Annotated in this window: 105 protein-coding genes, 2 tRNA genes, 2 rRNA genes and 1 pseudogene (1 of these 110 cut by a window edge); 36 read left to right on the top strand and 74 right to left on the bottom strand. The window is 63.9% G+C overall.

Features of this window, described 5'->3' with window-relative positions:
• The 5 genes from CFB35_RS16465 to CFB35_RS16490 form a co-directional block, all read left to right on the top strand.
• On the top strand, positions 1-3,010 hold the 3' portion of the coding sequence (locus CFB35_RS16465; protein ID WP_230951112.1) for an autotransporter outer membrane beta-barrel domain-containing protein. 56 nt of this gene lie to the left of the window's left edge; only the last 3,010 of its 3,066 coding nucleotides appear in the window; its start codon lies off the left edge, out of view; the stop codon is at positions 3,008-3,010.
• A gap of 267 nt (positions 3,011-3,277) precedes the next feature.
• Positions 3,278-4,423, top strand: a complete 1,146-nt coding sequence (locus tag CFB35_RS16475) for a homoserine O-acetyltransferase (RefSeq protein WP_059573629.1) — start codon at positions 3,278-3,280, stop codon at positions 4,421-4,423.
• Positions 4,420-5,028: a methionine biosynthesis protein MetW gene (gene metW / locus CFB35_RS16480; protein WP_059573628.1), complete on the top strand. Its 609-nt coding sequence runs from the start codon at positions 4,420-4,422 to the stop codon at positions 5,026-5,028. Before CFB35_RS16475 ends, metW begins: the two co-directional genes overlap by 4 nt.
• A 116-nt stretch (positions 5,029-5,144) precedes the next feature.
• Entirely contained in the window at positions 5,145-6,566 is a 1,422-nt protein-coding gene (locus tag CFB35_RS16485; RefSeq protein ID WP_089465241.1) for an AmpG family muropeptide MFS transporter, read from the top strand.
• Entirely contained in the window at positions 6,556-7,599 is a 1,044-nt protein-coding gene (locus tag CFB35_RS16490; protein WP_089465306.1) for a M48 family metallopeptidase, read from the top strand. The genes CFB35_RS16485 and CFB35_RS16490 overlap by 11 nt, the downstream gene beginning before the upstream one ends.
• 3 nt (positions 7,600-7,602) lie before the next feature.
• On the opposite strand, the gene CFB35_RS16495 is transcribed toward CFB35_RS16490, so the two are convergent.
• Entirely contained in the window at positions 7,603-8,547 is a 945-nt protein-coding gene (locus CFB35_RS16495; RefSeq protein WP_059573626.1) for an AraC family transcriptional regulator, read from the bottom strand.
• A 227-nt stretch (positions 8,548-8,774) separates the two neighbouring features.
• Here CFB35_RS16495 and CFB35_RS16500 point away from each other — a divergent pair, with 227 nt between their 5' ends.
• Entirely contained in the window at positions 8,775-9,827 is a 1,053-nt protein-coding gene (locus CFB35_RS16500; protein WP_089465242.1) for an NAD(P)-dependent alcohol dehydrogenase, read from the top strand.
• A gap of 106 nt (positions 9,828-9,933) precedes the next feature.
• On the opposite strand, the gene CFB35_RS16505 is transcribed toward CFB35_RS16500, so the two are convergent.
• The 5 genes from CFB35_RS16505 to gatC form a co-directional block, all read right to left on the bottom strand.
• Positions 9,934-10,707 carry an exodeoxyribonuclease III gene (locus tag CFB35_RS16505; RefSeq protein WP_059573624.1) on the bottom strand — a complete coding sequence of 258 codons (774 nt, stop codon included), beginning with the start codon at positions 10,705-10,707 and terminating at the stop codon, positions 9,934-9,936.
• 34 nt (positions 10,708-10,741) lie between these two features.
• The gene (locus CFB35_RS16510; protein WP_059646097.1) at positions 10,742-11,581 is read right to left on the bottom strand and encodes a polyphosphate kinase 2 family protein; all 840 of its coding nucleotides are present in this window, start codon (positions 11,579-11,581) and stop codon (positions 10,742-10,744) included.
• A gap of 118 nt (positions 11,582-11,699) precedes the next feature.
• Entirely contained in the window at positions 11,700-13,175 is a 1,476-nt protein-coding gene (gene gatB, locus CFB35_RS16515; protein ID WP_089465243.1) for an Asp-tRNA(Asn)/Glu-tRNA(Gln) amidotransferase subunit GatB, read from the bottom strand.
• 4 nt (positions 13,176-13,179) lie between these two features.
• Positions 13,180-14,670: an Asp-tRNA(Asn)/Glu-tRNA(Gln) amidotransferase subunit GatA gene (gene gatA, locus CFB35_RS16520; RefSeq protein ID WP_011546474.1), complete on the bottom strand. Its 1,491-nt coding sequence runs from the start codon at positions 14,668-14,670 to the stop codon at positions 13,180-13,182.
• A 69-nt stretch (positions 14,671-14,739) separates the two neighbouring features.
• Positions 14,740-15,039, bottom strand: a complete 300-nt coding sequence (gatC, locus tag CFB35_RS16525) for an Asp-tRNA(Asn)/Glu-tRNA(Gln) amidotransferase subunit GatC (RefSeq protein WP_059573621.1) — start codon at positions 15,037-15,039, stop codon at positions 14,740-14,742.
• A 366-nt stretch (positions 15,040-15,405) separates the two neighbouring features.
• On the opposite strand from gatC, the gene CFB35_RS16530 reads away from it, so the two are divergent.
• From CFB35_RS16530 to rodA, 5 genes are all read left to right on the top strand, one after another.
• Entirely contained in the window at positions 15,406-16,449 is a 1,044-nt protein-coding gene (locus tag CFB35_RS16530) for a rod shape-determining protein (RefSeq protein WP_004189550.1), read from the top strand.
• Positions 16,450-16,587: 138 nt separating this feature from the next.
• Positions 16,588-17,652: a rod shape-determining protein MreC gene (mreC, locus tag CFB35_RS16535; protein WP_059573620.1), complete on the top strand. Its 1,065-nt coding sequence runs from the start codon at positions 16,588-16,590 to the stop codon at positions 17,650-17,652.
• Complete coding sequence (mreD, locus tag CFB35_RS16540; RefSeq protein WP_006477476.1) at positions 17,649-18,161, top strand: rod shape-determining protein MreD; 513 nt, start codon at positions 17,649-17,651, stop codon at positions 18,159-18,161. Before mreC ends, mreD begins: the two co-directional genes overlap by 4 nt.
• Positions 18,162-18,262: 101 nt before the next feature.
• On the top strand, positions 18,263-20,542 hold the full coding sequence (gene mrdA, locus CFB35_RS16545) for a penicillin-binding protein 2 (protein ID WP_059573619.1): 2,280 nt from the start codon (positions 18,263-18,265) through the stop codon (positions 20,540-20,542).
• An 11-nt stretch (positions 20,543-20,553) separates the two neighbouring features.
• Positions 20,554-21,702 (top strand): rod shape-determining protein RodA, encoded by a 1,149-nt coding sequence (gene rodA / locus CFB35_RS16550; protein ID WP_059573618.1) that lies wholly within the window; start codon positions 20,554-20,556, stop codon positions 21,700-21,702.
• An 85-nt stretch (positions 21,703-21,787) separates the two neighbouring features.
• Here the strand turns inward: rodA and CFB35_RS16555 are convergent, their stop codons facing one another.
• From CFB35_RS16555 to def, 14 genes are all read right to left on the bottom strand, one after another.
• Positions 21,788-22,534: a tetratricopeptide repeat protein gene (locus CFB35_RS16555; protein ID WP_059573617.1), complete on the bottom strand. Its 747-nt coding sequence runs from the start codon at positions 22,532-22,534 to the stop codon at positions 21,788-21,790.
• Positions 22,531-23,316, bottom strand: a complete 786-nt coding sequence (locus CFB35_RS16560) for an HpcH/HpaI aldolase/citrate lyase family protein (RefSeq protein ID WP_059573616.1) — start codon at positions 23,314-23,316, stop codon at positions 22,531-22,533. Before CFB35_RS16560 ends, CFB35_RS16555 begins: the two co-directional genes overlap by 4 nt.
• A gap of 346 nt (positions 23,317-23,662) precedes the next feature.
• Positions 23,663-24,115 carry a 6-carboxytetrahydropterin synthase QueD gene (gene queD / locus CFB35_RS16565; RefSeq protein ID WP_059573615.1) on the bottom strand — a complete coding sequence of 151 codons (453 nt, stop codon included), beginning with the start codon at positions 24,113-24,115 and terminating at the stop codon, positions 23,663-23,665.
• A gap of 18 nt (positions 24,116-24,133) precedes the next feature.
• Complete coding sequence (gene queE, locus CFB35_RS16570) at positions 24,134-24,766, bottom strand: 7-carboxy-7-deazaguanine synthase (RefSeq protein ID WP_006482565.1); 633 nt, start codon at positions 24,764-24,766, stop codon at positions 24,134-24,136.
• A gap of 76 nt (positions 24,767-24,842) precedes the next feature.
• The gene (gene queC, locus CFB35_RS16575) at positions 24,843-25,577 is read right to left on the bottom strand and encodes a 7-cyano-7-deazaguanine synthase QueC (protein WP_059573614.1); all 735 of its coding nucleotides are present in this window, start codon (positions 25,575-25,577) and stop codon (positions 24,843-24,845) included.
• A gap of 351 nt (positions 25,578-25,928) precedes the next feature.
• A tRNA-Phe gene (locus CFB35_RS16580) sits at positions 25,929-26,004 on the bottom strand.
• 60 nt (positions 26,005-26,064) lie between these two features.
• Entirely contained in the window at positions 26,065-26,766 is a 702-nt protein-coding gene (gene esaR, locus CFB35_RS16585; RefSeq protein WP_059573613.1) for a response regulator transcription factor EsaR, read from the bottom strand.
• Positions 26,767-29,181 carry a sensor histidine kinase EsaS gene (gene esaS, locus CFB35_RS16590; protein WP_059573612.1) on the bottom strand — a complete coding sequence of 805 codons (2,415 nt, stop codon included), beginning with the start codon at positions 29,179-29,181 and terminating at the stop codon, positions 26,767-26,769.
• The gene (locus tag CFB35_RS16595) at positions 29,171-29,761 is read right to left on the bottom strand and encodes a DUF4390 domain-containing protein (RefSeq protein WP_059573648.1); all 591 of its coding nucleotides are present in this window, start codon (positions 29,759-29,761) and stop codon (positions 29,171-29,173) included. The genes esaS and CFB35_RS16595 overlap by 11 nt, the downstream gene beginning before the upstream one ends.
• On the bottom strand, positions 29,758-31,149 hold the full coding sequence (gene rsmB, locus CFB35_RS16600) for a 16S rRNA (cytosine(967)-C(5))-methyltransferase RsmB (protein ID WP_060010917.1): 1,392 nt from the start codon (positions 31,147-31,149) through the stop codon (positions 29,758-29,760). Before rsmB ends, CFB35_RS16595 begins: the two co-directional genes overlap by 4 nt.
• Positions 31,150-31,382: 233 nt before the next feature.
• Positions 31,383-32,240 (bottom strand): zinc metalloprotease HtpX, encoded by an 858-nt coding sequence (gene htpX, locus CFB35_RS16605; protein WP_006485774.1) that lies wholly within the window; start codon positions 32,238-32,240, stop codon positions 31,383-31,385.
• A gap of 100 nt (positions 32,241-32,340) precedes the next feature.
• Complete coding sequence (locus tag CFB35_RS16610) at positions 32,341-32,982, bottom strand: LysE family translocator (protein ID WP_060010905.1); 642 nt, start codon at positions 32,980-32,982, stop codon at positions 32,341-32,343.
• Between the two features lie 120 nt (positions 32,983-33,102).
• A complete protein-coding gene (gene fmt, locus CFB35_RS16615) occupies positions 33,103-34,095 on the bottom strand; it encodes a methionyl-tRNA formyltransferase (RefSeq protein ID WP_060010902.1) in 993 nt (330 codons plus the stop codon).
• Positions 34,096-34,129: 34 nt separating this feature from the next.
• Positions 34,130-34,633: a peptide deformylase gene (gene def / locus CFB35_RS16620; RefSeq protein WP_059573609.1), complete on the bottom strand. Its 504-nt coding sequence runs from the start codon at positions 34,631-34,633 to the stop codon at positions 34,130-34,132.
• 192 nt (positions 34,634-34,825) lie between these two features.
• Between def and dprA the strand changes: the two genes are divergently transcribed.
• From dprA to CFB35_RS16635, 3 genes are all read left to right on the top strand, one after another.
• Positions 34,826-36,139, top strand: coding sequence for a DNA-processing protein DprA (gene dprA, locus CFB35_RS16625; protein WP_060010900.1), 1,314 nt, complete (start codon positions 34,826-34,828; stop codon positions 36,137-36,139).
• Between the two features lie 36 nt (positions 36,140-36,175).
• Entirely contained in the window at positions 36,176-36,556 is a 381-nt protein-coding gene (locus CFB35_RS16630; protein ID WP_060312278.1) for a thioredoxin family protein, read from the top strand.
• Between the two features lie 193 nt (positions 36,557-36,749).
• Positions 36,750-39,347: a DNA topoisomerase III gene (locus CFB35_RS16635; RefSeq protein ID WP_059573606.1), complete on the top strand. Its 2,598-nt coding sequence runs from the start codon at positions 36,750-36,752 to the stop codon at positions 39,345-39,347.
• A 127-nt stretch (positions 39,348-39,474) separates the two neighbouring features.
• Here the strand turns inward: CFB35_RS16635 and CFB35_RS16640 are convergent, their stop codons facing one another.
• Positions 39,475-40,524, bottom strand: coding sequence for a LysR family transcriptional regulator (locus tag CFB35_RS16640; RefSeq protein WP_059573605.1), 1,050 nt, complete (start codon positions 40,522-40,524; stop codon positions 39,475-39,477).
• Positions 40,525-40,952: 428 nt separating this feature from the next.
• Here CFB35_RS16640 and CFB35_RS16645 point away from each other — a divergent pair, with 428 nt between their 5' ends.
• On the top strand, positions 40,953-41,966 hold the full coding sequence (locus CFB35_RS16645; protein ID WP_059573604.1) for a D-2-hydroxyacid dehydrogenase family protein: 1,014 nt from the start codon (positions 40,953-40,955) through the stop codon (positions 41,964-41,966).
• 48 nt (positions 41,967-42,014) lie between these two features.
• Here the strand turns inward: CFB35_RS16645 and CFB35_RS16650 are convergent, their stop codons facing one another.
• Together CFB35_RS16650 and CFB35_RS16655 are read right to left on the bottom strand one after the other, a co-directional pair.
• Complete coding sequence (locus tag CFB35_RS16650) at positions 42,015-42,881, bottom strand: patatin-like phospholipase family protein (RefSeq protein WP_059573647.1); 867 nt, start codon at positions 42,879-42,881, stop codon at positions 42,015-42,017.
• Between the two features lie 8 nt (positions 42,882-42,889).
• Positions 42,890-43,294: a PaaI family thioesterase gene (locus CFB35_RS16655; protein WP_027785770.1), complete on the bottom strand. Its 405-nt coding sequence runs from the start codon at positions 43,292-43,294 to the stop codon at positions 42,890-42,892.
• Between the two features lie 190 nt (positions 43,295-43,484).
• On the opposite strand from CFB35_RS16655, the gene CFB35_RS16660 reads away from it, so the two are divergent.
• Positions 43,485-43,560, top strand: a tRNA-Lys gene (locus tag CFB35_RS16660).
• Positions 43,561-43,735: 175 nt separating this feature from the next.
• Positions 43,736-44,788, top strand: coding sequence for a DUF3592 domain-containing protein (locus CFB35_RS16665; protein WP_060010897.1), 1,053 nt, complete (start codon positions 43,736-43,738; stop codon positions 44,786-44,788).
• A gap of 39 nt (positions 44,789-44,827) precedes the next feature.
• Here CFB35_RS16665 and CFB35_RS16670 read toward each other — a convergent pair whose 3' ends face one another.
• Positions 44,828-45,442, bottom strand: coding sequence for a CGNR zinc finger domain-containing protein (locus CFB35_RS16670; RefSeq protein ID WP_060010894.1), 615 nt, complete (start codon positions 45,440-45,442; stop codon positions 44,828-44,830).
• An 81-nt stretch (positions 45,443-45,523) separates the two neighbouring features.
• On the opposite strand from CFB35_RS16670, the gene CFB35_RS16675 reads away from it, so the two are divergent.
• Positions 45,524-46,339, top strand: a complete 816-nt coding sequence (locus CFB35_RS16675) for an alpha/beta fold hydrolase (protein ID WP_059573600.1) — start codon at positions 45,524-45,526, stop codon at positions 46,337-46,339.
• Between the two features lie 25 nt (positions 46,340-46,364).
• Here CFB35_RS16675 and CFB35_RS16680 read toward each other — a convergent pair whose 3' ends face one another.
• From CFB35_RS16680 to phnA, 5 genes are all read right to left on the bottom strand, one after another.
• The gene (locus CFB35_RS16680; RefSeq protein ID WP_089465244.1) at positions 46,365-47,123 is read right to left on the bottom strand and encodes an amino acid ABC transporter ATP-binding protein; all 759 of its coding nucleotides are present in this window, start codon (positions 47,121-47,123) and stop codon (positions 46,365-46,367) included.
• Positions 47,120-47,800, bottom strand: a complete 681-nt coding sequence (locus tag CFB35_RS16685) for an amino acid ABC transporter permease (protein ID WP_059573598.1) — start codon at positions 47,798-47,800, stop codon at positions 47,120-47,122. The genes CFB35_RS16680 and CFB35_RS16685 overlap by 4 nt, the downstream gene beginning before the upstream one ends.
• A gap of 14 nt (positions 47,801-47,814) precedes the next feature.
• Positions 47,815-48,597, bottom strand: coding sequence for an amino acid ABC transporter substrate-binding protein (locus CFB35_RS16690; protein WP_060010892.1), 783 nt, complete (start codon positions 48,595-48,597; stop codon positions 47,815-47,817).
• A gap of 180 nt (positions 48,598-48,777) precedes the next feature.
• On the bottom strand, positions 48,778-50,232 hold the full coding sequence (gene phnY, locus CFB35_RS16695; protein ID WP_060010891.1) for a phosphonoacetaldehyde dehydrogenase: 1,455 nt from the start codon (positions 50,230-50,232) through the stop codon (positions 48,778-48,780).
• A gap of 29 nt (positions 50,233-50,261) precedes the next feature.
• Positions 50,262-51,500 (bottom strand): phosphonoacetate hydrolase, encoded by a 1,239-nt coding sequence (phnA, locus tag CFB35_RS16700; protein WP_059573646.1) that lies wholly within the window; start codon positions 51,498-51,500, stop codon positions 50,262-50,264.
• A gap of 142 nt (positions 51,501-51,642) precedes the next feature.
• Between phnA and CFB35_RS16705 the strand changes: the two are divergent.
• The 3 genes and pseudogenes from CFB35_RS16705 to CFB35_RS16715 all read left to right on the top strand — a co-directional run.
• Positions 51,643-51,865, top strand: a pseudogene (locus tag CFB35_RS16705) (2-aminoethylphosphonate--pyruvate transaminase); the annotation flags it as partial.
• A 90-nt stretch (positions 51,866-51,955) separates the two neighbouring features.
• Positions 51,956-53,344, top strand: a complete 1,389-nt coding sequence (locus CFB35_RS16710; RefSeq protein WP_060010889.1) for an FAD-dependent oxidoreductase — start codon at positions 51,956-51,958, stop codon at positions 53,342-53,344.
• A gap of 691 nt (positions 53,345-54,035) precedes the next feature.
• A complete protein-coding gene (locus CFB35_RS16715; protein WP_179231734.1) occupies positions 54,036-54,401 on the top strand; it encodes a hypothetical protein in 366 nt (121 codons plus the stop codon).
• A 174-nt stretch (positions 54,402-54,575) separates the two neighbouring features.
• Here CFB35_RS16715 and CFB35_RS16720 read toward each other — a convergent pair whose 3' ends face one another.
• Positions 54,576-55,301 (bottom strand): phosphonate utilization associated transcriptional regulator, encoded by a 726-nt coding sequence (locus CFB35_RS16720; RefSeq protein WP_059573593.1) that lies wholly within the window; start codon positions 55,299-55,301, stop codon positions 54,576-54,578.
• A 289-nt stretch (positions 55,302-55,590) separates the two neighbouring features.
• Complete coding sequence (locus tag CFB35_RS16725; RefSeq protein WP_059573592.1) at positions 55,591-57,231, bottom strand: L-lactate permease; 1,641 nt, start codon at positions 57,229-57,231, stop codon at positions 55,591-55,593.
• Positions 57,232-57,649: 418 nt separating this feature from the next.
• Here CFB35_RS16725 and CFB35_RS16730 point away from each other — a divergent pair, with 418 nt between their 5' ends.
• Positions 57,650-57,967: a DUF4148 domain-containing protein gene (locus CFB35_RS16730; RefSeq protein WP_089465245.1), complete on the top strand. Its 318-nt coding sequence runs from the start codon at positions 57,650-57,652 to the stop codon at positions 57,965-57,967.
• Positions 57,968-58,039: 72 nt separating this feature from the next.
• On the opposite strand, the gene gshA is transcribed toward CFB35_RS16730, so the two are convergent.
• The 3 genes from gshA to ada all read right to left on the bottom strand — a co-directional run bounded on the left by gshA (position 58,040) and on the right by ada (position 62,160).
• Positions 58,040-59,653 (bottom strand): glutamate--cysteine ligase, encoded by a 1,614-nt coding sequence (gene gshA, locus CFB35_RS16735; protein ID WP_179231747.1) that lies wholly within the window; start codon positions 59,651-59,653, stop codon positions 58,040-58,042.
• A 459-nt stretch (positions 59,654-60,112) separates the two neighbouring features.
• Complete coding sequence (locus CFB35_RS16745) at positions 60,113-61,072, bottom strand: DNA-3-methyladenine glycosylase (RefSeq protein WP_059573589.1); 960 nt, start codon at positions 61,070-61,072, stop codon at positions 60,113-60,115.
• Entirely contained in the window at positions 61,069-62,160 is a 1,092-nt protein-coding gene (ada, locus tag CFB35_RS16750; RefSeq protein WP_089465247.1) for a bifunctional DNA-binding transcriptional regulator/O6-methylguanine-DNA methyltransferase Ada, read from the bottom strand. Before ada ends, CFB35_RS16745 begins: the two co-directional genes overlap by 4 nt.
• Before the next feature lie 429 nt (positions 62,161-62,589).
• On the opposite strand from ada, the gene CFB35_RS16760 reads away from it, so the two are divergent.
• Complete coding sequence (locus tag CFB35_RS16760) at positions 62,590-63,003, top strand: VOC family protein (protein ID WP_089465248.1); 414 nt, start codon at positions 62,590-62,592, stop codon at positions 63,001-63,003.
• Between the two features lie 21 nt (positions 63,004-63,024).
• On the opposite strand, the gene CFB35_RS16765 is transcribed toward CFB35_RS16760, so the two are convergent.
• From CFB35_RS16765 to speG, 3 genes are all read right to left on the bottom strand, one after another.
• The gene (locus tag CFB35_RS16765; RefSeq protein ID WP_060312299.1) at positions 63,025-63,579 is read right to left on the bottom strand and encodes a YaeQ family protein; all 555 of its coding nucleotides are present in this window, start codon (positions 63,577-63,579) and stop codon (positions 63,025-63,027) included.
• A 188-nt stretch (positions 63,580-63,767) separates the two neighbouring features.
• Complete coding sequence (sap1, locus tag CFB35_RS16770; protein WP_059573585.1) at positions 63,768-64,115, bottom strand: surface attachment protein Sap1; 348 nt, start codon at positions 64,113-64,115, stop codon at positions 63,768-63,770.
• 490 nt (positions 64,116-64,605) lie between these two features.
• Positions 64,606-65,163 (bottom strand): spermidine N1-acetyltransferase, encoded by a 558-nt coding sequence (gene speG / locus CFB35_RS16775; protein WP_059573584.1) that lies wholly within the window; start codon positions 65,161-65,163, stop codon positions 64,606-64,608.
• 149 nt (positions 65,164-65,312) lie between these two features.
• Here speG and CFB35_RS34990 point away from each other — a divergent pair, with 149 nt between their 5' ends.
• The 5 genes from CFB35_RS34990 (at position 65,313) to CFB35_RS16790 (ending at position 68,359) form a co-directional block, all read left to right on the top strand.
• Complete coding sequence (locus CFB35_RS34990; protein ID WP_006489933.1) at positions 65,313-65,483, top strand: hypothetical protein; 171 nt, start codon at positions 65,313-65,315, stop codon at positions 65,481-65,483.
• A gap of 115 nt (positions 65,484-65,598) precedes the next feature.
• Entirely contained in the window at positions 65,599-65,847 is a 249-nt protein-coding gene (locus tag CFB35_RS16780) for a DUF2795 domain-containing protein (protein ID WP_060966488.1), read from the top strand.
• A gap of 109 nt (positions 65,848-65,956) precedes the next feature.
• Positions 65,957-67,315 carry a sensor domain-containing diguanylate cyclase gene (locus tag CFB35_RS16785; protein WP_089465249.1) on the top strand — a complete coding sequence of 453 codons (1,359 nt, stop codon included), beginning with the start codon at positions 65,957-65,959 and terminating at the stop codon, positions 67,313-67,315.
• 149 nt (positions 67,316-67,464) lie between these two features.
• Positions 67,465-67,590, top strand: coding sequence for a hypothetical protein (locus CFB35_RS35360; RefSeq protein ID WP_256097665.1), 126 nt, complete (start codon positions 67,465-67,467; stop codon positions 67,588-67,590).
• 217 nt (positions 67,591-67,807) lie between these two features.
• A complete protein-coding gene (locus CFB35_RS16790; RefSeq protein ID WP_060966486.1) occupies positions 67,808-68,359 on the top strand; it encodes a sce7726 family protein in 552 nt (183 codons plus the stop codon).
• Here the strand turns inward: CFB35_RS16790 and CFB35_RS16795 are convergent.
• The 5 genes from CFB35_RS16795 to CFB35_RS16805 all read right to left on the bottom strand — a co-directional run bounded on the left by CFB35_RS16795 (position 68,304) and on the right by CFB35_RS16805 (position 72,918).
• Entirely contained in the window at positions 68,304-69,440 is a 1,137-nt protein-coding gene (locus CFB35_RS16795) for a beta family protein (protein WP_256939978.1), read from the bottom strand. The two genes, CFB35_RS16790 and CFB35_RS16795, sit on opposite strands and share 56 nt — an antisense overlap.
• A 548-nt stretch (positions 69,441-69,988) precedes the next feature.
• Complete coding sequence (gene dcd / locus CFB35_RS16800) at positions 69,989-70,657, bottom strand: dCTP deaminase (protein WP_143328726.1); 669 nt, start codon at positions 70,655-70,657, stop codon at positions 69,989-69,991.
• Positions 70,642-71,961: a hypothetical protein gene (locus CFB35_RS34380; RefSeq protein WP_143328727.1), complete on the bottom strand. Its 1,320-nt coding sequence runs from the start codon at positions 71,959-71,961 to the stop codon at positions 70,642-70,644. Before CFB35_RS34380 ends, dcd begins: the two co-directional genes overlap by 16 nt.
• 5 nt (positions 71,962-71,966) lie before the next feature.
• Positions 71,967-72,404 (bottom strand): hypothetical protein, encoded by a 438-nt coding sequence (locus tag CFB35_RS34385; RefSeq protein WP_143328728.1) that lies wholly within the window; start codon positions 72,402-72,404, stop codon positions 71,967-71,969.
• Between the two features lie 73 nt (positions 72,405-72,477).
• Positions 72,478-72,918 (bottom strand): MerR family transcriptional regulator, encoded by a 441-nt coding sequence (locus tag CFB35_RS16805; RefSeq protein ID WP_167230535.1) that lies wholly within the window; start codon positions 72,916-72,918, stop codon positions 72,478-72,480.
• Positions 72,919-73,131: 213 nt separating this feature from the next.
• Here CFB35_RS16805 and CFB35_RS16810 point away from each other — a divergent pair, with 213 nt between their 5' ends.
• Both CFB35_RS16810 and CFB35_RS16815 read left to right on the top strand, forming a co-directional pair.
• Positions 73,132-73,668, top strand: a complete 537-nt coding sequence (locus CFB35_RS16810; RefSeq protein WP_089465252.1) for a hypothetical protein — start codon at positions 73,132-73,134, stop codon at positions 73,666-73,668.
• Positions 73,669-73,693: 25 nt separating this feature from the next.
• The gene (locus CFB35_RS16815; protein ID WP_089465253.1) at positions 73,694-74,668 is read left to right on the top strand and encodes a DUF4238 domain-containing protein; all 975 of its coding nucleotides are present in this window, start codon (positions 73,694-73,696) and stop codon (positions 74,666-74,668) included.
• Between the two features lie 208 nt (positions 74,669-74,876).
• Here CFB35_RS16815 and CFB35_RS16825 read toward each other — a convergent pair whose 3' ends face one another.
• Positions 74,877-75,791, bottom strand: a complete 915-nt coding sequence (locus tag CFB35_RS16825; RefSeq protein WP_089465255.1) for an integrase domain-containing protein — start codon at positions 75,789-75,791, stop codon at positions 74,877-74,879.
• Between the two features lie 959 nt (positions 75,792-76,750).
• Between CFB35_RS16825 and CFB35_RS16830 the strand changes: the two genes are divergently transcribed.
• The gene (locus tag CFB35_RS16830) at positions 76,751-78,073 is read left to right on the top strand and encodes a phospholipase D family protein (protein ID WP_089465256.1); all 1,323 of its coding nucleotides are present in this window, start codon (positions 76,751-76,753) and stop codon (positions 78,071-78,073) included.
• Between the two features lie 35 nt (positions 78,074-78,108).
• Here the strand turns inward: CFB35_RS16830 and CFB35_RS16835 are convergent, their stop codons facing one another.
• The 17 genes from CFB35_RS16835 to mnmE all read right to left on the bottom strand — a co-directional run bounded on the left by CFB35_RS16835 (position 78,109) and on the right by mnmE (position 90,049).
• Complete coding sequence (locus CFB35_RS16835) at positions 78,109-78,315, bottom strand: helix-turn-helix domain-containing protein (RefSeq protein WP_089465257.1); 207 nt, start codon at positions 78,313-78,315, stop codon at positions 78,109-78,111.
• A gap of 255 nt (positions 78,316-78,570) precedes the next feature.
• Positions 78,571-78,771, bottom strand: a complete 201-nt coding sequence (locus CFB35_RS16840; RefSeq protein WP_089465258.1) for a hypothetical protein — start codon at positions 78,769-78,771, stop codon at positions 78,571-78,573.
• 65 nt (positions 78,772-78,836) lie between these two features.
• Complete coding sequence (locus CFB35_RS16845; RefSeq protein ID WP_256939979.1) at positions 78,837-79,667, bottom strand: phosphoadenosine phosphosulfate reductase family protein; 831 nt, start codon at positions 79,665-79,667, stop codon at positions 78,837-78,839.
• Positions 79,668-79,699: 32 nt separating this feature from the next.
• Positions 79,700-80,725, bottom strand: coding sequence for a tail fiber domain-containing protein (locus tag CFB35_RS16850; protein ID WP_143328729.1), 1,026 nt, complete (start codon positions 80,723-80,725; stop codon positions 79,700-79,702).
• A gap of 16 nt (positions 80,726-80,741) precedes the next feature.
• Complete coding sequence (locus CFB35_RS16855; RefSeq protein WP_143328730.1) at positions 80,742-81,056, bottom strand: hypothetical protein; 315 nt, start codon at positions 81,054-81,056, stop codon at positions 80,742-80,744.
• A complete protein-coding gene (locus tag CFB35_RS34390; RefSeq protein WP_143328731.1) occupies positions 81,056-81,319 on the bottom strand; it encodes a hypothetical protein in 264 nt (87 codons plus the stop codon). The genes CFB35_RS16855 and CFB35_RS34390 overlap by 1 nt, the downstream gene beginning before the upstream one ends.
• Complete coding sequence (locus tag CFB35_RS16860) at positions 81,306-81,719, bottom strand: DUF5681 domain-containing protein (RefSeq protein WP_179231748.1); 414 nt, start codon at positions 81,717-81,719, stop codon at positions 81,306-81,308. Before CFB35_RS16860 ends, CFB35_RS34390 begins: the two co-directional genes overlap by 14 nt.
• A 24-nt stretch (positions 81,720-81,743) precedes the next feature.
• A complete protein-coding gene (locus tag CFB35_RS34395) occupies positions 81,744-81,995 on the bottom strand; it encodes a hypothetical protein (RefSeq protein WP_143328732.1) in 252 nt (83 codons plus the stop codon).
• The gene (locus CFB35_RS16865) at positions 81,992-82,957 is read right to left on the bottom strand and encodes an AAA family ATPase (RefSeq protein ID WP_089465261.1); all 966 of its coding nucleotides are present in this window, start codon (positions 82,955-82,957) and stop codon (positions 81,992-81,994) included. The genes CFB35_RS34395 and CFB35_RS16865 overlap by 4 nt, the downstream gene beginning before the upstream one ends.
• On the bottom strand, positions 82,957-83,475 hold the full coding sequence (locus tag CFB35_RS16870; protein WP_089465262.1) for a histidine ammonia-lyase: 519 nt from the start codon (positions 83,473-83,475) through the stop codon (positions 82,957-82,959). Before CFB35_RS16870 ends, CFB35_RS16865 begins: the two co-directional genes overlap by 1 nt.
• Positions 83,472-84,278, bottom strand: a complete 807-nt coding sequence (locus CFB35_RS16875; protein WP_089465263.1) for a hypothetical protein — start codon at positions 84,276-84,278, stop codon at positions 83,472-83,474. The genes CFB35_RS16870 and CFB35_RS16875 overlap by 4 nt, the downstream gene beginning before the upstream one ends.
• A gap of 587 nt (positions 84,279-84,865) precedes the next feature.
• Positions 84,866-85,567, bottom strand: a complete 702-nt coding sequence (locus CFB35_RS16885; protein WP_089465264.1) for a hypothetical protein — start codon at positions 85,565-85,567, stop codon at positions 84,866-84,868.
• 395 nt (positions 85,568-85,962) lie between these two features.
• Entirely contained in the window at positions 85,963-86,430 is a 468-nt protein-coding gene (locus tag CFB35_RS16890) for a hypothetical protein (RefSeq protein WP_089465311.1), read from the bottom strand.
• Between the two features lie 63 nt (positions 86,431-86,493).
• On the bottom strand, positions 86,494-86,895 hold the full coding sequence (locus tag CFB35_RS16895; protein ID WP_089465265.1) for a hypothetical protein: 402 nt from the start codon (positions 86,893-86,895) through the stop codon (positions 86,494-86,496).
• Positions 86,888-87,148: a hypothetical protein gene (locus CFB35_RS16900; RefSeq protein WP_143328733.1), complete on the bottom strand. Its 261-nt coding sequence runs from the start codon at positions 87,146-87,148 to the stop codon at positions 86,888-86,890. The genes CFB35_RS16895 and CFB35_RS16900 overlap by 8 nt, the downstream gene beginning before the upstream one ends.
• Before the next feature lie 103 nt (positions 87,149-87,251).
• The gene (locus CFB35_RS16905; RefSeq protein WP_089465267.1) at positions 87,252-88,487 is read right to left on the bottom strand and encodes a tyrosine-type recombinase/integrase; all 1,236 of its coding nucleotides are present in this window, start codon (positions 88,485-88,487) and stop codon (positions 87,252-87,254) included.
• Between the two features lie 167 nt (positions 88,488-88,654).
• Positions 88,655-90,049 (bottom strand): tRNA uridine-5-carboxymethylaminomethyl(34) synthesis GTPase MnmE, encoded by a 1,395-nt coding sequence (gene mnmE / locus CFB35_RS16910; protein WP_059646140.1) that lies wholly within the window; start codon positions 90,047-90,049, stop codon positions 88,655-88,657.
• Positions 90,050-90,397: 348 nt separating this feature from the next.
• Between mnmE and CFB35_RS16915 the strand changes: the two genes are divergently transcribed.
• Entirely contained in the window at positions 90,398-90,829 is a 432-nt protein-coding gene (locus CFB35_RS16915) for a helix-turn-helix domain-containing protein (protein ID WP_059573580.1), read from the top strand.
• A 102-nt stretch (positions 90,830-90,931) separates the two neighbouring features.
• Here the strand turns inward: CFB35_RS16915 and yidC are convergent, their stop codons facing one another.
• The 4 genes from yidC to rpmH all read right to left on the bottom strand — a co-directional run bounded on the left by yidC (position 90,932) and on the right by rpmH (position 93,555).
• Entirely contained in the window at positions 90,932-92,593 is a 1,662-nt protein-coding gene (gene yidC, locus CFB35_RS16920; protein ID WP_059573579.1) for a membrane protein insertase YidC, read from the bottom strand.
• Positions 92,594-92,601: 8 nt separating this feature from the next.
• Positions 92,602-92,868: a membrane protein insertion efficiency factor YidD gene (gene yidD, locus CFB35_RS16925; RefSeq protein WP_006750110.1), complete on the bottom strand. Its 267-nt coding sequence runs from the start codon at positions 92,866-92,868 to the stop codon at positions 92,602-92,604.
• 75 nt (positions 92,869-92,943) lie between these two features.
• The gene (gene rnpA, locus CFB35_RS16930; RefSeq protein WP_034208729.1) at positions 92,944-93,405 is read right to left on the bottom strand and encodes a ribonuclease P protein component; all 462 of its coding nucleotides are present in this window, start codon (positions 93,403-93,405) and stop codon (positions 92,944-92,946) included.
• A gap of 15 nt (positions 93,406-93,420) precedes the next feature.
• Complete coding sequence (gene rpmH / locus CFB35_RS16935) at positions 93,421-93,555, bottom strand: 50S ribosomal protein L34 (RefSeq protein ID WP_004198824.1); 135 nt, start codon at positions 93,553-93,555, stop codon at positions 93,421-93,423.
• Positions 93,556-93,976: 421 nt separating this feature from the next.
• Here rpmH and dnaA point away from each other — a divergent pair, with 421 nt between their 5' ends.
• The 3 genes from dnaA (at position 93,977) to gyrB (ending at position 99,496) form a co-directional block, all read left to right on the top strand.
• Positions 93,977-95,554: a chromosomal replication initiator protein DnaA gene (gene dnaA, locus CFB35_RS16940; protein WP_053524377.1), complete on the top strand. Its 1,578-nt coding sequence runs from the start codon at positions 93,977-93,979 to the stop codon at positions 95,552-95,554.
• Between the two features lie 170 nt (positions 95,555-95,724).
• A complete protein-coding gene (gene dnaN, locus CFB35_RS16945; RefSeq protein ID WP_006756934.1) occupies positions 95,725-96,831 on the top strand; it encodes a DNA polymerase III subunit beta in 1,107 nt (368 codons plus the stop codon).
• 190 nt (positions 96,832-97,021) lie between these two features.
• Positions 97,022-99,496, top strand: coding sequence for a DNA topoisomerase (ATP-hydrolyzing) subunit B (gene gyrB / locus CFB35_RS16950; protein WP_089465269.1), 2,475 nt, complete (start codon positions 97,022-97,024; stop codon positions 99,494-99,496).
• Positions 99,497-99,780: 284 nt separating this feature from the next.
• Here the strand turns inward: gyrB and mcrC are convergent, their stop codons facing one another.
• From mcrC to CFB35_RS16990, 8 genes are all read right to left on the bottom strand, one after another.
• Complete coding sequence (mcrC, locus tag CFB35_RS16955; protein WP_256939980.1) at positions 99,781-100,947, bottom strand: 5-methylcytosine-specific restriction endonuclease system specificity protein McrC; 1,167 nt, start codon at positions 100,945-100,947, stop codon at positions 99,781-99,783.
• Positions 100,944-102,776, bottom strand: a complete 1,833-nt coding sequence (locus CFB35_RS16960) for an AAA family ATPase (protein WP_089465271.1) — start codon at positions 102,774-102,776, stop codon at positions 100,944-100,946. The genes mcrC and CFB35_RS16960 overlap by 4 nt, the downstream gene beginning before the upstream one ends.
• An 80-nt stretch (positions 102,777-102,856) precedes the next feature.
• Positions 102,857-104,140: an McrC family protein gene (locus CFB35_RS16965; RefSeq protein ID WP_256939981.1), complete on the bottom strand. Its 1,284-nt coding sequence runs from the start codon at positions 104,138-104,140 to the stop codon at positions 102,857-102,859.
• A 24-nt stretch (positions 104,141-104,164) separates the two neighbouring features.
• Positions 104,165-105,307: an AAA family ATPase gene (locus CFB35_RS16970; protein WP_089465273.1), complete on the bottom strand. Its 1,143-nt coding sequence runs from the start codon at positions 105,305-105,307 to the stop codon at positions 104,165-104,167.
• A complete protein-coding gene (locus CFB35_RS16975) occupies positions 105,297-105,893 on the bottom strand; it encodes a hypothetical protein (RefSeq protein WP_089465274.1) in 597 nt (198 codons plus the stop codon). Before CFB35_RS16975 ends, CFB35_RS16970 begins: the two co-directional genes overlap by 11 nt.
• Entirely contained in the window at positions 105,886-108,117 is a 2,232-nt protein-coding gene (locus tag CFB35_RS16980; RefSeq protein ID WP_089465275.1) for a class I SAM-dependent methyltransferase, read from the bottom strand. The genes CFB35_RS16975 and CFB35_RS16980 overlap by 8 nt, the downstream gene beginning before the upstream one ends.
• Positions 108,114-109,193, bottom strand: coding sequence for a DNA adenine methylase (locus CFB35_RS16985; protein ID WP_089465276.1), 1,080 nt, complete (start codon positions 109,191-109,193; stop codon positions 108,114-108,116). The genes CFB35_RS16980 and CFB35_RS16985 overlap by 4 nt, the downstream gene beginning before the upstream one ends.
• Entirely contained in the window at positions 109,190-109,426 is a 237-nt protein-coding gene (locus CFB35_RS16990) for a hypothetical protein (RefSeq protein WP_089465277.1), read from the bottom strand. The genes CFB35_RS16985 and CFB35_RS16990 overlap by 4 nt, the downstream gene beginning before the upstream one ends.
• 991 nt (positions 109,427-110,417) lie before the next feature.
• On the opposite strand from CFB35_RS16990, the gene CFB35_RS16995 reads away from it, so the two are divergent.
• The gene (locus CFB35_RS16995; protein ID WP_089465312.1) at positions 110,418-110,663 is read left to right on the top strand and encodes a SymE family type I addiction module toxin; all 246 of its coding nucleotides are present in this window, start codon (positions 110,418-110,420) and stop codon (positions 110,661-110,663) included.
• A gap of 247 nt (positions 110,664-110,910) precedes the next feature.
• On the opposite strand, the gene rrf is transcribed toward CFB35_RS16995, so the two are convergent.
• A 5S ribosomal RNA gene (rrf, locus tag CFB35_RS17000) occupies positions 110,911-111,023 on the bottom strand.
• Between the two features lie 155 nt (positions 111,024-111,178).
• Positions 111,179-114,059, bottom strand: a 23S ribosomal RNA gene (locus CFB35_RS17005).
• Between the last annotated feature and the right edge of the window lie 18 nt (positions 114,060-114,077).

Here is a 114,077-nt window from a genome sequence, read left to right on the forward strand (position 1 = left end):
TTTTCGCCCGTCGCAACAAGGAGGTACACGGGTGAACCACCGTCGTTTTCCATTTTCCCGAGCACGCACCGGCCGCCATCTCGCGCATTCCGCACTGATCGCCGGCGCCGTGATACCGTGGCCGTCCGCCGCGCAAGTCACCGGCGGCCCGCAACAGGCCAACGGCATCGAGCTCGAAGTCGCGCCGGGCGACTATTCGACATCCCAAATCGGCCAGTCCGTCCTGTCCGCGATCAACGGCGGCCGCCTGACGACCGCCGGCAAAACCCGCGCGTTCTCGACGGGCCACGTCGCGGCCGGTGCCGCCGCATCGGGCGCCGGTTCGAGCGTGGAACTGCGCGATACCGAAATCCGTACGCGCGGCCGCAACAGCATCGGCATCGACGTCCGTCAGGGCGCCAGCGCGTCCGCGCAACGCTCGTCGATCGACACCGACGGCGATTTCGCGCACGGTGCGTACGTCAACGGCGCGAACGGCCAGCTCCGCATCTCGGACAGCGTGATCGTCACGCGCGGCAAGGAAGGCTCCGGCATCGCGGTGAATGGCGCGCCGGGCGGCACCGTCAACGTCGCCGATACGTTGATCAGAACCAGCGGCCTGATCGCGACCGGCCTGTCCATCAGTTACGACGGCGCGCACGCCACGCTGGATCGCACCGATATCCGGACGGACGGCGACTACGCGTCCGTGTTGTACCTGCCGAGCGCGTCGACGGTCGCATTCAACGACTCGTACCTGGAAACGGGCGGCGACGCCGCCGTCGGCGTCGATACCCGCGCGGGCGACGTCGCACTCGCACGCACGCGCGTCGTCACGCACGGCACCAGCGCGCACGGGCTGTATGCGTCGAAGGAGTACGCCGACACGCCGGTCGTCGACGCAACCGATACGCACGTGACGACCACCGGCGACCGCTCGATCGGCGCGATCGCGCGGCTCGGCGGCAAGATCGCGATGACGCGCGGCAGCATCGCAACCGACGGCGAGCGTGCACGCGGCGCGATGTCGAGCGGCACGGACTCCGTCGTCGCCCTCACCGACATGACCGTCGACACGCGCGGGCCCGGCGCGAGCGCACTTCATGCGAGCGCCGGCGGCCGGATCGACCTCGTGCGCACCGCCGCGCGCGCGAGCGGCGACGATGCCTATGCCGCAAGCGTGTACGACGGCGCACTGACCATCGACGACGGTTCGCTCGTCAGCGAGCGGCACGGCGCAATCGATGCATCCGGCGCGACCATCGTGCTGCGCAACGGCACGCGCGCCGGTGGCGGCAACGGCACGTTGCTGTCCGTGCATGCGCAACCCGACGCGCCGGTGCGGCTGACGCTCGACACCGGCTCGCATGCCAACGGCGACATCGTGAATCACCCCGCCGCCGACGGCAGCCCGACGCATGCGACAACAGACGTCACGCTGTCCAATGCGTCGGCCTGGACCGGCGCGACGAACGCGGTGCGCACGCTGGCGCTCGACACGGACAGCCGCTGGACCGTCACCGCGAACTCGTCGGTCGGCTCCGTCGCGCTGAACGACTCGACGATCGCGTTCGCCGATCCGGCTGCCGGCGCGCCGGCGACGCCGCGCACGCTCGTCGTATCCGGCGACTACGCCGCGCGCAACGGCAAGCTGGTTCTCCATACGACGCTGCAGGACGATGCATCGCCGACAGACCGGCTCGTGATCGACGGCGGCCATGCGTCGGGCGACACCGGGGTCGTCGTCAAGCGCGCCGGCGGCAACGGTGCGCCGACGACCGTCGGCATCCCGATCGTCGAAACGCGCAACGGCGGTACGACGGACGTGTCGGCATTCACGCTCGACGCGAGTTCCGACGGCTACCGGCAAGGATTCGGCACGTTGTCCGCGGGTGGCTATGACTACATGCTGAAGCGCGGCGGCGGCGGCGACGGCGGGCGGGACAACGACTGGTATCTCGTGTCCGCGGCAAAGCCCGAACCGCCCGTACGGCCCGTACCACCGCTGCCGCCCGGCCCGGTGAACCCGGATCCGCCGATCGAACCCGAAACCACGCCGCCTGCGCGCACGACCGCCCCGGAGCCGGACGCCTATCTGGCGAACGCGGATGCGGCATCGACGATGGCAGTCCATACGCTGCATCAGCGCAACGATCGCTCATTGCGCACGGAGGCCGCCGGCCCGCTCGACGGAGCCGTGTGGCTGCGCGCCGAGGGCAATACGACGTCGATGTCGGGCAATGGCCGCAGCGTGTCGGGTAACGGTCGCCTGATTCACGCGGGCGCCGATCTGCTCCGCTTCGACGATGGTCGCGGCGGCAGCTTCCGAATCGGCGCGATGGGCATGTACGGTAGTCAGACCAGCTGGTCGACGCGCCCGCTGTGGAATGCGATCGAGCATCGCGTGATGAACGCCACCGCGCGCGGCAGCGTGTCGGGCTACAACGCGGGCGTGTACGGCACGTGGTACGGCAGCCGCGACATCCTGACCGGCCCTTACGTCGATGCGTGGTTCATGTACGGCGCCTACGCGAACAGCGTCGGGGGCAGCCTCGCGGCCGATTCGTATCGCTCACGCACCGTGACGGGTTCGATCGAGACCGGCTATTCGTTCGGATTCTACGAGCGCGGCGACACGCGGTTCTTCGTCGAGCCCGAAGCGCAGCTCGTCGTGTCGGACTACCGCGCGGAGGCGCACGGCACGGCCGGCGGCCGTCTCGACGGGCAGGGTGCAACCGACGTGCTGACCCGGCTCGGCGTGCGCGTACACGGCGTGACCGCGATGCCGAACGGGCGTGAACTTCGGCCGTTCGTCGAAGCGAACTGGTGGCACGGTCCCGGCTCACGTACGCTGACGCTCGACCGCAACGCCTTCTCGTTCGACGTGCCGCGCGACCGCGTCGCGGTCAGGTTCGGCGCCACCGGGCAGGTGAGCCGCCAATTCTCGATATCGGCGAGCCTTGGCGTCGAAGGCAATCTGTCCGACTACTCGGTGGTAACCGGGCAGCTTTCGGCGAAATATCGCTGGTGACGGCCGCGGCGGCCGACGAGCGGCGGAATTCGCGCGCCCGCCGAATTCCGCTATACTTTGCCGACTTGCCGCCCCTGGCGGCAGGTCGGAAGCGCGCCGATTTGCTGACTCGATTGCGGGCGCGCGAACCGGCCGGGGTTTGATGCGTCGATGCGTCGCTCCCCCGGTGGGTTCACTACAAATGCGGCTAAAGAGGTCGTCAGCCGCGCACCTTCGCCTCCGCGCATCGCCGACACCGTTTAGCCGCCCAGTCATAAGGCGGAACGAATGGAATCGATCGGCATCGTCGCTCCACAGACCATGCACTTCGCCGAACCGCTGCGCTTGCAAAGCGGCAGCGTGCTCGGCAACTATCAGCTCGTCGTCGAGACGTACGGCGAGCTCAACGCCGCGCGCTCGAACGCGGTGCTCGTCTGCCACGCGCTGAACGCGTCGCACCACGTCGCCGGCGTCTATGCGGACGATCCGCGCAGCACCGGCTGGTGGGACAACATGGTCGGCCCGGGCAAGCCGCTCGACACCAACCGCTTCTTCGTGATCGGCGTGAACAACCTCGGGTCGTGCTTCGGCTCGACGGGCCCGATGAGCGTCGATCCGTCGACCGGCAAGCCGTACGGCGCCAAGTTCCCGGTGGTCACCGTCGAGGACTGGGTGCACGCCCAGGCGCGCGTCGCCGACGCGTTCGGCATCGAGCGCTTCGCGGCCGTGATGGGCGGCAGCCTCGGCGGGATGCAGGCGCTCGCATGGAGCCTGATGTATCCGGAGCGCGTCGCGCACTGCATCGACATCGCGTCGACGCCGAAGCTGTCCGCGCAGAACATCGCGTTCAACGAGGTCGCGCGCTCGGCGATCCTGTCCGATCCCGATTTCCACGGCGGCGACTATTACGCGCACAACGTCAAACCGAAGCGCGGCCTGCGCGTCGCGCGGATGATCGGCCACATCACGTACCTGTCCGACGACGACATGGCCGAGAAATTCGGCCGGGCGCTGCGCCGCGCGGACGGTGCGCTCGACGCGTACAACTTCAGCTTCGACGTCGAGTTCGAGGTCGAGTCGTACCTGCGCTACCAGGGCGACAAGTTCGCCGACTACTTCGACGCGAACACCTACCTGCTGATCACGCGCGCGCTCGACTACTTCGATCCGGCCAAGGCGTTCGACGGCAACCTGACGGCCGCGCTCGCGCATACGCAGGCGAAGTACCTGATCGCGAGCTTCTCGACCGACTGGCGCTTCGCGCCCGCGCGCTCGCGCGAGATCGTGAAGGCGCTGCTCGACAACAAGCGCACGGTCAGCTACGCGGAAATCGATGCGCCGCACGGCCATGATGCGTTCCTGCTGGACGACGCGCGCTATCACAACCTGATCCGCGCGTATTACGAACGAATCGCCATCGAGGTGGGAGCATGAACCAGCAAGCGCTGAATTCCCTGTCCGCGCGCGCGGACTTCCGCACGATCGCCCGCTGGGTCGAGCCGCGCTCGAGCGTGCTCGACCTCGGCTGCGGCGACGGCTCGCTGCTCGCGCTGCTGATGGAAGAACTGGACGTGACCGGCTACGGGATCGAGCTGAACGACGCGGGCGTGCTCGCGAGCGCGAAAAACGGCATCAACGTGATCCAGCAGAACCTCGAGGACGGCCTGCGCCTGTTCGAGGATCACAGCTTCGACATCGCGATCCTGTCGCAGACGCTTCAGACGATCCACCAGACCGCCGCGATCCTGCGCGAAACCGCGCGGGTCGGGCGCGAATGCATCGTGTCGTTCCCGAACTTCGGCTACTGGGCGCACCGGCTGTCGGTGCTGCGCGGCCGGATGCCGGTGTCGAAGTCGCTGCCTTATCAGTGGCACAACACGCCGAACGTGCGGGTGCTGACGATCAAGGATTTCGAGGCGCTCGCGCCCGAAGTCGGCGTCACGATCCTCGACCGCGTCGTGCTGCACGAAGGCCAGCCGATTCGATGGGGAGCGAACTGGCGTGGTAGTCTTGCTGTCTATCGCGTCAAGCGCAGCTGAGCCGGGGAGCCGTTGACGGAAGATCCGGCCCGCCCACGCGCGCGGCCGCCCCACCTTCGCCGGCCGCGCCGCCCGCGCTGCCGCCGCCTTCAGTCAACGCTACCCAGTTCCAGTCCATGTCGAAAACGCCACATGAGGCGCCCGCACTCACCGCTCACGAGGATCACCCCGGCTGGCGCGCCTATCTGAACAAGCACATGCTGATCTGCGTGTTCCTGGGGTTCACGTCGGGTCTGCCTCTGTTCACGCTCGTCTACCTCGTGCAGGCATGGCTGCGCTCCGAGGGCGTGAACCTGAAGGAGATCGGCCTGTTCGCGCTGATCCAGTTCCCGTATACGTGGAAGTTCCTGTGGGCGCCGCTGATGGACCGCTACATCCCGCGGCTGCCCGGCTGGCGGCCGGGCCGTCGGCGCGGTTGGCTGCTGCTCACGCAGGTGCTGGTCGCCGGCGCGATCGCCGCGCTCGGCTTTGTGTCGCCGCGCGACTCGATCTGGACGGTCGCCGCGCTCACGACGCTCGTCGCGTTCTTCGGCGCGAGCGCCGACATCGTGATCGACGCGTACCGCCGCGAACTGCTGCGCGACACCGAGCAGGGCCTCGGCAACGCGGTGCACGTGAACGCGTACAAGCTCGCCGCGCTGATCCCCGGCTCGCTGGCGCTGATCCTGTCCGACCACATGCCGTGGGACGCCGTGTTCGCGATCACCGGCGCATTCATGCTGCCGGGCATCCTGATGACGCTCGTCGTGCGCGAGCCGGAAGTGGCCGGCGCGCCGCCGCGCAACCTGCGCGACGCGATCGTGCTGCCGTTTCGCGAATTCATCCAGCGCGACGGCTGGGCCGGCGCGCTGCTCGTCGTCGCGTTCATCTTCCTGTTCAAGATCGGCGACACGATGGCCACCACGCTGTCGACGTCGTTCTTCCTCGACATCGGGTTCACGCGCACCGAAATCGGCATCGTCGCGAAGACCACCGCGCTCGTCGCGAGCGTCGCCGGCGGCATCATCGGCGGCATCTGGCTCGTGAAGATCGGCATCGGCCGCGGGCTGTGGATCTTCGGCGCGCTGCAGATGGTGTCGACGCTCGGCTTCGCATGGCTCGCGCAGCTCGGCCCCGGTTCGCCCGTGCTCGCGATGCTGTACGACTTCACCGTGTCGACGAGCCACGCGATCGCGGCCGCGCTGTCGGTGTTCGGCATCGCCGTCACGCCGCAATTCAGCCCGATGACGGTCGCGCTCGCGATCGTCTACGGCTTCGAAACCTTCACGACCGGGCTGACGATGGCCGCGTTCGTCGCGTACATCGCCGGCACGACCGATCCGCGCTACACGGCCACGCAGTTCGCGCTGTTCACGAGCCTGGCCTCCGTGCCGCGCACGCTCGCGTCGGCGGCGAGCGGCTTCATCGTCGCGAAGATCGGCTGGTTCGACTACTTCATCGTGTGCACCGCGCTCGCGATTCCCGGCATGCTGCTGCTGTTCAGGATCGCGCCGTGGAACGGTGCCGCGCGCAACGGCGAGGCGAGCCGTGCGCGGTAACCGCCTGCGCCGTCTCGCACGCGTGGCGGCCGCGTTGGGCGTCGGCGCCGCGGCGCTCGCCGCGCACGCGACCGACACCGGCGCGACGGCCGCGGGCTCCGCGCCGGCCGCGGCGCAAGCCACGCCGCCCGCCGCTGCCACGTCTGCCGCGCCCGCCCCGCCGTCCGCCGCCGAAGGCGCGCAGCCGACCGGCGCCGCGGTGCCGGCGAAGGCCTATACGCCGACGCCGCAGCAGGTCCGCTACGGCAACGCGATCGCGTTCCGCACGCTGATTCCGTCGCCGCTGCTCGAACAGCTCACCGCGAACGAATACGCGCAGATCGTGCAGACGGCCGCCGACAGCAACCGCCTGCTGCCCGCGAACCAGCCGCGCGTGAAGCGCCTGCGTGCGATCGTCGCGAAGCTCGCGCCGTATTCGGTGAAGTGGAACGACCGCGTGAAAAGCTGGGCATGGGACGTCAATGCGATCCGTTCGCGCGACATTCGCCTGACCTGCCTGCCGGGCGGCAAGGTGCTCGTGTACGGCGGCATGCTCGAGCGTGTGCGCCTGAACGACGACGAGCTCGGCGTGCTGCTCGCGCACGGCATCGCGCATGCGCTGCGCGAACACGCGCGCAGCAACTTCGGTGCGACCTCGCAGACGTCGCTGCGCGCGGCCGCGCTGCCGCCGCTGTTCGGCGTCGGCGATCCGCTGCCGCAGGCGCTGAACCTCGGCGAGCGCCTGCAGTCGCTCCACTACGATCCGACCGACGAGACCGAAGCCGACGTGATCGGCGGCGACATCGCCGCCCGCGCGGGCTTCGATCCGCGCGCGGCGATCACGCTGTGGGACAAGCTCGCGGCCGCGACGCGCGCGAACAAGGCGACGGGTTTCATCTACACGCATCCGTACGGCGCCGCGCGCCGCCAGGATCTGCTGAACCGGCTGCCGGACCTGATGCCGCTGTACGCGAAAGCAACGGGCAAGCGCGTCGAATCGCTGCCCGACTACGCGGGCATCAGCGCGCAGCGGCGCAAGGTCGTGCGGCGCTGAGCGCTACGCGTGCGCGTCGGCCATCGCCGGGCGCACGCCGCTGTCACGCATCCAGCGCACCTCGTCGCCGGGGCTGCGGCCGAACAGCCGCTTGAACTCCCGGCTGAACTGCGATGCGCTCGCGTAGCCGACCCGCGCGGCCGCCGCGCCGGCGCCGAGCCCGTCGCGCACCATCATCAGCCGCGCCTGGTGCAACCGCGCGGTCTTCACGTACTGCATCGGCGACGTCGCCGTCACGTGCTTGAACTGCGCGTGGAACACCGCGAGGCTCATCCCGGCTTCGCGTGCGAGCGTCTCGACGTCGAGATCGGCCTTCAGCTCCGCGTGGATGCGCCGCAGCGCCTTCGCGATGCGGCCGAAATGATGCTGCTGCACGAGCGCCGCGCGCATCGCGTCGCCCTGCTCGCCCGTCAGCACGCGATACGCGATCTCGCGCATGATCGCCGGCCCGAGCACGCGCGTGTCGTGCGGCGACGCGAGCGCTTCGAGCAGCCGCACGACGGCATCGGCCAGCGGCGCATCGAGCGGCGTCGAGTACACGCCGAGCGGCTCGCTGACCGCCGCGCCGAGCGTCTCGTCGAGCAGGATCGCGAGCTCGGCGATCACCGCGAGATCGACGCGGATCGAGATCGCGAGAAACGGCTCGTCCGTGCTCGCGAACGTCTCGCATTCGAACGGCAGCGGCACCGACAGCACCAGGTATTGCTGCGCGTCGTACACGAACGAGCGGTCGCCGAGATAGCCGAGCTTGCGCCCCTGGCACACGACGATGATGCTCGGCTCGTACAGCACCGGCATGCGCGGCACGGGATGCGTCACACGGATGAAGCGCACGCCGTCGAGCGCCGCGAGCGTGTCGCCCTCGTTCGGCGCGAGGCGCGTGTGCAGCTCGATCATGCGGCGCTGCAGGCGTTCGCCCGCGTCGGCCAAAAGGGGCTGGAAGCTCATCGGCGTGGTCCTGTCCGGCAAGAGAATCTGGCTCGCAATGTAGCACCTTGAACGTATTTTGACGGCCGTTCGCGGCCAATTCGAGAGGAATAGGCAAATCTTCCAGACCTTCGTGTATTTCGCCGCGGCGCCGCGCTCCTTACGATGAGGGCCTGTCTCGCCGCATCGCCACAGGGTGCGGCGGCAGTCTGTTTCGCCGGATGTTTTCCGGACAAGGAGCCCATTGCATGAGCACGACCTATGCCTACGCGGCGACCGATTCGCAATCGCCGCTCGCCCCGTTCGAATTCCAGCGTCGCGCGCTGCGCGACCTCGACGTCCAGATCGACGTCCTCTACTGCGGCGTCTGCCACTCGGATCTTCACCAGGCGCGCAACGAATGGCGCAACACGATCTACCCGGTCGTACCGGGCCATGAAATCGTCGGGCGCGTGACCGCGACCGGCCCGCAGGTGTCGCGCTTCAAGGTCGGCGAGCTGGTCGGCGTCGGCTGCCTCGTCGATTCGTGCCGCACCTGCGCAAGCTGCGAAGAAGGCCTCGAGCAGTATTGCGAGAACGGCTTCGTCGGCACCTACAACGGTCAGGACCGCGTGACGGGCGACATCACGTACGGCGGCTATTCGACGCAGCTCGTCGTCGACGAGGCGTTCGTGCTGCGCGTGCCGGACACGCTCGACCCGGCCGGCGCCGCGCCGCTCTTGTGCGCGGGGATCACGACCTACTCGCCGCTGCGGCAGTGGAACGTCGGCCCCGGCAAGAAGGTCGGCATCGTCGGCCTCGGCGGCCTCGGCCACATGGGCGTGAAGCTGGCGCGCGCGATGGGCGCGCACGTCGTGCTGTTCACGACGTCGCCGTCGAAGATCGAGGACGGCAAGCGGCTCGGCGCGCACGAAGTGGTGATCTCGAAGGACGAAGCGCAGATGAACGCGCACCTGAACAGCTTCGACTTCATCCTGAACACGGTCGCCGCGCAGCACGACCTGAATCCGTTCCTGAACCTGCTGAAGCGCGACGGCACGATGACGCTCGTCGGCGCGCCGGAGCACGACCATCCGTCGCCGCAGGTGTTCAACCTGATCTTCAAGCGCCGCCGCCTCGCGGGTTCGCTGATCGGCGGGATCGCGGAAACGCAGGAAATGCTCGATTTCTGCGCGGAGCACGGGATCACGTCCGACATCGAGACGATTCCGATGCAGCAGATCAACGCCGCTTACGAGCGGATGCTGAAGAGCGACGTGAAGTACCGGTTCGTGATCGACATGGCGTCGCTCAAGCAGTAAGCGCCGCGGCAAACGAAACGGGCCGCCTGTCGGACAGGCGGCCCGTCTTGCATCCGGCGACCGGACGAATGGCTCGGCGGCTGCGCGCCAGGCGCGGCGCCGGCCATCACTTCGTGTAGTCGTAGTCGATCGTCAGCGGCGCATGGTCGCTGAACTTGATGTCCTTGAAGATCGACGTGCGTTTCGCGGTGCCGGCCACGCCCGGCGTCGCGATCTGGTAATCGATCCGCCACCCGACGTTCTTCGCGTACGCCTGGCCGCGGTTGCTCCACCACGTGTACTGCTCGGGACGCGGGTCGAGCGTGCGGAACACGTCGACGTAGCCGACGTCGTCGAACAGCTTCGTGAGCCACGCGCGCTCTTCCGGCAGGCAGCCCGAGTTCTTCTGGTTGCTCTTCCAGTTCTTGATGTCGATTTCCTTGTGGACGATGTTCACGTCGCCGCACAGGATCACCTCGCGCTTCTTCTTCAGCGCGGCGAGGTGCGGCATGAATTCGGCCATGAAGCGGTACTTCGCCTGCTGGCGCTCCTCGCCGCTCGAGCCGGACGGCACGTACACCGACACGACCGACAGCTTGCCGTAGCGCGCCTCGACGTAGCGCCCTTCCGGATCGAATTCGCTGCTGCCGAAGCCGATGATCACGTCGTCGGGCTCGCGGCGGCTGTACACGCCCGCGCCGCTGTAGCCCTTCTTCTCCGCGTGGTGGAAATAGCTCTTGAAGCCGTGCGGCTCGACGAATTCGGCCGGCAGGTCGTCGGCCGATACCTTGATTTCCTGCACGCACACGCAATCGGCGTTCTGTTCGCCGAGCCAGTCGAAGAAGCCCTTCTTCGCGGCGGAGCGGATGCCGTTCAGGTTGGCGGTAATCACTCGCATCATGTCGGGTTCCGTTCAGTTCGATGTTTTTACAGGGTTAACGGATCTTCACGCCTTCGAGCTCGGGCTTCGGCGGCGGGAATTCCAGCTTCATGTCGGTCATCGTGCGCAGCAGCAACTCGGCGATCATCACGTTGCGGTGCGTCTTCGAGTTCGCCGGGATCACGTACCACGGCGCATGCTCGGCCGACGTCGCGGCGAGCGCGTCACGGTACGCGGACTGGTAGGCGTCCCAGTGCTTGCGCGCGTCGAGATCGGCGATGTCGAATTTCCAGTGCTTGGTCGGATCGTCGATGCGCGCCTGCAGCCGCTCGCGCTGCTCGTCCTTCGAGATGTGCAGGAAGCACTTGACGATGGTCGTGCCGTTCTCGAACAGCATCGTCTCGAAATCGCGGATCTGCCGGTAGCGGCGCTCGCACTCCTTGTCGCCGATCGCGCCGAGCACGCGCGGCACGAGGACGTCCTCGTAGTGGCTGCGGTTGAAGATCGTGAGCTCGCCCGCGGCCGGCACCTGCGCATGCACGCGCCACAGGAAGTCGTGCGCGGCCTCGATCGGCGTCGGCGCCTTGAACGGCACGATGCGCAGGCCAAGCGGATCGACGTCGCGAAACACCGCGCGCACGGTGCCGTCCTTGCCGCTCGTATCCATGCCCTGCAGCACGAGCAGCACGCGCTTCTTCTGCTGCGTGTGCAGGCGCTCCTGCTGCACGTCGAGCTCGGTCGACACGGCCGACAGCCGTTCGCGGTCGGCCTCCTTCGAGCCGGACGAAAACGGCTTCGCGGCCGGGTCGAACGCGTCGAGCTTGAATGCGGCGGCTTCCTTCTCGCGCGTGCTGTACGGCACGCGGAAATCGTCGAGCGACGGTTGTTTCGCCATTCGTTCCTCCGTTGGGCGGTGCGATGCATACGATAACGCATCCACCAAATGCGACGGGCCGCCCCGAACGCGTCCGGTGCGGCCCGTCGTCAAGCGCGGGTCAGGCGCGCGCGCATGCTCAGCCGAGCTTCTTCTTCAGCAGTTCGTTGACCTGCTGCGGATTGGCCTTGCCCTTCGTCGCCTTCATCGCCTGGCCGATCAGCGCGTTGAACGCCTTTTCCTTGCCCGCGCGGAATTCCTCGACCGACTTCGCGTTCGCCGCGAGCACTTCGTCGATGATCGCTTCCAGCGCGCCGGTGTCGGAGATCTGCTTCAGCCCCTTCGCGTCGATGATGCGATCGGCCGCGCCTTCGTCGGTCGCCTTCTCGTCCCAGATCGTCGCGAAGATTTCCTTCGCGATCTTGTTCGAGATCGTGCCGTCGGCGATGCGCTGCAACAGCTGTGCGAGCTGCGCGGCCGACACCGGAATCGCGTCGATCTCGATGCCGTCGCGGTTCAGCTGCGACGACACGTCGCCCATCAGCCAGTTCGCGGCGATCTTCGCGTTCGCCGCGCCGGCCTTCGCGACCACCGCCTCGAAGTACGCGGCCATCGCCTTGCTCGACGTCAGCACGCCCGCGTCGTACGCGGACACGCCGTATTCGTCGACGAAGCGCTGCTGCATCGCGGCCGGCAGCTCGGGCATGCCGGACTGCACGCGCTCGATCCAGTCCTGGCCGATCACGAGCGGCATCAGGTCGGGATCGGGGAAGTAGCGGTAATCGTGCGCGTCTTCCTTGCTGCGCATCGAACGCGTCTCGCGCTTGTCCGGATCGTACAGGCGCGTTTCCTGCACGACTTCGCCGTCGTCCTCGATCAGCTCGATCTGACGGCGCACTTCGTAGTTGATCGCTTCCTCGAGGAAGCGGAACGAGTTCAGGTTCTTGATTTCCGCGCGCGTGCCGAACTTCTCCTGGCCGACCGGGCGCACCGACACGTTCGCATCGCAGCGGAACGAGCCTTCCTGCATGTTGCCGTCGCAGATGCCGAGCCACACGACGAGCGCGTGCAGCGCCTTCGCGTACGCGACGGCCTCGGCCGCGCTGCGCATTTCCGGCTCGGTGACGATCTCGAGCAGCGGCGTGCCCGCGCGGTTCAGGTCGATCCCGGTCATCCCGGCGAAGTCTTCATGCAGCGACTTGCCCGCGTCTTCCTCGAGGTGCGCGCGGGTCAGGTTGACCGTCTTCTCGTACGCGGGCTTGCCGGCCTTTTCGTTGGCGGGCACCTGGATCGTGATCCGGCCGCCCTGCACGACCGGAATCTCGTACTGGCTGATCTGATAGCCCTTCGGCAGATCGGGGTAGAAATAATTCTTGCGCGCGAAGATGCTGCGCGGCGCGATGGTCGAGCCGATCGCGAGGCCGAAGCGGATCGCGCGCTCGACCGCGCCGCGGTTCAGCACCGGCAGCACGCCCGGCAGCGCCAGGTCGACCGGACACGCCTGCGTGTTCGGCTCGGCGCCGAACTGCGTGGATGCGCCCGAGAAAATCTTCGAGACGGTCGACAGTTGCGCGTGCGTCTCGAGACCGATGACGACTTCCCACTGAGTAGCCATATGCTTACACCCCCGCCGGAACTTGCTTGTGCCAGTCGGTCGCGCGCTGGAACGCGTCCGCGACCTGCAGCATCCGGGCTTCGTTGAAATAGTTGCCGATGATCTGCAGGCCGACCGGGCGCTTCGCGTTCGCGCCCGCGCCGAAGCCGCACGGCACGCTCATGCCGGGCAGGCCCGCGAGGCTCACCGACAGCGTGTAGATATCCGCGAGATACATCTGCACCGGATCGTCGCCCTTCGCGCCGAGATCCCATGCGACCGTCGGCGACGCCGGGCCCATGATCACGTCGCAGGACTTGAACGCTTCCTGGAAATCGTTCGCGATGATGCGGCGGATCTTCTGCGCCTGCAGGTAGTACGCGTCGTAGTAGCCGTGCGACAGCACGTACGTGCCGACGAGGATCCGGCGCTTCACTTCCGGCCCGAAGCCTTCGGCGCGCGACTTCTTGTACATGTCGAGCAGGTCGCCGTACTGCGCGGCGCGGTGGCCGAAGCGCACGCCGTCGAAACGCGACAGGTTCGACGACGCCTCGGCCGGCGCGATCACGTAGTACACGGGGATCGACAGTTCCGTCTTCGGCAGCGACACCGGCACGAGCGTCGCGCCGAGCGCTTCATATTGCTTGAGCGCCGCATCGATCGTCGCGCGCACGTCGTCGGCGAGGCCGGCGCCGAAATACTCGTTCGGCAGGCCGATGCGCAGGCCGGCGAGCGGCTTGCCCGCGTCGTTGCCGGCCGCCCACGGCTGGCCGAGGTGACGCGTGAAATCTTCGTCGTCGCGCTCGAGGCTCGTCGAGTCGCGCTCGTCGAAGCCGGCCATCGCGTTCAGCAGCAGCGCGCAGTCGGACGCGCTCTGCGCCATCGGGCCGCCCTGGTCGAGCGACGACGCGAACGCGATCATCCCGTAGCGCGACACGCGGCCGTAGGTCGGCTTGATGCCCGTCACGCCCGCGAACGACGCGGGCTGGCGGATCGAGCCGCCGGTGTCGGTGCCGGTCGCGGCCGGCGCGAGGCGCGCGGCGACGGCGGCCGAGCTGCCGCCCGAGCTGCCGCCCGGCACCGCGTTCGTGTCCCACGGGTTCTTCACCGCGCCGAACGCCGAGTTCTCGTTCGACGAGCCCATCGCGAACTCGTCCATGTTGGTCTTGCCGAGCGTGACCATGCCGGCCGCCTGCAGGCGGGCGACGACGGTCGCGTCGAACGGGCTCTCGTAGTTCGCGAGCATCTTCGAGCCGGCGGTCGAGCGCCAGCCGCGCGTGACGAACACGTCCTTGTGCGCGATCGGCAGGCCGGTGAGCGCGCCGCCCGCGCCGCGCGCGAGCTCCGCGTCGGCGGCTTTCGCCTGCGCGAGGGTGAGGTCGGCGTCGACGTGGACGAACGCGTTCAGGTCGCGCGCGGCGTCGATCCGTTTCAGATAGTGCTGCGCGAGCTCGACGGCCGAGCATTCCTTGGCGGCGAGCGCGGCGCGCAGTTCGGTCAGGCTTTTTGCGTGCATTGAGTGGTTTTCCTGGGAATTCTGGGTAGCGCGCGGCGCTGGACGGCCGGCGCGCTTGTCATCGAATGCTTACTCGATCACCTTCGGCACGAGATAGAGGCCGTCCTGGACGGCCGGCGCCGGACGCTGGTTGTCGTCGCGATTGACGAGCTCCGTCACGGCGTCGTCGCGCAGGCGCTGCGCGACTGCCTGGATCTGTTCGATCGGGTGGGCGAGCGGCGCGATGCCGGCGGTGTCGACCGCCTGCATCTGCTCGACGAGGCCGAAGAATTCGTTGAGCTGGCCGAGCATGTGCTCGGCGTCGGCGTCGGCCATTTCGAGTCGCGCCAGGTGCGCGATGCGTTTCACATCGGTCAGGGTCAGGGCCATGCGATCACCGGAAAAACAAGGCTGCGCAGTGCATCGAAGCAGCACTGCGGCGGGGGGTTGGAGGGTGCGATCCCACCCTCAAAAATCGGGGCCGAAGCGGCAAAAATACCGCCCGTTTCGATTCAAATACCGTGAAATTATAAGGTATCATTACGCGTTCGACCCAAACCCGGCAGCCTTTTCCCGCACCGTTTCGCCTTGTTTCGGCAAGCCGTGCGTGCTTCGTGCGATCCCCGGTAGACATCACTCGCAGCTTCGTGCGCCGCGGCGGCCGCTTCCGCCACGCTTCCCGAGGCTGTTATTTTTTCCGCTGCCGCCCTCAGCGCTCGCTATGCAGGGCCGGCCCAGAGCGAAACAGGATTCTGAATGTTCGGTTTTTTGCGCAGCTACTTCTCCAACGATCTCGCGATCGACCTCGGCACCGCAAACACCCTGATCTACATGCGCGGCAAGGGCATCGTGCTCGATGAGCCGTCCGTCGTGTCGATCCGCCAGGAAGGCGGCCCCAACGGCAAGAAGACGATCCAGGCGGTCGGCAAGGAAGCCAAGCAGATGCTCGGCAAGGTGCCGGGCAACATCGAGGCGATCCGCCCGATGAAGGACGGCGTGATCGCCGACTTCACCGTCACCGAGCAGATGATCAAGCAGTTCATCAAGACGGCGCACGAGTCGCGCATGTTCTCGCCGTCGCCGCGCATCATCATCTGCGTGCCGTGCGGCTCGACCCAGGTCGAGCGCCGCGCGATCAAGGAAGCGGCGCACGGCGCCGGCGCGTCGCAGGTCTACCTGATCGAGGAGCCGATGGCGGCCGCGATCGGCGCGGGCCTGCCGGTGTCCGAAGCCACCGGCTCGATGGTCGTCGACATCGGCGGCGGCACGACCGAAGTCGGCGTGATCTCGCTCGGCGGCATCGTCTACAAGGGCTCGGTGCGCGTCGGCGGCGACAAGTTCGACGAGGCGATCGTCAACTACATCCGCCGCAACTACGGGATGCTGATCGGCGAGCAGACCGCCGAGGCGATCAAGAAGGAAATCGGCTCCGCGTTCCCGGGCTCCGAAGTCAAGGAAATGGAAGTGAAGGGCCGCAACCTGTCGGAAGGCATCCCGCGCAGCTTCACGATCTCCAGCAACGAAATCCTCGAAGCGCTGACCGATCCGCTGAACCAGATCGTGTCGTCGGTGAAGATCGCGCTCGAACAGACGCCGCCGGAACTCGGCGCCGACATCGCCGAGCGCGGGATGATGCTGACGGGCGGCGGCGCGCTGCTGCGCGACCTCGATCGCCTGCTCGCGGAAGAAACCGGCCTGCCGGTGCTCGTCGCGGAAGATCCGCTGACCTGCGTCGTGCGCGGTTCGGGCATGGCGCTCGAGCGCATGGACAAGCTGGGCAGCATCTTCTCGTACGAGTGATCGCCCAGTGATCGCCTAGGCAGTCCCGTTTGATATGACGCACCCGCGGCGTGGCCGGATCGCTCGTTCAGAACGAACCGCCGCGCCGTTTGCGCGTCTGAGCATTATTTAACCGATCACACGCGCCCGGCGCCGACCATGGAATACAGTCCGCCGCCCCTCTTCAAGCAAGGTCCGCCCGCGCTCGCGCGGCTCATCTTCTTCGTCGCCCTCGCCATCGCGCTCCTCGTGTCGGACGCGCGCTTCAGCACGCTCGAAATCGTGCGCGGCGTACTCGGCACCGTGCTGTACCCGCTGCAACGCGCGGCGCTCGTGCCGCGCGACCTGTTCATGGGCGCGGCCGACATCGCCGTCACCGGCGCGTCGCTGCGCCACGAGAACGACGACCTCCGCAAGCGCAACCTGCAACTGTCCACGCAGGCCAACCAGGCCGCGGTGCTTGCGCAGGAGAACATCCATCTGCGCGCGGTGCTCGAGCTGCGCCAGCACATCGCGACGCAATCGACGCCGGTCGAGATCCAGTACGACACGAGCGACCCGTTCACGCAGAAGATCGTGATCGGCCAAGGCTCGCAGCAAGGCATCCAGGACGGCTCGCCCGTCGTCAGCGAGGACGGCGTGGTCGGCCAGGTCACGCGCGTGTTCCCGCTGCAATCCGAAGTCACGCTGGTCACCGACCGCGATCTCGCGATTCCCGTGCAGGTGCTGCGCACCGGCCTGCGCAGCGTGATCTACGGCACGCCGAAGGGCGATTCGCTCGACCTGCGCTTCGTGCCGACGAGCGCGGATCTCGTCGCCGGCGACGAGCTCGTCACGAGCGGCCTCGACGGCGTCTATCCGCCCGGCCTGCCGGTCGCGAAGGTCGTGCGCGTCGACAAGCTCGCCGATACCGCGTTCGCGCGCGTGACCTGCGCACCGGTCGCGGCCGTGCGCGGCGCGCGCCAGATGCTCGTGCTGCATTACCGGAACGACATCCCGCCGCGCCCGGCCGAGCCCGATCCCGCCGCCGAGAAGAACGCGAAGGGCAAGAAGGGCGCGAAAGCCGCCGCAAAGGGCGAGAAGGCCGAGAAAACCGACAAGGCCGACGCGAACGCGAAGCCGGCCGCCGCGGCCCAGCCCGGCGCGAAGCCGGCGCCGGCGCCGGCCCAGCCCGCCGCCGCGCCCGCGAAGCCCGCCGCCGGGCAATCTGGAGCCCAGCGATGAACCGCCCGCAATACATCCTGCAGCCGGTCAATCCGTACTTCATCGTCTTCAGCCTCGCCGCCGCGTTCCTGCTGAACCTGATGCCGTGGGGCCGCCTGCCCGGCGTGCCCGACTTCGTCGCGCTGGTGCTGCTGTTCTGGAACATCCACCAGCCGCGCAAGGTCGGGATGGGCGTCGCGTTCGCGCTCGGCATCCTGATGGACGTGCACGACGCGGGGCTGCTCGGCGAGCATGCGCTCGCCTATACGCTGCTGTCGTACGGCGCGATCACGATCCACCGCCGCGTGCTGTGGATGCCGATCGGCGTGCAGGTGCTGTACGTCACGCCGCTGCTCGTCGCCGCGCAGCTCGTGCCGTTCGTGATCCGCCTGCTGATGGGCGCCGCGTTCCCCGGTTGGCGCTACCTCGTCGACGGTTTCGTCGAAGCCGCGCTGTGGCCGATCGCGAGCCATCTGCTGCTGATGCCGCAACGCCGCCCGGTCGACCCGGACGATACGCGCCCGATCTGAGCCGGACCGACCTTGAATACCCGCCGCCCCCACGCCCGCCGCGCGCCGCGCTCCGGGGCGGCACCTCGCCCTCGCCCGCGCGCGGGCCAGATTGCCAGTAAATGACCGAATTCAACGACACCCAACAGCAGCTCTCGAGGTTCCGCCTGCGCGTCGCGGCGGCGGGCGTGTTCGTGTTCGTCTGCTTCGGGCTGCTCGCGAGCCGTTTCTTCTATCTGCAGTTGATGCAGCACGGCAAATACGCGCTGCAGGCCGAGGAAAACCGCATCTCGGTCGCGCCGATCGTGCCGAACCGCGGGATCATCACCGACCGCAACGGCGTGATCCTCGCGAAGAACTACTCGGCGTACACGCTCGAGATCACGCCGTCGAAGCTCGACGACACGCTCGACAACACGATCGACAAGCTGTCCGAGATCGTCCCGATCGACGCCCGCGACCGCCGCCGCTTCAAGAAGCTGCAGGAAGACTCGAAGAACTTCGAGAGCCTGCCGATCCGCACGCGGCTCACCGACGCCGAAGTCGCGCGCTTCACCGCGCAGCGTTTCCGCTTCCCCGGCGTCGACGTGCGCGCGCGGCTGTTCCGCCAGTACCCGCTCGGCATGACGGCCGCGCACGTGATCGGTTATATCGGCCGGATCTCGAAGCGCGACCAGGATCGCATCGACGCGATGAGCGACGACAACGACAGCGACCAGGAACACTACGATCCGCGTCGCGACGCGAACAACTACAAGGGCACCGACTACATCGGCAAGATCGGCGTCGAGCAGAGCTACGAAACCGAGCTGCACGGGCTCACGGGCTTCGAGGAAGTCGAGGTGACGGCCGGCGGCCGGCCGGTGCGCACGCTGTCGCGCACGCAGGCAACGCCCGGCAACAATCTCGTGCTGTCGCTCGACATCGGGCTGCAGCAGGTCGCCGAGCAGGCGTTCGCCGGCAAGCGCGGCGCGCTCGTCGCGATCGAGCCGAAGACGGGCGACGTGCTCGCGTTCGTGTCGTCGCCGAGCTTCGACCCGAACTCGTTCGTCGACGGCATCGACCAGCAGACCTGGGACGAGCTGAACAACTCGCCCGACAAGCCGCTCCTGAACCGCCCGCTGCACGGCACCTACCCGCCCGGCTCGACGTACAAGCCGTTCATGGCGCTCGCGGGCCTGACGCTCGGCAAGCGCACGCCGGGCTGGGGCTTCCAGGACCCGGGCTACTTCACGTTCGGCGGCCACACGTTCCGCAACGACGTGCGCTCGGGCCAGGGCTGGGTCGACATGAACAAGGCGATCATGGTGTCGAACGACACCTACTTCTACATGCTCGCGCGCGACCTCGGCGTGAACGCGATCGCGAACTTCATGAAGCCGTTCGGCTTCGGCCAGATCACCGGCATCGACATCCAGGGCGAGGCGCGCGGGATCCTGCCGTCGACCGACTGGAAGAAGAAGGCGTTCAAGAAGCCGGCGCAGCAGAAGTGGTTCGACGGCGAGACGATCAGCCTCGGGATCGGCCAGGGCTACAACTCGTTCACGATCCTGCAGCTCGCGCACGCGACCGCGACGCTCGCGAACAACGGCGTCGTGATGAAGCCCCACCTCGTGAAGGAAGTCGAGGATCCGATCACGCGTGCCCGCCACCTGACGGTGCCGAAGGAAAGCGACGTGATCCCGCTGAAGGCAGCCGACATCGACGTCGTGAAACGCGGGATGGAGAACGTGATCGAGAACCCGTCCGGTACCGCGTACAAGGTGTTCCGCGGCGCGCAGTACCTCGCCGCCGGCAAGACCGGCACCGCGCAGGTGTTCTCGCTGCAGGGCTCGAACTACAAGGGCCACCTGCTCGCCGAGCACCTGCGCGACCACGCGCTGTTCATCGCGTATGCGCCGGTCGACCACCCGCAGATCGCCGTCGCGCTGGTCGTCGAAAACGGCGGCTGGGGCGCCCAGGCCGCCGGCCCGGTCGCGCGTCGCGTGCTCGACTACTACCTGGTCGAGCGCCAGAACCCGAAGAACGAAGCCGCGGCCGTGGCCGCCGCGGCGTCGGCCACCGAGCCGGTGAGCGCGCCCGTGGTCGGCGACACATCGAAGCCGGCCACGATCGCGGCCGGCTTCACCGCGCTGCCGCAGCCCGTCGTGCCGTCGGCAGCCAGCGCGGCCGACGCGGCCACGGGCGCCTCGGGCGCCTCGGGCGCGGCAGGCGCCAGCGCCACGGCGCCGGCCGACGCGAGCGCCGCGGCGCCGATGGCCGCGAGCCTGCCGCCGATCCGGCGCCCGCACCGCCCGCGCCGGCCCGCCAGCGACGCGCAGCCTGCCGTCGCCGCGCCGCGGGACGACAACCATCGTGCGACGGCCCCCGCGAAAGCGGCGGACGCCGGCACCGCTCATTAACGGAGAAAGGCATGCAATTCGACAAGCGCGCCTGGCTCGACAAGATCAAGCAGATGTTCGCGGGCTTCGACCGCCCGCTCGCCCTCATCGTGTTCCTGCTGCTGTGCGTCGGCATCGTCACGCTGTACAGCGCGTCGATCGACGTACCGGGCCGCGTCGAGGACCAGTTGCGCAACATCCTGCTGACCTTCGTGCTGATGTGGGTGATCGCCAACATCCCGCCGACCACGCTGATGCGCTTCGCGGTCCCGCTCTACACGTTCGGGGTCACGCTGCTGATCGCCGTCGCGCTGTTCGGGATGACCAAGAAGGGCGCGAAGCGCTGGCTGAACGTCGGCGTCGTGATCCAGCCGTCGGAAATCCTCAAGATCGCGACGCCGCTGATGCTCGCGTGGTACTACCAGCGCCGCGAAGGCGGGCTGCGCTGGTACGACTTCGTCGCGGCGTTCGGGATCCTGATGGTGCCGGTCGGGCTGATCGCGAAGCAGCCCGACCTCGGCACCGGCCTGCTCGTGTTCGCGGCCGGCTTCTTCGTGATCTATCTGGCCGGCCTGTCGTTCAAGCTGATCGTGCCGGTGCTCGTCGCGGGCGTGATCGCGGTCGGCTCGATCGCCGTGTTCGAGGAACGCATCTGCCAGCCCGAAGTGCAGTGGCCGCTGATGCACGACTACCAGAAGCACCGGGTGTGCACGCTGCTCGACCCGACGTCCGACCCGCTCGGCAAGGGCTTCCACACGATCCAGGCGGTGATCGCGATCGGCTCGGGCGGCGTGCTCGGCAAGGGCTACCTGAAAGGCACGCAGGCCCACCTCGAATTCATCCCCGAAAAGCACACCGACTTCATCTTCGCGGTGTTCTCGGAGGAATGGGGGCTCGCCGGCGGGCTCGTGCTGCTGGCGCTGTACATGGCGCTGATCGCGCGCGGCCTCTACATCGCCGCGCAGGGCGCGACACAGTTCGGCCGGCTGCTCGCGGGCTCGCTCACGCTCGCGTTCTTCGTCTACGCGTTCGTCAACATCGGGATGGTGAGCGGCGTGCTGCCGGTCGTCGGCGTGCCGCTGCCGTTCATGAGTTACGGCGGCACCGCGCTCACGACGCTCGGCATCGCGATCGGGATGATCATGAGCGTCGGCCGGCAGCGGCGGCTGATGAAGAGCTGATCGCGCGGCCCGCACCGCACCGCGCAGCACACGCAAACGGCGCCGCGACGCGCCGTTTTGCATCGGGCCCGCCGAATGCGGCCGCTTACTGCGGCGGCGCGCGCGGCTTGTCTTGCCCCACGCCGGCGCCCGATGCCGGCGCCTTCAGCCGCGCGCTCAGCTCCTTGAATTTCAGGCCGGCCGTCTCGTCGCCCTGCGCGGCGGCCGCCGCGTAATACGCCCGTGCGATGTTCAGGTTCTGCGTGACGCCGTCGCCGCCGTGCTCGTAGAACGATGCGGTCACGTACTGCGCGGTGGGCTCGCCGGCGTCGGCGGCCTGCTTGTACCACGTGAACGCCTGCCGGTTGTCGCGCGGCGTGCCGCGCCCGTCGAGAAACTGGTTCGCGAGCGACAGCGCGGCCTGCACGTGCCCCTGCTTCGCGGCCCGCAGGAACCAGCGGTGCGCTTCGGCCGGATTGCGCGCGACGAACTCGCCGTCGTCGAACATCCGGCCGTACACGTACTGCGCATGCGACATGTTCGCTTCCGCCGCGCGCTTCAGCCAGCGCAGCCCTTCGTCGACGTTCGCCGTCACGCCTTCGCCCGTCAGCAGCATCATCGCGTAATTGAACTGCGCGAGGCGATCGCCGCGCTCGGCCGCATCGTGGAACTGCACCAGCGCCGCGCGATAGTCGCCTGCGTTGTAGTCGGCGACCGCCGATTGCGTCTCGCGCGACGGATCGGGCTTCGCTTGCGGCGCGCCCTGCGCGGCGGCCGCCGCCCACACGGCCCACAGGCCGACCATCGCCCCGATCCGCGCGCGCCTGCGGCACGCACCGTCTGCGCCGTTCATGACCGTACCTCCTGCAACGCCTGTCGCGCCGCGCGCAATAGCCAGCTCACGTCGGCCGACACCGTGATCATCCGATAGCCGGCCTCGCGGTACTGGCGCGCGGCCGCCGTATCGGCCGCGAAGATGCCGACCGCGACGCCCGCCTGCTTGCCGGCCGCGAGCACGCGCGCCATCGCGGTTTCGACGTCCGGATGGCGGATATCGCCGAGATGCCCGAGGCTCGCCGCGAGGTCGGCCGGACCGACGAACAGGCAATCGACGCCCGGCGTCGCCGCGATCCGCTCGACTTCGTCGACGCCGCGCGCCGATTCGACCTGCACGACCACCGCGACTTGCGCATTCGCCGTCTGCAGGTAGTCGCGTCGCATGCCGAACGCCGCCGCGCGCACCATGCCCGCGACGCCGCGCAGCCCGTCGGGCGTTTCGGGAGACGGGAAGCGCGTGAGCCGCACCGCGTGCGCGGCGGCGTCGGGCGTCTCGATACACGGGAACATCAGCGTGCGCGCGCCGGCGTCGAGCGCGCGCTTCACGAGCCACGGCTCGCGCGCCGGCACGCGCACGACCGGCTCGCTCGGCAGGTGCGCGGCGGCGATCGCGCGCAGTTGCGACGCCACGTCGCGACTGTCGTTCGGCGCATGCTCCATGTCGATGCAGAGCCAGTCGTAACCGGCGTGCGCGAGCGCTTCCGCGGCCGAGTCGCTGCCGAGCGACAGCCACAGGCCGTACAGCGGCTCGTCACCGTCGCGCAGGCGTTGTTTGAGGGAATTGGTGAGCGTGCTCATCGATACGGCCTCCGGAGCGGAACGGCAATCGAACGGGACAAGCAACAGGCGAAGCGAAACGCCCGCCGCCGGGCAAGCGAAGCACGGCGGCGGCGGATCGCGCGCCCGAGAACGTGAGTCGGCCCGGGACGGCCGATCTGACAGCGCGGGCCGCGCAATGGGTCACGCGAGCGTTTTTCGGCGCCGCACGACGATCATAGCGCGGCGGGGTGCTCGATGCGGGAACCGACGGGGGAAGCCGTACCGGCGCGGGACTGGCGGCGGCGAGACCGCGGGGGCGTGGGCGCGCGAAAGCGCATCGACGGGCAGCCCGCGCCGCACGGCGGGGCTGCCGGGGCAGGCAGGATCAGCGGCCGGGCTGGCGCTCGACGTCGGCCCAGCAGTTCGGCGTTTCGTACAGCCGCACGCGCTCGAGGCGCAGGTTCACGCCGTAGTGCGCGTCGTACACGTTCGCGAGGATGTCGAACGCGATCGCCGCGAGATTCTCGACGGTCGGGATCCGGTCGATCACGACGGTCTTGTGGTCGGCCATCTGCTCGAGGAACGAGCGCACGACCTCGTCGCGCGCATAGACGAGGAACGCGTGGTCCCACTTGCTGACGAGGTGCTCCATCGCGAGCGCCTTCACATCGGCGAAATCCATCACCATGCCGCGGTCGGGCGCCCCTTCCGTATCGACGAGATCGCCGCGCAGCGTGATTTCGAGCACGTAGCGATGGCCGTGCAGGTTCCTGCACTGGCTGCGGTGATCGGGGATGCGGTGGCCCGCGTCGAATTCGAGTTTTCGGGTAATCAGCACGATGTCAAAAGCCGTGGCTCAGGGAATGTTCAGATATTTGTGGGTCTGCATCGACAGCCGCCACTGCGGATGACGCTTGCACCAGTCGATCGCGAGCTTCGTATTGAGGTCGCGCGACGGGCCGTCCATCGGCTGCACGAGAAAATACTCGAAATCGAGCTTTGCGTAGTCGGCGAGCCGCTGGTTGTCCTGCGGCACGACGACCTTCAGTTCGTTGCCTTTCGTGACGACGAGCGGCGCATCGGCCTTCGGGCTCACGCAGATCCAGTCGATCGATTCGAGCACCGGCAGCGAGCCGTTGGTCTCGATCGCGATCTCGAAGCCGGCCGCATGCAGCGCGTCGACGAGCGGCTGGTCGAGCTGCAGCATCGGCTCACCGCCCGTGCAGACGACGAAGCGGTGCGCTTCGCCTTCCGGCCACAGGCCCGCGATCGTCGCGACGAGCGCGGCGGCGTCCTTGAATTTGCCACCGTTCTCGCCGTCGGTGCCGACGAAGTCGGTATCGCAGAAGCGGCACACGGCCTCCGCACGGTCCTCTTCGCGGCCCGACCACAGATTGCAGCCGGCGAACCGGCAGAACACGGCCGGCCGGCCCGCGTTCGCGCCCTCGCCCTGCAACGTGTAGAAAATTTCCTTGACCGCGTAAGTCATCGTGCTTCGTCCGGCTCGCGCCGCTCGTTGTCGATCAGAATCCGTTGTCCATCAAGCGCTGCCCGCGCGAGCCGCGTCACAGCGGCGCTTCGGTCACCCGCTCGCCCTTCAGGTAGGCTTCGTAGCCGCGCTTGCGCAGCTTGCAGGCCGGGCATTCGCCGCAGCCGAAGCCCCAGTCGTGCAGCTCCGCGCGCTCGCCCACGTAGCACGTGTGCGTCTCGACGCGGATCAGTTCGACGAGCGCGTCGCCGCCGAGCTGTTCGGCGAGTTGCCACGTCTGCGCCTTGTCGAGCCACATCAGCGGCGTCTCGAGCACGATGCGCGTATCCATGCCGAGATTCAGCGCGACCTGCAGCGCCTTCATCGTGTCGTCGCGGCAGTCCGGATAGCCCGAGAAATCGGTCTCGCACATCCCGCCGACCAGCACGCGCAGCCCGCGGCGATAGGCGATCGCCGCGGCGATCGTCATGAACATCAGGTTGCGGCCCGGCACGAACGTATTCGGCAGGCCGTTCGCCGCCGTCTCGATCTCGATCGTGCGCGTCATCGCGGTATCGCTGATCGCGCCGAGCACCGACAGGTCGATCATGTGATCGTCGCCGAGCCGGTCCGACCACGCCGGAAACTTGCGCTTCAACGCTTCGCGCACGCCTTCGCGACACTCGAGCTCGACGCGATGACGCTGGCCGTAATCGAAGCCGAGCGTCTCGACCGTCTGGTAGCGTTCGAGGGCCCATGCCACGCACGTGGCGGAATCCTGCCCGCCGGAAAACAACACGAGCGCGCCGTCTTTAGCGTCTGTCCGAATCACCGTGATACTCCGTGAATGTGTAGGCTCGCGTCGCGCTGCGCCCTGAGGCCGGCTGCCGCCGGGCGGCCCGACACGGCCGGCCTGCGCCGGCTCGACCAGTATAGGCAGCGCGGTCGGCCGAGAATGCGGCGGCGCGCTTATACCGCTCATCGCGCGGCATCGTTGCCGCGCGCCACGGCAGGCGCGCCGCGGGCGGCCGACCATGCGCATGAAGCGATGCGCTAAGTCATTGAGCGGGCACGGATTTTATCATGCCCCGGCGAATGCTGCCGGGCCCGCGGCCCGCGACACGCCATACCCACCACAAACGAAAAACCCCAAGAACCTTCCGATTCTTGGGGTTTTGAATGCTGGTGGCCTGGGACGGAATCGAACCATCGACACGCGGATTTTCAATCCGCTGCTCTACCAACTGAGCTACCGGGCCAACGAAGAATGAAAGTATATCGAGCTATTCATCCCTGAGCAAGTGCTTTCGCAAAAAATTTTACAGCGCGCCTTCGGGCGGCTTCTTGCCGAGCTCGACGCCGAGCTGCTTGAGCTTGCGATACAGGTGCGTGCGCTCGAGGCCCGTCTTCTCCGCGACGCGCGTCATGCTGCCGTTCTCGCGCGCGAGGTGATATTCGAAGTACGCGCGCTCGAACGCATCGCGCGCTTCGCGCAGCGGGATGTCGAACGGGATCGCGGCCGTCTGGCCCGCGAGGCCGAGCGCCGACGCCATGTCGTCGCCGAGCGTCGGCAGCGCCGCCGCGGACGCGACCGCCGCCGGGCCTGCGGGCTGGCCGCCGCCCGCCTTCGCCGCCGCGTTCGCGGATACGGGCGCCGCGCCGCGTGCGAGACCATGCTCGACCGACTTCAGCAGCTTCTGCAGCGCGATCGGTTTCTCGAGGAAATCGAGCGCGCCGATCTTCGTCGCCTCGACGGCCGTATCGATCGTCGCGTGCCCGGACATCATGATCACGGGCATCGTCAGCAGCCCCTGCGCCGCCCATTCCTTGAGCAGCGTGACGCCGTCGGTATCGGGCATCCAGATATCGAGCAGCACGAGATCGGGCGCCTGCTTCAGCCGGTATTCCCGCGCGGCCTGCGCGTTCTCCGCCGCCTCGACGACATGTCCTTCATCGCTGAGGATCTCCGAGAGCAATTCCCGGATGCCCATTTCATCATCTACCACCAGGATGGTTGCCATTTACGCTGCCTTTGTCTGCTCACTTGCTTTTGTCTTGGCGGGCGTCGCCCCGTCCTGCGCGCCCGGTTCGGCGCCTGGCGTATCGCTCGCCATCTGCAGGAAGAGAATCGACACCTGCGCACCCTCGACGGTCTCGCCGTGCATGCGATTGCGCAGATCGATCCGCGCGCCGTGCTCGTCAACGATTTTCTTGACCGTGGCCAGCCCGAGCCCCGTGCCCTTCGCCTTCGTCGTCACGTAAGGCTCGAACGCGCGGGTCAGGATGCGTGCCGGAAAACCGGGCCCGTTGTCGGACACGGTCAGACGTACCGCGACGCGCGTTTTGCCTTCGGCGTCGGGGTCGCCATATTCTACTGTCTTGGTTTCGATCAACACACGCGGATGCGCGGACTCCGCGACCGAATCCTGCGCATTCTGCAGCAGGTTGTGAATCACCTGGCGCAATTGCGTCGCGTCGCCGCGAATCACCGGCAGCGACGGCGCGAGCTCGGCGACGATCGGGCTCTTGCCTTCGCCGACGCCGTACAGCCCGAGCACCTCGCTCGCCAGGTCGTTCAACTGCAGGTTCGCGAGCACCGCCGGCGGCGTGCGCGCGTATTCGCGGAAATCGTCGACCATCCGCTTCATCGCGGCCACCTGGTTCACGATCATCGTCGCGCCGCGCTTGAGCACGTCCGCGTCGGACGGCGCGAGCTTGTCCGACAGCTTCATCTGCAGCCGCTCGGCCGACAGCTGGATCGGCGTCAGCGGATTCTTGATCTCGTGCGCGAGCCGCCGCGCGACCTCGCCCCACGCGACCGACCGCTGCGCGGAAATCACGTCGGAGATGTCGTCGAACACGACGACGTAACCGGACGTCTGCGGATCGTCGGCCTGCCCCTCGACCGTCGACACGAGCCGCGTGCCGCGCACGAGCAGCGTCAGCGGATCGGTTTCGCCCGGCACCTCGATCGCGAACTGCTGCTGCCAGTGGCCGCGATCGCCGCTGCCGCCGTCGGACGCCGCTTCGCGATCGGCGAACGCCTTGCGCACCATCGCGCCGAACCCGGCGGCCACGCCGATCCGGTCGAGCGTCGTGCCGATCAGCGTGTTGAACGGCTGCCGGAAGATCCGCTCGGCGCCGCGATTGGCCGTCGTCAACCGGAACTGGCGGTCGAGCACGAACACGCCGGCCGTCAGGTTCGCGAGGATGCTCTCGAGATACGTCTTCGAATGCTCGAGCGCGATGCGGTTCTTCTCGACCGCGAGCCGCGCCTCGGACAACTGGCGCGTCATCGCGTTGAACGACTGCGTGAGGAAGCCGAGCTCGTCGCGCGTCTTGATCTCGCGCTTCGGCGTGTAGTCGCCTTCCGTGATCTCCTTCGTGCCCTGCGCGAGCAGGAACAGCGGCCGCGCGAGCTGCTGGCCGAGCGCGAGCGCGAGCATCATCGCGATGAAGGTCGCGAGGAACAGCGCGAGCGTCAGCGTGCCGATGTACATCTTGCGCAGGCCGGTGCGGCCAAGCGACTTTTCCTGGTACTCGCGGTACGCGCGCTGCACGGCGTCCGCGTTGTGCGCGAGCCCGGGCGGCACCGGCTGCGTGAGCTGCAGGAACCGCTCCGCCGGCTGCAGCAGCGACGTCGTCGCATCGGGAATCGGCCGCACGACGCGCAGCCGCAGCGCGCCCTTCGCGCCGTGCGCGCGCGGGTCGCCGTCGACTTCGCCCTCGATCGCCGCATACGCGCCGTGTTCGCGCGCCTGGCTCAGCATCAGCGGCGTCGGCAGGTCGTCCGGAATCAGCGCCGCGAAATTGCCCGACGCCTGCGCGACGATGTGCAGGTCGGGCGCCGCGCCGGAGCCGCCGCGGCTCGGCTCGACGATCGTCGCGTCCTGCACGCCGAACTGGTCGCGCAGCCGCAGCAGCGTGAGCGTCGTGCCGTTCGTGTTCGCGTCGACGCTCGCGAGCTGGTCGGACATCAGCCGCGCCTTCGTCTGCAGATCGGACAGCGACGCATCGAGCATCCCGCGGCCGAGGTTCAGGCCGGCCGTCAGCGCCGTCTCGACGTTCACGTCGAACCACGACTCGATACTGCGCGACACGAACTGGTACGACACGATGTAGATGATCCCGCCCGGCACCACGCCGACGAGCGCGAAGAACACCGCGAGCTTCGCGAGCAGCCGCGTGCCGAACTTGCCTTTCCTCAGGCGCGCGACGATCATCCCGATCAGCCCGAGCACCACGAGCAGGAACACGAGCGCGACGACGATGTTGGTCGCGTACAGCCACGAGTAATAGCGGTCGAAGAATTCGGTGTTCGCGCTCGCGGCCGCGAGCAGCACGAGCAGCAGCAGCGCGGTCAGCGCGACGGTCGAGACGATCACGCGCACGAGGAGGCTCTTCCCGCTGGCCGCGCGGCGTACTTTATTTAGCACGTTCGGTCACCGTGAAATTGAAGCGCTTCCAGTCCGACCCGAGCGTCCAGTCGCGGTTGTTCACGGCATCGACCTGGAACGGCTTCGGCATCAGCGCCGTATCGAGCTGCATCCGCACCGATGCCGTGTAGGTTTCGCCCACGCGCACCTGGTTGCGATCGATCACGTGCCACGACGTGATGTGCCGGACGACCGCGAGCGCATCCTTCAACGACGGGAAACCGAGCTGCAGGCCGCCCGTCGACACGCGATACTCGCGCGTGAGCGGCTGGAACGACAGGCGGATCGTCTGCGTGACGGACACCGGCTGCTCGTCGAACCAGTACCAGCGCGCGCGGCTCAGCTCGAAGTCGGTCGTGAAGTAGAGCGGGATGCCCTTGTTGACGGCATCCTCGAGGTTCGGATTCAGCTCGAAGTCGAAACGCGCGTCGAGGCTCCAGCCGCTTCCGTCGGCCTGGAGCGACGCGCGCTGCACGGCGATCGATTCGGCATGCGCCGGCCGGACGATGGCCACGCATAGCGTCAACGCAACCAGCAAGACGGCCGCGAGCCGAAAGGGAAAAAGGTGTTTGATCGTCACCGTTTCTGAAACCGCGCGTAGAAAAATCCGTCGTGATCGGTGTTCTGGTCGAGTGCGCCGGCGGCCGCCCGTCCGTGCGCGCCACCCGGCAGCAGCTGGCCGGGGGCGTCCAATCGTACCGCATCTTCACAGGCCGCTTCAAACCAGCGGGCCTGCAATTCGCCTTCTTCGGGGAAGATCGAACAGGTCACGTACAGCAGTTCGCCGCCCGGCTTCACGAGCGGCCACAGCGCCGACAGGATGCGGCGCTGCTCCGCGACCAGCGCCGGGATATCGGCCTCGCGGCGCAGCCAGCGGATGTCGGGGTGCCGCCGCACGATGCCGGACGCCGAGCACGGCACGTCGGCCAGGATGCGATCGAACGGGCGCCCGTCGTACCACGCGTCCGGCGCGCCCGCGTCGCCGACGCGCACCTCCGCCGCGAGCGACAGCCGCACGAGATTCTCGCCGATACGCGCCGCGCGCGTCGCGTCGCTTTCGAGCGCCACGACTTCCGCGTCCGCGAGTTCGAGAATATGGCCCGTCTTGCCGCCGGGCGCCGCGCATGCGTCGAGCACGCGCATGCCGTCGCGCGCGCCGAGCCATTCGGCCGCGAGTTGCGCGCCGGCGTCCTGGACCGACACCACGCCGTCGGCGAATCCCGGAATGCGATCCACCGGCAGCGCCGACGCGAGCCGCACCGCATGCCGGCCGATCGCGGTCGCGTCGATCCCGCTCGCGCGCAGCGTGTCGAGATACGCGTCGACGCTCGCGCGGCGCGCATTCACGCGCAGCGTCAGCGGCCCCTGACGCTCGCCGGCCGCGAGAATCGCCTGCCACGCGTCGGGCCATGCGCGCTTCACCGCATCGACCCACCATGCGCGGTAGTTCCAGCGCGCGACCGGGTCGTCCTGCATCGCCGCGACGAGCGCGTCGCGCTCGCGCAGGAAACGGCGCAGCACCGCGTTGACCATCCCCTTCGCGAATGCGAATTCGCGCCGCGCACCGATGACGGTAACGGCCTGGTCGACCACCGTGAACGCCGGGTACGCGGCCTCGTCCGCCGGGTCGAGCAGCAGCGCGAATGCGCCGGCGAGCACCGCGTGTACGTGCGCGGGCGGCGCCTTGCTGACGAACCGGCCGATCAGCCAGTCCGCGCTGCCGAGGTGACGCATCGTCCGGTAGGCGACGTCCTGCGTCGCGCCGCGCGCGAGCGCCTGCGCACCGGACGGCATCTGCGCGAACACCGCCGACAGCGCCGCCGGCAATGCGGTGCCGCGCCGCACCGCATCGACCGCCTGCGCGGCCGCGTCGAGCGCGAAGCCGAGCGAATCGGGCGCCAGATGCAGCGCGGCCAGGCGCGCCGGGCGGCCGGAAGGAGTCGAAGCGGAAGAACGGGGTCGTGTCATCGGTGCGGAATCGGCAAACAGGCGCGGCAATCAGCTGCGGCAAACAAATGCGGCAAACGGCGGGATCGCAGCCGCCAGACGGCCTGGCGATCCCAAACCGCGCATTGTAGCGTGCGGCCATGCCGCCCCTTTGGCCCCTTTACGGCGCACGCAAATGAAACACCCCGCAGCGCGGAGCATGCGGGGTGGCGGGGCGGCCTCCGCGCGGCAACGGCCGCGCGGTATGCCGGAGGTCAATCGAAGCGGCCGGTGCGCGCCATCTCCATCAGGCGCGCGATGCGCTCCTCGGTGGCCGGGTGCGTCGAGAACAGGTTCTGCAGGCCGCCGCCGTGCAGCGGATTCATGATCATCATCTGCGCGGTGGCCGGATGCGCCTCGGCCGCCTGGAACGGGATGCCCGCCGCATAGCGATGGATCTTGTCGAGCGCGGTGGCGAGCGACTGCGGATCGCCGGAAATCTGCGCGCCGCCGCGGTCGGCCTCGAACTCGCGCGCCCGCGAAATCGCCATCTGGATCAACGCGCCTGCGATCGGCGCAAGCAGCGCGACCGCGATACCCGCGATCGGGTTGGCTGGCCGGCCGTTCTCGTCGCGCCCGCCAAAGAACATCGCGAAATTCGCGAGTGCCGAGATCGCACCTGCCATCGTCGCCGTGATCGTGGAGATCAGGATGTCGCGGTGCTTCACGTGCGCGAGCTCGTGCGCCATCACGCCGCGCATCTCGCGCTCCGACAGCACGCGCAGGATGCCCGTCGTCGCGGCGACCGCCGCGTGCTCGGGGTTGCGGCCCGTCGCGAACGCGTTCGGCGCGTCCTCGTTGATCAGGTAGACGCGCGGCATCGGCAGGTTCGCGCGCGTGGCCAGCTCGCGCACCATCCGGTAGAACTGCGGCGCCGTGTTCTCGTCGACTTCCTGCGCGTTGTACATGCGCAGCACCATCTTGTCCGAGAACCAGTACGAGAAGAAATTCATGCCGAGCGCGAACAGCAGCGCGATCGTCATGCCGCGCGAGCCGCCGATCATCCCGCCGATCACGATGAACAGGGCCGTGATCGCGGCCATCAGCATCGCCGTTTTGACCCAATTGAACATACCCACTCCTTATCCGTCAGGGGACCCGCCGCGCTTCACAGCGCACGGCGGAAAATTGTAAGCGATTTGTTAGATAAGGTCTCGCCGGAAAAATTCAATCTCAGCGTTGCGAAGCGGCCAGACGCAGGCCGAGGCCGACGAAAGCGCTGCCGACCGTGCGATCGAGCCACTTCTTGACGCCCGGCTTGCCGGAAAAGCGCTGCGTGACAGTGCCCGCCACCCACGCGACCAGGCTCGTCCAGACCGTGCTCATCGCGACGAACACCGCGCCGAGGGTCAGGAACGCCCATGCCTTGTGCGGACCGTCGGCCGATACGAACTGCGGGAAGAACGACACGAAGAACAGCACGACTTTCGGATTGAGCACGTTGGTCCAGAAGCCCTGCATGAACAGCTGGCGCAGCGGCCTGGCGGCCGGGACCTGCACGGCTTCCGCGCCCGACGGCGCGGCGGCCGGCTTCGCGATAACCATCCGCACGCCGAGATAGATCAGGTACGCGGCGCCGACCAGCTTGATCACCGTGAACGCGGTTGCCGACGCCGCCAGCAGCGCGGTCAGCCCGAATGCGCACGCAAGTGCGTGGACGCAGCAGCCGGCAGAAATGCCGAACGCCGACATCAGCCCCGCGCCGCGCCCCTGTGCGACGCTGCGGCCGACGATGTAGGCCGTGTCGGGGCCGGGCGTGATGTTCAGCAGGAAAACCGCGAACACGAAGAAGCCGAAATGGGTGATGCCGAACATGAAGACCTCGAAACCGGAAAGCGCAGGGAAATTCTACGCGCGCCTGCCGCACCGCGCGACTCGGCCGTCCGGCCAGTTGCGCCGGGCCGGCAGACCGGGTCGAATGGCGCTCGGGCCGTGTCAGTCGGCGTCGGGCAGCGCGAAACGCTGGCCGGCGGCGAGCGGCGAACCGGCGAGGAATTCGCGCGCGGGCAGCCGCTTGCCGCCCGGCTTCTGCAACTGGGTCACGCGCAGTGCGCCGCTGCCGCACGCAACCACCACGCCTTCCGGCGCGGCTTCGACGATCGTGCCGGGCGCCGCGTCGGCAATCGTGCCGCGCGCCGCCATGGGCTCGGCCGCCCACAGCTTGATGGCCGCACCGTCGAGCGTCGCGACGCCGCCCGGGAACGGATCGAACGCCCGCACCTGGCGTGCGAGCACGTCGGCCGGCTTGCGCCAGTCGAGCGCCGCTTCGTGCTTGCCGATCTTTTCCGCGTAGGTCACGCCGTCGGCCGGCTGCGGCGTCGCCGGCAGCGTGCCATCGCGCTCGAGCCGCACGAGCGCGTCGACGATCAGCCGCGCGCCGTCGGCGGCGAGACGGTCGTGCAGCGTCGCGGTCGTATCGTCGGGCGCGATCGCCGTGCGCGCCTCGTCGATCATCGCGCCGGTGTCGAGGCCGGCGTCCATCTGCATCAGCGTGACGCCCGTCTCGGCGTCGCCGGCCTCGATCGCGCGATGGATCGGCGCGGCGCCGCGCCAGCGCGGCAGCAGCGACGCGTGAATGTTGATGCAGCCGGCGCGCGGGATGTCGAGCACTTCCTGCGGCAGCAGCAGGCCGTACGCGGCCACCACCATCACGTCGTGCGGCGTCGCGCGCAGCAGCTCGATCGCGTCGGCCGCCTCCGCCGGGTACTTGCCCGCGCGGCGCAGCGACGGCGGCTGCGCGACGGTCATCCCGTGCTCGACGGCGTAGCGCTTCACGGCGCTCGCCTGGAGCTTCATCCCGCGGCCGGCCGGGCGATCGGGCTGGGTGAGCACGAGCGGCACCGGGAAACCGGCCTCGTGGATCGCGGCAAGGGCAGCCGCGGCGAATTCCGGCGTGCCGGCAAAAATCACGCGCAACGTATGGGTCATGACAGCGTTCGGGGTCGGGCTGGGCGTGCGCGCATCACATCGCGCGTTCGAGTTTCTTCATCTTCGTCTTGATACGCGTCTGCTTGAGCGGCGACAGGTATTCGACGAACACGCGGCCCATCAGGTGATCCATCTCGTGCTGGACGCACACGGCGAGCAGCCCTTCGCAGTCGAGCTCGAATGCCTCGCCGTGCTCGTTGAGCGCGCGCACGCGCACGTGGTCGGGCCGCTCGACTTCGTCGTAAATGCCGGGCACCGACAGGCAGCCTTCTTCATAGGTCTGCTTCGCGTCGCTCGACCACACGATTTCCGGGTTGATGAACGCGCGCAGTTCGTTCTTCTCCTCGGAGACGTCGATCACGATCACGCGCTCGTGCACGTCGACCTGCGTGGCCGCCAGGCCGATCCCGGGCGCCGCGTACATGGTCTCGGCCATGTCGGCGACGAGCTTGCGGATCCGGTCGTCGACCTTGTCGACGGGCTTCGCGACCTTGTGCAGCCGCTTGTCGGGGTAATGAAGAATATTGAGCAAAGCCATGGTGTTCGGTGTTCGGTATTCGATGGGGCGGCGCGCCGCATCGGCCATCCGGCCGGCTGGCGCCGCCGCCGCGATGCAATGAAGATGAGGCGGATGCGTGGCATATCAATGCCGCGGATCGCGCCTCCTGCAATCGGCCGGGCGCCTGCGCGCACGGCCCTGTCGAGTATTTCGGATGATGAAAATTTTATCATGGCGTCACGCGCTGCGCTGGCCGCCGCATTCGAGGGCCGTCTCATGTCGCCGCAAGCGCTGACGCCCGCCGCGCTGCGCGCCTGGCTGCAACTCGCGCATGCGCCCGGCCTCCCGCCCGCCGTGCTGCAGATTTTACTCGCCGCGTTCGGCTCGCCGGCGGCGTTGCTGCGCGCGTCCCACGAGGCGATCGCCGCCGTGGCCAGCCCCGCCGCCGCGCAGGCCGTGCGCGCGAGCGAGCGCGACGATCTCGATACGCGCACCGACGCCGCACTCGCCTGGCTCGACGGGCCGGGCAACGTGCTCGTCACGCTGAGCGATCCGGCCTACCCGCCGCGGCTGCGTGATCTGCACGATCCGCCGCCGCTGCTATATGTAAAGGGGCGGCTCGATCTGCTGCACGCCCGCGGCCTCGCCATGGTCGGCAGCCGCCACGCGACGCCGCAGGGGCTCGCCGACGCCACGCTTTTCGCACGCGGGCTGTCCGATGCGGGCCTCACGATCGTCTCGGGCCTTGCGCTCGGCATCGACAGCGCCGCGCATCGTGGCGGGCTCGATGGCCGCTCGGGCACGGTCGCGGTGATCGCGACCGGCGCCGATCTCGTCTATCCGGCGCGGCACCGCGCGCTCGCCCACGAGATCGCCACGCACGGCGCGATCGTGTCGGAATGGCCGCTCGGCACGCCGGCCCGCGCCGCGCATTTTCCCCAGCGCAACCGGCTGATCGCCGCGCTCGCGCTCGGCGTGCTCGTCGTCGAGGCCGCGCCGCGCTCGGGCTCGCTGATCACCGCGCGGCTCGCGAACGAATTGGGGCGCGACGTGTTCGCGATGCCCGGTTCGATCCACGCGCCGCTCGCGCAGGGCTGCCACGCGCTGATCCGCGACGGCGCGAAGCTCACCGCGGCGCCGTTCGACGTGCTCGAGGAATACGGGCTGGGCGAGCCGGCGGCGCAAGCACCGGCCGGCACGGTGCGGGCCGCCGACCCGGGCCCGAACGCCGGCGAAAGCGGCGAACCCGAAACGGCCGGCGGCGCGCCGGCGAATCGCGCCGTCGCGGCCGCCGCATCGCCCCGGATCGAAGCCGCGTCACCGGTCACCCCGTCGGAACAGGCGGTGCTCGCTGCCCTGGGATACGGCCCCGTGACGTACGAATGGCTGGCCGAGCACAGCGGCCTGTCCGACGACGTGCTGCATGGCGCGCTGCTCGCGCTGGAACTGGCCGGCCGCGTCGCGAGCGTCGCCGGCGGACGGTTCGCGCGGCTTGACGCGGCGCCCACCCCGTCCGCGCGGGGCGTGCTACATTCCCCGCCATAGGGGCGGCCCGGCCGCCGACGCTACCCAAGGAATGCCATGCCCGCGCTGAATCTCGACACCGACGCAGATCGGATCGCCGAGCGCCTCGCCGATCCCGGCACGTTGCTGGTCGCCTGCCTGTGCGCCGAGTGGTGCGGCACGTGCCGCGACTACCGGACCGCCTTCGACCAGCTCGCCGACGCGCATCCGGATGCCTGCTTCGCGTGGATCGACATCGAAACCCATGCCGACCGGCTCGACGATCTCGACGTCGAGAACTTCCCGACCATCCTGATCGAGGATGCCCACACCGCGCGCTTCTTCGGCACGGTGCTGCCGCACGCGGCGATCGTCGAGCGCATGCTGTCCGACCTGAGCGCGGTGCCCGGTGCGCCGCACGCACCGAAATTGCGCGACGTCCTGACCGTCGAAGCCTGAATTCGCGGGCCGGCGCGGCAGGTTTCGCGCAGGTTCGCGCGCTGCGCCGCGCCGGACGCTTGCCGCCGTTGCGGCCCCCCTCTATGATGAGCCGCTTTTTACACGCCGAGCCGCCGTCGCTGCCGCGTGTGCTATAAAGCGGTCGTAAAAGGGACCCACGCCGGCGAACCCGGTCTACCAACACACACCTGTCATGTCCAAAGCACTGATCATTGCGGAAAAGCCTTCTGTCGCGAACGACATCGCACGCGCTTTGGGCGGCTTTACCAAGCATGACGAGTATTACGAGAGCGACGATTACGTCCTTTCGTCCGCTGTCGGCCACCTGCTGGAAATCGCCGCCCCGGAGGAGTACGAGGTCAAGCGCGGGAAATGGAGCTTCGCGCATCTGCCCGTCATTCCCCCGCATTTCGACCTGAACCCGATCGCAAAAAGCGAGTCGCGCCTCAAGGTGCTCACGAAGCTGATGAAGCGCAAGGACGTCGACCGCCTGATCAACGCATGTGACGCGGGGCGCGAAGGCGAGCTGATTTTCCGCCTGATCGCGCAGCACGCGAAGGCGAAGCAGCCGGTCCAGCGTCTGTGGCTGCAATCGATGACGCCGCAGGCGATCCGCGACGGTTTCGCGAACCTGCGCAGCGACTCGGACATGCAGCCGCTCGCCGACGCCGCACGCTGCCGCTCGGAAGCCGACTGGCTCGTCGGGATCAACGGCACGCGCGCGATGACCGCGTTCAACAGCAAGGGCGGCGGCTTCTTCCTGACCACCGTCGGCCGCGTTCAGACGCCAACGTTGTCGATCGTCGTCGAACGTGAAGAGAAAATCCGCCGCTTCGTCCCGCGCGACTACTGGGAAGTGAAGGCCGAATTCGCGTGCGCGGGCGGCTTCTACGAAGGCAAGTGGTTCGACCCGAAATTCAAGCGCGACGAATTCGATCCGGAAAAGCGCGACTCCCGCCTCTGGAGCCTGCCGGCCGCCGAAACGATTGTCGCCGCCTGCCGCGACCAGATCGGCACGGTGTCCGAGGAGTCGAAGCCGTCGACGCAACTCTCGCCGCTGCTGTTCGACCTGACGAGCCTGCAGCGCGAGGCGAACAGCCGCTTCGGCTTCTCCGCGAAAAATACGCTCGGCCTCGCCCAGGCGCTGTATGAAAAGCACAAGGTGCTGACCTATCCGCGTACCGATGCGCGCGCGCTGCCGGAAGACTATCTTTCGACGGTCCAGTCCACGCTCGAGATGCTCAAGGAGAGCCACAACTACCTGCCGCATGCGAAGCAGGTGCTCGACAAGGGATGGGTGAAGCCGAACAAGCGGATCTTCGACAACTCGAAGATCAGCGACCACTTTGCCATCATCCCGACGCTGCAGGCGCCGAAGTCGCTGTCCGAGCCTGAGCAGAAGCTGTACGACATGGTCGTGAAGCGCTTCCTCGCGGTGTTCTTCCCGGCGGCCGAATTCCGCGTGACGACGCGGATCACCGAAGTCGCGGGCCATCACTTCAAGACCGAAGGCAAGGTGCTCGTCGAGCCGGGCTGGCTGCAGGTGTACGGCCGCGATGCCGAAGGCGCCGACGCGAACCTCGTGCCGGTGCAGAAGGACGAGAAGGTGAAGACGGACGAAATCGCCGCCGTCGCGCTCGTGACGAAGCCGCCCGCACGCTACTCGGAAGCGACGCTGCTGTCCGCGATGGAAGGCGCGGGCAAGCTGGTCGAGGACGACGAGCTGCGCGAGGCGATGGCCGCGAAGGGTCTCGGCACGCCGGCGACGCGCGCGGCGATCATCGAAGGCCTGCTCGGCGAGAAGTACCTGCTGCGCGAGGGCCGCGAACTGATCCCGACCGCGAAGGCATTCCAGCTGATGACGCTGCTGCGCGGCCTCGGCGTGAAGGAACTCACCGCGCCCGAGCTCACCGGCGAATGGGAATACAAGCTGTCGCAGATGGAGCGCGGCAATCTCGGGCGCGACGCGTTCATGCAGGAAATCGCCCGCATGACGCAGCAGATCGTCAAGCGCGCGAAGGAATACGATTCCGACACGATCCCCGGCGACTACGCGACCCTTCAGACGCCGTGCCCGAACTGCGGCGGCCAGGTGAAGGAAAACTATCGCCGCTTCGCGTGCACGAAGTGCGACTTCTCGATCTCGAAGATCCCGGGCAGCCGGCAGTTCGAGATCCCGGAAGTCGAGGAATTGCTGCAGAAGAAGGAAATCGGGCCGCTGTCCGGGTTCCGCAGCAAGATGGGCCGCCCGTTCTCGGCGATCCTGAAGCTGTCGTTCGACGACGAGACGAAGAACTACAAGCTCGAGTTCGATTTCGGCCAGGACCAGGGCGGCGAGGAAGGCGAAGCGCCCGACTTCTCCGCGCAGGAACCGGTCGGCGCGTGCCCGAAGTGCAAGGGCCGCGTGTTCGAACACGGGATGAGCTACGTGTGCGAGCACTCGGTGGCGAACCCGAAGACTTGCGACTTCCGCTCGGGCAAGGTGATCCTGCAGCAGGAAATCACGCGCGAGCAGATGGGCAAGCTGCTGGCCGACGGCCGCACGGACTTGCTGCCGAACTTCAAGTCGTCGCGTACCGGCCGCAACTTCAAGGCGTTCCTTGTGAAGCAGCCGGACGGCAAGATCGGCTTCGAGTTCGAGAAGAAGGAGCCGAAGGCGGCCGCCGCGAAGAAGACGGCCAAATCGGCGACGAAGGATGCCGAAACCGTGACCGAAGGCGCCGAAGAGAAACCGGCGCCGGCCCGCAAGACCGCCGCGCGCAAGACGACGGCGCGCAAGACGGGTTCGTGACGGCCCGGCCGCCGCGCGCCGCTTGCGGCGCGTCCGGCTCCGGCGCGCAGCCATAAAAAACGCGGATCGATCGATCCGCGTTTTTTCTTCGTGCCGGCCGTCTTGCTACCGGGCGGGCGCCGGGCCGTTACAGCGGCGACGGCATCGCCACGCGCGTGCGCGGCGAGCGCGCAAGACGCGGTTGCAGGTTCGGATCGGTCGTCTCGGGCTGCTCGGCACGCATCTCGACGCCGATCGGCGGCGGCGTCGCGCCCTGCGCGGCCCATTGCTCGCCCATCGTCGCGTCGGTCGAGTGACTGAAATGCTCGACGAGATGATCGATGAACGTACGCACCTTCGCCGGCAGATGGCGCCGGCTCGGGTAGGCGATGTTGATCTCGACCTGCGGCAGCCGGAAATCCGGCAGCAGCCGCACGAGCGCGCCGCGCGCGATGTCGCTGCCGATCAGGTAGCTCGGCAGGATCGCGACGCCCATCCCGAGCAACGCGAACTGGCGCAGCATCGCGGTGTTGTTCGCGACGATCACGTTGGTCGGGCGCACGCGCACTTCGCCGTCCGGCCCCGTGAACACGCGCTCGTCGCCCCAGTATTCGGTCGGCAGGCTCAGCGCCGGGTGTTCGGCGAGCTGTTCCGGATGCGTCGGCACGCCGTGCTTCTCCAGATAGCTGGGCGTCGCGCACACGGTCATGCAGCCGGTGGTCAGGCGCCGCGTGACGATGCTCGCGCTGCGCATCTGGCGCGTGACGACGATGCCGACGTCGAAGCCTTCCTCGACGAGATCGACCTGCCGGTCGACCAGCGTGAGATCCGGCACCACCTTCGGGAAATTCTCCGTGTACGACTGCAGTACGGGGGCGAGGTTGTGCAGACCGAACACGACCGGCGCCACGATGCGCAGCGTGCCGACCGGCTCGTGATTGCGCGCGACGACCATCTGCTCGACGTCCTCGAGCTCGTCGAGGATCTGGCGGGCACGCTCCAGATAGACCTGACCCGACTCCGTCAGGGAGAGGCTGCGCGTGGTGCGGTTAAGCAAACGCGTGCCGAGCCGGCCTTCCAGATCGGCGACATGGCGCGTCGCGACCGCGTTGGAGATATCCATTGCGCTCGCGGCCCGCGCGAAACTGCCGAGATCTGCAACCTTGACGAACACGCGCATCGACTGCAAATGATCCATAAACGACTCCTGCCGCTGTTACAACTTCAAAAAGATGAAGCAAATGCGTAATTCTCCTACGACAGCGGAAATGATGCAGAGTTGCCTAACCGAAGCATGAATTGAGATAAAAACGGTCAAAAATCCTCGCCTTCCGCGGATAGTTGATCCAATTATTCTGGTTGGAGCAACAATTGGGTAAACCTCCTCGAGTAAACGGCCGAATCAGGAAGGACGTGTTTGATGCGACACAACAGCGCACCCTTGCGCACGGCGCCCGAGCGGCGCCGGGGGTGGCTGGCGCCCATTGCGGCGGAGCGTAACAACCTGTTAAAAAGACCCCACGAAGGCGGCCGGCGTAGCATCATGTCGGCCCCGGCCGGGCGGAACAGGTGCGCAAGATGCGCCGCCGCCCGTGCCCGCTTTCAACGCGCGACACCCCGTTCACCATGAAAATTGCCATCCTCGACGACTACCAGGACGCCGTCCGCAAACTGAACTGCTTCGAGATGCTCGCCGGCCACGACGTAAAGGTCTTCAACAATACGGTGCGCGGCCTGGGACAGCTCGCCAGCCGTCTGGCGGAAGTCGAGGCGCTCGTGCTGATTCGTGAACGGACCCCGATTACCTCGCAGTTGCTGTCGAAGCTGCCGAACCTGCGCATGATCAGCCAGACCGGCCGCGTGTCGAGCCACATCGATCTCGACGCGTGTACCGACCGCGGCATCGCGGTGCTCGAAGGCACCGGTTCGCCCGTCGCGCCGGCCGAGCTGACCTGGGCGCTCGTGATGGCCGCCCAGCGCCGCATTCCGCAGTACGTCGCGAACCTGAAGCAGGGCGCCTGGCAGCAGTCGGGCCTGAAGACGTCGGCGCTGCCGCCGAACTTCGGCCTCGGCCAGGTGCTGCGCGGCCAGACGCTCGGCATCTGGGGCTACGGCAAGATCGGCCGGCTCGTCGCCGGTTACGGCAAGGCGTTCGGGATGAACGTGCTGATCTGGGGCCGCGAGCATTCGCTCGAGGCCGCGCGCGCCGACGGCTACACGGCCGCCGAGAGCCGCGAAGCGCTGTTCGAGCAGAGCGACGTGCTGTCGCTGCATCTGCGCCTGCACGACGACACGCGCGGGATCGTGAAGCAGGAAGACCTGATGCGGATGAAGCCGACGTCGCTGCTCGTCAACACGAGCCGCGCCGAGCTGCTCGAGGAAAACGCGCTCGTCAACGCGCTGTCGCACAACCGGCCGGGGATGGTCGCGATCGACGTGTTCGAAAGCGAGCCGATCCTGCAGGGCTACAGCCTGCTGCGGATGGAAAACGTGATCTGCACGCCGCACATCGGCTACGTCGAACGCGAAAGCTACGAACTGTATTTCAGTGCCGCATTCCGCAACATTCTCGCGTTCGACGACGGCGACATGTCGAGCGTCGCCAACCCCGAAGCGCTGACGCCGATCCGCAAGCGCTGATCGCGCGGGCCGCGCGCGTCGCGTGGCCCCGTTGCCCGATTCCCGCCGTCAGGCGGCCACGCGGCCGCCCGTCATCGCGTCGACGCGCGTGAGGAAGTGCTCGCCGTCGCGCCGCCCGAGATCGTACGCATGCCGCATCTGCGACGGGCTCGTGTAATCCCAGCTCGAAATCGGCACCTTGCTCGACGGCTGCACGTACAGCCGCCGCTGGTCGCCATGCGCGACCGTGAACATCTGCGGACGCGGATACAGCCGCGTGACGAGCACCAGCACGTCGCCCGGAGACGGATCGAGCGCATCGACCGGCACGTTGTCGACCATCCCGCCGTCGAGCACCGGCCGGCCGCCGCGCCGCAGCACCGGCGTGAACGGCGGCGTGCAGGACGACTGGAGGATCAGGTCGGCGAGTTCGTCGACGTGCGCGCAGGCCTGCGCGCGCACGAATTCGGGCCGAAAGCCGAGCGTGCGCCCGAGCGTCGGGTGCAGCGTCTTGCGCACGTACTTCTCGATGTTGTACGCGACGAGGCCGGCCGCGACCGCGCTGCGCGCACCGAGCCAGCGCGGCACGTGCGACACGCCGATGCGGATTTCCGGCGCCGCGGCGAGCTTCGCGAACGGTTCGCCGTAGATGTCGAGCAGCGCCTGACGATAGATCCGGTAATGCGGAAACACCGGCTCGCGCCCGAACAGGTTGCCCCAGTACGCATTCTTCCGGTTGTGGCGCAGCGCCTCCTCGTAATAGCGCATCACCCATGCGGCGTCGCGTGTATACAGCATGCAGGCGGTCGCCGCGCCGGCCGAGATGCCGGTGATCACGCGCGGGCGCAGGCCAAGGGCCGGCTGCGCGACGTCCCAGAAGCCGGCCTGCCACCAGCAGCGATTGCCGCCGCCCGCAAAGACGATCTGGTCGAACATCGCGCCGCTCAGCTGACGAGCGCGTAGGTCGACGTCGCGTGGACGGCCATCTTGCCGTCCTCGTCGAACAGCTCGACTTCGCCGAACACGAGGTTGCGACCCATCCGCAGCACGCGCGCGGTGACGAGCACGTCGCCCTTGCGCACGGGACGCATGAAGTTCGTGTTCAGCGACACCGTCGTCATCGGCCGGAATTCGCCGAGCGCAGCCGAGATCGCGACCACCATCGCGGTGTCGGCGGCCGCCGTGAACACCTGGCCGCAGATCACGCCGCCCGAATGGCGGAACTCGCCGGAAAACGGCAGGCGCAACGTGACGCTGTCGTCGCCGATCGACACGGGGACCAGACCCAGCGAGCGGACCCACGGGGCCAGCAGGCGATCCAGCAATTCGCGGACTGCGTTTTCGTCCATCTTCGAATGTCCAGAAAACGTTGCGCGACCACCGCGCAACGCGTGTGGCGTCATCATACCGGGAGCGCGCAAACTGCGACCGCTCGTTACCGCGCCGGCAACCGCCGCCGGCGTGACGAAATATTTTCGGGAAATTCGCAGAAAAGGCTTGCCATGTCCCGAAAACCCCGGCATAATCTTTCTTCTGTTGGGGGCGTTAGCTCAGTTGGTAGAGCAGCGGACTCTTAATCCGTAGGTCGAGTGTTCGAGTCACTCACGCCCCACCAGGAATTTCAAAGGCCGGTCAGCGAAAGCTGACCGGCCTTTTCCGTTTTGGCGCGCCGCGCGCCTTTCGCGGTACGCCGCCGCACGCCCGTCGCGCATCGTTTCCGCTAGAATCGTCCGACAAATATCACACGACCGGCGCGGGGTTCGTCATTTGCCCGCCGGCACTGAGAGAACATGGGACGTCAGACATGGAAGCATGTGAACGAGACGCGACCATTCAGAGGGCATGGTTGCGCCGATATCGGCCTGTCCGTCGCGATGGGCCGCTCACCCGGGCCGGCCCCGATCCGCGCGACGCCAGAACCGGATCGCGTCATGCCGGGTAAGGACGCGCTGGTCGCACTGATGATCGGTGTCGTGCTGTTCGTGCTGGCCGGCGTGCTCGCCGTCACGGCCGGCCGGGAACCCGACCGCCTGGTCCGCGCGCCGGGCACGGTCGTGCGCATCGTCCAGGACAGCGATGCAATGCGCGCGTACCGGCCGATCGTCGCGTATCTCGCGAACGACGGCCGGCGCCGCGAAGTCGCCGGCAATACTGCATCCGCGGTGCCCGCGTACGACATCGGCGAGAACGTCGACATCCTGCTCGACCCCGACCACCCGGAGCGCCCCGCGCTGATCGACGATTTTGCGCAACGCTGGCTTCCGGTGGCCGTGCCGGCGCTGCTCGCCGTCGCGTCGTTCGCCATCGGCGGCCTGCTGCTCGCGGGCGAGCGACGCCGCCGGCAGTCGGGCCCGGCGCCGCGCCACGTCGAACGCAAGCCGGCACGGCGCCGCTGGGATGTCGCGATCGCGCTGATTCCGATCGCGATCGGCACGGGTTTCCTCGCCGGCGCCGGCGCGGCCGGGCTGCGTCAGTGGCAAATCGTCCACCACTATGCGCGTTCGACCGGCCATGTGGTCGAGATCGCGAAAAACGGGCGGCCGTCGCGGTCGCGCACGTCGCTGTATTCGGCCATCGTCGCGTTCACGACCGACAGCGGGCGGCTGATCACATTCGCCCAGGGCTCCGCGGCGTCGCCTCCGGGCCTCCACAAAGGCGATGCGGTCGACGTGCTGTACGATCCCGTCACGCCCGAGCGTGCGCTCGTCGATCGCTTCTGGGATCGCTGGGGCCTCACGGCCATCCTGTTCGCGATCGGCGCGCCATTCCTGGCGGCCGGGCTGTTCGCCGCCGCGACGTTATGGCCCGACCATCGGCCGCACGAAGCCGAGGCCGCTCGATGACCCACGCGCGGCGCGGTGCGGCAACCGCCGCGCCGCGCGTCACCGCTCCCTGAACGCCTCCACCTTCGCGCGGTTCCCGCACGTGCGCATGTCGCACCACCGCCGCCCGACGCCGCGGCCGCGATCGACGAAGAACCACGTACACCGGCCGCATTGCCGCACGCGCGCGAAATCGTCGCTGCGCATCAGATCCTCGAAACCGAGCGCAGCCGCATCGATCCAGCGCGACGCAGCGCGCGCGTCCGGTCGCCACGCGAAGCGGCCGCCAACCGCATCGAACGCACTCCGCCCGATCGCCTCGCGGATCGCCAGCGCAAGCCGCTCGGCAGCGCGCGCGCCCGCGCCGCCGCCGCCCGCGGCCGTCAGGTGCACGATCGCGGCGTACGCGTCGTCGCGAAAGCGGTGCAGCGCCGCCAGCTCCTCGGGGCCATCCTGGCGCGGATGACGCAGCAGCCGCGCCAGATCGTCGGGCGCCAGCAACCCCGCTTTCCCGGCCCACGCACGCACGGCCGGCCAGTCGACGAGTTTGTCCTCGTCGCGCGTCTTGCCCGTGTCGGCCACCGTGTTGAGGAAGTCGAGCGCCGGATGGCCGCCGACGAAATCGGCCGCGCGCCATTCGTGCCCGTGCCGTGCCGGGTCGGATCGAGTAACCATTTATTTGCACCTATCGGTTTCATATCCGGAAAATCCGGCGTAACCTGTTAACAACCAAAACAGGTTAGCACGGAGAAGCCGATGCTCGAACTCCCGAACCGCTTCAATTTCGAAGGCCACCGGATTGCATGGGGCACGCTCGGCGAAGGCCCGCCGCTCGTGCTCGTGCACGGCACGCCGTTTTCGTCGCAGGTATGGCGCCGGATCGCGCCGTGGCTCGCGCGGCGCCATCGCGTGTATGTCTACGACCTGCTCGGCTACGGCCAGTCCGACATGCCGGACGCGGACGTGTCGCTCGGCCGCCAGAACGCGCTGTTCGGCGCACTGCTGAACGAATGGACACTCGCGCGGCCGCGTGTGCTCGCGCACGACTACGGCGGCGCCACGGTGCTGCGCGCGCACTTCCTCGACGGCATCGCGTATGCGGATCTCACGCTCGTGAACCCGGTCGCGATCGCGCCGCAAGGGTCGCCGTTCGTGCGTCACGTCGCGCAGCACGAAGCCGCGTTCACCGGCCTGCCCGCGTACGCGCACCGTGCGCTCGTGTCGGCCTATATCGGCCAGGCGGTCGCACGACCGCTGAGCGACGAAGCACTGTCGATCTACCGTGCACCGTGGCTCACGCCGGCCGGCCAGGCCGCGTTCTACCGTCAGATCGCGCAGATGCGCCAGCGCTACATCGAGGAAGCGGAAGCCCGCTACGCGCCGCCGGACTTTCCGGTGCGCATCGTGTGGGGCGAGGACGACGCATGGATTCCGCTCGAGCAAGGGCAGGCGCTCGCCGATCGCGTCGCGAACGGCAAGCTGATCCGCGTCCCGCACGCGGGCCATCTGGTTCAGGAAGATGCGCCGGAGGCGATCGTCGCCGCGGTGCTCGACGCGCACGCGCCACGCTGACCGCCAGCCACCTCGCGTCGCGTCGTCAGAACACCGGCACGCCTTGCGCGAGCGTCGCGACGAACTTCGCGGTACGCGGGTCGCGCGGCCGGCCGAACAGGTCGCGCGACGCGCCGGCTTCGACGATGCGGCCATCGGCGAGGAACACCGCATCATGCGCGATCGACGCGGCCAGGCGCAGGTCGTGCGTGGCCATCAGCATCGTCGTGCCTTCCCGCGCGAGCTGGCGCAGCACCTCGACCACTTCGACGGACAGTTCCGGATCGAGCGCCGATGTCGGCTCGTCGCACAGCAGCACCTGCGGAGACGGCGCGAGCGCGCGCGCGATCGCCACGCGCTGCTGCTGTCCGCCCGATAGCGTGGCCGGCCATGCGTCGGCCTTGCCCGCGATGCCCACCTTGTCGAGCAGCGCGAGCGCCCGCTGGCGCGCCTGCTCGCGCGGCCAGCGCTGCACGGTCACGAGCCCCTCCATCACGTTCTGCACGACGCTCAGGTGCGGAAACAACTGGAAGTTCTGGAACACCATGCCGGTCTGCCTGCGCACCGCGAATACCGCGTCGCGCGACGGCCGGCACCCCGGCACGAATGCGATGCGCGCATCGCCGACCGCGAGCGCGCCCGCCTCCGGCACTTCGAGCAGGTTCACGCAGCGCAGCAGCGTGCTCTTGCCGCTGCCGGACGGGCCGATCAGCGCCGTTACGCTCCCCGGCTGCAATGCGAGGTCGATTCCGCTCAACACGCGATGCGAGCCAAACGACTTGTCGATGCGCTCGAGACGGATCATCGCAACTCCGCGTGGAACAGCGCATGCCGGCCGAAGCGGGTTTCGAGGCGACGTTGCAGCGTGGACAGCACCGAGCTGAACAGCAGATAGATCAGCGCGGCTTCGGTATAGAGAATCAGCGGCTCGTAGGTCACGGCCGCGATGCGCTGCGCGGCCTGGAAGATCTCGGGTACCGTCAGCACGGCCGCGAGCGACGTGTCCTTCACGAGCGAAATGAACGAATTCGACAGCGCGGGCAGCGCGACGCGCGCGGCCTGCGGCAGGATCGCGCGGCGCAGCGCCTGCGCGCGCGTCATCGACATCGAGTACGCGGCCTCCCATTGCCCCTTGGGGATCGATTCGATCACGCCGCGAATCACTTCCGCGTTGTACGCGCCGACGTTCAGCGAGAAGCCGATCACGGCGGCCGTCAGCGGATCGAGCACGATGCCGACGCTCGGTAGCCCGTAGAAGATCACGAACAACTGCACGAGCAACGGCGAGCCGCGGAACAGCCAGATATAGAAACGCACGACGGCCTGCGCCCAGCGCGGCCCGAACAGCCGCGCGAGCGCTGCGCCGAACGCGAGCAAAAGGCCGATCGCGAACGACGCGAGCGTGAGCGGAACCGTAAACACGAGCCCTGCAACGAGCAGGGGGCGCAGCGATTCCGCCATCAGGTGCAGCCAGGCCGGCATCGTTCAGCCTCGCGTCACGGCTGCGACACGTCGCGGCCGAAGTACTTCTGCGAGATCTTCGCGTAGGTGCCGTCCGCCTTGATGTCCGCGAGCGCCTTGTCGATCGCGGCCACCAGCGCGGGGCTGCCCTTGCGCAGCAGCACGCCGGACGCGTCGCCCGCGCCGCTCGTGTCGGTCGCCGCGATCTTCAGTTTCGCGTCGGGCTTGTGCTTGCGGAAATCGAGGTACGACAGCGAATCGTTGATCGTCGCATCGACGCGTCCGGACGTCAGCAGGTCGATCGATTCGTTGAAGCCCTGCACGGGCACCACGTCGGCGCCGTGCGCGGCCGCGAGCTTGCCGAAATTGCTGGTCAGCGTGTTCGCGGATTTCTTGCCCTTCAGGTCGTCGAACGAGCGGATCGTCGTGTTGTCCGCGCGCACGATCAGCACCGCGTGCGACGTGATGTACGGCGTCGAGAAATCGTATTTCGCCTTGCGCGCGTCGGTGATCGACACTTCGTTCACGACCGCGTCGTAGCGGTTCACGTCGAGACCCGCGATCAGCCCGTCCCATTTGCCTTCGACGAACTGCGGCTTCACGCCGAGACGCTGCGCGATCGCGGTCGCGATGTCGACGTCGAAGCCCGTCAGCTTGCCCGTCTCGTCGTGGTACGTGAACGGCGCGTAGGTGCCTTCGGTACCGATGCGGAACACGCCGGCCGACTTGATCTGCGACAGGTCGTCGGCAGCCAGCGCGCTGGTGGCCGCGGCGGCCTGCAGCAGCGCGACGACCAGGATGGAGCGGAGGAATTTCATGGTGCGGACCCCGAATGATTGGAGAGAATCATCCCGCCGGCACGCCTGCGCCGTTCGAGAGGTCCGCGAATTCTACCGATGCGGGAAGGCCCGGCAAAAACGCAAATCGGCTAACGATATGAGCCGATCGAATAACGCCCGCACCAGCTGCCATGCCGGCCCGGGCCCCTTACACGTCGCTTACCATGGCAACGAATACGTCTTCGTGTTCGTGAAGCTCTTCATCGCTTCCTGCACACCCTCCTTGTATCCGAGCCCCGAATCCTTCACGCCGCCGAACGGCGTCAGCTCGAGCCGATAGCCGGGCACCTCGCGCACGTTCACGCTGCCGACTTCGAGCTCGGTGATGAAGCGCGTGATGTGGTCGAAGCGGTTCGTGCACACCGACGACGACAGCGCGTAGTCGGTGCTGTTCGACATCCGGATCGCTTCGTCGATGTCGCGAAAGCGCAGGATCGGCGACACCGGCCCGAAGGTTTCATGCTTGACCAGCGGCATGTCGGGCGTCACGCGATCGACGACGGTCGGCGAATACAGCGCGCCGTCGCGCACGTTGCCGACCAGCAGCCGCGCACCGCGCGCGATCGCGTCGTTCACCTGCTGCTCGCAGAACCGCGCGGCCGCTTCGTCGATCACGGTGCCCATGTCGACCGACGGATCGGACGGGTTGCCGTACGACCATGCGCGCGTCTTCTCGACGACGAGTTCCGTGAAGCGATCGGCCACTGCCTCGTGCACGAGCATCCGCTTGATCGCCGTGCAGCGCTGCCCCGAATTCCTGTACGAGCCCGACACCGCGAGCGTGCTCGCCTCGTCGAGATCAGCGTCTTCCATCACGATGATCGGATCGTTGCCGCCGAGTTCGAGCACCGCGCGCCGATAGCCCATCCGCGCGGCGATCGATTTGCCGATCGACACGCCGCCGGTGAACGTGATCAGGTCGATCGCCGGGTTCGTGATCAATTCGTCCGCAATGTCCTTCGGGTCGCCGGTGATCACCTGCAGCATCTGCGGCGGCAAGCCGGCTTCGTACAGGATGTCCGCGAACAGGTAGCACGACAGCGGCACCTTCTCCGACGGCTTCACGACGATCCGGTTGTTGGTCGCGACCGACGGCACGACCTTGTGCGCGACCTGGTTCATCGGGTGGTTGAACGGCGTGATCGCCGAAATCACGCCGAGCAGCGGGTCGCGCTGCGTGTACACGCGGCGCTTCTTGCCGTGCGGCGTCAGATCGCACGAGAAGATCTGCCCGTCGTCCTTCAGCACTTCGCCGGCGCCGAACGTCAGCACGTCGGCCACGCGGCCCGCTTCGTACGTCGAATCCTTGATGCACAAACCGGCCTCGGCCGTGATCAGCGCCGCGATCTCCGCGGTGCGAGCACGCACGATGTCGGCCGCGCGGCGCAGGATCGCCGCGCGATCGTGGCGCGTGAGCGTCGGCCGGTACGCACGCGCGACCGCGAATGCGCGGCGCACGTCGTCGAGCGTCGCCTTCGGCACGGTGCCGACCAGTGCGCCGTCGTACGGGTTGCGCACGTCGATCACCGCATCCCGCTGAATCCGCTCGCCGTCGATTCGCAGTGCCTCGCGACGAATCTCGCGCACCGCCGTCGATGCTGCAAAGGCGTTCATGCCTGTATCTCCCCACGGATGCGCGTGCATCACTGCAGATGGTTGAGCGCGATATCGATGATGTCGAAGTTGCGCAGCCGCGCGCGGCCCGCGACGTCGGTCGCGACCGGCTTGCTGAAGATCAGTGGCACGATCTGCTCGGAGATCCCGCCGTGCGAGCGCAACGGCACGTCGAGGCCGGACAGATCGTGCTTGATGCGGCGCGTGCCGAGCACGACGTCCTGCCTGGAGATCACGATCAGGTCGCCCATCCGCGCGGGCGGCAGCTCGAAGCGCGCGCAGCCTTCGGCGCCCGTCAGCACGACGTCGATGCCGTCGACCGCGGCGAGCCGCGCGCGCAGCGCTTCGGCATCGGCCGTTGCCGGCACATAGACGGTCGCGAACGAACCGAGCGCACCATGGTGCACGACGTACGGATCGGTGATCGGCAGGATCACGCGCGCCGCATCGTGGCCGAGCCATTCGTCGAACAGTTCCTGCAGGTAGACGACGTTCGGCTCGCCGGTCGCGTCGTCGTGCTTCGCGTTCATCCCGTGATCGGCGGTGATCGCGACGATCGCGCCGAGCTCGTCGAGGCGCTTCAGGTACGTGTCCATCATCGCGTAGAACGCGTTCGCGCCTTCCGTGCCTGGCGCGCACTTGTGCTGCACGTAGTCGGTGGTCGACAGGTACATCAGGTCGATCGGGCGCGTCTCGAGCAGGCGCACGCCGGCCGCGAACACGAATTCCGACAGCGCCGCGCTGTACACGCTCGGCACCGGCTTGCCGACCAGCTCCAGCACGTTGTCGATGCCGTTTTCCTCGACGCTCGCTTCGTCGGCCTTTTCCGACGAGAAGCAGATGCCCTTCAGCCCCTTGCCGAGCAGACGGCGCAGCTTGTCCTTCGCGGTGACGACCGCGACGCGCGCGCCCCGCTCGGCGAAGGCCGCGAGCACGGTGGACGCGACGAGGTACTTCGGATCGTTCATCAGCACCTCGGCGCCGGTGTCGCGATCGTAGAAGTAGTTGCCGCTGATCCCGTGGATCGCCGGCGGCACGCCGGTCACGATCGACAGGTTGTTCGGGTTCGTGAAGCTCGGCACCACGCATTCGCCCTTCAGTGCCGTGCCGGGCTTCAGCAGCGTGCGCAGGAACGGCGCGACGCCCGCCTCGGCGGCCTCTTCCAGATATTCATACGCGCAGCCATCGACGCAGACGACCACCACGGGCCGGCTCATCCAGTTGTAGCGACGGCCGTTCACTTCCACGGAGACGGGCGTTTCAGTCATGACGTTCATTCCTTTTCCTGTCGAAGCTGTGAGCCGTCGGCGCCCGAGCCGCGCCGAAGGGGTGTTTCGATGCTTGACATTAAAATGGACGATTTGTAGATTGTCAACAACATGCAAAAAGCAGGAAGCAAGGCGATGGCGCCCGGACGATCCGAATGACGACTTCAAGCGGTGTTATCAGGAGGTCAAAAAGGGCGACTACATTCCGTATCCGGGCAAGCGGACCGAAGGTGCAGACGCTCCGCGTCGGCTGCATCGGTCGCGTCGGCGAAGCCGCGATTCCGCGCGCTGTCGCGGCGATCGCCGACACGCTGAAGGCGATGGATGTGCGCCGCAGCCGCCTATCGGCCGAAGCGGCTGCATGACGATGTGACGCGACGTACCGACCGCATACGCATGCGGCCGCCCGTTTTTCCGGCTGTGCGCCGCACGGCCCTTTATCGACGAATGCTCCGATGCGCCCCTTCTGGATCGAACAAGCACTGTTCAACGACGGCGATCTCGCCCCCGCGCTGCAAGGTGCGACGCAGGCCGCCGTGTGCATCGTCGGCGGCGGCTTCACGGGCCTCTGGACCGCGATCCAGGCGAAGCGGCACAACCCCGCGCTCGATATCGCGATCCTCGAAGCCGACCTGTGCGGCGCCGGCGCGAGCGGCCGCAACGGCGGCTGCCTGCTCACGTGGTCCGCGAAATTCCTGACGCTGCGGCGCCTGTTCGGCGAAGCCGAGGCGATCCGGCTCGTGAGGGCGTCGGAAGCGGCCGTCCAGCACATCGCCGACTTCTGCCGCACGCACGGCATCGATGCGGAACTGCGGCTCGACGGCACGCTGTACACCGCGACGTCGCGCGCGCAGGTCGGCACGCTCGCGCCGGTGCTCGACGCGCTCGCCGCGTGCGGCATCCACAGCTACGAACATCTGCCGCCCGCCGAAGTCGCGCGCCGCTCGGGCTCCGCACGCAATCTCGACGGCGTGTACTCGCCGATCGCCGCGACCGTGCATCCCGGCAAGCTCGTGCGCGGCCTGCGCCGCGTCGCGCTCGATATGGGCATCCGGATCTACGAGCGCACGCCGCTCGTCGACTTCACGCCGGGGCAGCCGGCCGCCGTGCAGACGCCGTCCGGCAGCGTGCACGCAGGCAAGCTGGTCTTCGCGATCAACGCGTGGATGGCGAGCCGCTTCCCGCAGTTCGAACGCACGATCGCGGTCGTGTCGAGCGACATGGTGATGACCGAGAAATGCCCGGCATTGCTGGAGCGGACGGGGCTCGTGGACGGCGTGTCGGTGCTCGATTCGCGGATCTTCGTCTACTACTACCGCACGACGGCCGACGGGCGGCTGATGCTCGGCAAGGGCGGCAACACGTTCTCGTGGCGCAGCCGCATCGCGCCCGTGTTCGACCGGCGCTCGCCGTACGAGGCGCAGCTCACGCAGAGCCTGCGCGCATTTTTTCCGTCGCTTGCGGGCGTGCCGATCACCGCAAGCTGGAACGGGCCGTCGGACCGCTCGGTAACGGGCTTCCCGTTCTTCGGCCGCCTCGACGACGCGCCGAACGTGTTCTACGGCTTCGGCTATTCGGGCAACGGCGTCGGGCCGACCTACATGGGCGGGCAGATCCTGTCGTCGCTCGTGCTCGGCCTCGACAACGCGTGGACGCGCAGCCCGCTCGTGCGCGGCCCGCTCGGCCGGTTTCCGCCGGAGCCGATTCGCTATGTCGGCGCGCATGTCGTGCGCAATGCGATCCGCCGCAAGGAGCGCGCGGAAGACGAGAACCGGCAGCCGTCGGTCGTCGATACGTGGCTCGCGAAGTTGGCGAGTGCGGCGGGGAAGGCGGACAAGGCGTAACGGGCGGGGCGAATGCGGCGAGAAACGGGAGAGGCCGGCGGCTCCCCGGCACCATCATGTCGCCAGCCTCTGTCGAATCCGCACATCGACCGAACAACAGGTGGGGAAATCCCGCTAATAGAAAAAGTCCGATTCCAGGCGCCGCTTTTGTTTCGAAACGCAAAATCCCCCATGAGGACAATCACGCATCGACAAGACATGTCCCAGCTAAAATAAAACTTATAAAACGGCGCACCAATCCATACGCTTTATTTTTGTCATTTCATTATCTCGATTTTATTATCAAAAACAGCATGATAGGATTCAAACAATCCGAAAAATAGAATCCCGCCTTTTCTTTCATGCACTCATCAACAACCATTGAAATCTTGATTAGCGATTCCCGATCCGTCTCGAGAGGGTCGCAGTTCGGACATGTCGCGATTGCAGTCGATGGGGTCGTATATGGCCGAGCGCACCCGGGATGGGACGTAGATAGCATCCTGAACTACTTAAATCGCCAGCAGACCAAGATGCAACGCGATACGATCGGCTATCTCCTTCATACATCCAGGGATGAGAAAAGGATCATCGTTTCCGAGATAAAACGCCGGCTACACGAAAACAAACCATACTCTCTCGTCGACAACAATTGCTCCTCGAACATAGCCGAAGTACTTGGCAAAGCGGGAATTCTGGCTCACGACCCGAGATGGCAACTCCCGAGTATCATAGCGCCTGCGGATTTGATGACCGGTCTGCGCCATTCGAAACGCCTGATTGGAATCCGACGGTATCCGAAAAAATGACACGCCTGCTGCTAGTTGTCGCGCTCACGATGATGATCGGTGCGTGCTCGAAATATAAAGACGAGAAATGGGCGGCACTTCGTGACATGCCAGCCTTCGCCGAGCCAAACGACGACAGAACGCATCCGATCTTCACGGTCAGGAAAGGCGAATCCTGCGTCCCGGTGACGGATCGGGCTGCGAAGATTTACGCGTACACGCAAGTGCGCTGCGAATCCGGAACGGGTTGGGTACTCGACGACTTCTTTGATAAGCAGCGCGGCCAATGATCGGCGGCGAGCGATCATCGCATTCGGACGAACATCATCGATGTCCTGCGCAGAGCTGGCCGTCGGGCTCTGCCCTGCAACGGGGATGCGCCAGCCGGCATCTCTATCGAAGACCGTGATTCAGTTGGCCCACTCCGTGCGTCGTCAATGTGCGGTAACCGCTAACGCGGCAATTCACGCGCCCGCCTTCTCCCGCGCCGCCTTGCCCGTCGCGGGCAACCCCTGCTCATGCATGCGGCGCATCCGGGCGAGACCATGCGCGACGTGCTCGCGCACGAGCGCGACGGCCTTTTCCTCGTCGCCGGCCGCGAGCGCCTGGACGATCCTGTCGTGCTCGGCCGCCGACACCGCGATCGCATCCTCCTCGGCCTCGATCGCCGCCTGGCGCAGCAGGCCGAGCTGGCGCACGAGCCGCCGGTAGGTATCGACGAGATGCGTATTGCCGACGCCGACGACCATCGCGTCGTGAAACTGCACGTTCAGCTCGGTATAACGCGTGACGTCGTGCGCCTTCGCGGCGTCCTTCATCGACTGGACGATGCCCTTCAGCACCTTCAGCGTGTCGGGCGAGATGCGCTTCGCGAGCGCGCGCGCGACCGACTCGTCGAGCATCGCGCGCACTTCGTAGATCTCCTCGGCCTCGCGCAGCGGCACGACGCGCACGGTCACGCCGCGGTTCTTCTCGTTGCGCAGCAGGCCGGCCTGTTCGAGCGCGCGGAACGCTTCGCGCACCGGGCCGCGCGACACGTTCAGCTTCGTCGCGATATCGACTTCGTTGAGCTTTTCGCCGGGCGCGTATTCGCCGGAGACGATCGCGCGCTCGAGCATGTCCTGAACGATCATCGCGAGCGACTGGCTTTGCAGGAGTTCGATGGCGCTGAGCGCGTTCGGGGCGGTCATGGTCGGGCAGGCGGCGGAGCTGTCGGTGAAAACGGGGGCGCCGTATCGGCGAATGATCGTTGTATACCGTCGCCCCGGCATATTGTCCACAGTTTTCAGTCGCCAAAGCCCGTCCTGCGCGCCGGAGCGCAACCAACCTGCAACCGGCACGCCTCGGCCGTGCGGCACGCGGCGGGCGAACGCGCGCGGAGCCGCCGCGCGCTCGCCATTTCCGCATGCTCCGTGGCGCTTTTCCCGCGCCTTCCCTCGTTGTTTTCCTCGTGCCTTCCTTCTGCGGCGGCGCCGTGCGTCACTTCGGCAGCGCCGGAATCATCCACGTCAACACATGCTGCTGCAGGAACACCAGCACGCCGAGCAACAGCGTGAGAATCACGCTGTGCCAGAAGGTGCGGGCGAACACGACGCCCTCCTGCCCTTTCAGGTCCGTCGTCGACACGCCCGTCGCGATGTTCTGCGGCGAGATCATCTTGCCCATCACGCCGCCCGACGAGTTGGTCGCCGCCATCAGCACCGGATCGAGGCCGAGCTGCCGCGCGGCGACGACCTGCAGGTTGCCGAACAGCGCGTTGCCCGACGTGTCGCTGCCGGACAGGAACACGGCGATCCAGCCGAGCGACGCGGACACCAGCGGGAACAGCGCGCCCGTCGACGCGACGCCGGTGCCGAGCGTGTAGCTGATGCCCGAGTAGTTCAGCAGGTACGCGAGCCCGACGATCATCATCACCGTGACGATCGCGATCCACGTTTGCCGCCACGTCTTCACCACGCATTCGACGAACGCGCCGGGGCCGGTGCGCGTCAGCGCGGCCGTGATGATCGCCGACACGAGGATCGCGGTGCCGGTGCCGAGCGGCTGGAAATCCCAGATCGCCGCATACGGCTTGTGGTACAGCGACACGTACACGGCGTTGTGCAGGCCCGGCCACTTGATCTTCACGTCGCCGATCGCCGCGATGTTCGCGTGCACCCACACGATCACGACCACCGACACGACGAGCCACGGCAGCCAGCCGCCGAAGCCCGCGCGCGCGGCGCCGGCGGCGGCCGGCACGCTGCGCGCGAGCGCGTATTGCGGATCGGGCTGCGGCTTCCACACCTGCAGGAAGCCGATCGTCACGATCAGCGACGAGAGCGACGACAGCACGTCGGTGAGCTGATAGCCGAGGTAGTTCGACGTGACGAACTGCGCGAGCGCGAAACTGCCGCCGGACACGAGCAGCGCCGGCCACAGCTTCGAGATCGAGCGCAGCCCGCCATACGCGCCGACCACGTAGAACGGCAGCAGCAGCGCGAAGAACGGCAACTGGCGGCCGACCATCTGCGCGAGCGTCGCGGGCGGCAGCGACGTGACCGCGCCGAGCACGGTGATCGGCACGCCGAGCGCGCCGAACGCGACCGGCGCCGTGTTGAACAGCAGCGTATAGGTAAGCGCTTCGAGCGCGGGGAAGCCGAGCGCGATCAGGAGCGCGCTCGTGATCGCGACCGGCGTGCCGAAGCCGGAAATCCCTTCGAGCAGACAGCCGAACGAGAACGCGACGACGAGCAGCACGAGGCGGCGGTCGTCGGGCAGGTTATCGAGCATCCACTGCCGGAACTGATCGAAGCGACCCGACTTCACCGCGATGTTGTACAGCAGCAGCGCGTTGAAGACGATCCACATCACCGGCACGACCGCGAGCGCCATGCCGGCGCCGACCGCGTTGAACGCGAGGCCGGCCGGCATCCCCCACGCGCCGATCGCGACCGCGAGGCCCGCGACGAGCCCCGCGAGCGACGCCTGCCACGCGGGGCGGCGCAGCACGCCGAGCGCGATCAGCGCGACCGCGATCGGGATCACGGCGACGAGAAACGACAGGAGCAGCGAGTGCGCGACGGGCGTCAACGGTTGCGCGAAGACGATGCCGGGCGGTAGGGCGTCGGTGGGATTCATCGTGTCTCCAGAGTCGACCCGAATTCGCATGTCGATGCGCCGGGTTCGGTACAAGGCGATGTCCTGCAGTCACGGCCGCGATCGGGCGCTTGCATGCGCAACGACGTTGCGCGGCCAACCGATCGGTCGCTTAAAAGAGGTTAGGAGGCGCGGCACGCTTGTACAAGGGGGAGAAGCCCGATGCGGCGGGCCGATGCGGGCGGCCCGCCGCACGATGGCCGGCAGATGGCGCGCCGCTGTCGCGCTCGACAGGAAACCCGTCGCGGCCGGCTCACCGGTGCGCGCAATGTTGCGCGACCAGAAAAGGTGACTGCCAGCCGCGACGATGTTTCGTTGGGGATCCGAAGCCTAGACTGGCTGCATCGTTTCCGCCCGCGCCGGCGATGGCGCGGCGCCGGAACCTCACGGAGCGAAAACGATGAAGACGATGAAACACGCGGCATGCGCATTCGTGCTGATCGGCGCGGCGTTCGTCGCTCACGCGCAAGCCGCGTCGACGCTCACGCGCGCGCAGGTCCGCCAGGAACTCGTGGAGCTGCAGGCCGCCGGCTACCGGACGAGCCTCGCAAGCAGTCCCGACTTTCCGGGCAACATGCAGGCGATCATGCAGCGTGCCGCGCAGGCGCGCGGTGAAGGCGACGTGGCCGGTTACGGCGGCGCTGCCCGGGCCCGCACGGAATCGGGCAAGCCGGCGCTGCCGCACGTGGTCGATCGCGGCACGTACGCCCATCACTGATCACCGATGGAACCGGATGGCCGTCGCATCGCGGCGTGGCGCAGCATTCTGCGCCGGCCGCGTGCGCGATCGTCACACGCTGAAGCGGTTCAGCGTATAGGCGCGATAGGCGGCGACGAATGCGTCGAACGATCCGGCCTCCTTCGCTTCGAGCTCGGCCTGCTCGGCGAGCGACTTCGCGGCGAGCGCCTGCTCGGTGCGCAGCGTCTCGGCCGACGGCGGGCGCGCGCGGAAATGCGCGGCATGCGCTTCGCTCTGCGCGAGCGCGAACGCGAGGAACGACTGGCCGTTCTCGCGCATCGTGCGCAGCACGCGCGCGGACGGCGTGCGCTCCGGATCGGCGAGCTTCTCGCGCTGCGCGGCAATCGCGCGCGCATGCGCGTCGCCGCCGCGGATTTCGTCGAGACGTCGGCCGACGATCTCGATATCGGCCATCAGCTCGTCGGCCCACTGCTGCAGCGTGATCGACTGGCCGTCGCGCGTCAGCGTGAGCCCCGGCTTGCGGCCGTCCAGCGTCACGCTGCCGAAGTTCGCGTTCGCTTCCCTGTACGCGTCGCAGTCGAGCGGCGCGCTTTCGTCGAGCGCGCACGCGAGCAGGAACGCATCGATGAAGCGCGCGGTCTCCAGCGCGATGCCGGTCGGCTCGAACGGATCGATGTCGAGGCAGCGCACTTCGATGTACTGCACGCCGCGCGACGCGAGCGCATGCAACGGCCGCTCGCCCGAATACGTGACGCGCTTCGGCCGGATCGTCGAATAGAACTCGTTCTCGATCTGCAGCACGTTCGTGTTGATCTGGATCCACTCGCCGTCGCGATGCGTGCCGATCGCCTCGTACGCGGGATACGGCTCGCTCACGGCCTTCGACAGTGCGTCGAGATAGCCGGGCAGCGTGTTGTAGTCGACGTGCAGCGCGGCCTGGGCCGTCGTGTTCGAGTAGCCGAGATCGCTCATCCGCAGGCTCGTCGCATACGGCCGGTACAGCGTATCGGCGTCGAACGTGTCGAGCTTGTGCGGCTTGCCGCGCAGGAATTTCGTGTCGAGCACCGGCGACGCGCCGAACAGGTACATCAGCAGCCAGCTGCGGCGGCGGAAGTTGCGGATCTGCGCGAGATAGCGTTCCGACTGGTAATCGACGAGCGTCGCCGTCGATTCCTCTTCCGCATGCAGGCGCCGCCACACTTCCTCGTGCAGCGAGTAGTTGTAGTGGATGCCGGCGATGCACTGCATCGTGCGGCCGTAGCGATACGCGAGGCCGCGCCGGTACACCGTCTTCAGGCGACCGATGTTCGACGTGCCGTAGTCGGCGATCGGGATCTGGTCGTCGGCCGGCAGCAGGCCCGGCATCGAGTCGTTCCACAGGATCTCGTCACCGAGCGACGCATACACGTAGCGATGCAGATCGTCGAGGCGTTCGAGCGTGAGCGCGGCGTCGCGCTCCGCGGGCGTGATCAGTTCGATCAGCGCTTCGGAATAGTCGGTCGTCAGCGCCGGATGCGTGAGCGCCGAACCGAGCGCGCGCGGATGCGGCGTGAACGCGATCATCCCGTCGCGCGTCACGCGCAGGCTTTCCTTCTCGATGCCGCGCAGGCCGTCGGGCAGATGCTGCCGCGTCGGGCCCGAGCTCAGCGCGTCGAGGCGTTTCAGCAGCAGTTCGGACTGGCGGTAAGTCATGGTGTTCGACATGGAGACGCAAGTGCGTGACGGCCGCGCGCAGAACGCCGCGCGCGGCCGGCTGGATTGTTGGTCGCTTCGTTGGTAGCGGGCACTTTAACATCTCGCCGGAACCCGCGCTTGAGGTGGCGCCGGGTCCGGCGCACGGGCCTGAGCGGGCCACCGGACGGGCCGGACGCGCCAGTCCCGGCCTCCATCGCCGGTTCCGGACAATGCCGGCCGGCACGCCGGTCAGCGGAATTCGTCTGACGGAACGTGAACGGCGAACGGGTGGCGCGTGGGTGCAACCATGCCGCTGAATGGATCGGGAAGCGACGCGTGCGCGGGCGTCGCACGCGCAGCATCGGGGCGGCGCCGAATGCGTGGCATCGCCATGACGGGCCGCGTCACGCCTGCGCTCGCCGCATGCCGGCATCGCGTGCGCAACGGGTTGCGGTACTGCCTGCTGGCGGTCGCAGCCGGCCGCCGCGCTTACCCGCCGCGCGCGCCGCCCGCCCGGTCGGCCACTTCGTTCCACAGATGCAGCGCCGCATACGCGCGCCATGGCCGCCAGCCTTCGGTGCGGCGCTTCTGGCTGGTGAGCCGGTCGAGCGCCGGGTCGCGCGCGGCGATCGACTGCATCAGCACGAGATCGGAGGCCGGCCATGCGTCCGGGTCGCGCCACGCGCGCATCGCGATGTATTCGACGGTCCACGGGCCGATGCCAGGCAGATCGAGCCACGCGCGGCGCAGCGTCGCGAGATCGGCATGCGCGCGATCGACCGGCACGTCGCCGGCCGCCACCGCGCGCGCCACACCGGTCAGCGCCGCCACGCGCTTGCCGGGCATCCCGATCTTGTCGAGATCGCACGCGGCCAGCGCGTCGGGCGTCGGGAAACGCCACGCGGGCGCGCCGTCGTCTTCATGAATCACGCGTTCGCCGGCCCGTTCGACGAGCCGGCCGACGATCGTCGTCGCGGCCTTCACGCTCACCTGCTGGCCGACGATCGCGCGCACGGCCAGCTCGAACCCCGACCACGCGCCCGGCACGCGCAGCCCCGGCGCGGCCTCGACGAGCGGCGCGAACCACGGATCGCGCGCGAGCCCGCCGCCGATCGCGGCCGGATCGGCGCCGAGGTCGAACATCGTCGCGACACGTGCGGCGAATGCGTCGTCGACGTGACGCGCGACCGCCCCTTCGACGGTCGCGATCAGGCAGTGCTTGCGCGGGTGCTTCGTGACGGTGAGCCGGCCGGCATCGCCGTGCAGATCGACGATGCGGCGATACGCGCCGCCGGCCACCTGCTCGACGCCCGGAATCGCGCGCCCGCTGAAGAAGCGCAGCACGCGCGCCCAGTCGTACGGCGCCTTGTAGCGCAGTTCCATCTGCGCGGACGGCGGCACCGGGCCGCCGTTCGCGACAGACGTGATCGTTATCGTGTCGATGCTCAAACCGCACTGCCCTCCGTCTCGGCTTCGGCTTCATCGTTGTGAACATGGCGCGCCTCGGCCGCGAGCAGCGTCGCCTTGCGGCGTACGCCCCAGCGATAGCCGGCGAGCGCGCCGCCCTTTTGCACGACGCGGTGGCACGGGATCGCGAGCGCAACCGGATTCGACGCGCACGCGGACGCGACCGCCCGTACCGCGCGCGGCGAGCCGAGCGCCTCGGCGATCTCCGAATAGCTGCGCGTTTCGCCGTACGGGATATGCGTCAGCGCTTCCCACACGCGCTGCTGGAACGCGGTCGGCGCGATGTCGAGCGGCAGGTCGAACGCGTGCCGCGTGCCGTCGAGATACGCGCGGATCTGCGCGACGAACGGCGCGAGCCGGGCCGACGATTCGACGAGTTCGGCCCGCGCGAACGCGCTCTTCAGCTCGACGACGAGCGACGCCGCGTCGTCGCCGAACGCGATCCGGCAGATGCCCTGTTCGGTCGCGGCGACGAGCACCGTGCCGAGCGACGTCGACGCGGTCGCGTAGTCGATCCGCAGGCCGGCGCCCTGGCGGCGAAACGCGGACGGCGCCATCCCCAATTCGCGCGACACCGACGCATAGAGCCGCGACGGCGAGTTGAACCCCGCGTCGACGGCCGCCTGCGTGACCGGTTGCCCGCTTTGCAGCGCCTGCCGCAGCGCGGCGCCGCGCTGCGCGGCCTGGTACTGCCGCGGCGACACGCCGACCACGCGCTTGAAGAGCCGCTGCAGATGGAACGGGCTCACGTGCACGGCGTCGCTCAGTTGCTGCAGCGTGAGCCGCTCGGCGTGCGCGTCGAGCACCGCGCATGCACGATTGACGATTTCCAGCTCGCGCGGCAGCCCTTCCGGCTGGCAACGCTTGCAGGGCCGGAAGCCGGCCGCGCGCGCGGCCGCCGGATCGGCGAAAAAGGACACGTTCTCGCGGCGTGGCTGCCGCGACGCGCAGGTCGGGCGACAGAACACGCCGGTCGTGCTGACGCCATAGAAGAACGCGCCGTCCGCGTGCGGATCGCGCTCGGTCACGGCGCCCCAGCGGGCATCGTCGGTCGGATAGGCGGTTTTCATCTGAACCTCGCACTCTCTAGTGTAGATGGTGCCTACTCTAGCCATCGGCACATGCCGTCGCGCCCTGGATCTTGCTCTGTGATTCGTGCCGGCGAATCGGGGCCACATCCATAGGGATAAATGCGACGAAACGCGCGCGGCGGCCGCTCAAGCACCGTTTCCGTCATCGTCCCGTCACCGTTTTGCTGCAGTGCGGATGCGACAAATCGCCGTCCTGACGTTTTTTTGCAATCGGAATATTGCGTCGCACCATCGCCGTGTGTATAGTTGGAACTGTCTCCTCCATGTCTCCTCCTGATATGGATTAAGCCCGTTCCGCTCTGCGTGAACGGGCTTTTTTTCGTCCGTCGATTGTGCCGCGTTCCGGCCGGCAGCGCAGGCGCGATGCGTCTACACTCGATGCTCGTCGACTGCGAAGGAGTCCCGCCCATGAAGCCCACCATCCGCGGCATCGATCACATCGTGCTGCGCGTGACCGACATGGCGGCCATGACGCGCTTTTACTGCGACGCCGTCGGCTGCCATGTGGAGAAGGAACAGCCCGATCTGGGCCTCGTGCAACTGCGGGCCGGCGATGCGCTGATCGACCTGCTGACGGTCGGCGGCCCGATCGACCGCCCCGACAGCGGCCCGCCCGGCGCCGGGCGCAACCTCGACCACCTGTGCCTGCGCGTCGAGCCGTTCGATCCCGACGCACTGATCGCCCATTGCACCGCGCATGGCGCGCGGCCCGGCGCGCCGGCCGAACGCTACGGCGCCGGCGGCTACGGGCCGTCGATCTACCTGTTCGATCCGGAAGGCAACATGGTCGAATTCAAGGGGCCGCCGGCCGCGCTCGGCTGAACGCGGCCGGCGCGCGAGCCGTTACGCGTCCGCGCGCGCCTTCAGCACGGTCCACTCGACCGCGACCGGATCGTGGTCCGCGCTCGAGATCCATGCGGCGCCGTCCTGCACCGTGCACTGCAGGCGCATCGTGCGCGCCGCGAGCCGTCCGAGCGCGGCCGCGACGCCGTCGGCGAGCGACAGCACCTGCACGTTGCGCAGCCGTTCGACCTTGCTGCGCACGCCCTGCCACCAGATATCCGACGTCTTGCCGCCGTACGCGATCACCGTGACCTGCCCGGCACGCCCGGCCGCCTTCGAGATGCGCCGTTCGTCGGGCTGACCGGCCTCGATCCACACGTCGATCGCGCCCGTCAGATCCTTCTGCCACAGGTCGGGCTCGTCGACGTCCGACAGCCCCTTGCAGAATTCGAGCCGCTCGTGCGCGAACAGCGCGAACGCGACGATGCGCACCATCATCCGTTCGTCGGTTTCCGACGGATGGCGCGCCACCGTCAGCGCGTGATCGGCGTAGTAATGCCGATCCATGTCGGCGATTTGCAACTCGGCTTTGTAGATCGTGGATTTCAGCGCCATGCGGATACGGCCCGGGCGGGCATTCGGTTCGGTCGGGCCGTGATGATACCGAATGCGGGCCGTCCGGCGCGCGTCATGCGACCCACAGCGCAACGGCCCGGCATTGGGCCGGGCCGCGTTCGGTTCGCGCCGCCGGCTCGTCGGGCCGGCGCGCTCGCGCGTCGTGCGACTGCGCGGGGAATGGACGGTTACTGCTTGACGAAGCGCGAATCGGCCCAGAGGCCTTGCTGGTCGCTGTTGTCGGCGCTGACGAACTGCACGTCGCCCTGATCGACCGACACCACGCGGAAGCGCTGGCCTTCCGGCACCGACAGGCAGCGGAAGTCGTCGAAATACTGCTGCTTCGCCTGCGACTTGCCGTCACGTTCGTGACTCAGTACGGAGTCCAGATTGTCTTTCGACAGGCAGCCCCATGCGTTCTTCGTCAGCTGGATTTCCTGCTTCGGCTTGACGGCCGAATCGCCGCCGGCCTGGGCAATCGACACCGCGCAAAACGCGCCGACAAGGGCAAAAAGGACACCGGTACGCTTGATCATGTTCTGTCTCCAGGCTTGCGGGCACCAGGCTGGGTTAGCTATGTGTTTAAAGGTGATCGTGAACCCGCGTTTTTCACTTTAGAAGACCGACAAACGATAGCAAGCACATTTGTTGTGCGACCGCAATAGCGGCGGATTGTCGCACCCCGTGCGCGGCCCGCTTTTCGCAGGCGGCGCGCGTCCGGCAAACGATACCGAATCGCGGACGGGCCCGCGCCGCCCGGCGCAAAGCGTTATCCCACAAGGCTTTCAGCGAAGTTACAATGCGGCGATTGAACGGTTTGGATAATCCATTTCGCTATTCGGCTCATTTTGATGCGTTGCACATAAAGTCATCCAAAATGATTCGACTTTTACCGCAGCGCGGCAGCGCCTTTACCCGATACAAGAAAAATGCCAGATATAGGCGCATCCGTATTTATCCGTAGGTCGCCGCCTCTATTCGGCGCGCTCGGTGCCCCGTCGCAAGCGCATTTCGTCCGTGTGGTGTTTACCCTGCTTTATTCAATCCGGTTTGCTGGCGCTCGAAATAATCGCGCTGGAAGATGCACATGCGATAAGCGTTGTGATACGCGCCATTCCCGAAAAATTCTTCCTTCAATTCGGCTTCGTGCTGGAATCCGCATTTCTCGTACACGTGGATCGCGGCCGCATTCGACGTATCGACGATCAGGTACAGCTTGCGCATGTTCAGCACCTTGAACGCGTATTCGATCGCAAGGCGCGTCGCCTGGCCCGCATAGCCGCGCCCCTGGCACTGCGGCGCGATGATGATCTGGAACTCGCCGCGGCGGTGGATGTAGTCGAGCTCGATCAGCTCGACGAGGCCGACCAGCTCGTCCCGCGCATCGACCGCGACGAAACGGCGCTCGCGCTGATCGTGCACGTGACGGTCGTACAGTTGCGACAGTTCCGAGAAGGTTTCGTACGGCTCCTCGAACCAGTAGCGCATGATCTTCGCGTCGTTGTTCAGCTCGTGGACGAAGCGCAGGTCCTGGCGTTCCAGCGGCCGTAGTGCGAGCGTGTGGGTATCGTTCTGAAGTTGCATGTTGGTGTCCTTTTTGATGTCGCCGCATGCGCGGAATGCCTGCGGCGCGGCCGCGTTCCGGCCCGTTTCGCACTGTAAGAAATTGAACGCGGGCGAAGTTCAGAGCCTAGAATGGGAACAAGGGTTCCTGCCACCGCAAGGAGGCTATCGTGATCGAGCAAGTCATCCTCGGAATTTTCCTCGTGCTGCCGCTCGTCATCGTGGCTGCGCTGTTTTCCGACGAACTCTGGCAGGAGCATCGTCGCCAGCATCCGCGCGACGAGAACGCACCGCACATCGACTGGAAGCATCCGTGGCGCCGCGTGCGACGCGGGCATTGACTTCGATCATCGTCGATCCGCCGCATGCGCAGGGCCGGCCACCCCAGGCCGGGTAACATGCGGGCACGACCCTTGCGCTTCGACCCGATTCCCGCCCCACCCGCGAGACACCGACGTGAACGACAAGCCCGCCCTTCCTCCGCACGATATCCCGAACGAAACGATCGACCTGCAGATCGCCGATGTGCTGGCGGCCGTCCGCTATCCCGCGAACAAGGATGCGATCGTCGATGCCGCACGCGACGCCGGCGCCAGCAACGAAGTGCTGGCGATGCTCGACGGCCTGCCCGAACAGGACTACGCGGACGTCGACGCCGTCACGCGCTGGATTGCCGGCAACTTCGGCCCGGGGCTCGGCATTTGAGCGGATGCCAATAACGCGATAGGATCGGGCCGCACCGGTCGCGCCGCGATCGGAGCGCGCGCCGCCCGGCGCAAGATCGGGCGTTTCGCACGCGTGTCCGGGGGACTCCATGGAAGGCATCCTGATCCAGCACACGACGCAACGTCAGCTGTGGTTCGGCGCGCTGACGGCGCTCGTCATCCTGCTCACGCTCGGGATCGCCGTGCCGCACGCGAACGTCGCGCTGCCGGCCGTCGAGCCGTTCATGCCGATGTGCGCGCTCACCGTGTTCACGACCGCGAGCATCGCGGCGTTCTTCCTCGGCGCGCAGTTCACCGTGACGCGCCAGCCCGTGCTCGGTGCGCTCGGCGGCGCCTATGCGTTCACCGCGCTCGCCGTCGCGCTGCAGTTGCTGACCTTTCCCGGCGTGTTCGCGCCGCACGGCCTGCTCGGCGCGCGCCCGCAAAGCGCCGCATGGATGTGGGTCTTCTGGCATGCCGGCTTTCCGTGCTTCGTGATGGCCGCGCTGGTCGCGCGCGAGCGGCTGACGCGCGCGCCGGTCGGTGCGAAAGAAACACGCCGCTGGACGCTCGCGCTCGTCGGCGGCCCGGCCGTCGCGGCGGCGCTCCTGTGCGTGCTCGCGCTGAACGTGTCGCTGCCGCCCGCGTTCCATCCGCCTCGCGACGCGGCCGTGCTGCCAGTCAATGGCACCGCGCTCGTCGTGTGGATCCTCAACGTGCTCGCGCTCGTGGCCGTGCTGGTCACCGGCCGGCTGCGCACGACGCTCGACCTGTGGCTCGCGATCGCGGTGCTCGCGTGCCTCACCGATACGACGCTGAACCTGCTGTCCACCCATCGCTTCACGCTCGGCTGGTATGTCGCGCGCGTGTTCAGCATGTTCACGCCGGGCGTGCTCGTGTGCGTGCTCGCATGGGAAGTGACGATGCTGTATCAGCAACTGTTCGAAGCGCACGCGACGCTGATTCGCTCGTCCGCGCGCGACGGGCTCACGGGTGCGTTCAACCGCAGCCACTTCAACGACCATTTCCACACGCTGTTCCTGCAGGCGCGGCGGCAGGGCGAACCGCTGTCGCTGCTGATGGTCGACGTCGACCACTTCAAGGCGTACAACGATGCGTTCGGCCACGTGAAGGGCGATGCGTGCCTGATCGCCGTCGCGAATGCACTGGTCGGCGCGGTGCGGCGGCCCACCGACATCGTCGCGCGCTACGGCGGCGAGGAGTTCGCGATCGTGCTGCCGAATACCGGCGCGCACGGTGCGCGGGTGGTGGCCGACGAAGCGCGCGAAGCCGTATTGCGGCTCGACCTCGCGATGCCCGATTCGCCGGCCGGGCGCGTGAGCGTCAGCATCGGCTGCGCGACCGTGTCGGCCGACGACCTGTCGACGCCCGACGCGTTGATCGAGGCCGCCGATGCCGCGCTGTATCGGGCGAAGGACACGGGGCGAAACCGGGTCGTCGTCGCCTGAAACGTCTGCTGTTTGGCCAATTGTTACGGTCATTTTGACCGGAATAATCCGCCGTTACGGATTGCGGCGCGGGGATACGATCGCTTACAGCCTCGGCCGGAGCCGCTCGCTATGCTCGGTTTCATATTGAATCCGAGCAGGTGAACGCGATGAAGAAGGCCCTTTTGCTGATTGCCGGCGTCGCCGTGTTGTTGAGCGGCTGTATCGTGGTGCCTGACGGTGGCGGGTATTACGGCGGGGGTGGGTATTATCACCATCATCGTCATTGGGATTGAACGTCCGGCCTGGCTTCGACGGGCGTCCCAACTTCGTCATCGGGCTTGATGCCGACGCAGGGTCGGCCTAACGGCAGCGGGGGTAAAGGCACTCTCTGCCTGTGTTAACATGCCCCGCTGCGTACCGATTCAGGGGCCCTCCACCGTGGTGAAATTTTCAAACAGCAATCAAACGCCTCGTATCGCGACACGCGATCGTGACGTTCGAACCGCTGTCATGAAAAAGGTCCTTGCGGAGCCGATGTCGAATCCCAACGTGCTCGTCGTGGAAGAGCTGGGGCTCGAGCACGGCGCATGCAGGGTCGACATCGCGGTAATCAATGGCGTCATTCACGGGTACGAGCTCAAAAGCGATACCGATACACTGCACCGTCTGCCGCTGCAGATCGACGCCTACTCGCGAGCGCTCGACAAGGCGACGCTCGTCGTGAGCGAACGGCACTTCGTCGAAGCGGCGAACCTGCTTCCACCGTGGTGGGGCATCAAGGTGTCGCATGTCGGCCCTCGCGGAGCGGTTCACATCGAGACCGAGCGCGCCGCGTCAATGAACCCGGACATCTCCCCGTTCCATGTTGCCCACCTTCTCTGGCGCGACGAAGCCCTGGCCATTCTGGAAGCCCTTGAAACCGACAGGAAGGCGCTGCGCGGCAGCAGACGGGCGCTGTATACGCTGCTCACGCAACACCTTTCCCCTTCGTCGCTTCGCGCGCAGGTCAGGGAAGCGTTGAAGCGCCGAACAAGGTGGCGACATCCCTCACAACCTTCGTGACATGGTGGTTGCTCCCCACCATCGGCCAGGTTGATGCACCGCCGGTACTTCCAATGCCGCTCGCGCAGTCCTCGATGAATTGATCACCGTGTGAGTAGGCGCCTCCCATGAAGATCGGCGGCCTGGCGGAAACAATGCTCCGGCAGATGTCGGCGTACTGCGCACGCCCATGTTTCTTGACCTGCACACCCATCGCGATGAACCACTCATCGTCGATGGTGTACTTCACCTTTGCAGTCGGATCGAGCATGCGTGGATCGATGAGTTCGGTCTCCGGATGCGCCACGGCGTAGTCGCCGAAAGTCGGCACGCGTGTGCCGGCAGGTAGCATTCCGACAAGTGATTTGTAGCCAAGCCAATCATGACGCTTGATCAGGCCGGACGGTCGATACGACGCCGACGGCAACGTCTGCGGGAATGACGTCCCGGCAATCGTGACGGAACGCCAATCTTCGAGCTTCGGCAACTCGTCGAGCAACCCTTTCCACACCAACGCCTGCATCTTCGGGCTGGTTGCGATGTCGGCCGCGCAATCGAGTACGAGATCGCACGCGCTTTCTGCTATCCCGATGGCGTCCAGCAACGTATCCACCTCCGCGCGCATCGAAATGCCGAAGTCGTCCGGCGTCAGTCGAAGGCAGGCTCCCCGTCCATCGCGATCGACAATCGCCCTTACAGCAGCCATATACGCTTCGGAGCGCCCGACCCCAAACACCGGGACGGGCATGGCCCCGGCGCCCCGTGCCAAGTCGAAGATATGGGCCAGATGGTGCGCGCCGCTCTCGACACATGCGTCGCCGTCGATAAAGGGAGAATCGACAAAACAACGTCGCGTATCCCATTTTTGTTTGAGTCGCACGCCAAACTTGCTCAAGTGCTCGTCGAGGCTCTTGGCTGGCGCTTCAGCCTCAAAGTCCCACGCCTCCGTCGGCACCTCGAACAACGGTGTTACCCAATTCATGACGGTCGCCGTCAATCTGGACAACGCAAGGTATTCTCCCTGACGCCATTTCAATACTGGAACGTAGTGGTTGTGATCGAACATGCTTTCCTCAAAGTAAAACTCGTCAAAGTCGAGCATTCCCGCCACTCCGAAACGAATGGCGTCATTTGAGGATTACTGTATCGATTCAATATCGCAAGAGCATGCAGGGGATTCGTCCGATCGGCACCGGATATCTCAATATACCGGCACCGGAAATTGATGCATATTCCGCAACACCCAACAAAAAATGTTGAGAAAAATCCGTCTCGTCGAAAAGGCATGTTCGCCGTCTACGCCCCGCATGTAGCGCCAGCCAAGGGAGATCGAGTGCATCGGCCGGATGATGCCCCTCCAGGAGATTGATCTTTGTCTCATGAAGGACGACCGCAAATAGGCGATCAGCCGACTGCAGCTGAAAATGTCATAAATCGTATATTTTTTTAGTGTCTCTGCAAACGGACACGCTTCACGATCGGCATCAGGGGGAGGCGGCCTCTCCAGTGCTTTTTTAGCTTCTGAAACAATGCTGCCTTTATTTCGATACAAAACCTAGCAACCTCTTGCTACCCCACATATGACAAGGCCCCGCCAGTTTGGCAGGGCCTTTGTGTACCGTAGTGTGTACCAAAAAATTAGAGTACCGCCTACGAGTTCCCATCCGCTCCTGGGCTGGGTATGAAACTCCCGTCCCCTTTGGCGATATTGCCAGCGGATGGCTCAAAGCTCATTTGGAACTGGCCCGCGCTGCCATAGGTGTCGACAGCGGGATCACCTCCCGCGTCATCCAATGTGTAGAACGCGATCTGTGCCAATCGCAAACCAGGATAAAGCCGAATGGGGATCTCTCCGAAATTCGCCAGCTCCAATGTAACGATACCGGCGTAGCCCGGATTCACGATTGTAGCGGTCGCAATATTGAGCCCCTCTCTCGCCCAAGACGATCTCGCGGTCACAATCCCTTGAATGTCATCCGGCAATTTGACCCACTCCAATGTCGGGACAAGCGCCAACGTACCAGGATGCAGCAAAAAGGATTCATGAAATGGCACGTCAAAACGTTCGTGCTTTTGCTTTTTGCTTCGTATTGCATCGTGATGTCCCGGGTCCGCAACCGCCCGAAGATATGCTCCAGGCTCGACATGTGATTGGGCGCCGGCCTTGGCCACCAGAACAACTGTCCCCATCCGCAGGTCTATCGACGATGGGCCGAGTTGGTCCTTAGAGAGAATCGGGGAAATAACTAAGTCGCCTTGCTCAACACGAGCAAGCGTGGCTGCTTTTGACAATGCCGCCATTTTTACCCCTGCTGACAATTAAAAATATCGATCGCCCGCTGCTGCATAATTGCATGCTCACACAGCCGGTTTAGGTCAGGAAATTTAATATCCTGATTCCCCTTCGATGCCAACCAGCCAGCATATAGTATGTGACGAAAATCAACAGAATATGCAGATGGATTTTTCCCCTCATCGAGTTTGAAACCGATAGGAGGCACTGCACTCTGAAGTTGCCGAAACAGATCTGCAAGCAGGTCCAAACTCGGAGCCATATAGGCAGCCGGGGGATGGGCACCGAGAATAGTGCCAATACGATCTAGCGCCGTTCTAATCTCATTTTCGGTGAAAATATTGAACCACGGATCTTGCTTGGCATATGTTTCAAGCTCCCCCCAGAATCTGTCATATGCAGCCTGAAGATCGTGATCAGGGAATTGAATCTCGCGATACCCAAGAATACGCGAAGCCATCAAAAATAGGTTAACGCGACACCCAACTGGAGGATGTGCCGTACCAATACCAACCCCAGTCAAATCCAAAGAATATAGGAGATTACATTCCGCGGCGATAAAGCTTGGACCAAAAGTCAGTATTCCGATGAGGTCACAAAGAATTTCTTCCTTCCATGCTTCCCAATTTGCCCATTGGAAAAAGAACTGCTGCTGCAATCCATGAGCTGCAAGATTTGTGAGCTGGGTGCGAATCTCAGCCGGCGCATTCTGATCATATATCCACGCTGTCGTGGCTTGCTGCGAGCTAAATTTTCCGTTGCTCACCACAAAAGCGTCATGCAAAGCCTGGCGTAGCTCAGCTTGGTGTTTCGAGGAGCGCCACATTGCGTGACCGATTTCATGCCCAAGAATAGAGTGAAGCAGCACAAAATGCTTCAATGTTCTAGGAAACACGATCGTCAAAATGCGGCGCTTACCGGCCGAAGGACGCTGTTGCTCGGGGAATATCGCGTATGAATCAAGCCCTCCCTCCGACAGTACGTGTACCATCGGCGGCGTCTCGGGATCATCTAACGTCTCTTCCGCACATATCGCAAAGGCGATTTTCTTGAGCTCGTCTACAAAAGGCCAAGAGTACTGCCCTAAAGATGATCTTTCGATACGAGAGATCAGTTTCGACAGCTCTAAAAGAAGCCCCAGATTGGTCGCGAGAGCAATTTTATCGCCCTCATCCGTCGCGTTTATTTCTGACGTGATGAACGCCAATCGAGTATTGCACTCATCATAAAAATCCTTACTTCCGCTAATGCCATATTTGAACCGAAGCGTCTCCTCCAATACAGCCTTAATATTTTCACATTCCTGCAGAAGGAAGGATTTTGCGGTCATCTATATTATGCGAGTGCTTGAGAAAACGTGGCAAAAAAACGCTTAGCTGAACCAACGCCCGCATTGTCGGCACGATTATGACTTACAAGCCAACGAAGAGAGCCCTGCAGTGAACGCACTGCATCTTCTTTCGATGCTCCCGCAAATGTGTCTTGCATAGCGACAGTGAGCGCATCTTCGATTTCTGCGTGCCATGTCTTTTCTGTGGGCCCGACCGTAAAATTCTCGGTTTGACTGACCATTGTCAAAACGCCCTTCCGATCATCATCAGAAAAGGCGCCGTGTCGGTACATCTCTAAGATACGAAACAAATTCTCCAGAGGAATCCTGGCAGCACTTGATTGAGCTTCGTCCGGATGATCGAAGAATCCGACTGCTAGCGTTGCATATCGCTTCGCGAGCACGCCACTCCTATCGGTTTCATACGCTGAAATAATGCTCATATCTATCCCCTTTCTGGGTGATATGTCGACCAACTAGGCGAAATCTTGAGGATGGCCGACAAAAAAACAGGACTCATGCTGCTGCACGGCGCTGGATCGCTAGCGAAACCTCAGATCTGAGGGAGCCCAACTCGAGAACAAATGCAAACGACAGCTGCCCAGACTCCAGGAGCTCCGCAACACCACCATCTTGGAACAAAAGATTATAGCCGTCCGTCACGACGAAACGCCGAACCAAAAGCTCGGTGGCGCCACCACGAGTTCGAAGACCCTCTAAGTCCCGTCTGAGACGAAGGACGGAGATGCCATTCTCAAGTAAGCGAGCGATCACTCGCAACAACAGCAGGTCGGCAAACTCGTAACGTCGCGCATGTCCACGCGACCTGCGAGCATTTCCTGATGGCTCCACAAGGTGATAGCGCCCCAAATAATTGAGCATATGCATGCTCAACCCCGAAAGATCGGCGGCTTGCTTGGCCGAAAAGGTTTCGACAACGCTATCGGACGTCGCCATGTGCATAACCTGTGGATAAACCTGTGCATAAGCAGGTGGTATCAGAGTTTAGCTCTAAACTCCTAATTTCAAAAGAAAAAGTAGCGCATGGCACAACGCACCGTCCACGCCGGCGAACATTGGAGGCCCTCGTAGCCCTTACACCCAGAGATCACGCTGTCACGAACGAAATATGGCCTACCATTTGCCCTGTCGCCCTTGATGAGTTGCGCCATGAACATCTACTTCGACAACAACACCTTGGCCAACTTGGTCCAAGCTGGCATCGACCCTGTTGCGGCGTTGGCGGACAGCGAGTTCACGCTAGCGGTAACGCCGGACCTCGCCACTGAGTACCAGCAAGGCATCCAGAGCGACAACACAACGGTGGCTGAGAAGGATCTGTGCCGGCGGCTTCTCGCCGCTGCGACTGAGCGCGGCATCTTCGGCTTTGCCGGTCCGGATGGATCAAGCAATGGCTACTCAGGCTTCGATCACGGCTACTGGGCAGATGAAGGCACGGTCCAAACGCTACAGTCGATCAAGGTCACCGAGCGGCCCGGAAAAGCAATCCCGAAGAACCGCACTGACGCATTCCTCGTTGCTCTGGCTGCGGGCGCCATTGTCATTACGAATGATACCGGCAAGCACTTCCGGCTCGCACGGGAAAAAGGCCATCACGTCTACTCGTGGGCGGAACTCGTGGACGTCGGCAACATCCGGTCAACAATTACTCACCGTCTCGGCGTGTTGCTCACGCGATCAACATAATTCTTGCGTAGCTTAAACAATTGACATGCAACAAACAAAGCGCCATCACTTTGTCCCCAAAGCTTACCTCAAGTCTTTCTGCGATACAGACGGAAAGCTACTCATCTATCGAAAAGATGACCCTAGCAAACCGCTGCACGTCAAACCCGACGCCACGCAGTTTCGCCGCTACTACTACTCACAGCCGATTCCAGGTGGCGGCCAAGACAACAACACGCTTGAAGCTCTGTTTTCGGTCATCGAAAGCAGTTGGCCTGAGACGGTGGAGCGACTACATCGACGCGAAGACGTGAACGATCGACTCACCAACATCTTCGAGTTCATGTCACTGCAACGTGTTCGTGTTCCTGCCGCACGAGATCTCGTAGAGGCTACGCTTGCACAGTCGGTCAAAGACACCATGAAGGTTTTGCTGGCCAATGGAACGCTACCCCCACCTCCCCCTGGGTTAGAAAACATCGCCGAACTCGTACAGGTGTCCATCGACCCACATCAGAGCATTCATGCAATGACGGACATGCTCAAGGGAATGGGCAGTCTTTATGATCGGCTAGGATTCGCAGCGATCCATAACACGACCGACCGTCGCTTCCTGACAAGCGACAACCCGGTCTTATGGTTCGATCCCACAGTTCCTTTCACGGAGCAACGACCTTACACCATCGACCCTGATGGCCCAATCGCTCTTCTTTTTCCAATCAGCCCAAAGCTGATCATTGTGGGTTCCACCGAGTACAGAGGGACATTCGTTCAACACGGACTCCTGCATAGTAGTGACGTTGATGGAGCTGCTGTCGACGCAATGAACAGGCAGATCTGTCGATTCGCGTATGAGGCGGTGATCGCAACCGATACCGGTCATGAAGAAATGATCTTGGAGTTCGCAGACGTATCGCCTGTTCTCGAAACTACCACGACAAAGACGGCCAACGGCCTACTGATGCTAGGTCAGCAGTCATTCGGGCGACGCTTGGCGAAACCCAAGTGGAACGCAACGTAATCATTGACTAGGGCGAAACTGCAACGGGTCCCGAAGATACGCATGGATCTCGCTGTTCTTCCACACCGTACACCGCGGAGATAGTTGAATCGGCTGCGGTGCGCGTCCGGCCAAACAGAGCTTCCGCCATGTCTCGCGGCACACGCCCACAAACGGAGCGATTTGGGTCCAGCGCGAGTGGCCGACCTCTGGCAGTGTGTCGACGTGCTTATGCATGCTTCACCTCTGCATCGACCAACGCTTCGCGCCCGTAGACCCGCTTCACCCACGTTCCGCGTCCATCCCCGTGGCCAAGCCACGTTGACACGCCTGCGGCCGCTTCTCGACGCAATACGCCGGCTGCCTTCTGCCGCTCGAGGTGTTCGGTCGCATACGCGTACCGGAGGCTATGCGGTGCACGCTCATCGGTCATACCGACCTTGCGCACGACATAGTGGTAACGCTCCATCGCACGCTTGAGATCCGGCTTGCGCACCAGCTTCCCACCGTATTCGGCGGAAAGTTCGATCGCCCGTTCCACCAACTCAGCGGCGCGCCGCCGATCCAACGGTGGGCTCCGACGCGTCTTGCCTCCCTTCGTCCCGTGGATGATGGTCACGAAGCCATCCCCGATCGAGCTCGACAGCACGCGCCGCCAGTCAGCCAGCGATTTGATGCTCTCTACGGCCTCGCGGGCACGCAGCCCGAACTCGAGCTGCAGCTCGAGCACGACCGCAATGCCTGGATCGATCGCAGCAACAGCAGCACGATATGGTTCCAGCTCGTCGCGCATCATCGGCCGCTTCGTGCCGGCCCGGCTTGTGCCCGATAGTCCGAGCGCCGCATTGCTCATCTTGTCGGCAAACGGCCGGCGACCGATCCCTTCGAGCGCCGTTCGGATGTGCGTCATGTTGTTGACGGCTGTCCGCTTCGAACGCCCGCGAGCCAACATGTCGCCCGACCACGCGATCAGGTGCTTCTCTTTGAGCTGACCGGTCGTGTGGACCTGAAAGCCCATGTCCCACAGAAACCGCGCGAAACGCGCGAGCGACCTCTCCCGACCTTTGGAGGTCGAGTTTGCCTGTTTGCCACGCGCCCCGCGCGCAGCACGGCACAGGTCGGCCGTGAGAGATTTGTGCGACATGCGTACCCCGCATCCATGACGTGAGGCTCGACCCCAGTTGCCTCCCTGTCCGCTGGACGGAGCCGCGAAAACGCAGCTGGGAGACAACAAACGGGGGCACGAGCCTCGGCCTGGTGAGATTGGGAGCGTTCTACGCCAGCTAGCTGACGCAGCCCGGCACGCATGAACCCAATGAGGTTCGACGCGTGGCGGGAAGACGCTTCCCCCGTTTGATCCGTGTTTTGGCTTTGCGACCGATCGGGGGGCGCCAATGCCCCGACCGCGCGAATTGATGCGTGCCGAGCGAGTCGACACGAGATTCCAGACGCTGAGGCCAAGCACGCCGCCAATCGTCACGAGGACGATTGAGACGGACGCAGCAAGGCGCGGCGTTAGCGCTGGGGAGCGTACGTCACGGATTGATTGCCGCGGAAACGGCATACGGGGATTGCACATCGCGCCTTTCGCAGGACGCAAGAGGCGATGGGAGGCCTCGCCTATCGGCGAAGCAGTCACAAGTCCATCAGGAACCGATGGACGGATTTTGGGCGTAGGCCCTACTCAATTCATTCGGTGATCAAGTCACCGTGCTCGCAGCGCGAGCTTTCCAAACAATTGCCGATCAGTTTCGGCGCACTTCAGTCGATGCCTTACCCAGGCGGGGGGTGAAGCAAGATTAGCGACGCCTGCACCGCTTGGCAACAGTTTTTCAGCGGTCCCAGCCTCGCGCTGAAGAATGGTGGTCACGTCTACAGAGTGACGCACGCAACGATTTCGGATGGGCGTCGCTTTACCCGCCGATTCGCAAAGTGACGCCACGGTCGACGACAAGACAGCACGTTGTAGTTTCGACACAAGCGGTAGTAACGTATCGCATCGGTCGCATTGGCCACGGCACACCGGCAGCTCGTCGTCATGACGATCGACGACAGGTCCATCTAGGCCACTACAACAATTCGAGCCATACGGGGTTATTCATCATGAAGTTCATTCACGGCAGCGACATTCAGCGTGGGCTGCGCGAGATTTCGCCAAGTCATATCGCAGTCGCCTATGTCGGCATAGACTGGAAAACCTATGTCGCTCCCGAGAACCTCAAGGACATCGTGCTATCGCCGACGGTCGGTACGAACCCTGCCGCGATCGTCGAGATCGCCGAGGTGGTTGGCTGGGAACAAGTTCATTTCCTCGACAACCTGCACGCCAAGATTTACCTCGGCGAGCGCGGCGCAGCGGTCGGCAGCTTCAACCTGACGGCCAACGGCCTCAGTGCTGAAGGCTTGCAAGAAGTGGGATTCATTGTCGACGATGCGCCGGCGCTGGCCGAATTGCGCGCGCGACTGGACGACTACCGCCAACAGGCCGACATGGCCTATCCGACCACCGTGGCCAAACTCGCACGCCTAGCCGAGCTACGTACAAAGTGGGATCGCGCAATCAAGCAGGGCGTGATTCGCAATGATGCGAAAGTCACGACGTTGGACGCCTACCGGCCTGTGTCCACCGATGAAATCTATGTGTGCTGGGTATCCGGCAAAATCACCTATACCGATCAGATCGTCTCGCACCGGACGGTCAACAGCACAGTGTCGTTTCTCGAATCCGACACGGTCCAACCCGACCGCTGGATTCTCTGTTGGGTACCGCGCGTTGACGGACACCCAGATGAGCGCTGCCGCCCGTACTGGCAACATATCGACGAGGTGATCGAGGGAGGAGCGCATGAGGCGCCCTATACGAAAGCTGCAGTTGAGCGAATTGGTCGAGCCGAGTTACCGCCTCCGTTCGAGCTGACCGACGCCGCAGTACATGCACTGTATGCCGTGCTGAACTCAGGCGAATTTCCAGAATTTCTTTACGATCAAGAAACTTGGTCGGTCGACCGCACGCTACCGCGCCTGCCCGCGTTCCTTCAAGCGCTGGGAAAGGTCGCGCAGCAGGAAGCCGCGACGTCCGAAACGGACGAGACACCCGACACGGAAACCGTCTCACACGATGTCCTAGCCCGCGAGTTCGGTGCTCGCATCCGCGAGGCCATGGACATTTCGATTCAAAGGAAGTACGTAAAGGCGGGGGTAATCGAAGGCCTGATGGCAACGTATGAGCCTGTCACGTTGGCCAAGCGACTCGTGAAGCCAGGCTTCGGTATCAAGGGCGGCCTGAAAAGCCTCGCGAGGTACAACGCGCTGCACCTGTCATTCGAAAGCATTATGCTCGAACCGCGTTTCGCGCCACTGTTCAACAAGAATGACCTCGAGTGCGCGGAGTTCAATCTGCGTGAGGCCAGATCAGCCAACCAATAGGCCTCCATCGGCGTAACACGAAGCACCAAGGAGCATTACGGCGCCTTCGGCGGCTCAATCAGCGTTGCGAGTCGGCGAATCTCGAGCGCCATACCGAGGAAGCGCGGAGTCCACCCTGGAATCGGCGTCGTGCCCTTGATCCACCTGCTCGGCGTATTCTTGTCAACGCCGGCCATCCGGCAAAAGTCCGCTTGCTTCCAGCCAAGCTGATCTAGGGCGGATTGGAATTCGTCAGGTGTCATGGTCTGTCGCGCGCGCGAGAGTGATCTTACGCGCAGAATAGCATGGACTCCCCGAAAGCATACGAATCGCCAGATTTTCTCCACAATTTGACATAACGTCCAATTATCAAATGTCGAAAAGTGAACAACTTTTGTCCGCTTTACGGGAAACGCCCATCCATGGCGGCATGCGGAGAATTGCCCTGCTTGCTCGAAATTTAGGCAGCAACGATGATCGAAGTTATCCACAGGCATGCTACGCGGCTCCGTGCCTCGTCATTTCGCGAATCCATCTACGATCCACGCCACCGCAAAACACGGTGCAGCAATGATTGCCGCCACAAGGACACCGACGACGACTCCAGCTCCGTCGAGGTTCTTGTTCCCCAACATGATCGCCGCCGCCGCAAGGATCACGAGCCATCCGATACCCCGGAGCACCTTTGCTATCCGGCTAATTCCTTCGCTCTTGCTCATGGTTTCCCCCGCTCTTGTATCTCGTGGAGACGATTGCACAGATTCGTACGCACACGAACCGTCATTCAGTCTCCCAAACCCTCTGCACCAACCGGCTCGACTTCGCCCAATGCGACTTTCACGAGGCGGGTGTGCCGCTCCTGCTCACTTTGAATTAGGCGCAGGCGCCGCTCGTACTCTACGGCGACGTCGGGATGGAAGTCGCGCAGATAACGAAGCTTGCCGCCTGCTTCTGCAAGGTGAGCCGTGCAATGAAGGCAGTCGAGCGAGCCCATGCCATAGGCGTATTGCCGCGGCAGTTCAACACCTTGGGCGCGCAGATACGAAAACACATCGTCTTTCGACCATCGGCGCAGCGGGATCAACTGTGTGCCACCATTCTGTGGGTCGACCACCCCGTTGGTTATCGGCGGCCGGTGCGCCTCGGCCTCTCGTTCTCCGCGTATTACCAGATCAGCGCCCAGCTCCCTGATTTTGTTCTGCATCGGAGCCCAGACGTTCGCGGCGCAACACTCGAGCGTCGAGTGCAATTTAAAGCTAGGCGCATTCGGGCTGCAGAGGCGCCCGATAGCCGTCGCGGTCCACGGCACCATATCCGCAGGAAACGTCTGCTCCACTGCGTGGCCGCGAATGTATCCAGGTCCTGGGACTTCCACGAAGTTCGAAACAAGCTCGCGGATGCGTCGCATCTGCTCTACAGTTTCTGGATACGGATCTCCGGAGTTTGCCCATAGAACGGTCACGCGGTTCCACCACGGCCGAAGCAGATACAGGCAAGCAAGCGAGTCCTTCCCGCCTGAGAATTTCAGCACCGGCCGCTGATGCGTGGACATCGCTTCGGCAATTTCACGCTGCGCAGTCTGGCTCAGCGCCGGATCGAAAACATGATCGCTCATTGTGCAACCTCCCGTAGCCATTTCGCTCAACGTCAAAATGCAATCATCGCGGCGCCCCCGAGCATTCCGAGAGTGCCCATCGTCGAGTTCGCGCTCGATACGTCGGCGTTGTGGCCGGCCAGTTGTGCCTGATAGGCATTGTTCATGTATCCCGCGATATCCGCGGGTGCCGCCGCAGCTTGCCCGGTACCGGAATATCCGGGGATCATCTGCGCGATAGTCTGCAGGTTCGAATACGGCGCCTGGCCAATGCCGACTTGCTGACCATACAGACCTGCTTGCTGACCGAGGTTCTGGCCCATCATGCCCAACAGCCCCGACTGCGATTGCAGATTAGCAAGTTGGTTCTGAAGATTCTGCGTACCGATCTGCGATCCGGTGAGAATCGACTGATTCGCCGCATCACTATATGCGCGCTGACGTTGCAGAGCGAAGTTGTTCTGGGCGTTGTTGTACGCCTCGGAGCCTTGCGTCAGCCCCTGGTTTGCGAGTTGCGCATCCAACGACGTTTGTTGTTGGGAAAACTGAGGGTCGAGGTATTGGGTCTGCGCGGCGTACGCGGCATTCTGGCCTTGCTGCTGTGCCTGTTGAGCTGCTTGCGGATTGATCGATGAACCGAGCGCGGAGATTTGCTGGTTGAGACCTTGGTACAGCCCAGCCAAGCCGTTCAGGCCGATCATCGCGTTCTGGTTAATCGAACCGCTCTGCCCGACCTGCCCCAGAAGACCGGTGAGCATGCCCTGAAGCTGGGGACTCGCAGAAATCGTCGTCCCATAAATCGGCGCACCCGTGTTGGGATCCTTGCCAATCTGCGTGGAAGTTTGCGAACCAAATGGATTTGAGTAGTTATTGAGGTTCAGCGCCTTGTTATAGGCGGCAGACTGTTGGTTCGTGAATGTCGTTGCCGCAGCGGTTTGCCACGGATCCGGTGCGGACGGTGCATCGCCGCCTTTTCCGCCGCCCTCGAGTGTTGCCGGCCGAGCTTGCCAAAGCAGTCGCCGGAAGGCGTTGAGCGGCAAGTCCGGGGTATCAGGCGTAAGCAGTGTAGTGGTGCGCATATCGTGCCTCGATCGTTTAATGGAACAGTTTCGGTTCGACGGATTGGCCCAGCTCTTTGGCTTGTTCCCCGGCCTCAGGCGGCCCTATGGAATCGGGATGCTTCGGAAGCCTCGGGAATTCGGTGCCGGCGTAGTCGTGCAACGTCCGTAGATGGATGACGATGTTTTCAACGTCGAAGGCAATTGGCGTATCGCTAGGCAAGTTGTCTCGGACCATGCTCAGCATCCCTAGCACCAAACGGAGCTGCGACGACAGGCGACACATAAACGCGACTTGGCGCTCATCGATTTCAGTCGACGAATCAAGCTCATTGGATGCAGTAGAGGTCATCACTCACCCTCCCATGGCCACGGCTCAGCGCGCTTCACTACGATCAGCTTTCGCGTACCATCCGGATTGATTTCTCGAATCGCGTTCTTCTCAATTTCATCGACGGATTCACCGGGAGGACATGGGTAGAAAACGCCTTCCACAAAGACACCGTGCCCCTCTTCGAACTCGCCAAAATGCCGGAGTACCACGATCAAAGGTTCAGTTACACCGCGCTGCTGCTCCAGGCGTTCAATGCGCGACTTGAGGCTACTGGCTGCCATCTTTCTTGCCCTCCAAGGCTGCAATTCGTTTCTCGAGTTCGTCGGCCTCGATGATCCTCACCTGGGCCGTAATCACCTGCATCACCGCGTTGGCTTCATCCGGCGTAATCCGACCGAGCGCCATCGCGCGCATAACTGCTTCACCCTGTTCTGCGGGCGTGCCCGTCAGCTCAGGCAGGTCGACAGGCGCATCCTTTGCCTTGACCACGGGAATACAGCGGTCAATGCAGATTCGAAGCGCGGTCGTATCGCCAGCCTTGGCAAGCTCGACAGCCTTTTTCACGAGATCCGCAGCGTGCGGCTGCAGCAATTCCCGTAACTCTGTCCGCTTGTCGCGCGCGCCCTTTGGCTTTCCCGCCGGATTGCCGCTCTGCCCTTTTTTGAACTGCCCGTTGCTCATCTCGCTGAAATTCCCCTGAAAAATTCACGGTCGACTTTCGACAGGACCGTCGTCCTCGCCGTACATGGCAATTCGGTCCCGGAAGTGGTGCAGATCAGGGAGCAGGGAGAACGCAGGCTGACGATCAACCACGTACATCGCCTGATCGAGTCGCTCCCCGCTCCATTGCTCACGTTGAGCCAGTCGCACTACAAGCCGCGCAAGCGCTTGTCGGCGCATGTCATTCACGTCGCCGCGTGCAACTGTCTCCAGAAATGCCAAGGGCGATCGGTTCATCGTTTCCACTCCTGCTTCCACATGCCGGAGGTCAGATCGAGGTATCGCAATCCGCCGCCTCTCGAGTCCCGGAACTGCAGGCTGTCTGCATCGAACCAGAGGCGGACGTTTCCCTCCCACGTGTGGTGCCGCTGCTTTGCGCAAATCAGTACGGTGTCGGCTTGGAGTTCGGCTTCTTCGCGCTTCTCGTCGGAAAGTGTCTCTTTGCGGAGCAGCGCCTCCTTGGACTTGTTGCGATGGACGATCAGGACGTTGTCCACCAGATCCGTGATCTCGCCCGCCCCTTTCATGTCGAATTTGTCCGGAACGACGGATTCCCGCTCGCCTTTACGCGCGTGGTGCACCAGATGGATATGCACGCCGGTATCGCGCGCCAGCGAGCAAAGCGCATCAACGAAGTTTTTCTGGCCGGCGTAGTCGTCCGGCGCAATACCGCACTTGAGCAGGCTGTCGATTACGACGTGGTGCACGCCAAGCTCCTTTCGGCAATACCTCGCGACAGCAAGCATGCGCGTTCGCTCGACGGTACCAACGTGGGCGTACAGCCATAGGCGCTCATCGGTCCACCGTCCGAAGCCACGAATGAAATCAGGTGCTGGCGCCGCAGCGGCAGCAGCCTGACGCGTCAAGCGCTCCATGGTCGCGATCGGCCGCATTTCCATCGATGCGATGCATGCACGATCGCCGGTCGACATGGCGTGCAGCATCACCTCGCCAAGGACGGCGGACTTGCCATGACCGTTCACGCCGCCCCAAAGCGTCACCTCGCCCTCGCGGAAGCGGAGCGAATCGCCAACGCTGGCCCAAGGCGATGCAGTGCCAATCACGATGCTCTTCGGGCTATGCACATGCTCGATCAGGTCCTCAATGAATTCGCTGGCGCGGCGCACATCCGCACAACCGTCGTCCGTGTCCTTGACGTAGGCGTTCCAGTCGATCGAATCAGGCAGCATTCGGGCCATCAGGCCACCTCCTTGGAATTCTCATGAGCTTCGGCGACCACCTGCATTGCGAGGTTGCAGGCGTCGTCGTATGGATTCGGAATCGTGTTGCCCAATACATCGAACAGACGTCGAGCAAGTACATGCGAGGCCGGCCAACAAATTGGCGCGATTGCCATGGGGAACCAGTCAAACAGCGCGAAGTCCTGCCCCGGAACGACATGTGCATCGCCACAATGCACGCGTGGACCTTCCCGAAAGGTCAGCACAAGCGTGTTAGGAACCGCAGCGGCGATATCCGCAAGCGTGCGCAGTAAGTCGCCCCACGGCACGCTGGTGGACGCGAACACCTCGACGTCGAGTGCGGTGATCAGCCGCCAGTCGTAACGCTCGCCTGGCGTAGCGCTCAGCGTCACATTCCTCCACGACAGCGAGCCGGCAAGCGTGACCAGCACCGGAAGTTCCGGTCTGTTGCCGCATTTGCGCATAGCGATCAGCTCGACTGAGTTCCGCGGAGAACGTAGGTTTGTGGTCATCATCCGAAAATCCCTTCGGCTTGGTGCCCATTGACGCGTCCGGACGGCTCGCCCAACCACGATGCGTTGAAGCCGCCCCATCCGCGAATCACGCAGGTGCGCACTGCTTCCGCCATCGAGATCCCTGCTTTATCTGCCTCGGCCTTGGCATCGTCGAAAGCCGTTACAGTCGGTGCAAGACGTTTGGTTTTGCGGACAGCAAGCCAGTCCTTGGCGATCTCAGGCGGAACGCCAAAAGACTCGAGATGCGCCTGCGCATCGAAGCGCGGAGCGCGTTGTTTTTGTTTGTTTGAAGACGAAGATGAAGAAGAAGATGAAGAGCCGTCACCTAAGGGGGGCTTTGGTGAAGCTTTGGTGCTATCACCCAAGCCATGCTTTGGTGCTGCCTTCAGTGCGTCATCTCCATCGCTAGGAAAGCGCGACGATTCACCGCGGACCGAACGCACGTGCTCGTCCTTGACCATCCTCGACGAGTACCAGATCGGCCCTTCCTGCTCCGCGATGAGCGTTACGGGATCACCGTCTCGTCGACCGGACCTCGGAACGTAGACGAACGCAGCGCACGTCTGCCCTTTGTCGGCTCCTTTCAGCACGCCCTTGGCGATGATGGATCTGAGTATCGAGAGCGGAGCGCCGATAGCCTGCGCAATTTCCTTGAGCGGCCAGCGCAGGACGCCGTACTCTTCGGAATCGTGCAGGAGGCACATCACGTCGATCCAGACGCCCTTCTCAGCGTGAGTACAGCGCCGCAGATTGCTGTTCGCCTGCCAGTCGCCTGGATAGAACTGAAACGAAGGGCGCGTCATGATTGCCACCCCGTCAGAATGCCGGTCGGCACGCGGTCCAATTCGGCTTCACGGAGGCGCTCAAGGACGCGTTGAACTGCGGCCGGCGTCATGTCGTGGAGATATGCCCAGCACCGGCCGTCATTCCAAACGACCGCTGGCCAAGTCAGGTCCTTGCAGACCATCCACGCTCCGCGCACCACGCCGAAATCGACAGGCGCTCTGCCCGGGCCACCGAAGCGAAACCGAGTGCAATTGGATTTTCCAGCCATGGCAAGCCCCTTACGCCGAGATTGACGGGGCTTGATATGCCGCAGGATCTTTCATCCAGCGGTGGACTTCCTCATTGCTGTAGACGGTGCATCGCTCGGTCCAGCGTTGTGGTTGCGGCGCTCGCCCGGTTTTGACGAGTTTCCGCCACGTCTCCCGGCTGACGGGGATGAAATGCTGGAGTTGGCTCCAACGGGAAAAGCCAACGCACGGGAGTGTTTCGGGGACTTTGGCCGATTCGGCATTTGCACGCATGCTTTGTCGCTCCTAGGCGTCGTTTGCATGCTGTACATTCCACCTCAACCCAAATCTCGTTGAAATTTGCAATTATTCGGAAACTACGTCCTTGATTGCAAACCCGCTCCCTTCGATATTCTGTTCAGTAGATTTCGAACATCCGACTCAACGTAATCTGTCCCATAAATGGCGTTGGCAGCAGTCGCAATCACCGCGTTAAGCACCTCTCCCTCGTAAGCCAGTTTGTTTCGCTCGGCCAGATCTCGGATAAAGCGGATTGCCAAAGCATTCGAGCCTTGTTTAGCCGGCTTAACCTGTTCGACCTGATCGATGCAGCGCCCGATCATATTGGTTATCAGTGCCGATGCGGGCATAAGCTGATCTCCGGCCTCACGGATGCGCGCTCGGTTCGCATCCCCGAAGTCCTCGAACACATAGAGGCCGTTGAACGTTTTGCCATTGAGCTGAACGATATGAAAGTCGAGGTCATAAACGTCGAACAACTTCTCCATTTCGTTCCGGAGACTCCTGAGGCGATCAGCTAAGTCCTTTCGGTCAGCGGTTGACGCAGTTTGATAGCGTGGCGGACTCGAGGCAGCCGTCACTGCCGCCAGGAACGCGGCGACCCACAGTCCGTCGTCGGATTCGGCATTCGCAAGTGCTGAAGAACGCCGCTCGAGAGTCTTCCACATAAGCACAGCGGCCTCATCTCGCATGAGGCTATCGAGAAGATTCACCTTATGCGTATCGCCGATGCAGACAAGCCGCTGTCGCTCCAAAAGGACACCTTTCGGGAAATCCATATCAGCGCCCCCTCGGCGCAACCCTAGGCGGGAGCCGCGCCAACGGAGTAGGGAACTCCGCTTTCGCCCCGTCGAGCTAGGCGCGGCTGTTTGGTCGTGGTGCGCCTACTGGCAAATGCGCTGCCACTGATACTGTCGTGCGTATGGATTCCAAACTTGGCGCGTCTGGCAACTCGAGGTCCCTAAAGGAGGCAACTGCGGTGCCATCAGCGGCTGAACGGCAGGTGGCTCGATTGGGCAGATCGTCGGGGGGCAGATTGGCGGCATCTCCATTGTGCTCGAGCAGATCGGCCGGTTTTGACCGCCAATGCATCGACATTCACACTCAGCACGGACGGTCAGTGCAACCAATCCGAAGAGAAGCGCCACCAGTATTTTACGTAGCATGATGCCCCCTAGCATTGATCATCGTTTGCGGCGTCTTGCACTTGGATTCGTCGCATTTGCCAGCCGCGTATCTGCACTAATGCTCGCGCCCATTGCCCCGGTGAGAGAACGCGCCAACCTGGCTCGGGGCGAGGCCAAAGGCGTTTGACTCGAAACGCAGTGATATCGGACCAGTTGGGATTGACCGGATTTGCGGCCTCCGACGGCGTGTACAGCGCCACATAGGCTGGCACATCGGCAAGCTGCGCCAGATGCTGTATCACTCCGGCTGGCTTCTCCTGTCCTATGTCTCGAGCCACTTCAACCAGAGCCAAGGGGGCCTTGGCACCGTTGTCGTACTCCGTGAACAGCACTGAATCGAGGTCAACCATCGTCAACGATTCGGCTTGAGACGCCTGCAAATATCGGCGAATCGATGGCGCACGATGCCACACACCATATGCGCGATCGCGAACTTCGTATTGTTCGAGCCTCATGAGTGGCTCCTTCGGAATCGCAGCTGCCGTCACGGGCAACCGCAGTGGAAATTGTTCTTGCGCTTAGTCGCCCGGGGCACCGCACAGCCACCCGATGAAATCGCCCACCTTGGTTGGCAAACAACGAGCAAACGCCTCCCGATCAATCGCCGTCGGAATCACTTCGATCATCATCAGATCGTCAATTGGCATGCTCATTGACACCGCATCGCCGTCACAACCTCGAGGAATCGAATGGTCCCCCGCTTCTCGTGCGGCTTCGATATGCGACGCCAGACGCAGGTACTCGCTCATCAAACGGTCGCTGATTCTTTCGAATAGCGCCTGTCGTTCGTACTCCGCGGGCTTGAATCTGGCTAGGTCGACCAATAGCGCATATCTGAAATTACTGTCCTCGTCGTACAGCATCGACATCCCCGGGATACGAGCGGACAGCGCCGAGAAAGTAGCATTGGTGTTAGTCATGGCGCACCTTCGATACCAGGTCGCCCAAGCTCGTCGCCAGTTTGTCCATGTCCGCGCGCAATTCGCGCAGCAAGCATGCCGTGGGCAAACCTTCTTCGGTATCTTCGGGGAGTGCTTCGACCATGAACGCCAGCGTGTTATGGATCTTCCACGCGAATGAAGCTTCGTTGATTAGCGCGTCGTTCACTTGCCTCAGCGCGCGAGCGCTGTCTTCGGCCGATTTCCCAGCCGGGATAAAATCGACACTAGCCATGGTACGGACCTCCTATTTAGGCCGTGTTGTGGTCAGGCAGTCTCGGTGCGCCAACACCTTGACTGCCGCTTCGCCTGATTCCGCCAGGCAGCGGTCATGCATTCTATGCGACCGTGCTGCCAAAGCTGCCGATCACGACCTTCCTCTCTCCATCGACCTGGGCCTCCACGAATTCTGCCCACAGCTGGAGAATCTTCCTCCGTTCATCCGCGTACTCGGCCCGGTTGTACACGCCCTTGATGCCCTTGATCGAGTGCGCCAGCGCCTTTTCGATCGCATCCGATGGCATGCCCATTTCGTGCAGATGTGTCGACGCAGTACGGCGGAAGTCATGCAAGACGAAGTGCTGAACATCGAGACTGAGGGAGCGCACTGCCTGATTAAGCGTGCTTTTCGCAATCGGCTTGTCACCGCGGCCACGCGTCGACGGGAAGACGTGCTCGTGATTTCCGGTCTGCTCGTACAATTCGCGGAGCATCGCAACGGCCTGCGAGGACAGGTAGACCCAATGCTCCTTGTCCTTCTTCATACGGTCGGCAGGAATGCGCCAGATGCCGGTGTCGAGATCGAACTCTGACCAGCGCGCCTCAATCAGCTCGGACTTCCGAACCATCGTCAGGATCAGCAGGTGGATCGCAAGCTTGAGCGCGCGGCGGATATCTGAGGCGTAGACGGCGCGCAGCACCGTCCCAATCTCGTCAGGGGAGAGAACCCGCGTGCGGCTGTCTTGGGTGGCAACGAAGCGCGCGACAACGGCATGAGCAGGATTCGTCGGAGCAAGCTGGCGCGCGATTGCGTATTCGAACAGTCGTTTGATGACGTTCCGGGTCGAGAGCGCCATCTTCGGCGCGCCGCGGGCCTTGATCCGGTCACAGATTGCCAGCACGTCGCCAGGCGTCACGTCCGGCAGCGGCTTGTTGCCGATCGCCGGATAGATGTCCTTCTCGAGCGCGCGCTTGATCGTCCGAGCGTACTCAGGCGACATTCCTGCGATCTGGGTTGTGTACCAATCGTCACCGAACTCGCGAACCGTATCGAAGCGCTTCACGGCGCCGCGATCCTTCTTGGCGTCAGCGATAGGGGAAACGCCTTTGGCGACGATCTCAGCGTATCGGCGGGCCTTCTCGCGCGCCTCCTGCAACGTGACCGCAGGATAGTCCCCGATCGTCACCATCGGCTGTCGTTCGCCGTGCAGTGTGTACCGGTAGCGCCAGACCTTCGAACCCGATGTCATGACCTCCAGCACGAGACCACCACCGTCCGAGATGCGGTAGCGCGCCGCCCTCGGCTTCAGCGCCTTGATGCGGGTGTCATTCAGTGGGACAACGGTTTTCGGCATGGTTGGTACACATCGATTGGGACACAACGTCCTTGTGTACCTAAATGTGTACCATCAAAGGCTGGATGTCAATAGACAACCCTGGGCAACGCTAGGCTACCAATCCTAGAATCCACAATGGTTTCAGAGGGGTGACTAGACGACCTTGGACAACCTTGGGCGACTGGTTATTTTCCGATACAAAACCTGCTGAAAATCACCCCCAGCAGATCATCCGACGTGAACTCCCCGGTAATCGCATTGAGCTGCTCCTGCGCGAGCCGAAGCTCTTCGGCAAACAGGTCGAGCGACTGCGCGCGCTGCTCCGCATGATCTGCCGCCTGCGCGAGATGTTCCTGCGCGGCGCGCAGCGCGATCAGATGCCGCTCGCGCGCGAGATACACGCCCTCGGCCCCCGCCTGCCACCCGGCGATCCGCAGCAGCTCCGCGCGCAGCATGTCGATCCCGTCGCCGCGCTTCGCCGACAGATGCACCTCGGTCAGATCGCCTTCCGCCGCCGGATGCTCGACGCACGCCGGCACGCCGGTCAGATCCGTCTTGTTCAGCACGCGCACCACCGGCACGCCGGCCGGAAACCGCGCCGCGATCGTTTCGTCGTCCGGCGTCATCCCCGTGCGCGAATCGAGCAGATGCAGCACGACGTCCGCACGCTCGATCTCGCTCCACGTGCGCGCAATGCCGATCCGCTCGACCTCGTCCTCCGTCTCGCGCAACCCGGCCGTATCGATGATGTGCAGCGGAATCCCTTCGACCTGGATCGTCTGCGCCACCTTGTCGCGCGTCGTGCCGGCGATCGGTGTGACGATCGCCAGCTCGGCACCCGCCAGCGCATTCAGCAGCGACGACTTGCCGACGTTCGGCTGCCCCGCGAGCACGACCGACAGCCCTTCGCGCAACAGCGCCCCCTGCCGCGCATCGCCGAGCACGTGGGCGAGCTGCGCGCGGATCTTCGCGAGCTTGCCGCGCGCGTCGGCCGCCTCGAGGAAGTCGATTTCCTCCTCCGGAAAATCCAGCGTCGCCTCGACCAGCATCCGCAGCGTGATCACGTCGTCGACGAGCGCATGGATCTGCCGCGAGAACGCGCCGTCGAGCGAACGCCCGGCCGAGCGCGCGGCCGCCTCGGTGCTCGCCTCGATCAGGTCGGCGACGGCTTCGGCCTGCGCGAGATCGAGCTTGTCGTTCAGGAACGCGCGCCGCGTGAACTCGCCCGGCTCCGCGAGCCGCAGCCCGAAGCCGCGCCCCGCGTCCAGGCAGCGCTGCAGCAGCAACTGCATCACGATCGGCCCGCCGTGCCCCTGCAGCTCGAGCACGTATTCGCCCGTGTACGAATGCGGCGCCGGGAAATACAGCGCGATCCCGCGGTCGAGCGGCGCACCATGCGCGTCGAGAAACGGCACGTAGCTCGCATGACGCGGCGCGAGCTTCTGCCCGCACAACGCGTCGATCAGCGGCAATGCGGCCGCCTCGCCGCCGCGCCCGAACGACACGCGGACAACGCCGATGCCGCCCCGGCCGGCGGCGGTGGCAATGGCGACGATCGGATCGGAATCGGTAGCGAGCATGGGAATCGGACGAATCTGGGGAGTCTGGGAAATCGGCGAGTAGCCGGTGCGCCGGCGCAACAGTTCGCGGATCGGAACGCCGGCATTGTAGCGTGTCGGCACCCGCGCCACCGGACGCGGCGCCGAATTCGGACTCGCCCGAATTTATCCCGACGGGGATAAGTCGAGTATCAGTACCCCGTGCTGGCATACTCTTCGTTTCGGACAAGTATGCCTGCTGGCGGGGGCGGACGATTTGCCCCTCAATTCCGCCAATGTGCCCGTACGAGGCCGGGATTCGTCTGAACAGGATACGTTTATCCTATATGGTTGTCTTAGAAACGTCGGCCGAATTGCACAATCTCCCCCATGCCGACACCCGAAGAAAAAGCCGCGTTCTCGGAACGCCTGAAGTTCGCCCTGCGGCGCAGCCCGGAGAAGGTCACCGGCGCGACGGAACTGGCGAACCGATTCAATCTGCGCCATCGCGGAGCCCAGCCCGTTTCGCCGCAAACCGCGCACAAATGGCTGACGGGCCGCACGATTCCGACGCCGGACAAACTCGCGACGCTCGCCGACTGGTTGCGCGTCGAGGTCCACTGGCTGCATTACGGCCCGTCGCCAAGCGTGATCGAACACGCGACGCCGCAACCGCTGCCGCGCGACGAGCACTATCCGCCGACGCCCGAGACGATCGAACTCGCGTCGAAGATCGAAGCGTTGTCGCCGCATCATCGCTACCTCGTGCAGGAGTTGGTCGAGCAGTTCTACGGCGACGTGGGCGAAACGAAGAAGGGCTGAGCCGGGATCGGACCAGAAAAGCAAAAAGCCGCACGGTCATGAACCATGCGGCTTTTTTTGCGCGCATCGCGAGCGGCGGACCGCCCGCGAGTACGACTGGCGTCAGGCCGGCTTCTTCTTCACGCCGCCGAGCTTGCGCGTGATGTAGTACTGCTGCGCGATCGACAGCACGTTGTTCACGACGTAGTACAGCACCAGGCCGGCCGGGAAGAAGAAGAACATCACCGAGAACGCGATCGGCATGAACTTCATCATCTTCGCCTGGACCGGATCCGGCGGCGTCGGGTTCAGGCTCGTCTGCACGAACATCGACACGGCCATCAGCACCGGCAGGATGAAGAACGGATCGCGCTGCGACAGGTCGTGAATCCACAGAATCCACGGCGCGCCGCGCATTTCGACCGACGCGAGCAGCACCCAGTACAGCGAGATGAACACCGGAATCTGGATCACGACCGGCAGGCAGCCGCCGAACGGATTGACCTTCTCGGTCTTGTACAACTCCATCAGCGCGGCGTTCATCTTCTGCGGATCGCTCTTGAAGCGTTCGCGCAGCGCCTGCATGCGCGGCGTGATTTCCTTCATGCGCGCCATCGACTTGTAGCTTGCCGCCGACAGCGGGAAGAACACGGCCTTGATCAGCACCGTCAGCAGCACGATCGCCCAGCCCCAGTTGCCGACATAGCCGTGGATCTTCTCGAGCAGCCAGAACAGCGGCTTCGCGATGATCGTCACCCAGCCGTAATCCTTCACGAGCTCCAGGCCCGGCGCGATGCCTTCGAGCATGCGCTCTTCTTCCGGACCGGCGAACAGGCGCGCCTGCACGTCGGCCGACTGGCCCGGCGCGATCGCGGCGACCGGCTGCTTCACGCCGACGCGGTACAGCGTCGGATCGATCTTTTCAGCGTAGATGTCGCGCTTCGCGCCCTGCTGCGGAATCCAGGCCGACGCGAAGTAGTGCTGCACCATCGCGACCCAGCCGTTGTCGGCGGACTTCTCGAAGTTCGCCTTGTTCTTGTCGAGGTCGCTGAAGTCGATCTTCTGGAAGTGCTTCGCGTCCGTGTAGACCGCCGGCCCGAGGAACGTGTGCGAGAACATCGGCGTTTCGACGGCCGTGTTGTCGCGCACCAGTTCCATGTAGACCGTCGGCGTGACGGGCGCCGTGCCGACGTTGTCGATCTTGGTGTCGACGCCGATCACGTAGCTGCCGCGCGTGAACGTGTAGGTCTTGATCACCTTCACGCCGCCCTTCACCGGCGATTCGAACGACAGCTTCAGCGTGTTCTGGTCGCCCGTCAGCGACGTCGAGCCGGGGTTCAGCTGCGTGTAGACGTCGTTGTGGTTCGGGAAATCGCCGCCGAGCAGGCCCGTACGTGCGAGATACGTGTGGCCGGCCGTGTGGTCGAACAGCGTGATGTACAGGTCGGGCTGCTTGCCGTCGCCCTGCTTCTTCAGCGTCAGCTTCGCGAGCGTGCCGCCGCGCGTGTCGATTTCGCCGTCGTACACGTCGGTCGAGAACTTCACCAGCTGCGCCTGCGCGGCCGGTGCCGTCGTCGACGGTGCGGCGCCGGCCGCGGCGGCAGGCACGTCACCTGCGGTCGTCGTCGCGCCCGTGCCCGATGCGCCGCCGGCGGCGGCCGGGGCCGTCTGCGTGGCGCTCGGGAAGAACATCGACGGGCGTCCATGGTCCCGCTGCCAGTTGTCGTACAGCATGACAGCTGACATGAAGAAGATCACCCATAGGACGGTGCGTTTGATATCCATGCGTTGTCTCAGAGTCGATGGGACCGCGCGTCGGCTTCGCCGCGAGCGCGAGTGTCGGAGTTGGGCGGCGGGACGAGGTCGATGCCGCCCGCGGAAAACGGATGGCATCGGCACACGCGCCTGACGGCGAGATACGTGCCGCGCGCGGCGCCATGATACTGGATTGCCTCGCGCGCGTAATCCGAACAGGAAGGATAAAAACGGCAACGGTTGCCGAGCATCGGGCTCACGGCAACCTTGTAGAAGCGCAGCAAGGCGATCAATACCGTTTCCATACCTTGGGCGGCGCCGTACGACGCCGCGTCAAAACCGGCCGGGCGGGCGCGAACGCCGCACCGGGCACGGATGCGTCACTCGGACGCGGGCTTCGACGCGCGGCGCGCGATTTCCCGGGCTGCCCTGTCGAGCAGCTCGCGGATCTCGGCCGCGCACATCGCCGCGAGCGGGGCGGAAGCCGCGCTCGGCAGCGCTTTCTTGTCGAAGCGCGTGTGCTGCCGCAGCAGCAGGTCGTAACCGGCGAATTCGGCGCGGCGCAGGCGAAACGCATCGCGCGCCAGCCGCTTCACGAGGTTACGGGTAACCGCTCGCGGCGCATACTTCTTGCCGATGACGAGCCCCAGGCGTGCGGGCTGACCGGTCGGCTTGCCGTAAATCACGAAGTGCGCGGAGCGCCGCCAGGGGCGCAAACGAAAAACGGATGAAAATTCATCCGTTTTCAGAAGTCGCGCAGCTTTCGGGAAGGCGGCTTTCGTCTGCGACGGATTCGCACCCGGCTCGACGGCACCTTCCGCAGGACTGCGGACGGCGGACACAGCGCGCAACCTGCCTTAGATGGCGAGGCGCTTGCGGCCCTTCGCGCGGCGAGCGTTGATGACCTTGCGGCCACCTGCCGTCTTCATGCGGACACGGAAGCCATGGGTGCGCTTGCGGCGCGTCACGGACGGTTGGTAAGTACGTTTCATGATGTTCTCACTTGTTCGAGAATGTCGAAATTCAGGGGACCGCGTGCCCTTAACCGGAGGCATTCGGGCGAACGCAATCGCCGGGAATACAGGATTGGTTTTCGCGGAACCCGCTATTTAAACCGTTTTTCCGTTGACGGTCAATACTTTACGCGTCGTTCGCCTGTGCCGGCCCGCCCCGATCCGGCCCCGCGGCCCACAAACACAGCCTGTGGATAAGTCCCGCTGTGGCCGCGTTTGGCGTTAGAATCTCGCCTTATCTCCAAGAATCCCGCACGCCGCTTCGGCTCGCGCCTGCCCCGCCAACACTGTGACGCAGGCGCCCGACGCACGCTCGCACGACCGCTTCGGGCCTTGTTGCGCGACCGCGACAAGGGCGCCGGCGAGCCGCGCTGTGCACGCAAAAAACGACAGTTACTTGATGAACGATTTCTGGCAACACTGTTCCGCACTGCTGGAGCGCGAGCTGACGCCCCAGCAGTACGTGACGTGGATCAAACCCTTGGCCCCGGTGGCCTTCGATGCGTCGGCGAACACGCTGTCCATCGCCGCGCCGAACCGCTTCAAGCTGGACTGGGTCAAGAGCCAGTTTTCGGGCCGGATCAGCGATCTGGCCCGTGAATTCTGGAACACGCCGATCGAAGTCCAGTTCGTCCTCGACCCGAAGGCCGGCATGCGCAGCGCCGCAGCAGGCGCCGCACCGGCCGCGCCGCGTGCGCCGCTGGCGCCGAGCGGCCCCGCCGCGACGGTCGCCGCGATCGCCGCCAACCTGACCGCGAATGCCGCCGCCGCGCCCAGCGCGCCGGCCGACGTGCCGATGACGCCGTCGGCGGCCGCCGCGCACCACCTGAACGCCGACGACGCCGACATCGACCTGCCGAGCCTGCCCGCGCACGAAGCGGCGGCCGGCCGCCGCACGTGGCGTCCGGGCCCGGGCGCCGCGCCCGCGAACGGCGGCGAAGCCGATTCGATGTACGAACGTTCGAAGCTGAACCCGGTGCTCACGTTCGACAACTTCGTGACCGGCAAGGCGAACCAGCTCGCGCGCGCCGCCGCGATCCAGGTCGCGGACAACCCGGGCATCTCGTACAACCCGCTGTTCCTGTACGGCGGCGTCGGCCTCGGCAAGACCCACCTGATCCACGCGATCGGCAACCAGCTGCTGCTCGACAAGGCCGGCGCGCGCATTCGCTACATCCATGCCGAGCAATACGTGTCGGACGTGGTGAAGGCGTACCAGCGCAAGGCGTTCGACGACTTCAAGCGCTACTACCACTCGCTCGACCTGCTGCTGATCGACGATATCCAGTTCTTCTCCGGCAAGTCGCGCACGCAAGAGGAATTCTTCTACGCGTTCGAGGCGCTGGTCGCGAACAAGGCGCAGGTGATCATCACCAGCGATACCTATCCGAAGGAAATCTCGGGCATCGACGATCGCCTGATCTCGCGCTTCGACTCGGGCCTCACCGTCGCGATCGAGCCGCCGGAGCTGGAGATGCGCGTCGCGATCCTGATGCGCAAGGCGCAGTCGGAAGGCGTGAATTTGTCGGAAGACGTCGCGTTCTTCGTCGCGAAGCACCTGCGCTCGAACGTGCGCGAGCTCGAAGGCGCGCTGCGCAAGATCCTCGCGTATTCGAAGTTCCACGGCCGCGAGATCTCGATCGAGCTGACCAAGGAAGCGCTGAAGGACCTGCTGACCGTGCAGAACCGGCAGATTTCGGTCGAAAACATCCAGAAGACCGTCGCCGACTTCTACAACATCAAGGTCGCGGATATGTACTCGAAGAAGCGCCCCGCGAACATCGCGCGGCCGCGGCAGATTGCGATGTACCTCGCGAAGGAACTCACGCAGAAGAGCCTGCCGGAAATCGGCGAGCTGTTCGGCGGGCGCGATCATACGACCGTGCTGCACGCGGTGCGCAAGATCGCCGACGAGCGCAGCAAGGACGCGCAGCTCAACCACGAGCTGCACGTGCTGGAACAGACGCTGAAGGGCTGAGCGCGCGCACCGCGCTTGATAATTCGGCCTCCGCCCCAATTTAAGGGGGGCGGTTCGGTTTTGAGGCACAATACTGGTTTGACCGCCCCGGTGGTGGCGGGCCAAGAGCCCGGCCGGCGGGGCGCTGCGTGGCTGCTGCGCTGCAGGCCGTTACTCAACGAAGGAACTCTATGCAACTGGTCAAGACCGAACGAGACACCCTCCTCAGGCCGCTGCAAACGGTCAGCGGCATCGTCGAACGCCGCCATACGTTGCCGATCCTCGCCAACCTGCTGATCACCAAGAACGGCCCGGACGTTTCATTCCTGTCGACCGACCTGGAGCTGCAGATCACCACGCGCGCCGATTTCGGCGTCGGCGGCGACCAGGTCGCGACCACCGTCGCGGCGCGCAAGCTGCTCGACATCCTGCGCGCGATGCCTGACGGCCAGGTCACGCTGTCGCTCGCCGACAAGCGCCTCACCGTTCAGTCGGGCAAGAGCCGTTTCGCACTGCAGACGCTGGCGGCCGACGAGTTCCCGACCGTCGCGCAGGCCAAGGATTTCGGCGCCACGCTCACCGTCCCGCAGAAGTCGTTCCGCCAGTTGCTCGGCATGGTGCACTTCGCGATGGCGCAGCAGGACATCCGCTACTACCTGAACGGCATGCTGCTCGTCGTCGACGGCGACCAGCTGATGGCCGTGGCCACCGACGGCCACCGCCTCGCGTTCTCGTCGATGAAGCTCGAAGGCGGCACGTTCGGCCGCCAGGAAGTCATCGTGCCGCGCAAGACGATTCTCGAACTGCAGCGCCTGCTCGAAGACATCGACGACACCGTCACCATCGACATCGCGCAAACCCAGGCCAAGTTCACGTTCGGCCAGGTCGAGCTCGTGTCGAAACTCGTCGAGGGCAAGTTCCCCGACTTCCAGCGCGTGATCCCGAAGGCGCACAAGAACACGTTCGAGATCGGCCGTGAAGAACTGCAGCGTTCGCTGCAGCGCGCGGCCATCCTGACCTCGGACAAGTTCAAGGGCGTGCGCTGCATCATCGCGCCGGGCCAGCTGAAGATCATGTCGACCAACGCCGATCAGGAAGAGGCGCAGGAAGAACTCGAAATCGCCTACCAGGGCGATACCGTCGACATCGGCTTCAACGTCACGTATCTGCTCGACGTGCTCGCGAACCTGAAGGTCGACACCGTGCAGGTGAGCCTCGGCGACGCCAGCTCGAGCGCGCTGATCACCGTGCCCGAGAACGACGAGTTCAAGTATGTCGTGATGCCGATGCGCATCTGACGCGCTCGACATCGCGACACACACCAGGGGGCGGCAAGCCCCTTTGGCGTTTTTATGGCGAACCGACAACCCGCCCTTTTGGTGCCGTTTCGGCGCCTGGGCGGGCCAGGAAACTGGAGCGGCCCGGCGATTTCTCGCTGAAACGCACCGCGCCGCCACGAGAGTGGCCCCGCAGAACCGGAAGATATCCATGAGTGAACAGCACAATTCGCAACCCGATAACAGCAGCTACGGCGCCTCGTCGATCCAGATCCTCGAAGGTCTGGAAGCGGTGCGCAAGCGCCCCGGGATGTACATCGGCGACACGTCGGACGGCACCGGTCTGCACCACCTCGTGTTCGAGGTGCTCGACAACTCGATCGACGAAGCGCTGGCCGGGTACTGCAACGACATCCACGTGACGATTCACGCCGACAACTCGATTTCCGTGGTCGACAACGGCCGCGGGATTCCGACCGACGTGAAGATGAACGACAAGCACGAGCCGAAGCGCAGCGCCGCCGAGATCGTGATGACCGAGCTGCACGCCGGCGGCAAGTTCGACCAGAACAGCTACAAGGTGTCCGGCGGCCTGCACGGCGTGGGCGTGTCGTGCGTGAACGCGCTGTCGAGCTGGCTGCGCCTCACCGTGCGCCGCGACGGCAAGAAGCGTTTCATGGAGTTCCACCGCGGCGTCGCGCAGGATCGCGTGATCGAGGTGGTGGACGGCGTGGAAGTGTCGCCGATGCTCGTGACCGGCGACACCGAGAACCGCGGCACCGAAGTGCATTTCATGGCCGATCCGACGATTTTCGGGACCGTCGAGTATCACTACGACATTCTGGCCAAGCGGATGCGCGAGCTTTCGTTCCTGAACAACGGCGTGCGGATTCGTCTTACGGACCTGCGCTCGGGCAAGGAAGACGATTTCGCGTTCGCCGGCGGTGTGAAAGGCTTCGTCGAATACATCAACAAGACGAAGACCAACCTGCACCCGACCGTGTTCTTCGCCAACGGCGAGAAGGACGGCGTGGGCGTCGAAGTCGCGATGCAGTGGAATGACAGCTACAACGAAAACGTGCTGTGCTTCACGAACAACATTCCGCAGCGCGACGGCGGCACGCACCTGACCGGCCTGCGGGCCGCGATGACGCGCGTCATCAACAAGTACATCACCGACAACGAAATCGCGAAGAAGGCGAAGGTCGAGACGACCGGCGACGACATGCGCGAAGGGCTGTCGTGCGTGCTGTCCGTGAAGGTGCCGGAGCCGAAGTTCAGCTCGCAGACGAAGGACAAGCTGGTTTCTTCCGAGGTTCGTGCGCCGGTTGAAGAAGTTGTGGCGAAGGCCCTGGAAGAGTTCCTGCTGGAAACGCCGATCGACGCGAAGATCATTTGCGGGAAGATTGTTGAAGCTGCGCGTGCGCGTGATGCGGCGCGGAAGGCTCGCGAAATGACGCGACGCAAGGGCGTGCTCGACGGCGTCGGCCTGCCCGGCAAGCTCGCGGACTGCCAGGAGAAAGACCCGGCGAAATGCGAAATCTACATCGTCGAGGGTGACTCGGCAGGTGGGTCGGCCAAGCAAGGGCGTGACCGGAAGTTCCAGGCCATTCTGCCGCTGCGCGGCAAGGTGCTGAACGTCGAGAAGGCGCGCTACGACAAGCTGCTGTCGTCGGAACAGATCGTCACGCTCGTGACCGCGCTTGGGTGCGGGATCGGCAAGGAAGACTACAACCTCGACAAGCTGCGCTATCACCGCATCATCATCATGACCGACGCGGACGTCGACGGTGCTCACATCCGGACGCTGCTGCTCACGTTCCTGTATCGCCAGATGCCGGACATGATCGAGCGCGGGTACGTGTATATCGCGCAGCCGCCGCTTTACAAGATCAAGGCGGGCAAGGACGAGCGGTATCTGAAGGATGACGTGGAGCTCAACGCGCATATGCTGCGGTTGGCGCTGCAAGGGTCGGAGCTGGTGCCGGGTGAGAATGCGGCGGCGATTTCTGGGGATGCGCTTGGGGAGTTGGCGCGGTCGTATCTGCTGTCGCAGAGCGTGATCGAGCGGTTGAGCCGGTTGTATGACCCGGCGGCGCTGGAAGCCGTTATGGATGGGGTGGTGATCGATCTTTCCAATGAGGCTTCGACCGAGGCTTCGGCTAAGGCGCTGCACGCTGCGTTGCATGATGAAGCGCTGAAGAACGAAGTGCGTGTGGTGCCTTCGTATGACGCGGTTCGGGAACAGCGGGCGCTGCATGTCGAGCGGACGCATCACGGCAATGTGCGGGTCTCGGTCATCGACCAGGAATTCCAGCACACGGCGGATTATCAGCAGCTCGTGACGACGGCGAATACGTTCAAGGGGCTTATTGGGGAAGGGGCGGTTATCAAGCGCGGTGAGCGCAGCATGGCCGTGGCGGACTTCAAGAGCGCGATGAAATGGCTGCTGGCGGATGCTGAACGCAACGTCTCGAAACAACGCTATAAGGGGCTCGGCGAGATGAACCCCGAGCAGCTGTGGGAAACGACGATGGATCCGGCAGTGCGGCGATTGCTGCGTGTGCAGATCGAAGACGCGATCGCGGCGGATGGGATCTTTACTACCCTCATGGGCGATGACGTCGAGCCGCGGCGGGCGTTTATCGAGTCGAATGCGTTGCGGGCGGGGAATATTGACGTTTGAGCGCAATCTCCCGTAGGGCGCCAGGGTAAGTGCGACTGGCGCCTCGGTTGTGCAACTATGTGACTAAGTGGCTGTGATTGCCCTACGCATTATCAGCATCACATCACGACATTGCCGCGCGGACTCTTAATCCATAGGTCGAGTGTTCGAGTCACTCACGCCCTACCAAAGAATTCAGTCGCTCAGCCCAGCCTACACGGCTGGGCTTTTTGCTTTCTGGATTTTGTGTAGGCACTGTGTAGGCATTTCGGATCTGCATCGATCAATGTGGAACCATGTCAATGTCACCAGCGCGGTCGCGCATTGACGATTGAGTCGTCATTAATGCAGCGACTTTCGGAGTTCGTAGCACCAGACAATATCTCACGAAGCTCAGCCCGTACGGTTCGCGCGTCCTGCGCAAAATCCACAGTGGCGAATGCAATGACATGCCCCTGAATCGTGACTGATTCGCGAATGCTCACGTCAACCGCCGGGTGCAGGAATATCCCGGATGCTTGGTTCCACAGCAAGTCAAGCCCCTCTTGAGATCGCAAATACGTGTACATCTGGTACAGGTAAGGGCTTTTCAGACTCGCAGCTCCAAACCGACCCACACCGAGAACCGATGTGAACTTGGTGTCGATGACAAGCCTGCGGCTAGCATCGAGATCATCGATGATGATGTCTGTGATCATGCCCGGCAAAATCTCGCTGATTCCATCCGACGCCGCAGACCTCTGCCAATTCAGCTGCGTGCCACCACGGACACGCCATCCGACAGGCTCCAGTTCAACACGCGCAAAGCCGAGCACAGCCTTTTCAAACAGGTGACGTACCCATACGTCGCTCCGGTCGGGAGAAACCAGCGCCGTCGGGCCCGCGTCCTCGGTCGGAAGAGCCAGATCAAATGCCAATTTCGCCAGTTCGACCATAAGCCTGTCATCATGGTCATTTCGACCAATCTGATCTTGCGCCAGTTCGGCACGAGACGGGCGAGCACCGGCTACGCCGGAATGATCAAGTGTCGTTGCAAGGGAGCGGCATTGCTGACCTATGTCACGATCCCGCACGAGTCTCGCCAGCACGTCCAATGCGGTTCGAACAAGACGGTTTCGTGGCGTATTGGTCGTCAGCTCTTCGAAACGACAATACACCTCGCCTTTCGATAACAATTGCTGCGCTTCGGTTTTCAGAATATCAATTTGGCCACGGACACGAGTGAGACTCCCCGCCCGATAGTGATATCCGCGCGAAACGTTCCGGCGCAAGCGCCGCTCCACGGCATGAGCCAGCAGTTTCGCGACTAGATCGGGAATATCTTCAAGATCGTCCACGACGAGCGCATTGAATGCTTCCTTGATGCGCGTCAGACCCGAGGCATACAGCATCAGGAGCCAGAGGTTACGCACAGGAATGCGACCAACCTTCCGATTCCCGATAGCAATATCCTGTTCGGCGAATGCGCTCAATCCAACCCCGCGAGCAACTTCCGTTTGGCTTCGCGAGCCGCTTCAGGTGAGTCATACCAGTACTCGTCCAGCAACGGCCCGATTTCCGCCTCAATCTTGCCTCGGAACCATGCCGTGCCATTGTCAACGGTGCCATCCGGTGTCACGTACGAATGACCGATACGAAATTGCGGCCCCAGTGAAACGGTTGTTTCGATCTTGCCATTCAGATCGACAATCCGGCGTTCGATTTCGGTAATCAATTCGTCTTCAAGGCCGCGTCCAGCACACCATGCACGCCAGGCGGCACCAAACCGTGGTTCAAGGTCGATGAAGGCAAACCGGCGGCGAAGCGCCAGATCGACCATAGCAAGCGAACGATCGGCAACATTCATAGTGCCGATAACGTACAGATTGTCCGGGACGTGAATACGCTCGCCGGGCTCCTTACGGTATGCCAGCTCCATCGCCTCGGAACGATGGCGTTTCGAGGCTTCCAGCAACGTCAGCATTTCGCCGAAAATCTGCGCCGGGTTTCCTCGGTTAACTTCTTCGATCACCAGTACAAACGGTAGATCGGGTTCGCTCTCAGCCGCTTGAATGGCCTGCATAAGGATGCCGTCCACCAAGGCAAGCTGACCGTTCCCGGCAGGACGCCAGCCACGCACGAAATCTTCGTATGCTAATGACGGGTGAAACTGCACAATCCGCAAACGGGAGCGCGTCGCATCACGGTCGTCAGACCCAACGAGCGCGAAGCCCAGACGCTTCGCGAGCCAGGTCTTCCCGGTACCTGGTGGCCCCTGGAGAATCAGATTTTTCTTTGCTCGCCACCTGACCAGTATCGTCGCAAGCTCGTCGATCGATAGAAAGCATCCGTCTGCGACGATCTGATCGACTGTATAAGAAGGGATGACCGCCTCCGAAACTTCGTCATCTTCGACGGAAGCAGTTTCGATTTCATTATGCGCCGCAACCAAACCAACACGGTCACCGTACTTCTCTTTCCAGTACGGTTGCGCCAGAAACCATGCGTAATCCTGGGAGGCACCTTTGAACGTATACTCGATCAGGCGGCGTCCGTCCTCCGCTTCGGGATCGACTTGGGCAATGGTGTTACGGTACGTGTAAAAGAACCAATCACGTGGCGTAGTCATCGGGTCCCAGGCCACGCGAACCGTTCGACCATCTCCTAAGTTTTCCAGAACGGTACCCGTTGCCTTGATTCGCATCGCCGATACGGGCTTGCCCCCGACATCAAATGGCAGGCGTCGCTTCTGAACAAAGGCTGCCTTGATGGCGATCTGGTCTCCCGGTCGGATCTTTCGAACTAGATCCAAAAATTGATCGGTGTATCCGTTTTGCCAGACACCTTCATTCAGGAAACGTTGGAGTTGGTCGTCCTCCCACAAAGCCCCGACAAACCAGTATGCTTTGCTGTCGTCCGAATCCTCCCCAATGTCAGGGGCTGATACATCATCTTCGGGCACCGCATTGCCAGGGCGGTTCGCATCCCGAATGCGGACATATAAATCCCATGTCTCATCGGGTGTTAGGTGAGCACGACGACCTTCTGGTGTCAGAGCCCAGACACCACGTTTCGCATTGCTGATGAGTCCACCCTTTGCAAGGTAAAAACGAGTCCAGTGCACATCGTTCTCAAATATCGACTGACCACCACCCTGAACATGGCGGATCAGATCTTCCTCCGCAACGATACCCTGTGCTCGAATCCACGCCAATGCTTCAGACGGACGCATCGGATTGGGATCGACAGAGCGCAGCGCATCCAACAGCAGTGGAAAGTATTTCGTGAAGCGATTGCTCTTACTTTCTGTAGTGGTGTTCACCGATCAACCCCGTATTCCATTAACCCGCCGTGAGTCGGGAATTTCGACAAATTCCTGCAGATTGGTAAGCCAAGCCGCTTCTAGAATAAGGCGTTCACAATGCCAGAAGCCATATTGGAGGCAAACACTCGAAGGCCTCCCGTTCTAGAAATCAGGCGGCTCTCAAGCTGGATACCCACGATCTGCACTGTGCCCACCACGACCCTTTCAAAGACTGTGCAGGTGCCCACGGGCAGCGGAGCATCGGCCGGTTGTGCGGGATAGGCCAGCGCCACGAAGTCGCATCCGGTAGCCCTCGAGAAGGCCAAGGCTTCATAGATATCCGCTTCACTGATACGAAGCAGTCCCTGCTCAACATGGCCCTTGTACTTGGCGTCCAAAAGCATCCTAGGCCTTATGCCATCGGACTCAATCACACAATCGGGATACACCGACAGCTTGCTGACGGCCCCCGTGCCGATCTTCGTCTTCGTGCCCAACGAGTAGCCCTGCTGTGCCACCATCGCATTGCGCCCAAAGCCAAGTCGTGCAGCCACCGTCAGCAGGTCTTCCCATACCCTCCAAGTGCTTACTAGGTAGCCAGGCGCATGTGCTTGTCCTTGCTTATAGCTGAGGCCCAAGCCTCCGAGCACATCGATGGAAAGCTCGTGCAAGGCGTTCCATGCCCTGTGCCTCGCAGGAATGGGTTTTCGACGGTGGGCTGGGGCGTTTTGAGGTGACAAGTCTTCAATCAAACGCACCAGTGAGCTTGCTGCCGAAGGGTCACTTACCTCCGGCAGCAACTCTTTAGCTGCGGCTACGATGTCCGCATTCCAACCGTTGCGCCGATCTAAGCGAATGAGCTCTTGCTCAAAACCGTCCGGCGACGGAAAGGTGAGGTCTACTGGATCAGGGTCCCCATCGATAAAGAAGTCCGCTTCACGCGCCCTACGGTAGCTCCTCAGCGGTCGGCGCTTGCGGGCTTCGTACATGCTCGCGATGGAGCGGGCCACCAAAGTCGAGAGGTCGCGTGGCGCCCCCCCTGAGGCAGATAGGCGCTCAGAGGCCAGGAGACGTCCATGGCGCGACAGCGTGGAGAGGAAAAAGAAGTCCTCACGCCACGCGGAGTCGGCGTCATCCAGCCCCAAAAACTTGGGCGTGACCTCCAACTCCAGTGATGGAGCGAGGCGGATGAGCCCTGCAAAGTCGATTGCTCGAGCGCCCTTTGCATCGACACTGATGGGGTTGTAATTGAGCCTTAGGCTCGATGCTGCGCGGCTTCCGGCCTCCATCAAAAGACTACTAGCCTTCGTACGCTCTATTCCGATAGCCGCAGCAATCGCATAACTCAAGTCAATAGGTTTGCCGTATTCAACGAGAGACAACCGTGTTCGGGTGTACGCCACACACTACCCCCTGGGATTAGCAAACGCCCTCAGGGCAGTGTAGATGTTGTCCTCTGAAAAATTTGCGGGGCCCTCAAGCCTGAATCGCAAGTCATCAGCAAAGGTCGTCTCGGTGAGCTTGAATGGATTGAAGGCTGGCCCATCCAACGCATTGAGGACAGCAGCAATGCCACGGGTGTCCCCGAAGAACACCTCTTCCACATGGGCCCGCACTTTGGCCCAGCCCACGCATAGCGTGCTCAGAGCCTCGGGCAATGCCAGTGTCTGCGGGCTCACGTCCGACATCAGAATGCCATGCCCGATCTGGAATTCTGGGCCGCGGCCCAGAGCGATTTGCTCATTGATAGCCACCCATCCACGAACTGACGCCTCCAAGGCATCGTTGACGTCGGCTGGCGCATCAGGCAAAGCATTTACACCGCTGGCATCCAGGCCATAGAACGCCCTCAGAGCAGCTTCATCAGGCTCCAGCCGCAGTGGCTCCCAGCGGCGCAAGAACGCCACATCCAAAGGCTCCACAGATGCATCTGCTTGGTTCATGGCTGCCAAGATGTAGAGATCATGGGGCAAGGCGTACTCGATTACATCACCAGAAGTAGGATCAAGTATCTCGAAAAACTGTGTTTCGGCACGCTTCTCCCCATCAGGGGCCAGACGTTTATCAGACTCAATGGCCACAATGGCACCACCGAACACCTGTACCGCAGGACCTCGGTTGATCTCATCAATGATCAAGAGCGCTGCCCCACTGGCGCGCTTGGCGTGCTCACTGGCACGGTACAGCGTACCTTTTACGATTGTGAAGTCTCGGGAACCTTCCAGCTTGTTGACCGCTGGCGTAATGCCCGAAACAAAGTCGCGGTACTTAGAGTTCTGGTGGAAGACCGTCCGAAAAACCTTTCGATCCAGCTTCGTGGGTGCAGGGACGTCTTTGACGTCTCCTCCTGCTGCAGGTGGAATCGGAATCCCACCTAAGGGATTGAGTCGCGGTGGGCCACCAGCGGGAGCAAGGCCAAAAGCCGTTTCAAAGGCCAGAGCAACCTCTGCCAAGAGCGTAGATTTACCGGTGCCAGGAGGACCAGAGACCAGCACGTTGCGCGAACGCGCCAACAACTTCAACGCTCGTTTGCAGTCTTCACTTGCCATTGCAGTATTTGCCCGCGTTGGTGAAATCTCGGTACCCAATTGCAGCGCGATTCCCCGCACGCTTAGCGTCCAAGCAGGCCAGCAACTCTTCGGCGACGACGGGGTCCCACTTGCCCTTCATGCGCAGCGTTTTTTCTTCCGCGTAGTGTGGCCAGACCGATCCATCGCTTAATTGGATCAACAGGAGCAAAACACGGTTACCCTCCCCGCCTTTGGGCACACGGCTCGTGTCAAAGCAGCCGTATTCATGCACTCGTGCAATGCGGCCCTCAGACGGGCGGACGTCCGTAGGCGGCTCAAAGAAGGAATCTTTGCGCTCGACCAGACCCTTGTCGTTGTGCCAGAAAAACTCTCCTTGGAATACGTCAATTTCCTCAACGACTCCGTCACGCTTGCGGTTCTCCTTGGCCTTCTTGGGGAACATCTGCACGATGACGGGCAGCAATGTTTTGAAGGAGCCGAAACGAAAATCTCGGGCGCCACCTCCGGTGTCCGAGTCGTTGGACTGAGCGAGGATTTTCCTCAGATCTCCTGCAACAATTTCCTTATACAGAATTCGGGCGACATGCCCTGCTCCACTAGCCATGACTTTCAGCTCCTTCTTCTTCGATTTCTTCACCAGCCCGGGCAAGCTCTGAGGGCACATAAGCCCTGGCCCCCAACGCTTGCGCCTCCGCCGCACGGCGTGACGAAAGCGTACACGAACTTGCTGTGCGCTTTGCCATTGCAGCCAAAACACTATCCCGGGTAATAGTGGATTTAGCCTCTCCTAGCAAGGCAATTTGACCCCGATCTAAAATCGGGAAGTCTTGGAGCACCAACTCCATATCCTTCAAATCGAGCCCATAGGCCACGGCCACTTCGGCGTCAATCTCCGCCCGAAGTTTAGCCGTGCGCTCATAGGTTTCTCTGGTGGCCCCGGCACTATCGAGCGCACGCAATTCACGCGCGGCATCCACTAGTTTTTTCCACGGCAAGCCATCTCTGGCCAGCTTGGGCAGCGGGATGCTTTGTAGTACAAAGTAGTTCACCGTAGTGGTGAGCACGCGCCGAAGCATCCAGTCAAATACAAAGCTGTTGGCAATAGACAACCACACTAATAGGCGCTCTTCCGAAGGGTCCTCAGGAAAAAGGATCGTGGGTACCTTGTTGCCACAGGCCACACCAGCAGGGATCAAGGCAGCCATGAGCGAGCGCTCATTGGTTTGGCCCGCGATGTCGCAAAAACCCACGCGCAACACATCCACACGGTGCTGATTTGCACGGGGCATATCTGAGCGCCGAATCCAAAATTGGGGCGAGAGGCGCGAGTCCCCGATAGCATAGGCCTCCCATAGCGCACTACGACCCGTGCCTGACACGTGCCCTTTCACGCCAAAGCGATGGGCCTGCACCATGCGCCCCTCTACCACGGGCAAGGCTCCGGGCGTTGCACGGCCCAAGAACTTGGGCCGCTCCTTGGTCATATCGACCTCTCGGCAGAACTTCGGGGTCCAGCCACTTCCAGGCTCCTCCCACGAGATACCGGCCTCTGCAATCTTTGCGAAGAGCTTCCATTCGGCCACACTACGGATCTCGGGCAAACTCAGGTCGCCTCGGACTGAGGCCAGTGCTGTACGGCCGACGGTAGCGGTCCCTGTCGTCTCCAAACCTGTAGGTGTACCCCGTTCGTGCGAGAGCGCGATAGGCTCACGTTTGCTCTTTTCAGAGCCGGCCTTGACCAAGGCCACCGCGAGGAATTTAAAGCGCGTATCGATGGCAAAGAACCGTGCACGGTTGTCGATGATCGACACGGACACACTTTGACTCGCGTTAAAAATCTTCTGCCGCATCGCCTGCGTTCCCTGTGAGCGAATGAGCCCACCGGGGATAAGCGCTGCTACCACGCCTTGCCCTTTGCAAAGGTCAAAGAAGAGGTCGGTAAATGCGATGTAGAGATCTGGCTCACCATTGCCCAAGTCTGGATAGCGATCCAGAAGGCGCCGCGAGTAATTGGCTACCTCGTTGCGCTGCTCGGCAAAACGCGCTTCATCGAGGCCATGAATCTGAGCTCCGTAGTGGCGCCGCGTGCCAGATGACTTTAAGAACTCATGTCGGGACAGTTTGACCTTTTCCCAAGGTGGATTGCCGATTACCGCATCAAAGCCCTGAGGGGCCATGACCGTCCAGACCTCGCGATCCGCCATTAAGCTGTCCCCGCAATACCAGCGCGCGCGCATAGCTTTAAGGGCCGCTACATCGTCTGTAAACGACGCAAGGCTCAATAGAGCTGCACGCAACGAACTGGCTGACAAGTCAGCAGCACACACGCCATGAGCAAGCCAATGCGCAGCCTTAGCCCGATCCATTCCACACACGGCATGGGTCAACGCTGCCAGCAAAATTCCCGCTCCACTAGCGGGATCAATCACCTTACTCTCGTGAGTAAGCTTCGGCGCAGCAAGCTGTGCCAACCGAGTAGCCAAGCGAAAGTCTGTGTGATACGCCCCCGTGCTTTTTCGGTCCTGCTCATGTAAGGCCTCACGCGCCAGAGCACTCAAAGCCAATGCGGGATGAATCGGTGTACGCTCAACCGCACTTACCACAGGAGCTGCAAGCTCCAAGAGCTCTGTTGCTGGTCGCTTGCTTTGCACTTCAAAGGCCTGATGAAACGCAGCCAAGTCGAATCCACCGAAACGAGCGGCAACCGCCTCCAACAGTTGGAGCCGAAGCTCAAAGCTGGCGGGGCCACGATTCCCACCCACCGCTTTTGTGAGAGCTGCCTCTGCTGGAGCTAGGTACTCTGCTTCAACGGGTCGAGAAACACTCATGCATAATTTTCCACAAGAACTGGCTTGACGGCCTTAATAGTCTTGGGCGAAGCGTTAGGACGCTCCACCACTACTAAGAATTCGTTCACATCAGACGCGGTGCTGCTGGCCACCTTGTTGGGACGATAGCGCCCAATGGCCCCCAGTGGATACATCGTAGACGTACCGATCTTCGAGAGCTCGGCTTTCATATCCTGCATGCCGATATGCCCCTCACTGCTGTAGGACAACAGGACCTTTTGAGACGTCAAGCTCTGCACCAAGCGCGAGAGCGTTTTTAAGGCTCGGGTTTTGTAACAAAAATCCGAGGCTAGTCCCTTCCATGGCCGCAAACCTGCGACTCCTTCAACCTCAGGCTCGTCACCCAAAGCGACGGTTTCAAGGATGTGGTAGTAGCTGGCGTATTGGCGCTTGGTGTACGGGGGGTCCAAGTACACCAAGTCCGCTACAGCATTGGGCACGTCAAATACATCGCCAACTGTAGCTTCCACATGTACGCAGCTGACTTTGAGCTCTCGGCAACGCATAGCGATCTTGTCCTGCGATTGACCCGTCCATTTGGAAAGGAAGCAGCCAAAAGTACCTGCGATGTTGGCCACCCTATTCAATGCACTAAATAGATCTGCTATAAGCAGGCGCTCCTCCATCTGATTAATGGCTCCGGCCCCTGCCCAATCGGCAATCAGTGCCCTCATGGCATCTATTCGTGCGGCGTTCTCTTGCGTAAAATAGCGCCGCTCAAGACCACACGTCTCCAACGATGCAGGACTGTACTCGCGCCATATAAAGCCGCACTTAGGTCTTTCTGCGTTGAGTTTGGCGATGGCCTTAGCATAGCCACCAAGCTTTTTGAATGTCGCTTGTTTACTGCCTGTGAGCCGAGCCCCTGCGGAAATGACCGCAGAATGCAAACTGTCATTGATGCGCACATTCCAGCCCAAGTCAGCAGCAGCCTCGGCCACCACGCCCGTGCCACAGAAGGCGTCAACAAAGAAAGCATCCTGTTGAGGATGCCCCATGTAGGTCGTGATCTGATCGATGAGCCTGGCCTTTGAACCAATGTAGCGAAAGGTCATGCAGCTGCTCCCGCGGTTGCCCGACAGGCTGCACGCACCCGCTTGTGGGCGAGAGGAGCGGTTTTGGGGTCCGGGGAAGTGACGCCTTTGCGTTCACGGTAGTCCTCCAATAGGACTTTGAGCATGTCCACCATGCTGCGCTGCGCGGCATCAGCAGCCTCCTTCAAGATCAGCTTGAAGATCGGCGAGACTCGTAGCTTCAAAGTTTCGCTCTTTGTGTTGGTGAATCGCATAGGCACCCCGCGATTGTCTGTGCAGTTGCGTTGTTGTACAAATAAACAGTATTTTGCCTCTCTAAGACGCGCCTGCATAGTGATGAGACGAGGGAAAGCCTGGCCATTCCGCCGTCAGCCCCGAGATGAAGCGCGAAGGGCTCTAGACTTGTAGATGGGTGTCAGTCCGTTCGCCTGCAGCGCCACCGAGCCCCGCGCCCATCAGACCTCCAGCGCGGCCATCAAAGATTGAGCCAATTGGGCCGACGATCATGCCGAGTGCCGCGCTGGCTTCAGCACGGCCGAGCGGCAGCGGCGCCGCCAGCACCGGCGACAGTGCAGTCAGCGGCGCCAGCCTTGCGTAATCCGGCGTGATGATGCGCTGGGAACCGCACCGGGGGACAGGAAGGAGGAAGAGTCATATATCGGCCTCGTGAAGATTCAGAGCAAGGAGGGCTCGGATCGCAACGGCAAGCGCAGGGGCCACTTTAAGCATTGCGTGCTCACCCATCAGCGAATCCGAGCCGACGCGGCCCCTGACCGAAGATAACGCCGGTCGACTCGCACGCCGAACAGTGAACTTCGGCGTCCAGAAACGTCACCGGCGTACGGTGATGCATGAGGATTCCATGCCCTCGAGGGCAACCCCACGGTTTGACGAGCGGTCCCCCTTCTTAAGACAGAACTGTTTCACGATGCTTCGCCTTATTTTGTGCGAAGTCATATCATTTCCATTTTCAATAAACCATTGGACAAGTACGAAAAGTCTTGCCATGCTCGATGCATCTGTTATTTATGGATCGTCCATTTGGTTATGTGCCAAATAAAGCGATTTATGAGACGCATCGCGGACTAAACTGTCTGTAGCGCGCGCGACAGAGAAAATCGTTTCGCTAGATATCGCAAATTAGAGAGAAGGCTGAAGAGAGAGCAAAGCAGTAAGAGCGCGGGCCGCATGGGCTGCCACCCATACGACCCGCTGACCACAACCAACTCACCTCAGGAGTCGGAAATGGCTAAGGCCAATCATAAGTTACGTACCCCGGTAACGGAACGCTTCGTCACTGTTCAAGAGTCAGCACGCCATCATTCCTTGTCTAGGGTTCTCCGTGCCATCAGAGCGCACCGGAAACTGAACACGACGTACTTCCCGTGGATCAAATTGGCGGGAGTATGGCTTGAGGACGCGGGATTCGAGGCTGGAGAACGCGTCCGGATTACCGTCGAGGACAAGCGACTCGTCATCACGCCGATGTGATCGGCGCATTGCCGATGATGGGCGGCGCAGGTCACTATCCGTCTGGAAGCTCGGTACCGATGTTGCATACCGTTAGTAACTGTGACAAGCGACGACTGTTCTGAAACAGCAGCGGGCCGGTCATTCAGGTTCGCTGCCGCATAGCCTTTCAGGACGTGCTGCAACCCACGTCGGGCACCGCACACATTTCCATCGCGCCAATGCAAAAACCCCCGCCTTGTCGGGCGGGGGTTTCTGGCTTGAGGGAGCCTGACGATTACCTACTTTCACACGGGAATCCGCACTATCATCGGCGTAGAGTCGTTTCACGGTCCTGTTCGGGATGGGAAGGGGTGGGACCGACTCGCTATGGTCATCAGGCAAAGGGGGTTGTTCTGCTGGCGTGGCCAACAGAACCAATCTGGGAAGAAGCAGTAATTTTGAGTTGTGTGTATCGCACACGAGAATCCAACTTGTCGCTTTGGATCGCAGCCAGTGCTTACACACGGCGCAGATCCATAAGGCAGACTTGTTATAGGATCAAGCCTTACGGGCAATTAGTATCGGTTAGCTGAACGCATTACTGCGCTTACACACCCGACCTATCAACGTCCTGGTCTCGAACGACCCTTCAAGGAGGTCAAGCCTCCAGGGATATCTCATCTTAAGGCGAGTTTCCCGCTTAGATGCTTTCAGCGGTTATCTCTTCCGAACATAGCTACCCGGCGATGCCACTGGCGTGACAACCGGTACACCAGAGGTTCGTCCACTCCGGTCCTCTCGTACTAGGAGCAGCCCCCTTCAAATATCCAACGCCCACGGCAGATAGGGACCAAACTGTCTCACGACGTTTTAAACCCAGCTCACGTACCTCTTTAAATGGCGAACAGCCATACCCTTGGGACCGGCTACAGCCCCAGGATGAGATGAGCCGACATCGAGGTGCCAAACACCGCCGTCGATATGAACTCTTGGGCGGTATCAGCCTGTTATCCCCAGAGTACCTTTTATCCGTTGAGCGATGGCCCTTCCATACAGAACCACCGGATCACTATGACCTGCTTTCGCACCTGCTCGACTTGTCGGTCTCGCAGTTAAGCACGCTTATGCCATTGCACTATCAGCACGATTTCCGACCGTACCTAGCGTACCTTCGTACTCCTCCGTTACGCTTTGGGAGGAGACCGCCCCAGTCAAACTGCCTACCATGCACTGTCCCCGACCCGGATCACGGGCCAAGGTTAGAACCTCAAACAAACCAGGGTGGTATTTCAAGGACGGCTCCACCGAAACTAGCGTTCCGGTTTCATAGCCTCCCACCTATCCTACACAGATCGGTTCAAAGTCCAATGCAAAGCTACAGTAAAGGTTCATGGGGTCTTTCCGTCTAGCCGCGGGTAGATTGCATCATCACAAACACTTCAACTTCGCTGAGTCTCGGGAGGAGACAGTGTGGCCATCGTTACGCCATTCGTGCAGGTCGGAACTTACCCGACAAGGAATTTCGCTACCTTAGGACCGTTATAGTTACGGCCGCCGTTTACCGGGACTTCAATCAAGAGCTTGCACCCCATCATTTAATCTTCCGGCACCGGGCAGGCGTCACACCCTATACGTCCACTTTCGTGTTTGCAGAGTGCTGTGTTTTTATTAAACAGTCGCAGCCACCAGTTTATTGCAACCCCTTCACCCTCCTGGCGCAGGCCAGTCAAGCTACAAGGGCGTACCTTATCCCGAAGTTACGGTACCAATTTGCCGAGTTCCTTCTCCCGAGTTCTCTCAAGCGCCTTAGAATACTCATCTCGCCCACCTGTGTCGGTTTGCGGTACGGTCATCGTTAGACTGAAGCTTAGAGGCTTTTCTTGGAACCACTTCCAATTGCTTCGCTCCCGAAGGAGCTCGCGCCACACCCTTGAATTACGCGCCCGGATTTGCCTAAGCGCCTTCTCCAATGCAGCGACCGGGACTTCCAACACCCGGACAACCTTCCGCGATCCGTCCCCCCATCGCATCTAACAATGGTGCAGGAATATTGACCTGCTTCCCATCAGCTACGCATTTCTGCCTCGCCTTAGGGGCCGACTCACCCTACGCCGATGAACGTTGCGTAGGAAACCTTGGGCTTACGGCGAGGGGGCCTTTCACCCCCTTTATCGCTACTCATGTCAGCATTCGCACTTCCGATACCTCCAGCACCCTTTACAAGGCACCTTCGCAGGCTTACGGAACGCTCTCCTACCATGCGAGCAAGCTCGCATCCGCAGCTTCGGTATATAGCTTAGCCCCGTTACATCTTCCGCGCAGGACGACTCGATCAGTGAGCTATTACGCTTTCTTTAAAGGGTGGCTGCTTCTAAGCCAACCTCCTGACTGTTTTAGCCTTCCCACTTCGTTTCCCACTTAGCTATATTTGGGGACCTTAGCTGGCGGTCTGGGTTGTTTCCCTCTTGACACCGGACGTTAGCACCCGATGTCTGTCTCCCGTGATTGCACTCTTCGGTATTCGGAGTTTGCTATGGCGGGGTAATCTGCAATAGACCCCCCAACCATGACAGTGCTCTACCCCCGAAGGTGAGACACGAGGCACTACCTAAATAGTTTTCGGAGAGAACCAGCTATTTCCAGGTTTGTTTAGCCTTTCACCCCTATCCACAGCTCATCCCCTAACTTTTCAACGTTAGTGGGTTCGGACCTCCAGTACGTGTTACCGCACCTTCATCCTGGCCATGGATAGATCACCTGGTTTCGGGTCTACGCCCAGCAACTGAACGCCCTATTCGGACTCGCTTTCGCTACGCCTGCCCTATACGGTTAAGCTTGCTACTGAACGTAAGTCGCTGACCCATTATACAAAAGGTACGCCGTCACCCCCGAAGAGGCTCCGACTGTTTGTATGCATGCGGTTTCAGGATCTATTTCACTCCCCTCCCGGGGTTCTTTTCGCCTTTCCCTCACGGTACTGGTTCACTATCGGTCGATCACGAGTATTTAGCCTTGGAGGATGGTCCCCCCATCTTCAGACAGGATTTCACGTGTCCCGCCCTACTTGTCGCACACCTAGTTCTTTCATACTGTTTTCGCCTACAGGGCTATCACCTGCTATGGCCGCACTTTCCAGAGCGTTCGGCTAACAATACAAATAAAGAGTGCAAGGCTCATCCCATTTCGCTCGCCACTACTTTGGGAATCTCGGTTGATTTCTTTTCCTGCGGTTACTTAGATGTTTCAGTTCACCGCGTTCGCTTCGCATGGCCTATGTATTCAGCCATGGATACTCCAAAAGGAGTGGGTTTCCCCATTCGGACATCTACGGATCAAAGCTCGTTTGCCAGCTCCCCGTAGCTTTTCGCAGGCTACCGCGTCCTTCATCGCCTGTGATCGCCAAGGCATCCACCACATGCACTTGTTCGCTTGACCCTATAACGAGTCTGTCTC

The organism is Burkholderia sp. AU16482 (assembly GCF_002223285.1).
Lineage (GTDB): Bacteria > Pseudomonadota > Gammaproteobacteria > Burkholderiales > Burkholderiaceae > Burkholderia > Burkholderia semiarida.

Excerpts from the sequence above, each read along its gene's own strand:
- mnmE (WP_059646140.1), bottom strand. The coding sequence starts at position 90,049 with ATGCTCGCTACCGATTCCGATCCGATCGTCGCCATTGCCACCGCCGCC.
- gatC (WP_059573621.1), bottom strand. The coding sequence starts at position 15,039 with ATGGCCCTGACCCTGACCGATGTGAAACGCATCGCGCACCTGGCGCGA.
- sap1 (WP_059573585.1), bottom strand. The coding sequence starts at position 64,115 with ATGATCAAGCGTACCGGTGTCCTTTTTGCCCTTGTCGGCGCGTTTTGC.
- CFB35_RS16865 (WP_089465261.1), bottom strand. The coding sequence starts at position 82,957 with ATGGCCCGAATGCTGCCTGATTCGATCGACTGGAACGCCTACGTCAAG.
- CFB35_RS16475 (WP_059573629.1), top strand. The coding sequence starts at position 3,278 with ATGGAATCGATCGGCATCGTCGCTCCACAGACCATGCACTTCGCCGAA.
- CFB35_RS16900 (WP_143328733.1), bottom strand. The coding sequence starts at position 87,148 with ATGGCTAGTGTCGATTTTATCCCGGCTGGGAAATCGGCCGAAGACAGC.
- CFB35_RS16485 (WP_089465241.1), top strand. The coding sequence starts at position 5,145 with ATGTCGAAAACGCCACATGAGGCGCCCGCACTCACCGCTCACGAGGAT.
- CFB35_RS16830 (WP_089465256.1), top strand. The coding sequence starts at position 76,751 with ATGAAGTTCATTCACGGCAGCGACATTCAGCGTGGGCTGCGCGAGATT.
- mrdA (WP_059573619.1), top strand. The coding sequence starts at position 18,263 with ATGACCGAATTCAACGACACCCAACAGCAGCTCTCGAGGTTCCGCCTG.
- CFB35_RS16845 (WP_256939979.1), bottom strand. The coding sequence starts at position 79,667 with ATGAGCGATCATGTTTTCGATCCGGCGCTGAGCCAGACTGCGCAGCGT.
- CFB35_RS16885 (WP_089465264.1), bottom strand. The coding sequence starts at position 85,567 with ATGGATTTCCCGAAAGGTGTCCTTTTGGAGCGACAGCGGCTTGTCTGC.
- dnaN (WP_006756934.1), top strand. The coding sequence starts at position 95,725 with ATGCAACTGGTCAAGACCGAACGAGACACCCTCCTCAGGCCGCTGCAA.
- CFB35_RS16630 (WP_060312278.1), top strand. The coding sequence starts at position 36,176 with ATGCCCGCGCTGAATCTCGACACCGACGCAGATCGGATCGCCGAGCGC.
- CFB35_RS16805 (WP_167230535.1), bottom strand. The coding sequence starts at position 72,918 with ATGGCGACGTCCGATAGCGTTGTCGAAACCTTTTCGGCCAAGCAAGCC.
- CFB35_RS16560 (WP_059573616.1), bottom strand. The coding sequence starts at position 23,316 with ATGAGCACGCTCACCAATTCCCTCAAACAACGCCTGCGCGACGGTGAC.
- CFB35_RS16815 (WP_089465253.1), top strand. The coding sequence starts at position 73,694 with ATGCAACAAACAAAGCGCCATCACTTTGTCCCCAAAGCTTACCTCAAG.
- CFB35_RS16895 (WP_089465265.1), bottom strand. The coding sequence starts at position 86,895 with ATGACTAACACCAATGCTACTTTCTCGGCGCTGTCCGCTCGTATCCCG.
- CFB35_RS16840 (WP_089465258.1), bottom strand. The coding sequence starts at position 78,771 with ATGAGCAAGAGCGAAGGAATTAGCCGGATAGCAAAGGTGCTCCGGGGT.
- CFB35_RS16790 (WP_060966486.1), top strand. The coding sequence starts at position 67,808 with ATGAAAAAGGTCCTTGCGGAGCCGATGTCGAATCCCAACGTGCTCGTC.
- CFB35_RS16665 (WP_060010897.1), top strand. The coding sequence starts at position 43,736 with ATGGGACGTCAGACATGGAAGCATGTGAACGAGACGCGACCATTCAGA.
- CFB35_RS16825 (WP_089465255.1), bottom strand. The coding sequence starts at position 75,791 with ATGTCGCACAAATCTCTCACGGCCGACCTGTGCCGTGCTGCGCGCGGG.
- CFB35_RS16715 (WP_179231734.1), top strand. The coding sequence starts at position 54,036 with ATGGCAACTCCCGAGTATCATAGCGCCTGCGGATTTGATGACCGGTCT.
- ada (WP_089465247.1), bottom strand. The coding sequence starts at position 62,160 with ATGAAAACCGCCTATCCGACCGACGATGCCCGCTGGGGCGCCGTGACC.
- CFB35_RS16710 (WP_060010889.1), top strand. The coding sequence starts at position 51,956 with ATGCGCCCCTTCTGGATCGAACAAGCACTGTTCAACGACGGCGATCTC.
- queE (WP_006482565.1), bottom strand. The coding sequence starts at position 24,766 with ATGACTTACGCGGTCAAGGAAATTTTCTACACGTTGCAGGGCGAGGGC.
- CFB35_RS16890 (WP_089465311.1), bottom strand. The coding sequence starts at position 86,430 with ATGAGGCTCGAACAATACGAAGTTCGCGATCGCGCATATGGTGTGTGG.
- speG (WP_059573584.1), bottom strand. The coding sequence starts at position 65,163 with ATGCAACTTCAGAACGATACCCACACGCTCGCACTACGGCCGCTGGAA.
- yidC (WP_059573579.1), bottom strand. The coding sequence starts at position 92,593 with ATGGATATCAAACGCACCGTCCTATGGGTGATCTTCTTCATGTCAGCT.
- CFB35_RS16495 (WP_059573626.1), bottom strand. The coding sequence starts at position 8,547 with ATGAGCTTCCAGCCCCTTTTGGCCGACGCGGGCGAACGCCTGCAGCGC.
- gyrB (WP_089465269.1), top strand. The coding sequence starts at position 97,022 with ATGAGTGAACAGCACAATTCGCAACCCGATAACAGCAGCTACGGCGCC.
- rsmB (WP_060010917.1), bottom strand. The coding sequence starts at position 31,149 with ATGACACGACCCCGTTCTTCCGCTTCGACTCCTTCCGGCCGCCCGGCG.
- mreD (WP_006477476.1), top strand. The coding sequence starts at position 17,649 with ATGAACCGCCCGCAATACATCCTGCAGCCGGTCAATCCGTACTTCATC.
- CFB35_RS16670 (WP_060010894.1), bottom strand. The coding sequence starts at position 45,442 with ATGGTTACTCGATCCGACCCGGCACGGCACGGGCACGAATGGCGCGCG.
- CFB35_RS16875 (WP_089465263.1), bottom strand. The coding sequence starts at position 84,278 with ATGACGCGCCCTTCGTTTCAGTTCTATCCAGGCGACTGGCAGGCGAAC.
- CFB35_RS16985 (WP_089465276.1), bottom strand. The coding sequence starts at position 109,193 with ATGACCTTTCGCTACATTGGTTCAAAGGCCAGGCTCATCGATCAGATC.
- CFB35_RS16835 (WP_089465257.1), bottom strand. The coding sequence starts at position 78,315 with ATGACACCTGACGAATTCCAATCCGCCCTAGATCAGCTTGGCTGGAAG.
- CFB35_RS16680 (WP_089465244.1), bottom strand. The coding sequence starts at position 47,123 with ATGATCCGTCTCGAGCGCATCGACAAGTCGTTTGGCTCGCATCGCGTG.
- htpX (WP_006485774.1), bottom strand. The coding sequence starts at position 32,240 with ATGTTCAATTGGGTCAAAACGGCGATGCTGATGGCCGCGATCACGGCC.
- CFB35_RS16975 (WP_089465274.1), bottom strand. The coding sequence starts at position 105,893 with ATGGCTAGTGGAGCAGGGCATGTCGCCCGAATTCTGTATAAGGAAATT.
- CFB35_RS16870 (WP_089465262.1), bottom strand. The coding sequence starts at position 83,475 with ATGATGACCACAAACCTACGTTCTCCGCGGAACTCAGTCGAGCTGATC.
- esaR (WP_059573613.1), bottom strand. The coding sequence starts at position 26,766 with ATGGCAACCATCCTGGTGGTAGATGATGAAATGGGCATCCGGGAATTG.
- CFB35_RS16645 (WP_059573604.1), top strand. The coding sequence starts at position 40,953 with ATGAAAATTGCCATCCTCGACGACTACCAGGACGCCGTCCGCAAACTG.
- gatB (WP_089465243.1), bottom strand. The coding sequence starts at position 13,175 with ATGGCTACTCAGTGGGAAGTCGTCATCGGTCTCGAGACGCACGCGCAA.
- CFB35_RS16640 (WP_059573605.1), bottom strand. The coding sequence starts at position 40,524 with ATGGATCATTTGCAGTCGATGCGCGTGTTCGTCAAGGTTGCAGATCTC.
- CFB35_RS34390 (WP_143328731.1), bottom strand. The coding sequence starts at position 81,319 with ATGGCAGCCAGTAGCCTCAAGTCGCGCATTGAACGCCTGGAGCAGCAG.
- fmt (WP_060010902.1), bottom strand. The coding sequence starts at position 34,095 with ATGACCCATACGTTGCGCGTGATTTTTGCCGGCACGCCGGAATTCGCC.
- mreC (WP_059573620.1), top strand. The coding sequence starts at position 16,588 with ATGGAATACAGTCCGCCGCCCCTCTTCAAGCAAGGTCCGCCCGCGCTC.
- CFB35_RS16785 (WP_089465249.1), top strand. The coding sequence starts at position 65,957 with ATGGAAGGCATCCTGATCCAGCACACGACGCAACGTCAGCTGTGGTTC.
- CFB35_RS16855 (WP_143328730.1), bottom strand. The coding sequence starts at position 81,056 with ATGACCTCTACTGCATCCAATGAGCTTGATTCGTCGACTGAAATCGAT.
- def (WP_059573609.1), bottom strand. The coding sequence starts at position 34,633 with ATGGCTTTGCTCAATATTCTTCATTACCCCGACAAGCGGCTGCACAAG.
- phnA (WP_059573646.1), bottom strand. The coding sequence starts at position 51,500 with ATGACTGAAACGCCCGTCTCCGTGGAAGTGAACGGCCGTCGCTACAAC.
- CFB35_RS16995 (WP_089465312.1), top strand. The coding sequence starts at position 110,418 with ATGGCTAAGGCCAATCATAAGTTACGTACCCCGGTAACGGAACGCTTC.
- yidD (WP_006750110.1), bottom strand. The coding sequence starts at position 92,868 with ATGGAAACGGTATTGATCGCCTTGCTGCGCTTCTACAAGGTTGCCGTG.
- rpmH (WP_004198824.1), bottom strand. The coding sequence starts at position 93,555 with ATGAAACGTACTTACCAACCGTCCGTGACGCGCCGCAAGCGCACCCAT.
- CFB35_RS16655 (WP_027785770.1), bottom strand. The coding sequence starts at position 43,294 with ATGGACGAAAACGCAGTCCGCGAATTGCTGGATCGCCTGCTGGCCCCG.
- gatA (WP_011546474.1), bottom strand. The coding sequence starts at position 14,670 with ATGCACGCAAAAAGCCTGACCGAACTGCGCGCCGCGCTCGCCGCCAAG.
- CFB35_RS16905 (WP_089465267.1), bottom strand. The coding sequence starts at position 88,487 with ATGCCGAAAACCGTTGTCCCACTGAATGACACCCGCATCAAGGCGCTG.
- CFB35_RS16500 (WP_089465242.1), top strand. The coding sequence starts at position 8,775 with ATGAGCACGACCTATGCCTACGCGGCGACCGATTCGCAATCGCCGCTC.
- CFB35_RS34385 (WP_143328728.1), bottom strand. The coding sequence starts at position 72,404 with ATGAGCATTATTTCAGCGTATGAAACCGATAGGAGTGGCGTGCTCGCG.
- CFB35_RS16685 (WP_059573598.1), bottom strand. The coding sequence starts at position 47,800 with ATGCCGGCCTGGCTGCACCTGATGGCGGAATCGCTGCGCCCCCTGCTC.
- phnY (WP_060010891.1), bottom strand. The coding sequence starts at position 50,232 with ATGAACGCCTTTGCAGCATCGACGGCGGTGCGCGAGATTCGTCGCGAG.
- CFB35_RS16725 (WP_059573592.1), bottom strand. The coding sequence starts at position 57,231 with ATGAATCCCACCGACGCCCTACCGCCCGGCATCGTCTTCGCGCAACCG.
- CFB35_RS16555 (WP_059573617.1), bottom strand. The coding sequence starts at position 22,534 with ATGAACGGCGCAGACGGTGCGTGCCGCAGGCGCGCGCGGATCGGGGCG.
- CFB35_RS16510 (WP_059646097.1), bottom strand. The coding sequence starts at position 11,581 with ATGGCGAAACAACCGTCGCTCGACGATTTCCGCGTGCCGTACAGCACG.
- CFB35_RS16970 (WP_089465273.1), bottom strand. The coding sequence starts at position 105,307 with ATGGCAAGTGAAGACTGCAAACGAGCGTTGAAGTTGTTGGCGCGTTCG.
- CFB35_RS16990 (WP_089465277.1), bottom strand. The coding sequence starts at position 109,426 with ATGCGATTCACCAACACAAAGAGCGAAACTTTGAAGCTACGAGTCTCG.
- CFB35_RS16505 (WP_059573624.1), bottom strand. The coding sequence starts at position 10,707 with ATGATGCGAGTGATTACCGCCAACCTGAACGGCATCCGCTCCGCCGCG.
- dnaA (WP_053524377.1), top strand. The coding sequence starts at position 93,977 with ATGAACGATTTCTGGCAACACTGTTCCGCACTGCTGGAGCGCGAGCTG.
- CFB35_RS34395 (WP_143328732.1), bottom strand. The coding sequence starts at position 81,995 with ATGAACCGATCGCCCTTGGCATTTCTGGAGACAGTTGCACGCGGCGAC.
- CFB35_RS16795 (WP_256939978.1), bottom strand. The coding sequence starts at position 69,440 with ATGCTCGACTTTGACGAGTTTTACTTTGAGGAAAGCATGTTCGATCAC.
- CFB35_RS16610 (WP_060010905.1), bottom strand. The coding sequence starts at position 32,982 with ATGTTCGGCATCACCCATTTCGGCTTCTTCGTGTTCGCGGTTTTCCTG.
- CFB35_RS16690 (WP_060010892.1), bottom strand. The coding sequence starts at position 48,597 with ATGAAATTCCTCCGCTCCATCCTGGTCGTCGCGCTGCTGCAGGCCGCC.
- CFB35_RS16860 (WP_179231748.1), bottom strand. The coding sequence starts at position 81,719 with ATGAGCAACGGGCAGTTCAAAAAAGGGCAGAGCGGCAATCCGGCGGGA.
- CFB35_RS16730 (WP_089465245.1), top strand. The coding sequence starts at position 57,650 with ATGAAGACGATGAAACACGCGGCATGCGCATTCGTGCTGATCGGCGCG.
- CFB35_RS34380 (WP_143328727.1), bottom strand. The coding sequence starts at position 71,961 with ATGACCGCAAAATCCTTCCTTCTGCAGGAATGTGAAAATATTAAGGCT.
- CFB35_RS16980 (WP_089465275.1), bottom strand. The coding sequence starts at position 108,117 with ATGAGTGTTTCTCGACCCGTTGAAGCAGAGTACCTAGCTCCAGCAGAG.
- CFB35_RS35360 (WP_256097665.1), top strand. The coding sequence starts at position 67,465 with ATGAAGAAGGCCCTTTTGCTGATTGCCGGCGTCGCCGTGTTGTTGAGC.
- CFB35_RS16850 (WP_143328729.1), bottom strand. The coding sequence starts at position 80,725 with ATGCGCACCACTACACTGCTTACGCCTGATACCCCGGACTTGCCGCTC.
- CFB35_RS16635 (WP_059573606.1), top strand. The coding sequence starts at position 36,750 with ATGTCCAAAGCACTGATCATTGCGGAAAAGCCTTCTGTCGCGAACGAC.
- CFB35_RS16915 (WP_059573580.1), top strand. The coding sequence starts at position 90,398 with ATGCCGACACCCGAAGAAAAAGCCGCGTTCTCGGAACGCCTGAAGTTC.
- CFB35_RS16530 (WP_004189550.1), top strand. The coding sequence starts at position 15,406 with ATGTTCGGTTTTTTGCGCAGCTACTTCTCCAACGATCTCGCGATCGAC.
- metW (WP_059573628.1), top strand. The coding sequence starts at position 4,420 with ATGAACCAGCAAGCGCTGAATTCCCTGTCCGCGCGCGCGGACTTCCGC.
- rodA (WP_059573618.1), top strand. The coding sequence starts at position 20,554 with ATGCAATTCGACAAGCGCGCCTGGCTCGACAAGATCAAGCAGATGTTC.
- CFB35_RS16650 (WP_059573647.1), bottom strand. The coding sequence starts at position 42,881 with ATGTTCGACCAGATCGTCTTTGCGGGCGGCGGCAATCGCTGCTGGTGG.
- CFB35_RS16720 (WP_059573593.1), bottom strand. The coding sequence starts at position 55,301 with ATGACCGCCCCGAACGCGCTCAGCGCCATCGAACTCCTGCAAAGCCAG.
- CFB35_RS16675 (WP_059573600.1), top strand. The coding sequence starts at position 45,524 with ATGCTCGAACTCCCGAACCGCTTCAATTTCGAAGGCCACCGGATTGCA.
- CFB35_RS16765 (WP_060312299.1), bottom strand. The coding sequence starts at position 63,579 with ATGGCGCTGAAATCCACGATCTACAAAGCCGAGTTGCAAATCGCCGAC.
- dprA (WP_060010900.1), top strand. The coding sequence starts at position 34,826 with ATGGCGTCACGCGCTGCGCTGGCCGCCGCATTCGAGGGCCGTCTCATG.
- gshA (WP_179231747.1), bottom strand. The coding sequence starts at position 59,653 with ATGTCGAACACCATGACTTACCGCCAGTCCGAACTGCTGCTGAAACGC.
- CFB35_RS16760 (WP_089465248.1), top strand. The coding sequence starts at position 62,590 with ATGAAGCCCACCATCCGCGGCATCGATCACATCGTGCTGCGCGTGACC.
- CFB35_RS16810 (WP_089465252.1), top strand. The coding sequence starts at position 73,132 with ATGAACATCTACTTCGACAACAACACCTTGGCCAACTTGGTCCAAGCT.